This is a genomic window from Tissierella pigra, assembly GCF_009695605.1.
GTDB classification, from domain to species: Bacteria; Bacillota; Clostridia; order Tissierellales; family Tissierellaceae; genus Tissierella; species Tissierella pigra.
In genome coordinates this window covers 1-115,343 of sequence record NZ_VUNQ01000003.1, presented here as the reverse complement: position 1 = coordinate 115,343, position 115,343 = coordinate 1, and the positions used below count along the sequence as shown (strand labels likewise).

Below are 115,343 nucleotides of genomic sequence, written 5' to 3'. Positions count from 1 at the left end.
TTGGAAAGTCTTGTATATAAACTTATTTCTGAAGTTACTTCAGTGGAAGATAAGATTATAAAGATTGTATCATTTTGTTCAAGATTATATGAAATAATTGAAAGTGATGATTTAGATGATATGATATTTGGAGGAACAGAAGAACATATTATAAAACGTGGTTCTAATTGGTGTACAGATATTTCTAGAGTAGCTTGTATTCTATATCAATTAATTGGATTACCATCACGTATAATACAACTATTTAATATTCATTACGCATATAGTGGACATACTTCAGATATTGATTTTAATCAATTTAGTGGGATCGCAATTTCAAATTATTATATAAATGACCACATAAACTATGATTACTCAGTAAGTGGTATTAATCAGTACTATAAAGGTATCCTAGAAATGAGTGATAAAGGCTGGCCAGGAGGAATAAGATGGCTTTATGGTGAGGATGGTGAGTAGTAATAATGGCTTAATGACCACATTGACAAGATTGGATAATGCAATTGAACTGATACTTTATGGAAACTTATTAAATTTGAATAGGAGGAATTATCCATGGGAGAGCTATCAACATTAATAAACATTGGAAACAAAGTTGAGCAACAATTAAATGAAGTTGGCATAGAAACCATTAATCAGTTGATTGAAACTGGTAGTAGGCAAGCTTGGCTGAGAATAAAGGAAATCGATGACTCTGCCTGTATAAATAGGTTATATGCTTTAGAAGGTGCAATACAAGGAATTCGATGGCATGATCTTTCAGAAGTTTCTAAGGAAGAGTTAAGGGAGTTTTTTAACACCTATAAAAAATTGTAGAAGTAATAATACCTGAATGGAAGATTAGGGCTAATATCATTAGTGGGTTAATTTGAATTTTCTTAATTCCAATTTACATGAAGAAAGAAAATATATGATAGGAGGTATGAAATGAAAAGACAACTTATTTTAATAGCAGACATGGAAGGTGCAAGTGGGATTTTTGAAAATAATGTTGAAGCAATACGTCATGGTTCAGGGCTTTGGAGAATTAGAGGCATATTTTCCCCATACAATTCAAACTCCACCGATAAAAGCATTACTTGTTAATGGAATACACATAGCTGAAATTGGACAGGCTGCACTGAGTTTTTGTGGAACAAAATACATTGCCAATATTGGATGTAATGCGTCACATAAAGAAGCAAGGGAAATTTCTAAAAATGTTACTTGTATCACAGTAAAGAACAAGGCAACAAGATGGGAACCACTACCACAGGAAACTTACGGAATCATAAAAAATAGTGTAATTGAAGCAATAAAATCTATAGATCAAAAAGATATAATTTCAATTAGTGAACCCTGCTATTTTTCTATGGAGTTGACAGAGGAATACTATTTTGAGCCGACAGAAATATTTCCATGGAAGGGTAACTTTACTGAAACTCTTGCTACATGGGAATCACCAAATATTGAAATTGGACTTGAACTTTTTAATTATGTTAGAAGCTTTATCAAAAGGAAATGAAAATAAGAAATAGAAATATCAAGGATGTTTAATATAAGAATATCTAAAATTATACTAGGAGGTTCATAATGAGTAATAGTTCAGAATTATCTATAGTAAAAAATAAAGCTGATGTAACGACATTTTGGAAATTATTTGATAGTTATATTGATGAATTATCTGTAAATGCTTCGTTAGGAGATGACTTCGACTTAGATTATTTTTATTCAGATGAATATAGAGATGCAATTGAGAAACTTAGAATAAGAGATAAAAATCCATTGAGAATACTTTTTATAAATAAAGAAGAAATTATCATTGGTTTTTTAATGTATGTTACCTATTTTGATGAAGAAGGAAAATGTTTTTTAATGGAATGCTATATCCAGCCAAATTACCGAAATTTAGGTTATGGAAAGTTAGCTTATTTAAAGGCCCAAAACCATATTAACGATGAAGGTGCTTTATATATTGAACTTACACCGACAAATGAGGCAAATGAAAGATTTTGGAGCAGTGTTGGATTTGAGAAATCAGAGGATATGGATGAGGATAACAAATACTATTATAGAAAATTACTTTAAAGATACCATTGAACGAAAAAGATATTAATTACTATTATTAAATAAAGAAGGAGTTTGTTTTAATGACTTTATTAAAGGACGCTGAAAAATTAATAGATATAATTGAAAATAATTTATATTTGCAAAAAATAATTTCAGTTTTATCTGAACTTAAGGCTGAAGATTTTTATATTGGTGCAGGAGCTATTACTCAAACTGTGTGGAATATACTAACTAATCGACCAGTTGATTATGGTATAGATGATATTGATATAGTTTATTATAATCCTAAAAATATAGAAGAAAAATATGAGAGAGAAGTTATGGAATACTTAAATCAAGAATTAGATGGATTTCCTTTTTGGTTAGATGTTAAGAATCAGGCTAGGGTTCATTTATGGTATAGGGATAAATTTGGATATAATATTGAACCATATAAATCCATAGAGGATGCAATAGATACTTGGCCAACAACAGCTACCTCCTTGGGAGTAAGAAAGTTATCTGAAAAAGACTGGGAAGTTTATGCACCTTTTGGACTGAAGGATATTTTTCATATGAAGATTGTTGCTAATAATAGACAAATAACAAAAGAGATTTATGATAAAAAAGTTAAGAAATGGATTCAAAAATGGCCTGAATTAGATATAGTACAATGGGATAATATGTTAATTCCATTTGCTGATAATAAAAAGATATATATAAGAAAGTAAAATGAGCATAATATAGCGTCTCAGATAGAGTTTATGTACTTAAAAAAGCTATACAAGGAATAAACTGGAGGACAAGGGAATGAATGCACAGTATAATATACAATTTGAAAAGTTATGCAATATATTAGGTTTGGGCCATATAATTGGTTCTCCTAAAGCAATAACAGGTGGACTTCTACACAGAATGTATTTTATTGAAACCACACAAGGAAAATATGTAGTTAAAGCACTAAATCCTCAAATAATGCTTAGACCTACGGCAACGAAAAACTTTATTAATTCAGAGCAAATTGCCAATATTGCATCAAATAATATACCCGCTCTTCCAGCAAAAAAAATTAATGGTATTTCCATGCAGGAAATAGATAATCAATTCTATCTTGTTTTCGATTGGATAGAAGGGAAAAGTTTGAAACCTAATGAAATCAGAATAGTTCATTGTGAAAGAATAGGTACTATTATTGCTGATATACATATGACGAATTTTTCTGAATTGGGAATAGCTAATGATTGGTCTGGTAATGGAGAGTTAGTAGATTGGAATTATTATTTGAAAAGGGGGCAAGAGAATAACGCAGAATGGGCTAGTCAACTGCAAGAAATTTCTGATAATCTCTATGACTGGAATGACTTGGCAAACAAATCAGCAATGTTACTTTCGGCAGATATGGTTATTAGCCATAGGGATTTAGACCCCAAGAATGTTATGTGGAGTCAAGATAATCCTATTGTTATTGACTGGGAAGCAGCAGGATATATAAATCCTATGCAGGAATTGGTTGAAACGGCCATCTATTGGGCTGAAGATGAAATAGGAAATATTCACAAGGAAAAGTTTATGGCATTTATAGACGGATATAAAAAGAGATATGGAATATTAAAAGCAAATTGGAAAACGGTTTTGATAAATGGATTTTTAGGAAAACTTGGATGGTTGGAATATAATTTAAGGCGGTCCTTATGGATTGAATGTACAGATATGGAAGAACAGCAGATAGGGACTGACCAAGTAATGGGAACAATTAAGGTCATTAGATATTATGCAGATATGATGCCTGAATTAGAAAAGTGGTTAAATGATGAAATTTAGTAGAGGAGGTCAAGATATTAAGGGATAACTAGTATAGTTGTGAGAATCCATTGCTCTACTAGGTCAGAGAGATAACGTTACAGGATGAATGTATTTTTATATAATGCAATTAAAATAAATAGGAGGCGTTAATAACATGATCCAATCAATAGTGCATATAGCCTTAGTTGTTAGAGATTATGATGAGGCAATAGAGTTTTATACTAAGAAGTTAAACTTTACATTGGTTGAAGATACTTATCAGCCAGAACAAGATAAGAGATGGGTAGTTGTGTCTCCTCCAGGTTCAGTTGGGACAACAATATTACTGGCAAAAGCATCAAAACCTGAACAAGAGTTGTTTGTTGGAAATCAGACAGGAGGAAGGGTATTTTTATTTTTGAATACAGATGATTTTTGGAGAGATTATAATGAAATGATGGCAAAAGGGATTGAATTTGTAAGAGAACCTAAAGAAGCTCCATATGGAACCGTTGCTGTTTTTAAAGATCTATACGGTAACTTATGGGATTTGTTAGAGCTAAACGAAGATCATCCAATTGCCAAACGAATGAAGTAAAACTTTTAAATATTTATATTGAGTAGGAAGGAATTTATTGTTTAGGAAAATTTATAGATCTGAGTTTTCATAGTAAATGTTATTCAGCCAGTAAAATATAAATAGAAAAGGAGATGAATAATATGATTGAAAGGGATTATCGGGTTGATATGCATATTCATACTACAGCCTCAGATGGAACATGGACTGTTGAGGAATTATTAGAACTTATTATAAAGAACGATATAAAATTATTTTCCATTACAGATCATGACACTATCCAGAACAGTGTAGAGATGTTATATATTATTCCAAAAGATATTTATTATGTTATTGGTGTAGAAATTTCATGTACATATAATGGGGAAGAATATCATATAACTGCATACGATTTTGACTATGAAGATAGAAAATTAAATGAGTTACTGGAGTTTAATCAAAAGCAGAGAATGGAATTCAATACTAGAGTTATCCAATATACAAAAAAGATAAATAAAATAAAAGATATTGAAGACTACTACTCCTATGAGTACAATAGGAGTAAAGGTGGGTGGGAATCATTAAATTACCTATTAGATAAGAATATAGTTAGTAATCTTAAAGATTATTTTGAAATAATAAAATCAAGTAATGAAAAATTATATTTTAAGAATCCAAAAGAAATAATCAAAATAATTAGGGATGCAGGAGGACATTCATTCTTGGCTCATCCTAGTGCATATCAAGGAGGAGAAAAGCTGTCTTTAGAAGTCTTGGAGGAATGGAAGGACTATGGAATTTCAGGTATTGAATGCTATTCTCCATATTTAAAAAACATACAAGATGCAAATTATTATATAAAGTTTTGTGAAGAAAATAATTTGATGATTTCAGCAGGTTCAGACTGTCATGGTGAATTTAATAATAGGACTTTAGGTATTCCAAAAGTTAATATAGATAAAATAAATATGGATTTTATTAAAAATATATAAAAGTTCTGTATTTTAAGTTTAGGAGAGTTTAGAATTCCAACTTAGAATCTAAAATGAGAATGGATATAGATATTAACCATTCTCATTTTATTTTTTAAAATATATACTAAAAGAGAGGTACTAAGAAAGTTTTGTAGAATATAGTTAAGATAGATTATTATTGAAATTAAATAAAGCCAATAATCGAAGGAGGAGCTTATGAATAGATTAGAAGAAGTTCGTAAAGTTGTAGATAAAATATTAATGGAACAATTGGATTTAGAGGAAAGGCGTTGTGGTTATGTTCATTTATATGGTGTAGCTGATATTTGCAGTTTACTTGCATTAAAAAGAGGCTTGGATGTTGAATTATGTTCAGTGGCAGGAATGCTTCATGACATTTGGACTTATAAAACCGGATGTAGTATAGACCATGGAAAATTAGGCTCTATTGAAGCAAGAAAAATTTTAAATGATATTAATATATTTAGTGAAGAAGAAATTGATATTATTTGTAGTTCGATATTTACACATAGTAATAAACAAGATATAGATAATGATTATTGTGAGTTACTTAAAGATGCTGATGTACTTCAGCATTATTTATATAATACTAATCTTCCAATTATTGAAAAAGAGAAGGATAGGTTGAATATTTTATTTAAAGAATTAGGTCTTAGTCTATAGTTAACCTAGATTATGTAATGGCGAAGGAGGAAAAATGAATAATCTATATATTATAACTGGTCCAGCAGGTGTAGGAAAATCAACAATTTCTAGAATCATAGCCAAAAGAAAAGAAAAATCAGCGTTAATAGAAGGAGATGATATTTATCATTTAGTATGTGGTGGCTATGTGAAGCCATGGCTTGAAGGCAATCATTTAGAAATATTTTGGGAGAATTGTATAGACTTAATTGAGAATTTTTTAGACAGAAAATATGATGTAGTTTTTAACTATATATGTACTCCTAAAGATATAGAGTATATAAAAGATAAATTTCAAAACACAAAGATAAAATTATCTGTTTTAATGGCTAATGAAGAAACTTTAATGAGACGTGATAAAATGCGGAAATTAGATTGCCAAATGGGAGAACGTTCTATTGTATTATTAAATGAGTTTAAGGAAATGAATTATACTAGGACATACTATCTTGATACAACTTTACTAGATGCAGAGGAAATAGCAGATGAAATAATGGGAAATGATAAATTCAATATTGAGTTAGAAGCTATAGAACTTGTAGATAATATGGAGATGAAATAAAGTAATGAATATACTTTTCAAAGATATTAACAAAACTAATGAAGATATGGTCAGAAATATAAAATTAAATCCTAATCAAGAGGGATTTATTGAAACTGTAGAAGAATGTTTGAGAGAAGCTAATGAATATAAGGAATGGTGTCCAGTGGCTATTTACAATGATGATGAGGTTATTGGATTTGCCATGTATGGATCTTTTGGGCCTAATAGAGATACTTGGATTGATAGGATAATGATAGATAGAAAGTATCAAGGTAAGGGGTATGGAAAAACAGCGATGTTAAATCTTATAGAAATAGTTTCAAAAAAATACGGAGTAAATACTGTATATTTAAGTATAATTGAAGAAAATAGAATAGCATATGAATTATATAAAAGTATTGGATTTGAATATATAAATGAAAAAGATATAAATGGTGAACTTATATTTAAGTATACAATATAAATTGACTGGTCTTACTAACTGAAATTTATAATTATATAAACTTTCAAGAGAGATTTTAATATAGATATTGAAATCTCTTTTTTCATTAGATTTGTATTTGATTTACAATTTTTTAGAAAAGATTTATAAGAAATAGAGGAATATAGGATAATTTATCGAATATTTAATATAGTGGAAATTAAAGTAATTAGTTCCTTAATATTGTAGATACAACTAATAATTCTTTATCCTAGTGATAAGGAGGTATAAAACAAATGGCATCAAGAATTATACACTTAGCTATCTCAGAAATAGTATCAGAGCATTTTAGTTTAGATTTTATGAGATTTAATTTAGGTAACCTATTGCCAGATTTACATGAAAATACTAAAGAGGCAAAGGATATCTCTCATTTTAGAATTGAAAGAGAACCTTATGAGGATTCCGAGGACTTTAATTATCAGTATTATGATTATAATAAGTTCTTACAGAAGTATAAAGATAAAATATATGATGATTTGTATCTTGGATATTATTGTCACTTAATTGCAGATGAATTGTGGATACAGAATATATACATCAAATATATGCGTGATGAGAATAGGAAAAAAAGAATATATCAGCAAGATAATTACTATCATGATTATAGTAGATTAAATCAAATAATAAGAGACAAGTATAACCTAAAAATGAATGTTGTATTTGAAGACGTTGAAATATTAGAAATCCATTCTAAAAAAATATCAGAGCTTAAATCCGAGTTGGAGTATGATTTTAATACAAGATATGATGACTTAGATTTATTATTATTTGATTATGATGATATTAGAATTTATATAGAGGAAACCAGTTCTATAATTATTAAAGATTTAGAACAAAAGAATCTAAGATATAGCAAAGGAGAAAGAGGGAAGGATTATGGTAAGCATGATGAATAAATTCATATTAGAAACAGTTAAGGAGGACTTATTTGAAAAAGTGCTTAAAATTTATAATACAAATCAAGAATACTTCCAGATTTCCATGAATAATAAACCTTCAATGGAATCTGTTATTGAGGATAAAAATGGGACACCTCCGGACTCATGTTTGGAGAATAAAAGCTATAAACTAATAAAATTAAATGGTGTGGATATTGGTGTGATAGACTATATAGTCAATTATCCAGACGAAGATACAATATATATAGGATTATTTATGGTTGACGGAAATTTTCATAGAAATGGATATGGAAGAGAGTTTATAGAAGAATTTATAACAAATATAGAAAACCAAGGATTTAATAGAATCAGATTAGGTGTTTTAAATGAAAATAGAAAAGCATTCGAGTTTTGGATAAGTTTGGGGTTTAAGGTTGTAAAAGAGGTTACTAGTACAATCCATCCTGAAAGAAATTGGAAAATTAAAGTTATGGAAAGAAGGATTTAAGTAGTGAAAAGATAGTTATAGGTAAGACGGGATTGTAGGGGAGAAGAAAATTAAGTTAGAAAATTAGAGACAATACCAGATAATTTCAAGATGATATTTCAACCTGGAGGAGAATTTATTCCACAATGAAGTTATTGTTCTTAATTAGCTAAGCTTATAAAATATAAATAGAAGCTTGACTATAAAATATGAATTGAGGGATTTTATATGAATACTGTTAAGTTAACAATAGCTGAACTAAGAAAAAATAAAGGAGTAACTCAATCTGAGTTAGCAGATTTTCTAGGGGTATCATTTCAATCAATAAGTAAATGGGAGAATGGTATAACTATGCCTGATATATTATTGTTACCAAAGATTTCAGAGTATTTTAAGGTATCGATTGATGAAATTCTCGGATTAAAGCCACTAAAAAATAGAGAATACAAGTCAAGAAGAACTGATAGTAAAGAACATTGGAATAAGCAACTTAATTATTTAAAAAATTCTAGAGTAGAGTTTTGGAATTATGATTATCTGGAGTTTCTAGTAAAAAATGTATGGAATATAACTAAACCTATAAAGATTATAGATTTTGGATGTGGTTATGGATATTTGGGAATGATGTTGCTTCCAATCTTGCCAACTGGAAGTGTATATACAGGTATTGATATAAGTGATGAACTTATAGATGAAGCAAAGCTATTTTTTAAAGATAGTGATTATTCAGTGGAGTTTATTAAAAGCGATATAAATACATTTGATGTTAAAGAAAAGTATGATATGGCAATTTGCCAAGCATTACTAAGACATTTACCTAATCCAAAAGATATTTTAAAGAAAATGATCGATTCTGTTTCATGTGGTGGACTAGTAGTATGTATTGAAGTGAATAGGGAATTTGAAAATACAGGGTTGTATATTCATGGAATGGATTATAGCTTAGGCAATAAAACCTCCACCATGCAAAAGTTATGGAAAATTGAACTTGAATTAGAAGGAAGGGATTATTCAATAGGCATGAAAATACCCTTCTATATGCAGGAATATGGTTTGAAAAATATAGATGTTCGATTAAATGATAAGGTCAATTTTATTAATCCATATGGAAATAAAGATAGATATAACAAATTAATTGATTCTTTAATCAAAGCAAATAATTGGGATATAGAATTATCTGATGATAGGAAAGAGAATATCATTAAATTATTTATGAATAGGGGGCTAACAAGATCAGAAGCAGAAATATACATTCAATCAGAGCTGGGAATCAGAAACTATTTTATGGATAATCTTGAGAATGCTTTAGCATTAAGGACACTTTGCTTATTAATTTCTTATGGAACTAAAGGACAATAATGATAAAGAATAGTAAGAGGATAGGAGATAGAAAGTATGAATATTTATATTAAAGAAATATCCAATGATTTATTTTTAATTACTTCAAAGATGATTACGGACCTAATGAATTACCATAGAGAACTGAATAATGCACCAAGGGAATATTGGCAAACTGATGAACAGTCACAAGAAACTCTTAGATATTGGATAGAAGAGGGTATAGTGTACAATATATTTTTAGACAATGAGCCTGTAGGTTTCTTTTATATTAAATTTGGTGGACAAGATGTGGCATGGTTACAGGATTTATTTATAATAGAACAATATAGAAATAAAGGAATTGGAAAATATGCCATGCAAAAATTAGACGAATTAATGGTTGAAAAGAAAGTAGTAGCTTTATTTGTAGATGTTATACCAAGAAATACAGGAGCAATAAAGCTATATAGTGATTTTGGCTTCGATCATTTAAATTTAATCCAGCTGAGAAAGAATTATGATAAAAATTTGGACAAAGATGAAGATATAGAAATACTAGGATTTAATTTTAAGAAGTATTAGTATCATGCTAGATAAAAGATATAAAAATTAAAGAAGTCAATGAATTTTTCAACAAATTAAGTATGTAAATCAAGGGAAATCAGATTGAATAGTACCATTTTGGAGGGAATTAATTATGATAAAGAATTCAAAGGTAGTTTTCTTTGATATGGGTAATACATTATTACATTTTCATTTTGGAAAAACTGATGATGAAAAGGATACTATTGGAATAAAGTATCTTACAGAATTCCTTAAGCAATATAATTGTAAAATTGAGTTTGATGATGTAAAAAAGAATTTCTTTGATGTATGGAAGAAAGTTATGCCCTTAAGAAAAATTAATCATACAGAATATGAAGTAGAATACTATTTAAATAGTTTTTTAAAAAAGTATAATGTATATTTGGATTTAGATATATGTATAAAAGCAATGGATACATTTTATACAGAATATCGAAATAATATATGGATTGAAGAAAATATTCATAGAACATTAGAAAGCATTAAAGAAAAGGGATATAGAATTGGAGTTATTTCAAATTCAAGCCTTTATGATGAAGTTATGATTAATTGCTTTGAGAAGGTTCAATTAGCAAAATATATAGATATATTTACCTTTAGTTATTATTTGAAAATATGCAAACCTAAAGAACAAATATTTGAAATTGCCATGGATAGGATGAAAGTTAGTCCAGAAGAAGCCATAATGATAGGAGATAATCTTAAAAATGATATTGAACCAGCACAGAAAGTAGGTTTAACTGGAATATGGTTCAATAGGGATTTGACTATAAATAATACTTATATTAAACCCGATAATGAAATACTTAAGTTAGAAGACTTGATAGAGTTATTGTAACAATTTTAGAACATCATATAAAATCAAATAATATCTTAAGTAACAATTACCTTAAAGACAATGGTTAGATAAAAGGAGATAATGAAGATGAAATTTTGTGTGTTAATGGGAAGTCCTAGACAAAATGGAAATACAGTTGAATTATTAAAACCATTTTTAGAAGAGTTAAAAGAATATACAGTTGATGTTTCGTATATACCTTTGGCAGAAAAAAACATTTTGCCATGTATAGGGTGTTATGCTTGTCAAGAGGTCAATGGTAGCTATGGATGTGTGCAGAATGATGATGTATTAGAAATCATGGAGGAAATAATTTCTTCTGATTGCATTGTATTGGCCACACCAATATATTCATGGTATTGCACAGCACCAATGAAAGCTTTACTAGATCGTCATTTTGGACTTAATAAATTTTATAGAAGTGCCAAGGGTTCTTTATGGGAAGGTAAAAAGTTAGCCATAATTACAACACATGGATATGATGTAGAATATGGTGCAGGTCCTTTTGAAACTGGAATTAAAAGATTATGTGAACATTCCAATTTAAATTACATAGGTATGTATTCAGTAAGGGATGAGGATGATATAGTATCATTTCAGACTAGAGATGCAATAAATGGAGCTAGAGCATTTGCTAGAAAGCTACTTGTAATGAAATAAGGAGGATTGAATATGATTAGAGTTATGAACAACGGAATATTGATGAAATCATTAGGATATATACATTGGAATACAAGGAATTGGCGAATAGAATCATATCTAATATATGAAATAAAGCATTAGATTGAAAAAATCAGATGCTTTATTTGTTTCTGAATACCACCCGCTAAGCGGGTGGTTCCAAAGAGCTTTTAGCGGTGAACAGAAAATAATAAACCTCCTTTGATATAATAAAGTTAGGTCTGACCAACCAAACTTAATCAAAGGAGGCATCCATAATGGATAATAATAGTTTATCACATACCAAATGGGATTGTAAATATCACATAGTTTTTGCACCAAAGTATAGAAGACAAATAATCTATGGGAAAATAAAAACAGATATCGGAAAGATATTAAGACAGTTATGTGAATATAAAGGAGTAGAAATAATAGAAGCAGAGGCATGTAAAGACCATATACACATGCTAGTAACTATTCCACCAAAACTTAGTGTATCAAGTTTTATGGGATATTTGAAAGGAAAAAGTAGTTTAATGATATTTGATAGACATGCCAATTTAAAATATAAATATGGAAATAGACATTTCTGGTGTAAAGGATATTATGTGAGTACAGTAGGTAGAAATAAAAAGGTAATAGAAGAGTATATAAAGAAACAATTACAAGAGGATATAGCATATGACCAATTAAGCATGAAAGAGTTTGTAGACCCATTCACTGGGGAAAAAATAAAAAACTAGATACAAGAAAAACCCCTTTAGGGGTTGCTTGAGAAAACAAAGCGGTTGGCAGACCTTTCAATGTGTCTTGAGACACAGCAAGTACCATGCCCTTATAGGGCTAGAGCAAACCACCCGTTTTACGGGTGGTCATGATTTATAAAAAGAAGGAATATTGAAATATTTATAGAATAATTAATGGCTAAGAAAATTTAATTTTAAAAGTTAAATTGGAGTTATAATTAATTTTAAGAAATTTGATATGAGGTGATTATTTTGAATATTATAAAAGATAAATGGAATGGTGAAAGACTTGCTATAGAAAATATAGCTGGAGAGTATCAAATATCTTTATCAAATATGATTAAGAATTCTATAAGTATATTTAATAAAAAGAAATATAAGAAAATACTTGATTTAGGCTGTGGAACTGGAAGAAACTCTCTATTTTTTGCTCAGTATGGATTTGAAATATTTTCCTCAGATATTGCTACTGAGTCAACAGACATATTAAAAAACAAGCTACATAGTAAGAATGTATCCAATGTACATATTTATAATTTTAGTTTTAAAGATATTTTATTTGAAGATAATTTTTTTGATGTAGTTATTTGTACATCAGTATTACATCATGGGAAGTTTAAGGATATTGAAAGGGGAGTATCGGAAATATATAGAGTGTTAAAACCAGATGGTTGTTTAATTTGTGATATGTTATCAAAGGATGACTTATCATATGGTTTAGGAGAATTTATAGAAGAAAATACTTTTATTGGATCTAGAGAGGGAGAAGAAGGGGTTCTTCACCATTATACTGATTTAAAAGAGTTAGAGAAGTTGTTTAGAAGATTTAATGAAATGAACACTTATAAAAATGAGTATATCATTGATATGTTAAATGGTAAAGAATATTGTTCAAGGGTGTTTGATATTGTTGCATTTAAGTAGGATATATTGATTTGATATATGAGGGCAGATAAATTGGTAAAGAATTATGTATTATATTTTTACTATCATAAAAAACTTTATACAGGTATATTGGAGCCTTATTTACCACAGTGGTTGAGAAGAGGGGGATACCATCCTCATATGACAGTAGGAAAAATCAACAGTGGGGACGATTATGAAGTAGCGATTCTTAAGGTAAAGGATATAAATCATACTTTTGAGACTATTGTAGATAAAGTTACCATAGAGATTATGGATGAGAATCAGGATTCAATAATAGAGATGGCAATAGAATTGAAGTAACCTATGTCGAGTTGCTATAATGCTATTGGATTCAGATAAAGAAATATATATAAATTTGATACTAGATGTTATGGAGAATAGTATTATATATAATTTTAACTCTAATTTTAGAATTAGATTATAAGTGAAGATTAATGTTTTTTATGAAGGGAGATGAGGTTTTAGTAGTATTATTTAAAAGCTAAATAAGGAAGTGGTTTATATGGATGTGGGGAAGTTGAAACGTAAGCTAAGACAATTGAAAAAGATTGAAGATAAAATTCGTTTTGAGTACGTTGGGAAGGAGTTTTCTAAAAAATATGTATGGGATGAATATTTTTCAACAAAATTAGTTGATGATGTGACGGTTAAGTATCCTATTTCTAAACTACTTAATTTTCATAAGCAAGAATTGAAGGAGATTTTTGAAGAATACTTTTACAGCGTATATTTTCGAAAGTACAAAGATATGGGACTAGACTTTGATGAAATTCAAGATCCCAGCGTCTTAGATTATTTTGGATTATCTCCAGGAGCTTCTGTTGATGATATAAAGAAGAAGTTCAGAGAGTTAGCTAAAAAACATCATCCAGACCATGGGGGCAGTAGCGAGAAAATGATTGAAGTGTTAGATACCTACAATAGATTAATAAATAAGGATTAACTCTATTTAGATTAACTATTTAAGAGAAAACAACAAATTATTAAGCAATAGACTATATATAAATTGGAGAGGTGATAAAATGACCGATATAAAACTGATAATTCCCTCACAGGAACATGAAAAAGAAGCATTTGAATTTATGAAAGAATTCTCAGAATATAATTCGAAAACCTATGGAACAGGTGGATTATATAGATATGATAATTATGGTGAATGGTTGCTAAAACTTGAAGAAGATTTGGATTTACCAAATATCCCAGAAGAAAAAGTACCTGCAAGTACTTATTTTCTTATTAGAGAATCAGACAATAAAATTATTGGAATGATTAATATACGACATAAATTAAATGAGTTTCTTTTAAATGAAGGAGGTCATATAGGTTATTCTATTAGACCTACAGAAAGAAAAAAGGGATATGGAACTATAATGTTAAAATTAGCTTTACAGAAATGTAGAGAGTTAAATCTAGATAGAGTATTAATTACATGTGATAAAATTAATATTGCATCAGCTAAAGTTATTCAAAATAATAATGGAATGTTAGAGAATGAAATGTTTAGTGAAACTTTTTCTGAGGTTATTCAGAGATATTGGATTGATTTATAAGTCAAGTAACCAAGATGATTAATGTTAATTTAGTTGAAGCAATTAATTAAATTAAATCATATAAATAATATTGATAGGAGGATTTGATGATGAACTATAGAAAAATTGAACTTGATGGAGATTATACTGATAAAAAATTAGAGTCACTTTTAATACAAGTTGCAAAATGGCATAACCTAACACCAAAGTTATGGAGACCAGATCATAAAGCGTCGGCGACAGATATAGAAGAAACTATACAAAGAATTTTAGATACAAAAAAAGAAGATTTATTCCTTGCCATTGCAGAAGACCATAATGAGAAAGTACAGGGATTTATATGGGCATATAAGCAAGAAGAACCTAAAGATACTGTTATGATTTTATCTTTATATGTTACAGAAAATTATAGAGGACATGGAGTAGCCACAAATCTAAAAACACTATTGGAGAAATGGTGCAGAAGTGAAGGTATTAAAGCAATACAAACAACAGTGCATTACAACAATAGCAATATGTTAGCACTAAACCAAAAACTTGGATATGCTCCAGGGATGGTATATATGACTAAACCACTAATACAAAATGACTAATAGTAAATATTCTATTCTTATTCTTGCTACTTTTTAAGAGAGTTAAGAGATGATGGATAAGTGTTATAAAATAAGTTGAGCATAAAAATGTAAGTAGTGGGTAGAAAAGGTGAAGAAATAATATATATTTGTATTAGATATGGAGGCAAGATATGAACATAAGATTTAAAAATGCAACAGATATTGATATTGATAAAGTATTTGAGTTAAATAAAAAACTTGTTGAAAAATATGAAACTAATTTGAATCTTGATTTTAAAAAAATCTTTATCTGGATTAGGAACAAGATAGAAAAGAATATAGAAAATTATCAATGTATTTACTTTGAAGATATTAAAGTAGGTTATTATTACTTGCATGATGAAGAAGGGAAGCTTGAACTTGACGATTTTTTTATCTTTGATGAATTTCAAGGAAAAGGCATTGGAACAAAGGTTTTGAACCATATTGATTTAATTGCAAAGGAAAAAAATAAAGATATATTTTTATATGTATTTATAAATAACCAAGGTGCTATTAACTTATATCGCAGAAATGGATATAAAGTTGTAAAAAATATTGCTGATAGCAGATATATAATGAGTAAGGAAGTATGTGATTATTAAATATGTATTATATCTAAGTTTTCATGGAGGTTTATGTAATGGATAATAATTTATTTCAGATAAGAGTTACAGGCGTGTTAATAGAAGATGGAAAGATATTATTGGTTAATCAAAAAGTATCATCTACTAGGTCATGGTCTTTGCCAGGAGGAAGACTTGAGCAAGGAGAAACAATTGAAGAAGGTATAGTTAGAGAATTATATGAAGAAACAGGATTAAATGTAAAAATAATTAAATTGTTATATATTTGTGAAAAAGCTGACTCAACACCTCCATTACTACATATTACTTTTATGCTTGAAAGAGTTTATGGAGAAATCAAACTTCCTACAAATGAGTATGATAAAAACCCTATTCATGATGTAAGGTTTATTGATATAGATGATTTGACTAACTATGGTTTTTCTGAACTATTTCAAGATATTATTAAAAGGGGATTTCCTAATGCAGGTAATTACATGGGAGAAAAATCTGCAATTGGATTATAGATTGGTATATGTAGATGTGTAGTATATAGAGTAGGGGAAGAATTAAGCGATTTCAAAAAAATGGAGGTTAGTATGAAAATTAGCAGAGTAGGAAATAGGGGAATTTTATTTACTTTTATGGAGCTAGAAAAATCTTTTGATTGTGTAACTAATGTATATGTAATTAATGGCAGAAAGAATTTTATCGTTTGTGATACATACTTAGGACCTTATTATATGAGAGAAGTAAAAGAATATCTTGAGACTAATTATGGTAAAAAGGATTATATAATATTTAATTCACATAGTCATTGGGATCATATTTGGGGCAATAGTGAATTTAGAAATTCTATAATAGTATCTCATAAGATATGTAGAGATTTTATTGCTGATTATGGAATAGAGGAATTGGCATCACATGCTACTGAATTTGCAAAAGAAGATATAGATATAGTTTTACCTAATATTACATTTGAAAGTAAGATTACATTCAATGATGAAGGAGTTGAATTTTTCTATAGTCCTGGTCACTCAGAGGATTCAGCTTCCTGTTATGATTTAATTGATAATGTACTTTTTGTCGGAGACAATGTGGATAATCCCATTCCTTCATATATGTGCTGGAACAATTTAGATAAATATAAAGATACATTGGACAAATATAATTCTATAGGGGCTAATATAATTGTACAAAGCCATGGAGATATTATGGACAATAAAATAATAAGAAGCAATATAGATTATATTGTAAAGTTAAAAGCAAATGAGAATATGAATTTCAAAGAAGAAGATGTGCTAAAGAAACATATATATAATCTTGAATATTTAAATAGTTGCACTACCACATAATGGAGATACTGGGAGGTGTAACAATGGATGAATCTATACCTTTTTTAATAATCACATCATATTGTGGATTGATATTTATGATAATTGGAATATATGCAATAAAGAGAAAGACACCGATGCACTTTTGGTCAGGAACAACAGTGAAAGTAGAAGAGATTTCAGATATAAAAGCCTATAATAGGGCAAATGGAATTATGTGGATAAGTTATGGTATTTTAATGGCTTTATCAGGACTAATTTCTTTAATATTTGGGACAAATATAGGTGGGATATTTCTAATAATACTTTGCACAGTAGGATTAATTATGTTAGTTTCAACATATAGAGGGATATATAATAAATATAGAAAGGATAGGTGAATTCCATGACTAAGAATAAAGATGATTTAGAAATAGTTCTTTTGCGAAGTACAAACAATAATTATGAATTGGATTTAATTAAAAGTTTACTGGAGGAAAATAATATTCCATATATAATAAGGGAGCCAGGAATTGGACAACATATGCGAATAATAGGCGGTTTACCTTTGTATGGAACAGATATATTAGTAGAAAAATCATCATTTGAAAAGGCTAATAATATTTTAGAAGAGCTTCCTTGGCAAGATGAGAGGTGAATATATGAATATTATTGAAACAGATAATTTATCCAAAAACTATGGAAAAAATAGAGGCATAATAGATATAAATATTAATGTCAATGAAGGGGAAATATTTGGATTTATAGGGCCAAATGGAGCAGGAAAATCCACTTTAATCAGAACACTTCTCAATTTTATTTATCCGACCTCAGGTAGTGGCAAGATTTTTAATAAAGATATTTCAAGGGAAAGTAGTTCTATAAAGGAATTAGTAGGATATGTTCCCAGTGAAGTTAAATATTATAGTAAAGTTTATGTAAAGGATATTATAAATTATACTAAGGGATTTAGAAAAGATTATAGCTCTAAAGAAATAGACTCTTTAATATATGATTTAGAAATAGATGTAAACAAACGTATGAATGAACTAAGTCTTGGAAATAAGAAGAAAGTCGCCATACTTCAATCTCTTATTGGCAATCCCCAGTTGTTAATTTTAGATGAACCTACCAATGGACTTGACCCACTGATGCAAAAAAGACTTTTTGATATTCTAATAAAAATGAAGAATGAAGGAAAAACAGTTTTTTTGTCTTCACATAATTTAATAGAAGTTGAAAATCTCTGTGATAGAGTAGCCATTATTAAAGAAGGAAGAATAATAGATACTCTGGAGCTAAAATCTACAGTAATTGATTTTGGAAGAATAATTGAATTGGAAGGAGATATTCCTAAAGATTTTATAGATAGGATTTCACATAAAACTCTTTCCATTGATGATAACCAATATAAATTTATTTATAAAGGAGATATTGACAACTTTATTAAATCCATAGCATCTTATAATATAAAAAACCTATCAATTAGAAAAGAAAATCTAGAGGACAATTTTATTAAATATTATGAGGATAAGGAGGAAAAATAGGATGAACATATTTCGATTTGAAATAAGAAGATTGATGAAATCTTGTATAGTATGGTCACTAGTATGTGGTATGATAATTGTCTTATTTATGTCCTTTTATCCCAGTATGAAAGATAGTGGAATACAAGAATTAGTAGAAACTAAATTAAGTGCATTTCCTGAAGGAATGATGGAGGCATTTGGTATTGATAAGATGGTTGATTTTACTGATATAATCCAATATATGGCATATGTTATACAATATGTAGGAATGGCTATGGCAATTTATGCTTCTATATTGGGAGTAACATCACTTTTAGAAGAAGAAGCAGAGGGAACTATTGAATTTTTATATGCTCAACCTGTAAATAGAAATCAAATAGTAATTTGTAAAATATTTAGCAGGGTTTTACTATTATTTATATATCTATTTATAATAGGAGCTATAGCCATATTTGTTTCCATTATATTTAAACCAGAAGGCATTGAGTTATTTGCTATGGTCAAGGATATTGTAAATATATTTATAGGTATGTCATTTGTTGGATTTATATTTTTATCTATAGGATTACTTTTGTCCACAATATTAAGTCCTACTATTAATTCTACAGCCATATCAATTGGAGTATTTTTTATAACTTATATAATAGGGGTAGTTGGTAAACTAAGAGATGGTTTAGAACCATTAAAGTATTTATCACCCTTTGATTATGCCTTACCTATGGATTTGGCTAAAGAAGGCTGGAATTCTAAATATGTTGTTTTAGGATTTATAATTATTATTCTATCCATATCTGGAACATTTATTTTATATAATAAAAAGGATATGAAAATTTAAATATAATAATTAATATTAAACGTGACATTGAAAATATTGGTATTCTCTGATAATCTATACTGAGATGATTTTGTATTCAAATAAATCTAAAAGTTATTGAAATGGAGGGATTTAATATGTGGAAAAGATTATTATCGTTCATATTAACTATTACATTAATATTTGGTATGACAGTTACTACATTTGCTGCTTCTGGAGATATTAATATTTTTGTAAATGGTAAAGAAATATCTAATGATGCCTATGTAAATGAAGAAGGTAAAGTGATGGTTCCACTACGTCAACGAGCCGAGGAACTAGGTTACATAGTTACATGGGACAATGTAGAGAAAAGAGTTACGATTTCAAATGAATATAATACTATTCATTTGAAAATTGGAGAATCTAGTGTTATAAAAAATGATAAAAATATTAATATGGATACAAAGAGCATTATCAAGGACGGTAAAACCTTTGTACCTATAGAGTTATTCAGCAATACATTAAATCTAATATTAGGATTGGATGATAAACACCAAGTATTAAATATAAATCAATTTACAAATAATCAAGAAGAATTTTTTAAAGTATCCAATGATACGGAAATGACTGCTAAACTAAATGAATATATGAAAGCACTAGAAAAAAACGAAAATTTTCATGGAAGTATTTTAATTGCTAAAGAAGGTAGTATACTTCTTAATGAAGGTTATGGATTTGCTAATTTTGACCAAAATACTCTTAATAAAACACAAACTAAATTTGCTATTGGTTCAGTTACAAAACAATTTACAGCAATGGCAATTATGCAATTAAGTGAGAAAGGTTTAATAGATGTAAATGATAGTCTTTCAAAATATTTGCCAGACTTTCCAAATGGAGATTTAATAACTATCCATAATCTATTAACTCATTCATCAGGACTAGTAAATTTTACTGAATTAATGGAGTTTTATACCTTAAGTTCAAATAATCAAACTCCTATGGATATATTGAATTTAGTAAAAGATAAGCCATTAATATTTAAGCCTGGTGAGAAATTCAGCTATAACAATACGAATTACTTAATACTTGGTATGTTGGTAGAACAGTTATCTAATATGTCCTATGAGGATTATTTACAAGAAAATATATTTAATCCTATTAATATGAATAATACAGGTATATCCTATGGTAAAAACAATGGATTACATGATGCAACGGCATATTCTGGATATTTGGAAGTAGTACCTATAGATGATGAGGTACTGTTACGTGGAGCATATGGTGCTGGAAATATGTATTCAACTACTGAAGACTTATATAGATGGAGTGAAGCCTTAAAGACAGAAAAATTAGTAAATAAAGATACTATGAATCAAATATTCAAAGAACACATAGATATGGAAGGAGTAGGAAGCTATGGCTATGGATGGATGATTATTGACTCTGAAGTAGGAAAGATAATTTTACATGGAGGTAATACATTAGGATTTACCTCTAGTATATCAAGAGTTGTAGATTTAGATTTGACTATTATTGTATTATCCAATGTTGGTTACTATGATACAACTACCCTAGTAAATACATTGACTTCTATAGCTTTAGGTGGTGTTCATGAACTACCAGAAGCCTTAACAGAAATTGAAATAAAAGATGCAGATTTATATGATAAATATATAGGAGAATATGAGCTAGCCCCTGAAGTTATTTGTACTATCACAAGAGAAGGAAATAGGATATTTGCTCAACTTACAGGTCAAGAGAAATTTGAAATATTTCCATGTACAGAAGATGATTTCTTTTATAAAATAGTAGATGCAAAGATTACATTTGTAAAAGATGATGGAGGAAATGTTACTAATCTAGTATTACATCAAATGGGACAAGAAATTTCAGCAATAAAAATTAAATAGATATATTTCTTTAGCCTTTTACTAGAATACAAGGTGTAATCTAGTAAAAGGCTATTTTTATTGCAAAATGTTCTGGAAAAGAAGGAATTTGATTATGCTTTATCGAATAAGTATATGGAAGGAGGAAAATTAATGAATATTAGTAATGATAATAAAAGAGTACTTAAAGGTCTAGGAATTATATTTATAGCAGTACTACTAAATTATAAACTTCCACATAAGTCTTATTCTACAATTGAATATATAATAAGACCAATAAAAAAAGGAAATACTACAATTTATCTTGCAGGATTGGTACCCTTAACATTAATCGTTGTAGCCACAAATATTTTATCTAAGGTGGAAAAATTAAAATATAGAAATACCAGTATAATATTTATAGCAATACTAGTAATTATAATGCCTATAATGAGAAAAGGGTTAGATATAACAAGAACTACATATCACTTTTTAGCAGATGACGGCTTATATAGTGTAGAATTGTTAGATGCAAGAACTAGTTTAGGAATTGCAGACAATAATGCAAAAGTTGATATTAAATTGGAATTAAAGGATTATGGTAAAGGTAATAAGAGATTTAGGATAAGGATATATTTTCCAGAGGAACTAAAGGAAATTGTAGGAGAAGAATACTATGAGTCTGAAAGGGTTCATAGCACCTATGGAAATAGAAAATTAAGAAGTATAGATGAAGTTATAGTTTTTAAATTAGAAGAAGATAACTTAAAAGAAAAATTATTAAACGATTGGAAGACAAATGGTAAGTTTGAATATGAGTTTTATAACGAAGAAGAAGCCATAAGGATTACTGATAAAGATTTTTAGCAAATTAACAAAGGAAGGAATGTTATAAAAATGAAAGATATACTTCAACGGGTAAAAGATTTTCAATATACTTCTTTGGAATATGCAGATATAAGTGATATATCTGATTCACAAGTATGTGTTAATAATAATCATGGTTTATTCCTTTATTCTAAGTCAGAAGGAAAAGCAACAATAGATTGGGGTACAAGCTCAAAGGAAGAATTTTTTCATGGACTAGAAGAAGCTATAGCTATAATTTCACTGGATAAAAGCATTAAGAAAATATATATAGAATTTATTCCAGAGGATTATGTTTCAGAAATGGAAAATAGGGGATTTATAATTGTCAGTGAATGGGTAGATTTTTGGAATAACGATTTAAATACAATAGGTGTAGAACAACCAAATTCATTGGTAATTAGAAGAATAAATGAAAATGAATATAAAGAAGCCTCAGAAATTACAAAATCATGTAAAGGTTATTCCCGAGGATTTAGAGGAGAGAGCCCTCAATGGATAAGGGAATGGAATGAATCCGAAAATTCATGTATATTTATAGCTGAGATGAATAAGAAAATTATAGGTATATGTTGTGTCAATTTATATGGTTTTGAAAGCGAAAAAGGTATAGTTTTATGGTTAAGGGAAATTGCTGTAAATCCTAATTATCATTCTCAAAAAGTGGGACTTAATTTAGCAGTACATGGAATTAATTGGGGAAAAGAAAATGGTGCAGTAAGAAGTTTTTTAGCATGTGATGCAGAAAACAAATATGCAATTAAACTATATGAAGGCTTAGGATATAAAAGAAAATTAAATCGTGGACAAATTAATATGGAAAAAATAATAGAGGTTTAATTTGTGTAAGTAAAGTAATAAGGTTAAATAGATATTAAAAAGAATTCCTAGCATTATCAATCATTAAGTAAAATTTACTTATATTGAGGGCAACATCTATTTTGAAGACTTAACCTAGATTATGAAAGATATTGGACTCCTAAGAGTAGATGTAATTATAGTAAATGAAAAGAATTATGACGCCTCATATTTTGGGAAAAAAGATTTAGCGGGATTCAAAGACTATGTATATGGAGAGTTTTGTGTTGGAAAATGACTACAATTATTTTAAGCATAAGAAAAATGCTCTATGATGATTATCCGATGTTGATAGAAACGGGGCAAGTTTTTGTTATAGACTATACAAAAACAGATGGCTCTGTAGAGAGATTGTACTATAGATCTGACGGGTATATTTGGAATGGTTTACCATCGACAGAAAATTTTACTATAGTGTAATAAGTTGTAGTTGTAGATAAAGACTTTTTTATAAGAAATTATTGAAAATGGTATTCTATGTATAGATATGATTAGATTAAGTATAGACTTCTAAATAGGAGACAAAATATTGATATAGATAATATTCATGAATTACTAAAGATTTTAAAACTATAATTTGAATTTAGTGAGGTGGAAACTATGTTTCAGGATACAGGAGATTTAATGGATCAAGAAATATTTTTACAATTAAATAGAACTGTAGATGCTAATGCTGATAAGAGATATGTTCCAGCTTATATTTTTAGAATATGTCGTTGTTCAGATGGAATAGAAGTTGGAGAATGTGATTTGCGAGTAGGGCATAACATAAACACTAGATTTGGAGGAAATATTGGCTACACAATTCATGAACCATATAGGGGCAACCACTATGCAGGTAAAGCCTGTTTATTACTTTTTAAACTAGCAAGACGACATGGGCTTGATACTGTTATTATTACATGTGATCCAGATAATACAGCTTCAAGAAAAACCTGTGAATATTGTGGAGCTAATTTATTAGAAATAGTAGATGTACCTGATTGGCATCCCATGTATAAAGATGGCAGCAGGAAAACTTGTAGATATGAAGTAAAGTTAAAGGAGAGTATGAAGATAGAAGAGTTATAATCACTAGTAAATAGATTTCTGAAATAACAATTTAACTAGAATATCTCTAGAGCAACCAAAACTATATAAGTATATTAGAAAGGTGTGATAAATTGAAAAAGTATAGTATTTCAAATAAAGATCTTATTGTATTCTTTGCTGTAACCTTTGGTTTGACGATTTTAATGGGATTTGCAATGTCTATGGCATATCCTTTATATTCTGTTGGTGCTTTTCCATTGATACAAATGTATTATCCAGCATTAGGTGCAGTAATAGCTTTATCTTTAAATAAAGAATTGCGTAAAGAAATACCTAAGAACTTCTTTAGTACATATATACTTTTAGTTATTGTTTTAATTTCCTATCTTTTGATTAAATTATTTATCTTTCATCAAGCACCAGATGGAGGAGTAAATTTTGCTGTATTGATTAGCAGTATTGTTTTGTTTGCTGCATATAGTTCAGATGAAAAGGAGAAGATTGACAGATTTGGATTAAAGTTTCAAAAGAATTTGAAAGAATCAGCTTATCATATTGCTTTATTTATTTTATTATACTTATCATGTTTGTTGATAGCTTCATTGATTGGAGGAGAATTTGGTGAATTCGTTGCACCATTTAAAAACTCAAGAACTTGGATTAGATTATTGACTTTACCCCTTTCATTTTTTGCTAGTTACCCTATATTCTTTGGGGAAGAATATGGATGGAGATATTTTCTACAGCCTGCTCTTCAAGAACGTATAGGTAAACGTAAAGGAGTACTTCTGTTAGGATTAATATGGGGAATTTGGCATCTTCCTATAAATATGTTTTACTATAGTCCAGAGACACCATTTTACTCTGTTTTAAGTCAATTGGTAGCTTGTATAAGTTATTCTGTTTTCTTTGGCTATGTATATATGAAAACTGAAAATATATGGACCTTATCGATTATTCACTTTTTAAACAATAATTTAGGTCATGTTCTTTATGATATATCAGGAACTAATATGGTAATTTCTTGGGAATCTATTTTATTTCAATTAGTGATTTTCTCTGTAATTTATATTCCTTTCCTTTTAAGTAAGGCTTATAGAAATTCACCTAATTTAAATATAAATGCAGATGAATATAAGGAATTAGATATTTAAAGGAGCTGAATTTATTTATGAAACTAATTATTACAATAGCAGTTTCTACTATTGTCTTTGGTAGAATATTTACTTATTTAAGAAAAGTAAAGCCACAGTTATTTTTACTATTTGAAAAGATACCAAGAAAATGGAAAGAAAAATATATTTATAGATGGATAGTATTATTGCCCATATTCTTATTAAGTTCTATAATTTTCACATTATCAAATGCAGGTGATATAGTTGGAGGAACTATATTAGGATGTATCATTAGTTTAGCAGATATTGCATTTACTAAGTCGTAGATATATGGACAACGCAGACATGATTGTTCCATTATTCACTGAATAATGGAATAAAAAATTATATATACTTAATGAGGTGATAAATATTTTCTACTATATAATGGGAATTATAATTATAGCTGCAATATCCATAATTATTTTAACCACTCACTTAGTTAAGGTGGAACATATGGAGATAAAGCAGAAGATACCTTCAAATTTTAGATTTGTTCATATATCCGATATTCACAATAAAGTAAGTTTTATTAACGGCAGGATTAGTAGCATTATAAATTCTACTAATCCTAATTTTATAGTGGTTACAGGAGATTATTCAAATACTCAAAAAAACTTATCTAAGGTAATAAAAGAATTAGGAAATATAAAATATCCTGTATTTATGGTATTAGGGAATTATGAAAGAGAAGAGCAAAAAAAATATTTTATGAAAAGAAATATAGAATTGGATAAATTGGTTAATGAAGTTAGCAAATATGATAATCTAAAACTACTGATTAATGAAAATTCAATATTATATATAGGAGAGACAAAAGTATCTATATATGGATTTGATAATTCCATATATGGAAATGAAAAATATGATATTGAAACTGAGAAAATAAGCAGTGATTATAAAATAGTATTAGCTCATTCACCAAATATAATCAATACAATAGAGTCCAAGGAAATAAGCTATAATCATATTCTAGTAGGTCATACACATGGGGGACAAATAAATATACCAATTTTTAAAACTTCATATGATGGCTTTCATATTGGCTATAAGAAAATCAGTAATGATCAATATTTTTCCATAAGTAGAGGCTTAGGAACTGTAAGAATACCCTTAAGAATCAGAAGTAATCCTGTTATAGATGTATATGATGTAATCTTAATAAGTTGAATTTAAAGAAGGATTTTTATAATTTGCATATTGGGTTAGAAATTTGTGCATGGGCTAAAGAAGTTAATTATGAATATTATTTAGAGGGAATAAAAGTGCTAAAAGGAACCGTGGACAAACTAATGAATAAATCATATAAGGGAGAGCTATAAATAGAAAATGATATAAAAATAAAAACTATTGATGAATATATTGAGATATGCCTCGAAGGAATTCAACCTAAGCTTAGGGAACTTAGACAGATTATTTTAGAGGCGTCATTAGAATTAACTGAGAAAATTAGTTGGGGTATGCCTACCTTTTATTTTAAAGGAAATGTAATCCATTTTGCATCACATAAAAAACATATTGGTCTATATTGCGGTGCAGAAGCAGTTCAAAATTTTGGAGATAAACTTCAAGGCTATAAGACTTCCAATGGTACTATTCAAATACCTAATGGCAGAGAGTTAGATGTGGATTTAATTCAAAATATTGTAAGGTTTAATATTGAGGGAAATAGAAATAAATAAAAAATATTATTTTATTAATAAGGAGATAAGCTATGGAGTTAGGAAATATTTATGAAAATACAGCTTGGTTATATGATTATGATAATAGAGATAATCTAACTGATGATATAGATTTTTATAAAGAATATGCGTCAAAATTAAGAGGAAAGGTACTAGAATTAGGCTGTGGAACTGGAAGAGTAGCCTTAAGATTAGCAGAAGCTGGATTTAAGATAACTGGATTGGATTTATCAGATACTATGCTTGAAATCTTTAGTGAAAAACTAAAAAATAGTACTTATAAAGATAATATTACTTTAGTAAAAGGGAATATGGCTAAGTTTGATTTAAGGAACAAATTTGAGTTAATCATTGCTCCATTCAGGGCATTTCAAGCATTAACTGAAGATGGAGATATAGTAAACTGTTTAAATTGTATTAGAGAACATTTATCAGATAAAGGTTTTTTCATATTAAATGTATTTAGACCTTATAAAGAATTAGATGAAACTTGGTGTTATGATGAAGTAGTACAATGGGAAGTTAATGATGACAGCAGAGGTCATAAAATAGTAAAGAAACATTGGGGTGATAAAATCGATACATCAAATCAAATTATTTATCCTCATTATGCCTTTGAAATCATAGATACTAATGGAAATATGAAAAGATTAGAAGAACATTTAAAATTAAAATATTATTACTACAATCAGATTGTTAAATACTTAAAAGACGCTGGGTTTGCCATAGTGGAAGAGTATGGCTGGTATGATAAAAGCAATATTGAAAATGGCAGGGAACTAATTTTTGTATGTAGAAATGTATAGAATATGAATTAAAGCTTAAAAAATTCCAGATAGACTGTTTACAGAAAAGGCTAGAGAAATTGCCACAATTAGGCTGAAATATATGGAAACATTTTTTGTAATGGAGGTACTTTTATGGTAAAGAGATATGGTATAGTTTTAATGCTAATTTTAGCTGTTATAATATTTATTAGTATAGGATGCAATAGTGTAAACAATCATAATAAGGTTGCTTATATTTCTGCTAATGATAATTCAAAATATGAAAATACATTTAAAGAGTTAAATCTTGGTTTCCTGTTGGATTTTAATTTTAAACTACTTAATGCAGATAACTCTTGGGTTAGTATATGGATTGAGGCATATAGTAATGGGAAACCTATAGAACCTTTCCATCTTATGGAGCTTTCATATGGATTAAGCCCAAAACAAGTTGAAGAAGGTCCTATAGGATTTGGTATCATAGATTCTAATAATAAAGAAAAGTTGCTTTTTCTTTATTCACCATATGGTAAAGTAGGACCCCATAGTATTGAAAGTGATCTATTTGTAGAATCTGGAATAAATATGTGGGATTGTGCAATAGGAAGTGGAAAGATTGGTTTAGAATTTGGACAAGAATTAATTTTAGGAGTATATCGGCAAGCAGAAGAATCTTTAAGAACTTATGATTATCAAAATTTAGATTCTATAAATCAAATGATAAATGAAGATACAACTGTGATTTTACTTAAAATTAAAGTAGATGAGAAAAGTGAATTATAGTATAAATAATTATGATATAGATTATGTGAAATACCACAAAAATAATGATAGAGGAGGACAAAAATTGAGAAAACAAGGATTTCAAAAAATAGTGACTATAATTACTATAATATCCATTGTAATAACCATTATTAGTCTAGGTTTTAATTTGATACTACCTAAGTATTTAGCATATAAATTAAATGGTGAGCTAGGTACAGTGAGTTCAATAGGAATTATAGGAGGTGTAGATGGTCCAACAGCAGTTTATATAACAAGTCAATTATCACCCTATATTTTTACTTATATATTTTTATTGATTTCAATAGCTGGAATCTTGTATTTGTTTTTTACTAGAAAAATGGCTAAATAAGTATAGATTAGTTCATCATAATATACCATCAATAAAAAATATATTGAAGAAAATGAGATGAAGGAAGTGTATTATGAAAAAACTAGTTATTATTAATGGAGTACCAGGAGCTGGAAAAACTACTGTTTGCAAGGAACTTTATAAGTCAATATCAGACTCAGTATGGTTAGATGGTGATTGGTGTTGGATGATGAACCCTTTTGTGGTGAATGAAGAGAATAAGAGTATGGTTGAGGATAATATTAGCTTTTTATTAAGAAGCTACCTGAATAATTCCTCCTATAAATATATTATTTTTAATTGGGTAATAGGCAACGAAAAGATATTTGAAACAATATTAAGTAAATTAGATGATATAGAATTCCAGCTTTATAAAATATCATTAATATCTTCTCCTAAAGTCCTTAAAGAAAGAATGCTAGAAGATGGAAGAACAGAAGAACAAATCAAAAATAGCATTAGCAGATTAAAATCTTATGAAGATATGGATACATTTAAAATAGATACAACAAATATGAGTGTAAAAAATGTAGTTAGTAAAATTTTGGAGATGATAAAATAATGGAAAATTTAGATATAGTTATTGAACCAATCACTAAAAGTAATTATCATATGTTTGATGATACGGTATATTGGAGGACAAAGGAAGCTGAAAGAACTGAGGAAGAAAAGAATAGGAATAAAGATGTAAATTTTGAGGAGGCATTTTCACAGCTTGAACATCAAGGATTTTATATTTTTGGTGCACTTTATGAAGGGCGTTTTGTCGGATGGATAATGTTAATATATATACCTAAAGTAGGTAAATGGAATAGAGGTATAATTTTCGTTGAAGAATTATGGACAGCCCCTAAGTTTAGAAGAAAGGGAATTGCTATTAGGCTTATGGAAAAAGCATATGAAATTCAAAAAGAAACTGGAGCAACTAAAGTTAGACTTTATACGGATAATATTCCAGCACAGAAACTATATGAAAAATGTGGTCTTAAAGTAACAGGTGAGGCAGTATTTATGGAATCAAATAATAATTAACAATATGATAAACTTAAATAAGTGAGGGGATGTAGTATGCTAACGGTGAATTTTCATGATTTGAATACAATAGAAGATGACAAATTGAAATTTGCAGTTATTATGGCAAAGCACGAAGGGAAATGGATATTTGTAAGGCATAAAGAGAGATTGACTTGGGAAATTCCAGGGGGACATAGGGAAAAAGGTGAAGATATTTATCTTACTGCTTCAAGAGAATTAATGGAGGAAACAGGAGCAAAAGAATTTAGAATTATCCCAGTATGTGTATATTCAGTAACTAGAGATGAAACTAAATCTTTTGGACAATTATTTTATTCTGATGTGGAAAGTCTTGATGAATTACCAAACTCTGAAATAGGTGAAATTAGATTATTTAATACAATTCCCGAAAGTTTAACCTATCCTTTGATTCAGCCATATTTGTTTGAGAAAGTAGAGAAATTTCATAGAGAATTAGCTATGGAAACCATAAGACCTGGAAATATCAGTGATAGAATTGACATCGAAGAACTAATAAAAGTGATGATAGGTGATGAAAATCCTAATGAGATATCAAAATTAGTTGTAGATGATTTTTTTACGAATAGTTCATATCACGTATATGTAATTGAGATTTTAAATGTAATAAAAGGTTTTGGAGTCATAAAATTTAATCCCTTTGAAGGGGGGAATGGTATTGCAGAGTTTGTATGGTTAGGAATTGATAAGGATAGTAAGAGAGCAGGTCTTGGAAGTAAGTTGGTTCAATATTTAGAACAGTTTTCCAGAGAAAATGGCATAAGAAAAATCTATGTAAAAACCAGTGTAACAAATAAATCTGCTATTTGTTTTTGGATAATGCAAGACTATAAATTTGAGGCACGAATGCTGGACTTTAGCTTAAAGTCATACGATGATTATTATTTAGGTAAGGAGCTTTAAAAGAATTATAAAGTTATTTAAATATTACAACTATAATATCTAAGGGGGAAAAGGCATGAAGGAAATTGAATTATGGTACGATGAAAAATATGATGAATGGGACAGATTGGATCGACATAAAATTGGATAGTTTAATTAATTCTTCATCTGAAATGGTGCGTTGTTGTGTATCAAAAGCATACTTAAATGAACACATTGATGCCATAAATTATTTAAAATATGAATTTAAGAACTGAACTAAAAAAGACCTACAGATAATGTTAGATTTAGCTTTGCCTAAAGATAAAAAAGAATACTTACTGAGAATGAAATCCAGGTAATGAATAATGATACTGTATATATTAGTAATGTTAGTAGCAAGATCATAAATAACAAGACAGTTACTGTTGATTTTGATCCCTCACTATTTAAACCTGGAGATGAGATTCGAATTGGTGACTCAGAAATAAATTTAAACGTTATAAAGGTTTTTGATAATTATATGGAATGTGCTACTAACAATGCTGGTATCTTTAAAGTCAGGTATGGCTATAGCATCAAAATATAGATTTATTAAACCTACATCTGAAGATATTAAAGATAAATGTTTTAAAATAATTCATAAATTTAAACCAGCAAGTATAGTTTTATCATATATAGAAAATAAAGAAGATGTTATCGATTTCAGGAAATCAATTCAATGCCAAATTTATAATCCGACAATAATGTCTAAAATAGAATGTTATTCAGCTGTGCAGAATGTAGATGATATTATTGATGTGAGTGATGAAATAATGTTAGCAAGAGGATGCCTAGCGACGAATATTGGTCTTGAAAATCTTTTATGTGCACAAGACTTAACACTTGAAAAATGTATTGAAAAAAATAAAAGATGCTGGATAGCATCAAATATTTTAAAATCATTATCTAGCTATAATGCACCTACATGTGCTGATATATGTGATTTATCACATATGATTAAGCAATGAACGAAATACATTATAATCACAGATTCCATATCTAGAACAACGAAATTCAAGTATATAATTGATTATATTCAAAAAGTTGCTCATGTATATAACTGAAATTTTATGATAATACTTATTCTCTTTAGTAAAATCATAATAGTTTTTGTTAAAGAAGGAATTATTTTTAAAATATAAATAATTTATTTTTTTAAAATATATGTTTTTATATATTAATTTCTGAAGTTGGGATAATACTGTATAAACTATAATCCAGTAATTCTAAAATTACTAAAATAGAATTAAGAAAGTTGTGCTTTGATTCAATAAAAAAATATTATGTTTAAATGAAGAATATTCGTAGTTAATACTGATTGCTTGTTAATCTATATTATAATATTAAGAAAGAAAATAATACTAGATTTTGAGGAGAATAGTGTATGAATTCAAAAATGATTAAAGATATAACAGATTTTATTTTCTTAAATGATGACCCCGAGATAAGTGATGTAATTTTAATACCAGGGTCATCTAAGTGGGAAGTTTCAAAGAAAGCTTCAGAATTATATAGTAATGGTTATGCGAAGTATATAATTCCTTCAGGTAAATATACTTCTAAGTTAGGACGCTTTCCTTATGAGAAAATTACAAACGAACTATATTCCGGACAATTTGAAACTGATTTTGATTTTTGTTCTAGTGTATTAAGAAAAAACGGTGTACCAGAAAGTGCTATATTATGTGAAAACCAATCAACTAATACTAGTGAAAATGCTGAGTTTTCTAAGAGTATTTTAGACGATAGAAAAATAAAGGTATGTAAAGCAATATTATGTTGTCAAGCTTTTCATGCTCGAAGAGCTTTTATGACCTATGCACGATGGTTTCCTGAAACTGTTTTTTATGTTGTACCTAGCGATACTCAAGGTATCACGTCTGAAAACTGGCTTAAATCTGAATATGGAATTAAAAGGGTGCTAGGAGAATTAGAAAAGTGTGGAAAGTATTTTCATGAGTATTTTACTGAAAATGTAAAATAGGAGATGAACTTACATATGTTATTATATTCTGATTTACTTATTCAATTGTCATGCAAAAGTCATAATTCTATCATAAAGGATAATAAAAGAAATTTAAACTATACACAAATCTATGATGAAATATTTCAATTATCTTCTGTTTTTTAAAATCTGGTATTATAAGAAGAAAAAAGGTAGCTATGATTTTCGATAATTCAATTGAATTTATTACATCAATATTGGCGCTTAACATTATCGGAGCCATAGCTATTCCTATATATCATTGAGAATACTAATACACATGTATCTGATGAAAGTGAAGATATGGAAGACGTGGCAATTACTCTATTAACATCTGGAACCACAAAAAACCTAAAGGAGTAATGCTTACAAATTCAAACATTAAGACATCTATACTGAATATATCAAATTTTTTGAACTTAAATGGTCATGACAAAATATCAATTATTAAGAATACGACGAATATTTCTACTCTTGTAGGAGAAATTTTTGTAGGTATCTATAATCAATGTAGCTTCTTTTTATCCAATTATTTGCCTATTCCACAATATATTTCAAGTATTATTAACGATGAATATATATCAATTTTATTCGCTACACCATCTATTCTAATTAATATATTAGAAAGTAGAATAAAAATCAATATCAACTTAATAAATATGATTCATTTTTCTGGAAAATTTGTTAATTACGAGACCATATACAAGTTTATGAACTATTTTACCGGTATAAATTTAATCCAGGGATATGGTTTGACTGAGGCATCTCCACGAATTACACAAATAAGTCTAGAAGATATGCTAAGTAAAAAAATTCAGTAGGTAGATCAATTGGTGATCAAGTAATATCTATCATAGATGAAGATGGGAAGGTGATGATAAGTGATGAAAATCCTGATGAGATATCAAAATTAGTTGTAGATGATTTTTTTACGAATAGTTCATATCACGTATATGTAATTGAGATTTTAAATGTAGTAAAAGGTTTTGGAGTCATAAAATTTAATCCCTTTGAAGGGGGAAATGGTATTGCAGAGTTTGTATGGTTAGGAATTGATAAGGATAGTAAGAGAGCAGGTCTTGGAAGTAAGTTGGTTCAATATTTAGAACAGTATTCCAGAGAAAATGGTATAAGAAAAATCTATGTAAAAACCAGTGTAACAAATAAATCTGCTATTTGTTTTTGGATAATGCAAGACTATAAATTTGAGGCACGAATGCTGGACTTTAGCTTAAAGTCATACGATGATTATTATTTAGGTAAGGAGCTTTAAAAGAATTATAAAGTTATTTAAATATTACAACTATAATATCTAAGGGGGAAAAGGCATGAAGGAAATTGAATTATGGTACGATGAAAAATATGATGAATGGGACAGATTAGATCGACATAAAATTGAATTTGATATTACTAGAAGATATATGGATGAAAATATAATAGGAGAGAATTTGAAGATATTTGATATTGGAGGAGGTCCTGGAAGATATTCTATATATTTGGCAGAAAAAGGGCATAGAGTATCATTACTTGATTTATCAAAGCGTAATATTGAAGTTGCAAAAGAAAAATCAGCGGAAAGAGGAATTTCACTAGAGGATTATATACATGGGAATGCACTGGAATTGGATAAATATAATGATTTATATGATGTTATTTTGCTAATGGGGCCTCTATATCATTTAACTAAAGAATCAGATAGGAGAGCTGCTATTGAGGGTGCTTTAAGATTATTGAAACCAAATGGAATTATAGTTGCATCCTTTATATCTAATTATGCACCTATTCAAGATTATCTTAAAGCAGTATACCCAATAGAATCTGTAGATGAGTTACTTGGGTACTTAAAAGATGGTGAAAATCAAGGAGATAAAGGATTTACCACAGCTTATTTTACATATTATAAAGAAGCAAAGGAATTGATGAATAGTTTTGGACTAACTGAAATAGTATTTGCTAATGTTGAGAATATTTTAGGCACAAAGGAAAAAGAAGTTAATATGCTAGAAGAAAGTGAATATAGAAAATGGCTGGAAATTGGCTATCAACTAAGTCAAGATGAAAGTCTTATGGGAACTGGTGAGCATTACTTATATATTGGAAGAAAATGAATTTATAATAAAAGTTTTTATTAAGAGAAAATAAATAGCAGTTGTATTTTAGATATTTTATTGATATAATTTCCCCACATGAGGACTTTTTTATAGGCATTTAACATGTCATAGAGAATTTGGAGTCCTCAGTTTTTATGTTTTTTATAACGAATAGGAAAGTTCTATTTTAATATTTCATATCAAGAACTTGACCTTAATGAGTCTCAAGAAAATCTACTCTAATGCTTTATTAGAAGTTTTTTTCAAAAATAATATGATTTAACAGGGTGATTAAATGAATATAAGCAAATATAGAGATTTAACATTGATAGATATAAATGAAGAACAATTGTTAATTATATCATGCGATTCAGCTGGAGGAATAGGAAATAAGAAAAATGATGTAGTTAAGACTACTCCTGAGGTTATAGGTTATTTTACAACACAAGTTGCTCTTATGGAGATACTTTCCTTTGGTGCTAAACCTATTACTGTAATAAATACTTTATCTGTAGAAATGAACGATACAGGTAAAAGAATAATAAAAGGTATTAAAGAGGCTTTAGAACCCTTGGATTTTCATAATATAAACTTAATAACAGGAAGTACAGAAGAAAACTTTCCAGTAACTGTTACAGGAATAGGCATAACTATAATAGGAATTATAAATAAGAAAGAGTGGAGAAAGCCTTATACAGAACCTGGATTGATTGCTACTGTAGTAGGTTTACCTAAAGTGGGTAATGAAGTGCTAAATGATAGCAATACTATAATGAGTACTTCAAAATTATTAGAGTTAAAGAAAAAAAGATATATAAGGGAAATACTTCCTGTTGGTTCAAAGGGAATATTGTATGAACTAAATCAGATGTCTAAAACTAATAATATTAAATACTTTTTAGAAGATAACCTATCAATAGATATTTATAAATCTGGTGGTCCATCAACTTGTGTAATTGTATCTATGGAAGAAAGCAAGTATGGAGAATTAAAAAATGAAATTTCCATACCGGTGAATAGAATAGGAAGATTTATATAGCAGTATTCTTATATTTAACATATGTTATGATATAACTAAAATAATATAAAACTATTTTTATAATAAGTTATCCTTCGTAAATTTACGAAGGATAACTTATTATAAATCTTAATGATTGTTATACTAGATGGATTATAAGCTTGGAGTTAATCTAATGTTATAATGTGTATAAAAATTTAATATTATAAATATATTGATTTACACCATAAAAAAGAAGGAATTTAATATTTTTTATAGAATAAGTATTATTGTAAATATATTGCTCTAAATATTTCATTATAAAACTGATATTAATAGATTAAAGTAATAAAAAACAAAGTGTTAGAGGAGGATGTGGATGTCAAGCTTTGAAAAAGTAGAAACTGATAGATTAATATTGAGAGAATTCATAGAAATAGATATTCAGGAAGTCCATGAATACGGATCAGATCCAGATGTATCAGAATATGAACCATGGAGTCCGAATACATTGAAACAAACAGAAGAATTTGTGAAGAGATGTATAGAATATCAACATCAAAAAGATAGAGTAGATTTCGAATTAGCTGTAATAAAGAAAAATAGCAATAAATTAATAGGGGCTTGTGGACTTCATATTTCAGACAAGGAAGATAGAGAAGGATGGATTGGATATGCTATCAACAAACTATATTGGCGAAAAGGTTATGGAACAGAAATTGCAAAGAAATTATTATATATTGGGTTTAATGAGTTTAAGTTACACAGAATTTATGCAACTTGTGATCCTAATAATCTAGGTTCTGAAAAAATATTGCAAAAAATTGGGATGAAAAAAGAGGGATGTCTGCGAAAACATATGTGGTGTAAAGACCGTTGGAGAGATTCACTACTTTATGCTATTTTGGAAGAGGAATATAATCAAGGATAAGAAGATATCAATATACTGTTAATGACCATAATTCCAATATATAGAAAGCTAGGGGTGAGGCTTTGAAGGTAGGATTTTTAGATAGAGATGGAACAATTATAGAAGATTATGAGGATAAATTATGGAGTAGTATAACTGAACCTGTTTTTATAAATGGAGCAATAGATGCCCTTAAAGCTATAAGACAAAGGGGATATGAAATTATAATTATAACAAATCAATATTTAATAAATGAAAAAATTATTACCTTAGAACGATATAAAGAGATTACAGATAAGTTTATAAAGATATTATTGGATAATGGAGTTGAAATATTGGATATATTCTACTGTCCACATTCTAAAGAGGAAAACTGTAATTGCATGAAACCTAAAGATGGAATGATAAAAATGGCACTAGAGAAATATTCCAAAATAGATATGGAGAATTCTTTTATAGCTGGAGATTCTTTGTGTGATATTCAGCTTGGAGAGAGACTAGGGATAAAGGCATTTGGAATAGGATTAGATAAAGAAGAAGGAAGAACGATAAAAATAGATGCTCTAAAGGATATAGTCAGATATTTATAGACATACTTAATAAAAGTAAGAAGATACAAAAAATATTCTTAACTTAAATGGAGTGTTAAATTTATGAAACTATTAAGAAAAACAGTAATTGTAGTTTTAATAATATCTATATTAATCATACTATTTTTGCCAAACAGAACACCAAAGATAGAAGGGGAAAATAGTGTAGCAGTTATAGAAAAAGTTAAATTAGGTGGATTAGAGCAAGGGATTTTAATAAGAGGAAAGGATATTTCTAATCCAGTTTTACTCTTTTTACATGGGGGACCTGGGTATCCTCAAATATCATTTGCTCGTAAATATGAAAAAAAGCTAGAAGATAGTTTTATCGTTGTTAATTGGGACCAAAGAGGTTCTGGTATGTCTTACTCATCTAATATTCCAAAGGAGTCCATGAATAGAGATTGGTTTATAGAAGATACAAAAGAGCTTATTGATTACTTATGTGAAAAGTATCAAAAAGAAAAGATATATTTAGTAGGACATTCTTGGGGAACAGAACTTGGTTTGTATGTAATAGATAAATATCCAGAAAAAGTAGCTGCTTTTATAAGTGTTGGACAAGTTGTCCATGGAATAGAAAGTGAAGTGATTTCATATGACTATGTTCTAGAAATGGCTAATAGAAATAAGGACCAAAAAGCTTTAGATGATCTAATAAGAATTGGAAGACCACCTTATAAAAATACTGTTAGGGATACTGCAACGCAGAGAAAATGGTTATCTAAATATGGAGGAGTAGAGAGAAAAGTAAATACATTAAAAGATATTATATTAGGAAGCATATTTTCACCTGAATATACTGTAATAGATGGAATAAAATTTGCTTTAGGTAATAAATTTTCTGCTGATACAATGTGGGGTTACAATAAGGATTTAGATTTTATTAGAGGGATTCCAGAAATAGAAGTACCTATTTACTTCTGTGCAGGTAGATACGATTATAATACTCCATCTGTACTAATTGAAAAATACTATAATCAGATAATAGCACCTAAAAAAGAATTGATATGGTTTGAAGAATCAGCACATTTTCCTAATTTTGAGGAGTATGAAAAGTTTTATGAACTAGTTATCCGAATAAAAGAGGAGATAGAAAAAGGGGTTAAAAACATTTAAAATACTGGAAAAAGGAGTTAATCAATCATGGAAGATTTAAATATAAACAAGTATATATTCCAGTCCTCTAGGCTGGGATTTAGGATGTGGAAAGAATCAGATAGAGAATTACTTACTAAGATGAATGGTAGTAAGGAAGTAATGAGATGTTTTCCAAAAACCTTAGATTCTAAAGAAACTGATGATTTTCTCAATAGAGTACAAATTCATTTTGAGGAAAATGGATATGGGCTATGGGCAGTGGAATTGAAAGATACTAAGGAGTTTATAGGATTTATTGGACTCTTAAATGCGACTTTTGAGGCACATTTTACACCATGTGTTGAAATTGGGTGGAGACTGGATGATAAATATTGGAATAAGGGATATGCCACAGAAGGTGCTAAGGCTTGTTTAGAGTATGGCTTTAAAAATCTAAATTTAGACACTATTTATTCTTTTACAGCAGAAATAAATAAACCATCTGAAAATGTTATGAAGAAAATAGGTCTAAAGAAAGTTGGAGAATTTAAACATCCAAAAGTAGGGGATGGAAATCCATTGAAGCCTCACGTCCTATATAAAATAGATGGGAAAGAATTTTTAATGATAGCAAGGTAGGAAAGGAGAGGTAAAATGGTTAATGAAAAAATATTAGAAACCATAAATAGTAATAAGAATTTATCAGAAGTACTAGAATTAAATGATTACTTAGCGAGAAATCCTGAATTAGGCTCTAAAGAATATAATTCTTCAAGAAAAATAGTTGAAATTTTAAGTAAACATGGGTTTGAGGTGGAATATCCTTATGGAGGGTTGGAAACCAGCTTTAAAGCAAGTATTAAGGGAAAGACTAGTGATGGACCTAAAATCTGTATATTAGCAGAATATGATGCTTTACCGGATATAGGACATGGTTGTGGGCATTGCGCCAGTGGAAGTATTTCTGTTCTTGCAGGTTTGATATTAAAGGATTTGAAGGAAGAATTTAATGATATTAGTTAAGGAAGATATACCCTTACATACAAGAGAATTTGCAGATGAGATGTTAAAAGAGACAGGACATACTGCAATAGGAAAAGGTGGAAAGATTCTAGCAACCTTTATAATGAAAACTTTTTTAGACAAGAACTTACTAGAGGATATTAAGGAAGAACATAGGAAATATAGAAATAAATAATTGAAATTATTAAAAGGCAAATATATATTTAGCACCAAAAAACTTATATTAAAGGGGGAGGATTATGGCAACATGGGGAGCACATATTAGAATAGCAGAAGTCATACTTAATCAAGATAGTAGCTTAGATGAAGAATATTTTCTTGTAGGGAATGTAGGACCAGACTGTGGAGAGCCTAATGAAGATTGGAGCGAGTTTTTTCCACCGAAGTCAGTTAGTCACTGGATTAGTGAAGAAAATTTTATTGAAGCAGAGAAGTTTTATGAGAAATATTTAAATAAGAAAATATATGATAATAAACTATATTCTTTTTTGTTAGGCTACTATGTTCACTTATTAACGGATATTCAGTGGAGTAATATGATAGATGAGAAGAAAAAAACGGATAAGGAGTATAAGAAATTAGAAACTGATAAAAAGTTTATATGGACTATTAAAAAAGATTGGTATGACTTAGATCATCTATATTTTAGGAAAAATCTCAATAGTATATTCCATAGGATATTTAAAAACATAGAATACTTTCCCGATTATTTAGATTACTATCCTAATGGTGCAATTGAAAGACAATTAAAGTATATTAGTGGATTTTATACTAAATATAATGGTAATCCAGAAAGAGAGTATATATATCTGACGGAAAAGGAAATGAATGATTTTGTAAGTAAAGAATCCAATTATATTATAGAATTGTTAAAGGAAAAAGAAAATAGGAAATGATTTTATAAGCCTCTTACTGAATTTTAAGTCTTGGATCAGTAAGAGGCTATTTTTATGCTGTAAAAGATCATATAAAAAGAAGGAATTTAGCAAATTTTGAAGAATAAGTATAGTATGTACTTTGTAAGGAGGAAGCGAAATGGAGAGATTTATGATAGGACAGTCTGGACGTTTTGATTATAATAAGCACACAAGAGATTTTAAGCCTAGTTTTTTTGGAGTTGAAGCATGTTTATTAGAAGAGGAAGATATAAAGAAATTAATTGATAATGCCAATCGTGAGGAATTTAACATCGGAATACATTTTCCATTGAGAACTAAGGGATGGAGATTAAGAGACCCACAGTTTTTATCAAAAGATGATGATACTAGAGAAAGCTCATACAAATATATGGAGAATGAAATTAATTTTCTAAAAGAAGTTAAACCAAAATATATTCTATTACATTATCCAAAACCAGTATTATTAGATAAATCTGTGGATTGGACAAACTGGCGCTTTGCTAACGATACGGAGTATTATTTTGAGGATAGCTATTCATATGAGAACTTTTCAGCTAAGAGTGAAGAATTATTTAAATGGTTATCTGATATTAGTATTGAAAATGATTTTATACCAGTGTTAGAGTTAGATGCATTAAATAAATATATCTATACTACAGACTTACTTAAAACCTTATTGGATAAATATCCCCGAATTAAAATATGCTTAGACATAGGCAGATTACATTTACAAGACAAATTGGACAAAAACTTTAATTCATTTGAATTCGCTTCTAGGTTTGCAAAGTATGCAGAGGTTGTCCACTTATGGAATATTAAGGTTACTGATAATGTAGAATATAATCATTATCCAACACTTCCAGATTTAAGGCCTGAGGAGGGATGGGGAGACATTGAAAAATATCTTGAGATTATAAAGAAAGAAAATAAATTTTGCAAGATTTTATTCGAGCATAGATCTGACTTAATATCAGATGAAGAACTAGAAAGCTGCTATAACTGGATAAGCAATATATTAAATGAAGAATAGGATTGGCTATTATATGGAGATTAAAATTGACTGAGGAGGAAATTATAGCATGAATGAACATATAGTTAAGAAATTTTGGAATCTAATGAGTGATGGAATGTTTGATGAAATAGGAGAATTAATGGAAGAAAACGCAGATGTATGTTTACCAAATACTAGAGAACTTTTTAGAGGTAGAGATAAATATATCAATTTTAATAAAAAATATCCAGGTCGCTGGATAATAACTTTAGATAAAATTTTCTCTAAGGACGACATAGTCGTTTCTGCCGTAAAGGTAGAAGCGGGGGATAAGTCAAGTAGTTTCTATGCCAATTCTTTCTTTACTATTAATAATGGGTTAATCAGTGAAATAGTAGAATACTGGGGAGATAATGGTGAGCCACCTCAATGGAGAGTTGAAGAATCATTATCAGAAAGATACTAATAATTCTAGGTTTTGCTAATTAGGGAGGAAATCATATGGAAAAATTAATAGATTTATCATATATCATTGAGGATAATATGCCTGTTTATCCAGGAGATAGTGTAACAAGTTTAAAACAGGTAAAAGTTTTACAAGAAGATTTCTATAACAACTATAGGCTAGATATTAGTATGCACTCAGGTACACATATAGATTCACCTATGCATCTAACAGAAAGCAAGGAATACATATGTGAAATGCCATTAGAAACATTTATTGGCAAGGGATGTATAATTGATGTAAGAAGTCAACCTATTATAAGAGGAAAACCAGCATATAAGAAATCAATCAAAGAGAATAGCATTGTTTTACTTTATACAGGTTGGGATGAAGAATATGGAAAGAACTCCTATTATGATAATCATCCAATTGTAGATATTAGTCTTGGTAAGCTATTGATAGAGAAAAATATTAAGATGCTGGGAATAGATATGCCTTCTCCAGACAAATATCCTTTTGAAACACATAAACTGCTTTTTAAAAGTAACATATGTATAATGGAGAACCTCAGAAATCTCGATAAATTACTTGGTGTTCCAAGCTTTGAAGTCATAGCTTTCCCATTAAAGATGAGGGCAGATAGTTCCATGGCGAGAGCTATTGCAAGAGTATTGTAAAGCAAATTTTGTTATAGATGATAAATATAGTAAAAACTAATCATATAATTCTAATTGGAGGAAATCATGAAAGGAATATTAAAAGTCATGGGGCTAATTATTGGGCTAATTATTATATTTATAGGATTTAGCTATATTAATCATAAAATTCATTTATCTAAAGAAGATGAGTTATTCGTCCCAAATGGAGAGATGGTTTACTTAAATTGTTCCCATTATGTTCAAGATATTGAATATAAAAAGATAGCAGATGAAACTAAAAAATTTATTGAGAATTTGGACTAAAATAAATTACTTAAAACTTATAATATATAGATTTAAAACTAATAACAACAGAATCAAAGAAAATAATTGATGAGTTTCTAGAGATATAGAAATGGATAATATTTTAACAGTAAATGTTATATATTATCCATTTTCATATATCACTTTATTTACGATATGCTTCAAAAGTGATGACTTGATTATTATCTGTAGGATATATGCCAAATTTATAATCAGAGGAAATAGTAATATCGCTAAATCCAACTTTCTCCAAAATCAATCTAAATTCTTCTATTCCATACCACTTTAATGGAAAACGCTCTAATTCAGTTTGAATCAATTGATTATTATGCCATCTTTCATATCGGAAATGAGAAACTGTATATTGGTCAATAAAATTAGCTTCTACAAGGGACTCGTTTAAGGTGATTAAATCTCCATTAGGAGTCTCCCATGTTCTTGTTGAGGAATGTCCAATATTAAAATCTGATTGCATAAATATATCAACAATAATGCGTCCCCCTATGGAAAGATGTTCATAGAAGCATTTTAATCCATTAATAGCATCTATTGAATTTTCTAGTAATAGAAAAGAGCCTGTAGGAATAATAATTGCTTCATATTTATGAGGCAGAGAAAAAGATTGCATATTTTCTTTATATAGGTCAGCTTGAAGACCTCTTTCTTTACAATGAAGTTTACATAAATCCAACATCTCAGCAGAGGAATCTATACCATCTACAATAAATCCTTCCTCTAGCAGGGGAATTAAGATACGACCTGTTCCTACTGCTGGTTCAAGAATCCTTCCTTTGATTCCCTTAAGTCTTTCAGTGTAAAATTCCACATCTCCAAATGAATGGCCAATAGGTTTATCTATATTATATACCTCAGTAGAAAGCTTACTATAAAAACTAAACATATTATTTTACCTCCTTATGATTGTTATAAAGAAATGCCTTACCTCTATTTAACCATATGGCAGACATATCTTCTTTTTAGATGATATTCTTTAAACTAATGATACCATTTAACATAATTATTTTCTTATCCTATCTTGCTAATTTTAAAATTAGAGCAAGATATATTGTTAGAAGAAATAAAATTACTATCCAGCCAGTACACAAAATGAGATGAAAATAATATACCTCATAGATAATAAAATATGAATATCTTTAGGAAAATATAGATGATTGGCTGATTATTGAACTTTAAATCCTAAATCAGTAGGAGGTTATTTTCATGTCATAAAAGAAGAGATTTAAGAAACTTTATAGAAATAGGTATGGTATATATTTTTCAGAGAAGAAAATATAAAAAAATATCAAAAGAAACTAAAAGATTTATTGAAAATTTGAGTTAAAAGAAAAAGTATATAATTTTATGAGAATTGATTTTAAAATTAGGTACACAATATAACATAGAATATATCAGAAAACTAACAGATAAATATTTTAAAAGAAAGCATTAAATAAACTTGGTTTAATTAAATGGCATAGGGGTAAACTTAAAATGGGAAAATAAAATTATAGGAGGGGTACAATGTCACAGTATCATGAACCAGTAGAAAAGTTAGATGAAAAGACACTTAATATTACTAGAGCAATAACTAGTTTAAAGGAAGAAGTTGAAGCTGTAGATTGGTATAATCAGAGAGTTGATGCCTCAAAGGACCCAGAATTAAAGGCTATAATGGCACATAATAGAGACGAAGAAATTGAACATGCTTGTATGTTATTAGAATGGTTAAGAAGAAACATGGATAAATGGGATGAAGAATTAAGAACTTACTTATTTACAGATGGACCTATTGCACATTTAGAGGAACAAATTACAGGAAAATCAAATGGACAATCAAACTTAAACATTGGAGATTTAAAATAGGAGGAGATACTATGTTATACAGAGAGTTAGCCCCTATATCTAATGAAGCTTGGGAAGAAATAGATGAAAGGGCAAAGGAAGTTTTAAAATCATATTTGTCTGCTAGAAAGGTAGTAAAAGTAAATGGACCAATGGGATTGGATTACAATGTAGTTACTGAAGGAAGATTAGGGAATATAGAAAATAAGGGGGATGTACGATATAGTAATTATAAAGTGGTTCCTCTAACAGAAGCAAGAGTAGAATTTGAAATAGATAGATGGGAATTAGATAATATACAGCGTGGAGCAAAGGATATTGATTATTCTTCTTTAGAAAATGCCATGAAGGAAATTGCTTTATTTGAAGAAAATGCTATATATAATGGATTGAGCAATACTCCTATGGTGGGAATTGATAAAACTTCTGAATTATCACCAATATCATTTGGCAAAGATCCTACATCCATTATGGAGGCTATTACAAAGGGATTAATTAAGCTTAGAGAGTCTTATCAAAAAGGTTCATTTAGTTTAGTAGTAAATGAAGAAGCATATAAGCGAATTTTATCAAAGGAAACAGCATATCCCTTAGATGAAAGAATTGAAAAATTAATTGGTGGAAAGATTATATTTAGTCATGTAATCAATGGAGCATATCTATTACCATATGACCATGACGATTTAGAACTTACCATAGGCAGAGATTTTTCTATAGGATACCAATCTCATTGTAACGAGAAAGTAAGATTCTTTGCTACAGAGTCTTTTACTTTCAGAGTATTAGATTCTTCCATTATAGTTAAATATAGTCTATAAAGATTTTAAAAACAATACTTGACATATATATACCATACTGTTAATATGTAAGTGTAATAAATAACATAAGAGTTGCTCATATAGGTTCCATAATATGGTTGGAACGTTTCTACAAAATGACCGATAATCATTTGTCTATGAGTGAAAGTGTACCTAGGGTTCCGAAGATATTTCTTGCTGGACCGAGCGGTACAGATACTTGTCAAAAGTATTACACCGAAGGGATAAAAGCCCAGTCGGGTAGGTTTCGCTTTGCCTACCCGGCTGGGCTTAATTTGATTTTTTGAGGAGGGTTAAATTTGAAGTTTAACAGAATATTTATTGAAAAGAAAGAGGAGTTTAACACTGAAGGAAAGTTACTATTAAAAGAATTTAGAGATTATTTAGAAGTAGATAGTTTAACCACAGTTAAGGTAGTTAATGTATATGATTTAATTAATGTAACAGAAGAAGAAAAAGAAAAGATAGTTCAAGAAATCTTGTTCGAAGAAACTCTAGATAATAAATATGAAAATAGCCTTCCAATAAAAGACAATGAAAGATTATTTAGAGTGGAATTTTTAAAAGGACAATATAACCAAAGAGAAGATTCTACTAATCAGATTATAAGAATATTAACTAAAAATGAAGATATAATTGTGCAAAATTCTAAAATAATTATTTTAGAAAATGTAACAGATGAAGAATTAAATAAAATAAAAAAATATTATATAAACCCAATAGAAATGAAAGAAATTGGTTTAGATAGTTTTTCTTTTGAAAAGGAAGAAGAGAATCTTAAAGATATTGAAATCATATCAGATTTTATGGAAATGACAGATGAAGATATTCAAGGATTTAAGTCTAAATATGGCATAGGTATGGATATAGATGACTTAAAATTCTGTAAAGATTATTTTAAAAATATTGAAAAAAGAAATCCTACTATAACAGAATTAAAATTAATAGACACTTACTGGTCTGATCATTGTAGACATACTACATTTATGACTGAAATTACAGAAATATCCATGGGTGATGGACAGTATAAAGAAGTATTTCAAAAAGCACTAGATGAATATATAAAATCCAGAGAGTTTGTTTACGAAAATAGAGAAAGAGCCATTTCTCTAATGGATTTAGCCACTATTAATATGAAGGAAACCAAGAAAAAAGGTTTACTAGATGATAAAGAAGAAACTGATGAAGTCAACGCTTGTAGTGTAGAAATAGATGTAGATATTGATGGTACAAATGAAAAATGGCTACTGATGTTTAAAAATGAAACCCATAATCATCCTACAGAAATGGAGCCATTTGGGGGTGCTTCAACTTGTTTAGGTGGTGCCATAAGAGACCCATTATCTGGACGTGCCTATGTATATCAAGCCATGAGGATTACAGGTTCTGGCGATCCAAGACAAAAATATGAAGATACTTTATCAGGTAAATTACCACAAAGAAAAATTACCAAAACTGCCAAGGCAGGATATAGCTCTTATGGTTATGAAATAGGTGGTGCTACGGGTTACGTAAGAGAAATATATGATGCTGGATATATGGCAAAGAGAATGGAACTAGGTGCATTAGTAGCAGCAGCTCCAAAGAAAGCTGTATATAGGGGAGAATCAGAGCCAGGAGATTTAATAATATTAGTAGGTGGAAAAACTGGAAGAGATGGTTTAGGTGGAGCAGTTGGTTCATCTAAGGAACATACAGAGGAGTCTTTACACACATCAGGAGCAGAAGTACAAAAGGGAAATCCAGCAGTAGAAAGAAAAATTGTTCGTTTATTTAGAAATGAAGAAGTGTCAAAGATGATTAAGAAATGCAATGACTTTGGTGCTGGTGGAGTATCTGTAGCCATAGGAGAATTAGCAGATGGACTATTAATTGAACTAGATAAAGTACCTCTAAAGTATCCAGGATTAGATGGTACAGAAATCGCATTATCTGAATCACAGGAAAGAATGGCAGTAGTTATTTCACCTAAGGATTTAGAAAGATTTATGTCCTTTGTTAAGGAAGAGGATGTAGAAGGAACTGTTGTAGCCACAGTAACAGAAGAAAAAGTCCTTAAAATGATTTGGAGAAACAAGACCATTGTAAATATAAAAAGAGATTTCTTAGATACAAACGGAATAAGAAAGAAAAATAAAGTAAATATAGAGCTTCCTAAAAATGAATCATATTTGGAAGAAATTCCATCCTATGTAAAGGAAGATATAAAGGAAGCATTTATAGAAAATCTAAAAGATTTAAATATATGCAGTCAAAAAGGATTAGTAGAGGGATTTGATCATACTGTAGGAGCAGGAACAGTTCTAATGCCTTTAGGAGGTAAATATAACCTTACACCAGCAGAAGGAATGGTTGCTAAAATTCCAGTATTAGAAGGAAATACTAATACCTGTTCCTTAATGACATACGGTTATGACCCAAAACTTTCAAAATGGAGTCCATTCCATGGTGGATATTATGCAGTAATCGAATCTATTGCAAAAATAGTAGCCATGGGTGGAGATTATAAAAAAGTAAGATTAACTTTCCAAGAATACTTTGAAAGATTAGGAGATAATCCAACTAAATGGGGTAAGCCATTTTCTGCATTACTTGGTGCATTTATGGTACAAAAAGAATTGGATACTCCAAGTATTGGTGGAAAAGACAGTATGAGTGGAACTTTTGAAGATATCAATGTGCCTCCTACTTTAGTTAGTTTTGCAGTAACTACTGATAAAGTAGAAAATATTATTTCCAAAGAATTCAAAAATACCAACTCAACCATAGCCTTACTAAAATTAGATATGGATAAAGATGGATTAGTGGATTTAAAACAATTAAAATCCAACTATGAAATGATTAAGAAAATGATAGATAAAAAGGAAATAATTTCAGCATCTACAGTTAAATTCGGTGGTATAGGAAGAGCAATTGCTGAAATGAGTATGGGAAATAAAATAGGATTTAAGTTTAATGAAATAGACAAAGAGTTATTATTTAAACCATTATATGGTTCAATAATAGTGGAGTTAGAAAAAGGAGTTACTATTCCAAATGCTATTATCTTAGGTGAAACCATAGAGGAAAATTATATTGAGATAAATAAAGAAATAATAGATTTAGATTTCCTAATTGATTCCTTTGAAAAGCCGTTGGAAGAAGTATTCCCTGTATATAAAGAAGATACAGTAGAGAATAAAGAATATGCAAAAGGAACTATAATCAAGTCTAAAGCGTCCATAGTGAAACCAAGGGTTTTAGTACCTATATTTACTGGTTCTCATGGAGAATATACAATGGCTAAGTCTTTTGAAAATGCAGGAGGCATAGTAGATACATTTATATTTAAGACTTTGACTTTAAAAGATGTGGAAACCTCATATAAAGAATTAGCAGAAAAAATAAAAGAGTATCAAATAATAGGTTTACCAGATGGCTCTATATTAGGTGATGAACCTGAAACTGGTGGAAAATTAATAAAGTTAATATTAGATAATCCATATATAAAAGAAGAAATAGATAATCACCTATATAAAAGAGATGGACTTATATTAGGTATAGGTGCTGGATTCTTAGGTTTGATTAAGTCAGGGCTTATTAGTGAAAACGCATATTTAGCCCATAATAATAGTGGGGAATTTATATCAAGATTAGTAAATGTAAAGGTGAAATCCAATTTATCTCCATGGTTTAATGAAATGAAAGTAGGAGATAAATACACAGTTCCAGTGGCTACAAAGGAAGGAAAAGTAATAGTAAGGAACTTAGAAGAACTAATTGAAAATGGTCAAATATCCACTGAATTCATAGATAATAACCCAACTGGTTCAATGTTTAGTATAGAATCTTTAACTAGTTGTGATGGAAGAGTTTTAGGAACTATTTCAGCAATAGATAGAGTAGAAGAAGGATTATATAAAAATATAGAAACTTTAGGACAACATAAGATATTTGAGTCAGGTGTAAAATATTTTAGATAGGAGTGTTAATATGAAGGTTAGTATATTAATGGGAAGCATATCAGATAAAGGAATATCAGAAAAGGTTACTAAAATATTTGATAAATTTGGCGTAGAATATGAAACTAGGGTAATATCAGCCCATAGAACTCCATATAAAGCAGTAGAATTTGCTGAAAATGCTGAGGCAAATGGAACAGAAGTGATTATTGCCATAGCAGGAAAGGCAGCACATTTAGCAGGAGTATTAGCAGGAGTAACTCCTCTGCCAGTAATAGGAATTCCAGCAAAATCTTCAACTATGGACGGACTTGACTCACTTCTTTCAGTGGTACAAATGCCAAAGGGTGTACCAGTGGCAACTGTTGCCATAGATGGGGGAGAGAATGGAGGACTTTTAGCAGTTCAAATGCTCTCTATTAAATATCCTGAACTAAGGGAAAAGTTTAAGGAATATAAGAAAGAAATGGAAAAAGAAGTAGAAAAAATTGATTATGACCTAACCCAACAAGCGTAGCGAGTTGTAGGTAGGTCAAACGCAATGAGCACCAAATTCATGCGACCGTTAGGAAGCAAATGAATTTGAGTTGCGAAACTGTGGGAAATGACCTAACACAGCGAAAGCAGTGAGTAAATAGATTTGTGTTTCGAGACTGTAAACAAAATAGGAAGAAGGTGCAGCTTTGAGTGGAGTTGTGGGAATTTACAGTAAGGAAAGAAATAATGTATCAAATATAATATATTATGGACTATATGCCTTACAGCATAGAGGTCAAGTAAGCACTGGAATTGCAGTAAATAACAATGGATTTGTAGACTACTTCAAAGACTTAGGGTTAGTTCATGAAGTCTTTCCAAAGGAAACTATGGAGAGACTTCGAGGAAATATTGGTATAGGTCATATAAGATATGCAACTACTGGAGATACAACGACAGTTAATGCACAGCCTTTAGTTGTAGGATATAGAAAAGGAGCTTTGGCCTTAGCTCATGATGGTGCAGTAGTAAATTTTGAAAAACTAAGAGATGGACTTGAGGATCAAGGTGCTATATTTCAATCGGAACTAGATACAGAGGTAATAGCAAATCTAATCGCCAGATACCATAAAGATAATATAGAAGATGCCATAATAAAAGCATTGGACGATATAAATGGAACCTATGGATTAGTCATAATGACAACAGATAAGCTAATAGGAGCAAGGGACCAATATGGAGTTAAGTCCCTTTCCATAGGGAAATTAGGAGAAGATTATATTTTAGCTTCAGAAACCTGTGCCTTTGACACCATAGGAGCAGAATTCATAAGAGATGTAGAGCCAGGTGAGATAGTTGTTATAGATGAAAATGGATTAGAATCCATTAGAAGAAAATCCTATGATAAAAAGTTATGTTTATTTGAAATAATATATTTTGCAAGACCAGATAGTAAACTTGATAATAAAAGTATTTACTTATCAAGAATAGAAGCAGGAAAACAATTAGTAGTAGAATCACCAGTAGATGGAGACATAGTAATAGGAGCACCAGACTCAGGAACCATACCTGCCATAGGATATGCAGAAGGTTCTAAAATTCCTTATGCTGAGGGTTTAATAAAAAATAGATATGTAGGTAGAACTTTTATACAACCAACTCAGGAACTAAGAGAGCAGGGAGTTAGAATCAAATTAAATGTTTTAAAGGAAAATGTAGAAGGTAAAAGAGTAATCTTAGTAGACGATTCCATAGTTAGGGGAACTACAATAAAAAGAACTATTGAAATGATAAAAAATGCAGGAGCAAAGGAAATTCATGTAAGAATATCTTCACCTCCAGTATTACACCCTTGCTATCTAGGTATGGATACTCCAACTAGAGAGAACTTAATAGCAGCTCAAATGTCTAAAGAGGAAATACGAAAATTAATAGGAGCAGATTCCCTAGAGTATTTATCTTTAGAAGGATTACTAAAGGCAGCAGGTGGCTGTGAATTCTGTACTGGGTGTTTAGATGGAAATTACCCAATCCATAAAGAATAACTAACTGCTAATTAGCGAAAGGAGAGAAGGCATTGAGCTTAACGTATAAAGATGCAGGTGTAGATAAAGAAGCGGGATATAAAGAGGTACAGCTTATTAAAGGAATGATTAAGAAAACTCATATTCCAGGAGTTTTATCGGATATAGGAGGATTTGCAGGACTTTTTCAACTAGATACTAAATCCTTTGAAGAACCTGTTTTAGTGTCTGGAACAGACGGAGTAGGTACAAAACTTAGACTTGCATTTATGATGGATAAACACAATACCATAGGAGAAGATTGTGTAGCAATGTGTGCCAATGATATTTTATGTCAAGGTGCTAAGCCTTTATTTTTCTTAGACTATATTGCTACAGGAAAACTTATTCCTGAGAAAATGGCAAGTATAGTGGAAGGTGTATCAAATGGCTGTATAAAAGCACAATGTGCATTAATAGGTGGAGAAACAGCTGAAATGCCTGGATTTTATAAGGATGAGGAATACGATGTAGCAGGATTTTGTGTTGGAGTAGTAGATAAGAAGAAAATAATAAATGGCTCAACTATAGAAGAAGGGGACTATATACTAGGTCTGCCTTCCAGCGGAGTTCATAGTAATGGTTTTTCCTTAGTGAGAAAAATCGTATTTGATAAAATGAATTTAAACTTAGATGAGTATATAGAGGAACTAGGAAGTACTTTAGGAGAAGAACTCTTAAAACCAACAAGAATATATACAAATCCAGTATATGATTTAGTACAGAAATTTAATGTTAAAGGACTTAGTCATATAACAGGTGGGGGATTTTATGAAAATATTCCAAGAATGTTACCTACTGAATTGGCTGTTCATATAAACACTACTGAAATAAATACACCACCTATATTTAACTTGTTGCAGAAATGGGGGGGAGTTCCCCTTGATGAAATGTACGCTACATTTAATATGGGAATAGGTATGGTTATGGCAGTGGATAAAAATGAGTTGGAAGGTATTGGGAAATTCTTAGAAGAAAAAGGAGAAGAATTTGTAATCCTAGGTGAAGTTAAAAAAGGTTCAGAAGGAGTAGTACTATGCCACCAGTAAAAATTGGAGTTTTAATCTCTGGTGGAGGGACTAATTTACAATCAATAATAGATAATATTAAAACTGGAAACATCAATGGTGAAATAAAATTGATTATTTCCAATAAAGAAGCAGCTTATGGATTAACTAGAGGAAAAGAATCAGGAATCGAAAGTATATATATAAGTAGAAAAAGATTTGATTCAGAGGAAGATTATAATTCTAAGTTAATAGAGGAATTCAAAAAAAGAGATGTAGAATTAATAGTTTTAGCAGGATATTTAAAAGTCTTATCTAAAGAGTTCATTCATGAATTTAAAAACAGAATAATAAATATTCATCCTTCATTAATACCAAGTTTCTGTGGGAAAGGTTATTATGGTGAAAATGTTCATAAAGAAGTATTAAATTATGGAGTCAAAATTACAGGAGCTACAGTTCATTTTGTAGATGAAGGAACTGATACAGGACCTATTATACTCCAAGAATCAATAGAAGTAGAATCCTTTGATACAATAGATACATTGAAAGCAAAAGTATTAGAGGTAGAACATAAGATTTTGGTACAAGGGGTTAAGCTATATTGTGAAAATAGATTATCCATTGAAGGAAGAAAAGTGATTATAAACTAGAGGTGAGATGATGAAAAGGGCGTTAATAAGTGTTTTTCATAAGGAAGGTATAGTTGAGTTTGCATCTCAGTTAAGAGATTTAGGTTGGGAAATAATTTCAACTGGTGGTACATTTAAAATTCTTCAAGAAGCGGGAATAGAAGTAATAGAAGTTGAAGATGTGACTAAATTTCCAGAAATCTTAGATGGAAGAGTAAAGACTCTAAACCCATATATCCATGGTGGATTACTGTATAGGAGAGATGATGAAAATCATATAAAAACCATTAAAGATATGGAAATAAACCCTATAGATATAGTAGTAAATAATCTTTATCCCTTTGAAGAAACTATAAAAAGACAGGGAGTTACCCATGAAGAGATTATAGAAAATATAGATATTGGTGGTCCATCTATGATTAGAGCTGCAGCTAAAAACTATAATGATGTAACTGTAATAGTGGACCCAAAGGATTATGACATAGTATTAAAGGAATTAAAAGAAAGCAACACTACTACCATAAAAACAAGACAATATTTAGCAAGAAAAGTGTTTAATTATACTGCTTATTATGACACTTTAATATCCAATTATTTCAATGAAATAGAAGAAGTTAAATTCCCAGAAAAATTGACCTTGGCTTATAAAACTAAAGAAGAATTAAGATATGGAGAAAACCCTCATCAAGGAGCAGCCTTTTATAAAGAAATAGGAAAGACAGAAGGAACCATTGCAGGAGCAGTACAAATCCATGGTAAAGAACTTTCCTTTAACAATATTAATGATGCCAATGGTGCAATAGATGCTTTGAAAGTATTTAATGAACCTACTGTAGTAGCAGTGAAACATGCTAATCCTTGTGGTATAGGCAGTGGAAATGATTTATCAGAAGCCTATGAAAAGGCTTATGAATGTGATAAAGAGTCTATATTTGGTGGTATAGTTGCTGCCAATAGAGAAATAGATGAGGAAGTTGCTAAAAGGTTAAATAGTATATTTATTGAAATAGTCATTGCACCATCATTTACAGAAAAGGCAATAGAAATACTTACAGAGAAGAAAAACATAAGAATTTTAGAAATAAAAGATATATTGGATAGAAAATATAAAGAGTTAGATATGAAAAAGGTAATAGGTGGACTTTTAGTACAAGACAGAGATACTGTTTTATTAAAAGAAGAACTACAAGTGGCTACAAAAAGAAATCCTACTGAAGGAGAAATGGAAGATTTATTGTTTGCATGGAAGGCTGCAAAAGCTGTAAAATCTAATGGAGTAGTTATAGTTAAAAATAAAGGAACCATAGGTATTGGTCTAGGAGAAGTAAACAGATCATGGGCAGTGAAAAATGCCATAGATAGGGCAGGAGAAAATATTCAAGGAGGGGTTTTAGCTTCCGATGGATTTTTCCCTTTCAAAGATTCCATAGAACTTTTAAATGAAGCAGGAATAAAAGCAATAATTCAGCCAGGAGGTTCTATAAAGGATAAAGAAGTAATAGAAGAGGCAGATAAAAATAATATGACTATGATATTTACAGGTATAAGGCATTTCAAACATTAATACGGGAGGGAATGAGATGAAAGTATTAGTATTAGGCAGTGGTGGTAGAGAACATGCCTTATGTTGGAAAATTGCTAAAAGCAATAAAGTAAGTAAGATTTATTGTGCTCCAGGAAATGGGGGCACAGCTGAAATAGCTGAAAATATAGATATAAATGTAGATGAAATAGATAATTTGTTACAATTTGCACTTAAAAATAATATAGATTTAACTGTAGTAGGTCCTGAACAACCTTTAGTTTTAGGTATTGTAGATAAATTTCAAGAAAATGGATTAAGGATTTTTGGTGTAAATAAAGAATGTGCTAGATTAGAAGGAAGTAAAGAGTTTTCCAAGGAATTTATGGAAAAATACAATGTACCTACTGCTAAATATAGAGCTTTTACAGTTTTAGAAGAAGCTATAGAAGGAATAAAGGAGTTTTCATATCCTTTAGTTATAAAGGCTGATGGACTATGTGCAGGAAAAGGTGTAATTATTTGTTACAGTGAAGATGAAGCTAAGAAAACACTTAAAGATATTTTAGGCAATAAAATATTTGGTGAAGAGGGAAATAAGGTTGTTATAGAGGAGTTTTTAGACGGAATTGAAACATCACTGCTTTGTGTGGTGACAAAGGGTAAAATAATTCCTATGGAATCTGCTAAGGACTATAAAAAAATATATGAAGATGATAAAGGATCAAATACTGGCGGTGTGGGATGTATATCCCCTAGTCCTATATTTAATGAGGAATTGAGCAAAAAAATTGAAGAGAATATATTAAAAAATATTAGATATGGTTTAGATAAAGAAGATTTAGATTTTAGAGGAATACTTTTTATTGGATTAATGATAGTAAATGGAGACCCAAAAGTATTAGAATTTAATACAAGATTTGGAGATCCAGAAACTGAAGTATTGATTCCAAGACTTGATTCAGACATAGTAGATTTATTTGAAAAGACCATAGACGGAAGTTTTATGGAATCAGATTTAAAATGGAATAACAATAGAGCTATAACAGTAGTTTTGACATCAGGAGGCTATCCTGAAAAATACGAAAAAGGATTTAAAATAACTGGAATAGATGATGTAGATAAAGATACTATAGTATTTCACAATGGTACAAAAATGATAAATAAAGATTTAGTAACTAATGGGGGACGAGTTTTATCTGTTGTAAGTTTAGGAAAAACCATAGAAGACACTAGAGATAAAGTTTATAACGATATAGAAAAAATTAAATTCAGTAATATATATTATAGAAAAGATATAGGGAAATTTTAATAATTATAGCACTTTAAAATAAAAAAGCAGGGAAACCTGCTTTTTATTATTGAAAATGATTCCAAATTTTTGATAATTCTGCTATAATACTATATAGTACTACAGATCAATTTCTAACCACTATAGAATTTCAAATAATTGCATGATTAGTATATAAAAATAGGGTATATATCTAAATGGGTATAAATCTTTATACAATCATAAATAATATGTAGTACAATTAATATAGAGGAGGAATACAAGTGAAAACAGACGTTCAAATTGCACAAGAAGCGAAAATGCTTCCTATAGTTGATGTTGCATCTAAATTAGGAATTGACGAAGATCATTTAATACAATATGGTAAATATAAAGCAAAAGTATCCCTAGGATTACTAGATGAGATGAAAGACAAGCCAGATGGAAAATTAATTTTAGTTACAGCAATTAACCCAACTCCAGCAGGAGAAGGTAAAACTACTACAAATATAGGTCTTTCCATGGGATTAAACAAAATTGGCAAGAGTGCTATAACAGCTCTAAGAGAACCTTCTTTAGGACCTAGCTTTGGAGTTAAAGGTGGAGCAGCTGGTGGAGGATATGCACAAGTAGTACCAATGGAAGATATTAACTTACACTTTACAGGAGACTTCCATGCAATAACTACGGCTCATAACTTGATTTCTGCTTTACTAGATAATCATATTCATCAAGGAAATGTATTGAATATAGATCCAAGAAGAGTAGTATGGAAAAGAGTTCTTGATATGAATGATAGAGCTTTAAGAGACATTGTAGTAGGATTAGGTGGAAAACCAAATGGTATGCCTAGACAAGATGGATTTGATATTACAGTTGCATCAGAAATAATGGCAATCTTCTGTTTATCAAAAGACTTAGAAGACTTTAAAGCTAGAGTAGGAGAAATAATAGTAGCATATAAATTTGATGGCAGTCCAGTATTTGCTAAAGATTTAAATGCACAGGGTGCAGTAGCTTTACTTATGAAAGATGCAGTAAATCCTAACCTTGTTCAAACATTGGAAAATACACCAGCATTAATTCACGGTGGACCATTTGCAAACATTGCCCATGGATGTAACTCAATGCTAGCAACAAAATTAGCTTTAAAAATGGCTGAATATACAGTAACAGAAGCAGGATTTGGTGCTGATTTAGGTGCTGAGAAATTCTTTGATATTAAGTGTAGATTTGGTGGCTTAAAACCAGATGCTGCAGTAATAGTAGCTACAATAAGAGCACTAAAATATAACGGTGGAGTTAAGAAAGATGAACTAGGAAGTGAAAATCTAGAGGCATTAGCTAAAGGATTTGCTAACTTAGAAAAACATATAGAAAATATAAATAAATTTGGAGTACCAGCAATAGTAGCTATAAACAACTTCCCAACAGATACAGAAGCTGAACTTAAATATGTACTTGATAGATGTAAAGAATTAGGTGCTGAAGCAGTTCTTTCAGAAGTGTGGGGTAAAGGTGGAGAAGGTGGAGTAGCTATGGCTGAAGCTGTAGTAAGAGTTTGTGAAACTAAAGAATCTAACTTTAAACCAATTTACGATGTAGAAGAAACAATTAAAGCTAAGATTGAAAAAATAGCTAAAGAAGTTTATGGAGCAGATGGAGTAGACTTTACAAAAGCTTGCGAAAAAACTATAGCTAATATAGAAAAATTAGGATTTGATAAAATGCCAATTTGTATGGCAAAAACTCAATACTCTTTATCAGATGATCCAACATTACTTGGTAGACCAAGTGGATTTAGAATTACTGTAAGAGATATAAGAGTATCAAGAGGAGCTGGTTTCTTAGTAGCATTAACTGGAGAAATTATGACAATGCCAGGATTACCAAAAGTTCCAGCAGCCAACAATATTGATATATTACCAAGTGGGGAAATAGTAGGATTATTCTAAGATAACTCAATATAATAGCTGGGTTTGCCCAGCTATTATATTGGTTATGAAACTTGAGTACTTTAATATGACACTATGATTCTGGGAGGAAGAAAAATGGAGTTTAATTCAAAGATAAAATCAGATCAAGTAGATAGCTTTTTTGAAGCGATTTTACTTCTGGAAAATCAAGAAGAATGTTATAGATTTTTTGAAGATATATGTACAATAAAGGAAATCCAAGCAATAGCACAGAGATTAGAGGTAGCTAAACTTCTTAAAACAAATAAGACTTATAATGAAATAGAGTCTGAAACAGGTGCTAGTACTGCAACTATAAGTAGAATCAATAGATCATTAAATTATGGCTCAGAAGGATATAATATAGTACTTAAAAAATTAGGGATAATAGAGGAGAAATAATAAGGGGACTAAATAATTGTCCCTTACTTTTTGGATTAAAAAGGAATAGACAGCAATAGGAGAGTATTTATGACAGGAAAAACACATATGGCAATAGGAATCACAGCAGCTCTAACTATATCCTATGGGCAACCCTTAGAAAATCAGTTTATAATAGTAGTGGCTTCGGCAATAAGTTCTTTAATTCCAGATTTAGACCACCCAAAAGGTAAAATAAATCAGAAGATATTATTGATTAAAAATAATTTTTATAGAGTTTTATTTTATATATTTATAGGAGGTATATTTATATATTTATATTACCTAATGAAATCCAAGATTTTTTTGTTTCTTGGTATAGGATCTTTTCTCGTAGGTATTTCAAGTCATCGAGGTTTTACACATAGTATAATGGGCTTTCTTGCATCAACATCTATAGTATCACTAGGTAAATTAGATTATGGATTAGATGCCATATATTCCGGATTTATAATAGGATATTTCTTACATATAGTAGCAGACTTATTCACTTCCAAAGGAGTAAAATTATTCTATCCCTTAAATAACAATATATCTTTTCCCATTACAATTAAGACCAATAGTAAATTTGAAAGTATGATATTTAGATTATTAGTTATTTATTGTGTTTGTATATTATTTATTCAGATAATGATAATATAACTGAAAACTATTGTTAGGAGTGTTATGATTATGTTATTTGATATACATGGAGATATATGGGCTGATGTAACTGAAAAAAGAAAAAAAGGCTTGAAAAATATTATTAGAGATTATCATTTGGAAAGATTTAAAAAAGGTAATATGGTTGGAGGAATATTTGTTATATGGATTGACCCTCCACATACTAGTAGACCAAAGGAAAGACTTATTGAAAATATTAAGGCTATGAGTGTAGAATTATGGGAAAGCAAAGACATAATAAAGGTAATATACAATAGTAATGACTTCTATCAAGCCATGGACGAAAAGAAAATTGCAGTCTTACTAGGATTAGAAGGATTAAGTGGAATTGGTGAGGAGATAGAAAATATATATACTTTGTATCAATTAGGATTTAGGCATGGAAGTTTAACATGGAATGAAGAGAATTCTTTAGGAACTGGAGCAAGAGGAACTCTAAATAGAGGTCTTACTGCTTTGGGTAAAGAAGCCATTGGGATTATGGAATCCATAGGAATGATTTTAGATGTTAGTCATGCCAACGATAAAACTTTTTGGGATATTTATAATGTAGCAAGAAAACCATTTATAGCATCTCACTCTAATTCAAGGACACTATGTAATGTTCCAAGGAATTTAACTGATGAACAAATAAAGGCAATTGGAGAAGTAAATGGACTTGTGGGGATAAATGCCTTTAATGAATTTATTCATGAAGATAAAAATAAGAGAAATGTAGATTACTTAATAAATCATATTGAGCATATTATAAACCTCATAGGAATAGATAAAGTTGCTTTGGGATTCGACTTTTTTGAATATATTGGAAAAGATGCAGCTAATACTTTTATTGAAGATGATTATATAGGAACTAAAGGATTAGAAAATATTTCTAAGGGAAAGGACTTTATATTGAAGCTTAAAGAAAGAGGATTTACTAAAGAAGATATAGAAAAAATAGGGTATAAAAATTTTTTGAATTTAATGGATAGGATATTATAGAAGACAGGAGAAGATTTCTCTTGTCTTTTTAAGTGGAAATTTAAAGCAAATTGTTGTTTTATATTTTTTTTTAATATATAATTGTATTAAAATGGGAAATCAACTATTTCTTAAAGGGGCGATAACTTGAGTAAAAATATAGAGGTTACAAAACTAGATATAGGTATGATTTTAGATAGGGATGTAATGGACTTTAAAACTGGAGTTATATTGATTCCAAAAAATACAGTTATAACCAAAGAATTAATTGATAAATTAATTATTAATAAAGTTGATGATGTTTTTATACGGGAAGAAGAAATTCCTAAATTGATTTATAATAATGATTTGAAAGAGTCCTATAATAATTTAGGCGACATCTTAGATAATATATTTGATGAAGTTAAAATGGAGAACAAACTAGAAACAGATAAAATATTAAAAGTAATGAATGATTTTGTAGATGAAGTGTCTAAAGAAAGAGATATACTTACTCAAATGAGATTATTAAAGAAAAAAGACGATTATACATTTAACCACAGCTTGGGAGTGTCTATATTATCCATTGCCTTAGGTAAATGGTTGGGACTTTCTAAAAATCAAATTTTTGATTTATCCATAGCCGCACTTTTTCACGATTTGGGGAAATTAAAGATATCACAAGATATAATAAATAAACCTAGTAAATTAACTGAAGATGAAGCTATGGAGATGAAAAAACATTCATTTTATGGTTATAAAATACTTTTAGATACAAAAAAGTTTAATAATGATATTTTATTAGGGGTATTGCAGCATCATGAAAAAATAGATGGTACAGGTTATCCAAATGGGGTTAGTGAGAAGGATATACATCTATATGCTAAAATAATAGCTATATGTGATATATATCATGCACTTACATCTAATAGGGTATATAAACATAAGGATTCACCCCTTAGAGCAGCAGATTATCTTAGACAAGAAAGTTTTACATCTTTAGATTCGCATATTACACAAGTATTCTTAAAGAACATTTCTAGATTTTATGTAGGGAACACCGTTTTGCTAAGTGATGGTACCACTGGAATAATAGTATATGTACATCCACAGGACGAAACTAAACCCATAATAAAAACAGGAGATAAGTTTGTGGATTTTCTTAAAGAGCAGGATATAGAAATATTAGATATAGTAGTATAGTATTTATATAGAAAGTAGGGGTATTATGATGTGGAAAGATAAATATAGAATAGGTGTAGATTTAATTGATGACCAGCATATAGAGCTTTTCAAAAGACTATCGGAATTCATAAAAATTGTTCAAGATAAAGAAAGACCATGGGAAGATAGATTGGACAATGTGAAAGAAACTATGGAATTTATGAAAGACTATGTAGTGTTTCACTTTGATGATGAAGAAGAATACCAAAAATCCATTGGTTATCCTGATATTGAAATACACAAAGAAGCACATAGAGTTTTTAAAGAAGGAGTTAATGACTACGTTAAAATATTTGAACAAGGAGAATTCACTGAAGAAAAGTTACAGGAATTTAGTGCAAAACTTATGACATGGTTAATTATGCACGTTGGTAAGATGGATCAAAAAATTGGGGAGTATGTAAATAGCAAAGAGGTGGAAGCATAATGAAAGCAGAATATGTAAATTCATTCTATGGAGCAACTCAAGATGTATTTCGTCTAATGCTTGATTTACCAGTAGAAAAAGGCGACTTAAAAGTAATAGAAGGAATGGTATGTAGCAAAGAAACAAATATACTGTTGGGAATTACAGGAGATTTAAAGGGATCAATCCTATTTGGTTTTAAAAATAATACAGCATTGGAAATGGTTAAGATAATGTCAGGTATGGAACTAAATGAAATAGATAATTTTGTTTCTTCTGCCTTAGGAGAGGTAGCAAATATAATTGGTGGAAATGCAGTAACAAATTTAACATCATATGATTATATATGTGATATTACTCCGCCACAGGTTATTGTGGGAGAGTATAAATCAATGTCAGCAGCAAATAAGAAATCATTACTTATACCGTTGAAAACTGATATTGGTGAATTTGATGTAAATATATTTTTAGTGGAAAAGTAAATATAAAAAACTAGCTATGGAAAATCTTAGCTAGTTTTTTTATATGAATTATTAGGTATGAAATTTTCAAATATAAATAAATCAAATCGGTTTAAATATTTTTCTAACTCTAATTTTGATGGAATAGTATATGCTACTGTAGCAATACCATAAAATTTTCTACATAGAATCAAAGAAAGATTATTATAATATCTGTAATCATAGGCAATAAAATTAGGCTTAGTTAGAAAATTAAACAATAAATATTGTAATAAAAATGATACTAATTTATTCTGTTCTTTTTTATCTTTAAGATAATTCATAGAAAGTTGTCCCCTAATAACTTTAGGTCTATTTTTCTTATACCAAATAACAGCTAAGGGATTAAAAGATTCTACACAATAAACACCCTTATAACCATCTAAATAAGAAGCAACTACTGAACAAACTGACATATCATTTGAGCTAGATTTTATTTCTACAATTAAAGGTACTTGTCCATTGACTAAATCCAACAATTCCTTTAAATGAGGAATCTTTTCCTTTGAATCAAATAAATTTAGTTTTCTTAATTCATTAAAAGTCAATTCATTAACATTTTTATCTATACCACATACTCTATTTAAATTAAAATCATGGAATATAACAGGAATACCATCTTTTGATAACTGAACATCAAATTCTATTCCAAAATTATTTTGCACTGCTAAACTAAAGGCAGCCAAAGAGTTTTCAGGTGTAATGTGCTTTTCTTTGTGAAATCCTCTATGGGTATAATATTTGTTCACAAATTTACTTAAATCAGGTTTATTTACTATCTTTGGCATTATAAACAAAAAATAAAAAATGATTATAATAAAAATAAATTTCACAATAAAAGTAAACATCAACTACACTCCTTAAAATTAGTCTTCCAAATCAAAATGTTCCAATGTACTTCCTTTTTTCACAGGTTTAGAATCTCCATGGTGAACCATTAACATTGTACATAAAGATAATAGAGAGAATATAAAGGAGTATGGAAATAAGGTTTTATAGGACACATTTTCCAGTAAAAAGCCAGATAATATAGGAGTGAAAATTTGTGCAGACATGGAAAACGTATAATATAAGCCAGTATATTTTCCTATATCAGAGTTACGGCTCATTTCAACAACCATAGGATACGAATTGACACTAATGGCAGCCCATCCAATGCCTGTAAATGCAAATACTAAATTGATTAATGGTGAATAGGTCTTGAATAAAAAACCACAAAAATAAGAAGCACTCATTAGTAAAATTCCACCAATAATTGTTTTCTTTCTACCTATGCTACTGGATACAATTCCTATAGGTATATAGGAAAGAATAGCAGCACCTGTAGCAACCATAAGAGCATTGGCAAAGCCTCCACCTTGTAAACCCCAAACTATAGTAGCGTATCTAGAAAATGCAGTAGTAACAGCATTATAAGCTGTAAACCATAAGAAAATTGATGCTAACAAAAAACCTAAGCTCCTTTTTATATCCTTGTCCATTGCTGTGCTAGAATTCAAACTACCTAAGTTCAATTCTTCATCTTCATATGAATCAATCATGGCTACTTCTTTAGATAATCTATTTTCTCTAATGGTAATTACAAGAATTATAACTGAAAATACCATTAAAATAGCAACGGCTAAAAATATACTCGTATAATTAGGTGAAGCTTCTTTAGGAATTAATATGCTAATCATTAAAAGAGTAAAGATAGCTCCTACTGCACCCATAAGATTGATTATGGAATTTGCCTTACTTCTAAGGACTTTAGGTGTAAGGTCAGGCATTAATGCAACAGCAGGTGAACGATAAATACTCATGGAAATCAATACTACTCCTAAAGATATAAAAAACAACATAAAGTTTTGACTATTATTTGCTACAGGAATTAACATCATACATATAACAGCTATGGTTGTCCCAATAATAATAAAGGGAGTCCTTTTTCCAAAAGGAGTATTTATCTTATCAGAAAGAGTACCAAAGAAAGGAAGTAAAAATAATGCCAGTATGTTATCTAGAGCCATTATAGTTCCTGTCATAGTTTCTCCAATTCCAAAGGTATTGTGTAAAATAAGAGGTATTATATTATCATATAATTGCCAAAAAGAAGAAATCGATAAAAATGCTAAACCAATAAAAAACGTTCGTTTATAATTTAGTTTCATAAAACCCTCCTTAATCATTGAATTTACTATTATTATAGCATTGGAAAAGAATTTAAACAACGGATATTATAAATGGAAAGTTAATGCAGATTATTAAGTAAAAGAAGAATTAGTTGAGATCAAAAATATTAAGAATAGAAATAGTTAATAATATAACCTTAGAACTCATTATGAGTTCTTTTTTGAAATATCATATTAAAAAAATTTAAGCCTTATTTTAGTAGTAAAATTATGGTAAGATTTATATTAATAATTTAAAATGCAATTAATAGACAATAAAGTTAATTGTATTACTCAAACTTCGCATATAAATATTCTCTTGTAAACCTTAAAAATTCAATATTCGACCAGAACTATATATACCTTATATTGCTTTTAAGAACATAAACCCTAAAAACACTTCATTTTGATTTGTATGACACCTTACAATTAGATTTAAGGATAGCAAAAAATAATATCAGTACGACAAAACCTATGTTTTGTGCTATATTTGTCGAAAATAGGCGAACGAAATAAGTGGACTTTACCATTCTTGTATGTTAATTTATATACAAAATAACCTCATAGATTTATTGAGTATTTCCAAATTTCATTGTTTAAGATATATAAATCTTGTGTAGGTTAAAACACACTTGTGTATCTACAAACTTGAAGTTAAGTTTAGTCAACTATTGAAACTACAAGGTTTGACTAGGAAAATCAACTGCGAAGTTTGAGTAATGAACATAAGAAATCATAGATGAAATAGAGTTAATTATGATGATATATAATAGCAAATATATACAATTTATGAATATATCAGAATAAACGGGGGGAGTAGAATGAATAGTAACAATTATACCTTTGGGAAGTCTGTTAGGAGTTGGCATGCTGATAGAGCACAGACGGTGACATTTGTGGTTACAGATGATTGTAACTTAAGATGCAAATATTGTTATATAACTCACAAGAAATCTGACAATAAGATGGATTTTGATACTGCTAGAATATTTATTGATCGGTTGCTTACAACTGATGAGATGAAATATTCGGAAGCTGTAATATTGGAATTTATTGGTGGAGAACCATTAATAGAAGCCAAGCTTATTGAGAAAATAGCAGATTATTTTAAGCTAAGGGCATTTGAATTAGATCATGATTGGTATTGGAATTATAGGATAAGTATTTGTACAAATGGAGTTAATTATTCATCCACTGAAGTTCAAAGATTTATCAAGAAAAATCTTAATAAAATTTCTGTAACCATATCAGTAGATGGAACTAAGGAGAAACATGATATGCAAAGAGTTTTTCCAGATGGTTCAGGTTCATTTGATAAAATAAACGAAAATATTGATTTATGGCTAAAGCAATTTAGGGGATCAACTAAGATGACATTTGCCAGTGATGATTTACCTTTACTGTATGATAGTATTTTATCTTTGTGGAATAGAGATATAAAAGAAGTTAGTGCTAATGTTGTCTTTGAAGATGTCTGGAAAAACGGTGATGATAAGATATTAGAAGAACAGTTAAAAAAATTAGCAGACTATGTAATTGATAATAAATTATATGATAATGGCTACTATTGCTCATTTTTTGATGAAACTATAGGATATCCCTATAATGAAGAAGATATGGATAAAACGTATTGTGGAGCAGGGAAGATGATCGCATTGTCACCAAATGGGAATATTTACCCTTGCATCAGATACTATGGGTATTCATTAAATAATCATGAAGAATGGTCAGTGGGTGATATAAAGAATGGAGTAGACATGGAGAAGGTTAGACCTTTTGTACTATCTACTAATCGACTTCAAAGTGATTCTGAATGTTTAAATTGTGAGATAGCTACAGGATGTGGTTTTTGCCAAGGCTTTAATTATGATGAAGCTCCGGTACCTACTAATTTTTACCGTGCTAAATATATATGTAATATGCATAAGGCTAGAGTTAGAGCAAATAATTACTTTTTTTCTAAGTTATATAATGTACATGGAATAGAAAGACAAAATAATAGGATAAATAAAAAGTCACTTTACTTTTTATTGTCAGATGACTATATAACCTATTGTTGTTATGAAAATCAAAATGATGATGATAATGAAATGAGTGATAATGTAATTCTTGAAGGTTTAAATTATGCACAAGAAAATTTTATGATTCCCATATTTGTTCATGGGAAAAGTGGAAAAACTTTAAGAACAAAAGAAGAATATATAGGTTATGACATATTGCATATAGTCCCTATAAGATATTATAATCTAGCACAAGAACAAGGATTTAGACGAATACTACCAGCATATGATATGGAGAATATTTGGAATGAAAAAGTATTTATTGATAATATAATACTAAATGTAAAAGAAGATGAAATAAAAGAATTAAATAAAGCAATTGATGAGTTGATTAAATTTTCAAATAGGATTAATGTAAATATAACAGAATTAGATAGACACTTTAATGAAGAAACATATAAAGAACAAATGGAAAAGATAAGTGATACAATTATAAGAACATGGGGAGAACAGGGAATATTGAAAGAAGTTAATTTATTAACGGATATTTTGTTTTTAGAAAAACATGACAATTGTCAAGCTGGTGAAAATACATTCGCATTATCTCCGTTAGGTAAAATTTATACTTGCTGTGCCGATTTTTCAAATAATGAAGATAGCTTTATTGGAGACGCTAGGGAAGGAATTATAAAGGAATATGGTAGTTACTTATATGGGATTGAAAATAGTAACCTTTGTAGAATCTGTGATGCATATCAATGTAGCGATTGCGTTTATATTAATAAAAAAAATACAAAAGAGTATAATGTTTCACCCTCGTTTCAGTGCAGGAAGAGTCATATAGAGAGAGTAGTTGCCTTAGAGTTAAAAACTAAGCTTAAGAATTGTTCAATAATACCTAACACAAATAAATTAGAAATAAAAGAAAATGATTATTTAGATCCAATATCAAGGTTTGTTAAAAACAATAATGAGTTTGCAGGTTACTATAAATATAAACCCTAAGAATTAAGATATAAGGATTTAGAAGAATTAAAAAAGGGGAGTATTGATTTAGTGTGATATGTCCAATAGGATTTCACAAATATAATTAGAAGGGGGACAATCTTATGTCATATGATAGTAAGATTAGGCAAAACATCATTAGTAATCCGATTACATCTATGGCCGAACTGTCAAGTTGTAACGATGTATGTATGAGAAATTGTGGTGTAGGATGTAGTGGGAGATGTGGAGGAAGCTGTGATGATACCTGCAACTATGACTGTGGAGGAGGATGTTCTGACGAATGTGGTCATACTTGTGCTGGAAGTTGCGCTAGAGAATGTGCACATGGATCTGGTATGTCAGCAAATAATAGTTTACTGTAATTGTTGAGAGAAGTTCGCCCAACTTGTGTAAGCAAGTTGGGCAAATCCTATTGTTTTGCAGTTAGTAAAATGAAAGGGAGGATTATATGATAAATATAAAAGAAGTTTGGGAATTAAATGAGGCTGAGTTTAAAGAAATTGAAGATTTATTTGAAAAGAAAATAGCACTTGAAAATCTAACTAAAATAATTGATACAAATAATCAGGAACTTTATGATAAATTAATAAAAGATTATGGAAAGACTGTGCATCAGTTTGATTCTTGGTGGAATGAAATGTCAAGGAAATACCATTGGGAAGGAAGTAATTGGTGGTTAGACTTTGAAACGAAGAAAATAATGACTAACAAAAAATAGGTGGTAACATGGAAAATAAAAGGAATAAAATAATTATACTATCTGTAATATTACTATTTATAATTATAGTGGGTGTTTTTTTTATTATAAAGAATAAGGATTATAACAGTACCGAGAGCAATAAGTATGATGGAAATGAGACTTTTGGGGAAAATAAAAATGATACAGAAAAAGGGGGCGAAAGTGAAAGATTTTATTACGTTGAAAACTTTATAGGAGAAGAAGAATGGAATGGATTTTATAATCTATTAAGACATGATGATGAAATCGTTAGAATTATAGATGGAGAAAAGCTCTATTTAAGAGAATTTAAAACCGAAGAAAATATTTATGAGATTCCAAATAAGGAGATAATATCGGGAAATGGATATTGGATTTACGAGAATGTTTTTTGGAATGTAAACTATGACAAAGAAAGTGAGGATGTCATAGTTAGTTCATTTGATAAGAAAGGAAATGAAAAAGATAGAATAGCATTAAAAGACTTTAAAGGACATATTTATGATAATTCCTATATTTATGTTATGGAGATGAGGGTTACTAAAAATTATATATATATACTAGCTGGAACTGATACTCAGCCTATACTTCAAATATTTACAAAAACAGGTGAGCTCAAGAACTCATACAAAAATACAATGAGTTTTGATGTAGATTATAAAGAACGCTGTGTGTATACAACTACAAGTACTGAGGATTTACCAGTTAGTGGATTTTTTATGATTGATTCAGCAAATGGAGATGAAATATTCCAAAATACTTCACGTAAATTGAATCCTATCAGATTCTCAGAAGATGGAAAACTAATATATGGATTTGATGAAAAAATTAATGTATTTAATTCTAATGATGGTGAATTCATAAAAACAGCATTTGAATTTGGAAGGGATTCAACATATTTATTAGATGATTATTATATAAAAGATTTCATGGTTGGAAAAAATGATGAACTCTATTTTTCTCTGCAAACTGAAGAAAGGAATAATGAAGGTCTTGAACTAAGCGATATAAAATTGTTTTACTATTTATATACAAAACAAGAAGGTGAAAGACCAATGAGGGAGACTAGCCTTACTATAACTGCTCCCTATAGGAACGATTTTATAGAAGAAGCTATCAAGCGCTATGAGCTTAAATATCCTAGGGAGCATATAGAATATATCTATACCTATAATAACTATGATGCTTTTCTAGAAAATGATCAAGAGTATGGAGTTAAGTTGACTTTAGATATCATAGCAGGAGATATAGGAGATATTGTTCAAACGGGAGGTTCTGGATTTGATTATCAAGATATTTTGAGAACCGATGTATTTATGGATTTAACAAACTTAATAGAAAATGATAAAAATTATGAAGACTTAAACAAGGATGTATTAAATGCCATCAAGATTAATAACACTATCCGAGCATTGCCTATTAACTATATATTTTATCAATATGAATTAAATGAAGATTTAGAAAAACAATTAGGACTTGATATAGATTTCAATAATATGTCTTGGTCACAAGTATTGGATATTGTGAAAATAATAGAAGAGAAAGCTCCTGATACACATTTATTTACAAAAAATATGGAAGGAAGAAGCCCTTGGGAAGTTTTCGGAAATGATTTACTTATAGCAAATATGCCTGATTTAATTAACTTAGAAACTAAGGAAGTAGATTTAAATCAGAGATGGTTTAAAGATCTTTTGATAAAGTTTAAGGAGTGTAGCGAAAGTAAGAACTTGGTACACACTGATTGGGAGTACAATTTGCTTGATAACCTCCATGGTTCATTACTAGCTTTAACAGTTAATCGAGATCACTATTATGGTGATATGTTAGTTCACTTTGATGAATATAATAAAACTAACAAAAGCCGAATGATACCTAATTTTACTGGAGAAAGAAATGACAATAGGATTGGTTATAGTATGAGGATGTATTCAATAAATAATCGGTCGGATAAAAAAGAAAATGCATGGAAATTTTTAAGCTTTTTATTAGAGGAAGATATTCAGTTTATTGCATCAAGAGATAGAACAGGAATGCCTATTAATAAAAAGGGTGTCTATAGAATGATAGAGGATGCAACCTATTATCTTTCAGGTAGTAGCGTGGATAGATACAACAAAGCTACTATACAAAACTCTCATAGAATAGATTATTTATATAATATGGGTTATTTAAGATTTGATATTTCAAATCCTATTAGTTTTTATATGAACGGAGAAATGACACTCGACGAGGCACTCAAGAAAGCAGAAAAAAATGTAATTGTTAGATTGAATGAATAAAAATATTAGAATTTTTATTCGGGAATAATCTAATATCTAGAAATATATTAATCGAATTATGCTGACTAAGCCCATAACTCATACTCTGTTGTGGGCTTAGTATTAATATAAAATAGATATTGGGATGGAGAGATCAAAAATGAATATAAATAAAACTGATAGAGAAAAATTAAAATGGTTTTTTAAAAAATATATTTATATAGGTAAGACACATTTGATTTTAATTATAGGATTAATATTTATAGGATCCTTGGTTGCAAATATAAGTCCATATTTATATGGAAAAATTTTAGATAGTATTACATTAGGAGACATGGATTTTTTAATTAAGCTGATTATAATTTATTTTTTCATAATCATATTCACTAATTTATTAAGTATGTTAGAAGGCTATGTGGGAAAAGTCGTTAATTTTAGGTTATCTAAGAATGCACAAATAGAGTTATTTGATAAGATAATAAGAATGAGGACTTTAGCATATAACAAATATGAGGTTGGAGAATTGATCTCACGTTTAAACGGAGATACTGATAGTATAGTTTCTTTTGGAATAAATCTAATTACTAACACTCTTCATATAGTTATTAATATGATAGTTTCTCTATACTTTGTGATAGTCATCTCTATACGTCTATCTTCCGTTGCAATATTTTATATACCTATGACCTTTTTAGTTACTTATTTTGCTAGAAAATATTTTAAAGAACTGACTGAACAAAGAAAAAAGTTTAGCGATAAGTATTTTAGTTTTCAGAATGAAATGTTTTCAAATAATACAGGAATTAAAAGTTTTCAGTTAGAGAATAAAATCAATGATAAATATAAGAGTTTTATTGAAAATGAATTTAATCTTTTAAAAAGATCTATACATTTGGGAAATATTATACAGTTGGCTAATAGCTTAATTATCACGATTTCGTCTCTATACATAATATATTTATCTGCTCTATTGATAAATGATGGAATTCTAACAATTGGTTTGATGGTATCTTTTAACACCTATATAAATAAATTATTTTCATCTATATCACAGGTATTTAGTATAAATATTAGCTTACAAGAGGTAATGGTATCTTTAAATAGGATTATTGAAGTAATGAGTGAGGAGTCTGAGGATAGTAACGAATTAATATTTGAAAAATACAATGATCCTACATTGAAATGCGTAGATATGATATTCTCTTATGGAGATGAAAAAGAAAATGTTTTAAGGGATATGACAATTAATATTGATAAATTTGGTTTATACAGTATCGTTGGTTCAAATGGATGTGGAAAAAGTACATTTGCGAAATTGCTAATAAAACTCTATGATATTAGGTCAGGCAATATTTTTATAAATGGATTAGATTATTTTGAGTTTTCATATAACTTTATAAGAAGTAATATTACTTATGTTCAAAAAGAAGAATTTTTTTTTAATGATACAATTATAAATAACATAAGGTTGGCTAGTGAATTCTTAAAAGAAGAAGATATAGAAATGATGTGTAAAAAGGTGGGAGTAGATGAATTTATAAAAACTTTACCTGAAGGATATAGGACTATTATAGGTGAGGGTGGATATACACTATCGAGTGGGCAAAAACAAAAGTTAAGCATAGCTCGTGCATTACTTAGAGATACGCCAATATATATCTTTGATGAAGTTACGGCAAATCTTGATGGTAAGGCTGAAAAAGATATTATGAGGATTATGAAGGAATATAGTAAATCATCTATTATATTATTTATTAGTCATAAGATATCGTCTATCATGGATAGCCATAAAATATTTGTTTTTGACGATGGTAGAGTTATGGATAGTGGAAGCCATGATTATTTAATAAAGAATAACCAGATGTATAATGAGCTATTTAAAAATAGAGAGATAAGTATACAGTTGAAAGGAGTTGAGAAGATTGGAGGATAAAAAGTTTTATGGATGGTATTTTATTCTCCCAAGCTTAATAGGAGTATTGATATTTTATATCATACCATTTTTTTTAAGTTTATATTATACATTTACAAAAGGTATATCTACAGTTCAATTTGTTGGGTTGGATAATTTTAAAGAGCTCTTCAATAATCCTGCTTTTATATTAGCGTCAAAAAATACTTTAACTTTTATTATTATAGGTGTTCCTATTGTAACTATGCTTTCATTATTTTTAAGTCTTATGATGGCAGAAAAGTTATATCGATTTCCGAGATGGGCAATGCTATCTCCCATGATTGTACCAGTTGCATCTGCTCTTATGGGTTGGGAAGTTGTATTTGGAAATAATGGCATGATGAATAAGATATTAGTTTTTTTTAGTAGACAGCCAATTTCCTTTTTTGGTGAGGATAATGCTATGAAAATTCTAATACTAATTTATATAATCAAAAATACAGGATATATGATAGTTATCTTTACGGGAGCAATTTCATCATTAGAAAAAGAATATAAAGAAGCATTTTTATTAGATTCTAACTCTAGTATAAAATATGCTTTTAAAATAGTAATACCATTAATAGCTCCAATTATATTTTTTGTTGTAATCTTAAGTATAATTAATTCATTTCTAATGTTTCGTGAAGTCTACGCCTTATATGGAGATATACCACCAAATACAGTATATTTGCTACAAAACTTTATGAATAATAATTTTTATAAGCTAAATTATCAGAGGTTAAGTACAGCTGCATTTATACTTGTTATGGGAATTTCAATACTTATAATAGCTTTTTTAAGGTTTCAAGAGAAACACTTGGATCATTAGGAGGGATAACATGGCTAAAAAGATACTTAAAAATTTATTTATTTATATCTTTTCTTTGATCTGCATCCTTCCAATGATGATTATGATAGTTTATTCCTTTAAAGGTATAGATGGAAATTTTTCTTTTGTACAATACGGAAGGGCTTTATTCCAGAGGGAAGATTTTTTTATAGGATTTTGGAACTCCATAATGTATACATTTGTGATTATAGGTATTAATATCCCTTTATCACTTCTTAGTGCTTATGGTTTTAGTAGATTCAAATTTAAGACAAAGGGTATTTTATATTGCCTTTATATTATATTAATGCTTATGCCTTTTCAAGCCACAATTGTAGCTCAATATCTTACTCTAAAAGCATTAAAAATAATAGATAAACCTATGGCTGTAATGATACCCAATATATTTTCTACATTTGGAACTATATTAATGGCACAGCATATGAGAGGAATAAATAAGGAAATTCTTGATGCAGGTAGAATAGATGGATTTGGAGAATTTAGACTATTTTTACAAATAGTACTGCCAGTTTGCAAATCACTGGTTTATGCACTTACTGTATTAATTTTTGTAAATTATTGGTCCATGGTAGAGCAACCCCTGGTATTTATTAAGGATACTGCTGATATGCCATTATCTGTTACATTAAATGCTAGTAAAAGATTTAGAGATATAGGATTTGCTTGTGGAACATTATTTAGTATATTGCCTATTCTTTTATATCAGTTTTCATATGATGATTTAGTGAATGGTATAAGTATTAAGGGCGGTGTCAAAGTAGAAAGCTTAGATAATAGAGAAGAACAGGGAAAAAATAAAAAAATCATTTCTAAGATTATTGTTGTTTTCATGATTTCTATGGGGATATTTACATTATTTACTCAAAAGATCAGTTATATGATGACACCTAATGTAGAGGTAGCACAAGTAAAAAGTGGAGATTTAAAGTCAAATCCAAGTGACTCCAGAAGTAAATCATTAGGATATTACACAAATATAGTACCTAATTCTTGTATTCATCAAGAAGGTTCTGATAGTGTTATATATGCTATTATGAAAGAGAAATCTAAGAGTCAAAGAGATGAAGTTGTGAAAATAGTAGTGACTGTAATTGAAAGTAATGGAATCGAAGCAGCAATTCAAGGTGGTTTTTCTTCTGATACCCAAATTATTGAAAGAACTACAAAACCACTCATTGATGGAATGATTGTGAGAGTATCAGATAATAGAGGTGCTATTCATGGAGAATAAAAAAAGAATTATATTAATTATAGTACTTATATTTATACTGTCAGCTATATTTTTATATCAGAAGAGCTTAATTACTGATTTTTCTTTGAAACCAGAAAGAGTGGAGTTATTATTTGATATGAATAGAGAGATTCTACCTTTTATTTTATTAGAAGAACAATATATAAGTGAAAAGTATGATATTAGATATGAGTATGAAAAAGATAATCTAGATAATCATATTTATATAATTTCTATACAAAAAACTGTGAATATTGAAGACGAATTTTTTAAAGATCGGTTTATAGATTATTTAAAAATTAGAGTTCCAGAAATAGATGAAGAAACATTAAATATAACAGACTATTCTGATACTAATAGAATCCTTATGGAGTGGCATAAAGGAATTAAGCTATTTATAGTTTCTTTATTATTTATATTAATAGCAATAATCCTAGTAAGGAGGATAAAAGTTATAATTAAAAGTGTAAAGAAAGAGCTTAAGATATATTATTTTAAAGAAATTATACATTTAAGAATAAGCCAAATACTTGAAGAGGCTATTAAACTTGTATTATTAATATTTAGTGAAATATTTTTATTACAATGGATTATAAAATTTCAATTCAATATTCCTGGAAGATTTCTACCAGTCAATGACATTTTTGATCGTGAATTTTATCGAAATATAAATAATACTACAAAAGTGAATCTGAGTAGTTATGGAGACTTTTATAATATGACCTTATATAAAGTAAGACTACTTACTTTTGGATTTCTTATTTTAGGTATACTAACATTTTTGCTTATAATAACAATGTTCAATAGCAAAGAACCAAAAGGAGGAGACGAAATTGGGAAAAGTAGTATTTAAAAATATAAAGAAAATATATCCTGGAAATGTACTTGCAGTAGAGGACTTTAATCTTGAGATAGAAGATAAAGAGTTTATTGTATTGATTGGTCCCTCTGGGTGTGGAAAATCTACAGTTCTTAGAATGTTAGCGGGTCTTGAAGATATTACTGCCGGGGAATTATTTATAGATGGCAAAAAGGTTAATAAAGTTGTGCCAAAGAATAGAGATATAGCAATGGTATTTCAAAATTATGCTCTTTATCCTCATATGACAGTTTATGAAAATATGGCAATAGGTTTAAAACTTAGGAAGATACCAAAGATGGAAATTGATTCAAAGATTAGATTTGTAGCAAAATTAATTAAGATTGAGGAATTACTAGATAGAAAGCCTAAGGCATTATCAGGAGGACAGCAGCAAAGAGTAGCCTTGGGAAGGGCTATCGTAAGAAATCCTAATGTGTTCTTAATGGATGAACCACTATCAAACTTAGATGCTAAGTTAAGGGTACAAATGAGAACAGAAATAATAAAACTCCATAAAGAACTCTCCGCCACCTTTATATATGTAACCCACGATCAGACAGAAGCCATGACTATGGGAACAAAGATTGTAGTAATGAAGGATGGAGTGGTTCAACAAGTTGCAAGTCCAATGGAAATTTATGATAATCCCGTGAATATTTTTGTTGCAGGCTTCATAGGAATACCACAGATGAATTTTATAGATGTAAAAATAGTAATGGATAATGAAAATACTTATATGAGATCTGGAAATAAAGAACTAAATTTTAAAATTTCAAAGTCTTTCTTAAATATAGATTGGCAATCTGATGAAATGATTTTAGGGATTAGACCTGAACATATTCATATTGAACCAATTCAAAACTCTATAGAGCTTGTAGGTACAGTAGATATTGTTGAACATATGGGAGCGGAAACTTATATTCATATTCAAATTGGTGATGAGAAACTAATTATAAGAGTACCTTATGAATTGAATAAAAACGTAGAAGATAAAATTAAAATTTTTATAGATGAGACTAAACTATATCTATTTGATAAAACTAACCATAAATTAGTATGCAGACTATATTAAATAATCATAAGAAAGTTTTTAAAAGTTAATCCATAGCAGAAGATATAAATTTTTAAGAAAAAATAGGTCTGAAGACTAAAAATACTTGATTTATCCTTATATGAAAAGCTTTATATTATAAATTATCAAGAGCTTATATTAAAGACTGTGGAAATGTGACTGATACACGTAAAGACCCATAGGGAATCATATTAAGATTCAATTATTTATTGTATGATATTTATTTTTAATATATAATTGCATTTAAGGATAGAATGTAGAATAGGGATAAGGGGAGGTTATGATTATGACCAACGAAGAGTTCCAGATATTAGTATTGGAAAAGTTAGGAAACCTAGAAGAAGGACAGAAAGGTCTAGAAGAAAAGGTAACTAATCTAGAGGAAAAGGCAACTAACCTAGAAGGAAAAGTGGTAGGGTTGGAAGAAGGACAAAAACAAATCATTACAAAACTAGATGCTGTAGTAGAGCAGACTACGGATTTGACAGAATTTAAATACGAAGTAAAGGAAGAATTAGCAGAAATTAAAGCAAATATATCAAGAATAGAGATAGCTACTGCTGATAACTGGAGTGATATAGCAAGATTAAAGGCAGCTAGATAATATAATTGAAAGAGCTCATTATGAGTTCTTTTTTATAAAGTTTTAGATTTTCAAACTATATTTTAAATGATTAGAAGTAGTAAAAGTATGATATATAAGTTGTAGATATATTATCCATATTGTATAATGTTAACATAACTCATTTTAAAAGGAGTTTTTAACATGGATTTTGATTACTTATCATTTTTAAGTTTCATGATGTTCTTTGTATGTTTTATATCCATAGGATATATTGCATTAAGAGCTTTTAAGGTTCAGCTTCCATATACCACTATTAGTTGCTATGGCATTGGGAGAAGTAAGTTTTTAGATTATAATATATATCTAGATATAACTGATTACAGAACCTATGAAAAATATCAAATATGGAGATTTTACTTTCCAGATTAAACAATGGATATGATTAATGACTCGAGTTTTAAAATACTATTTCGAGAGGATGAATTTTTCATGTCTAATTTACTAAGCGGTGTTTTAAATATACTATTTAACTTTACTAATGACTGGGGTTTGGCAATAGTAGCATTAACTATATTAGTTAAAGTTTTGTTGATACCATTATCTATAAAACAAAAAACAGCCCTATTAAACCAGCAAAATCTTACATCAGAGATTAATGAAATAAAGAAAAAATATAAAGATAATGAAATAAAAATGAATGAAGAGTTAGGTAAATACTATAGCCAAAATGGTTTCAAATTTTTTGGTGTTTTTATAGGTCTACTTCAAATCCCAATATTGATAACTTTGTTTAATGTTATTAGGGGTAATAGTATAGATGCAGGTTCTATATTAGTTCCATGGGTTTCAAGTCTAAAAGCTTATGACCATAACTATATAATTCCTATACTGTATGCTTTGGTTTCCATAAGTCCCAATTTATTAAATTACATTGGAGTTTTGAGAAAGTTTGATGAAAGTAAACCTTTAAAACAAAATATACTAAGTGTTATTATTATCTCCATAATCATAACATCTAGAAGTCCTGTAGCTATAGGTATATATTTAATAACCAGTAGTGGTATATCATTTGTTGAAGAATTGATCTATAGATTAATTATAAGAAATAAAGAATTAAAACAAGTGTAAATATAATAATTTATAAATATTAAAAACAAAAAGCAGCAATCTATGATTGTTGCTTTTTTGATGGAAATATCATCTTCAATACTATATAATAAATAAAGAAGAAACAAATGTTTAGAAAGGCGTGAACGGATTAATGGATTATCTAAATGGATTGAATGATAGACAAAGAGAAGCTGTATTACATACAGATGGACCACTGCTGATTTTAGCAGGTGCTGGCAGTGGAAAAACGAAAGTTGTTACTCACAAAATAGCATATTTAATCGAAGAAAAGGGAATTTTCCCGGGAAATATACTGGCAATTACTTTTACAAATAAAGCTGCTGCCGAAATGAAGGAAAGAGTTGCTAGACTTTTGTCTAATTCTGTAGAAAATATGTGGATGGGAACTTTTCACTCCATATGTGTAAGGATTTTAAGGCGAGATATTGACAAAATAGGATACAATAGATCATTTACTATATATGATAGAGATGACCAAATAACACTTATAAAAGAGTGTATAAAGGAAAAGAATCTTAATAAAGACAATTATAAGGAGTCATCAGTTTTAGCACAAATTAGTAAATTAAAAGATAGTGCAACAGACCCTAATGAATATATAAATCATAATTATAAAGATTTTTACCTAAGAAATATTGGAGAGCTATATGCACTATATCAAGAAAAACTAAAACAATATAATGCACTAGACTTTGATGACTTAATAATAAAGACAGTGGAATTATTAAGAAATAACCTAGAGGTCAGAGATTATTATCAAAGAAGATTCAAATATGTTTTTGTAGATGAGTATCAAGATACAAATAAGATTCAATATGAACTGATTAAACTACTTTCAGAAAAGCATAAGAATATTTGTGTAGTAGGTGATGAATCTCAATCAATTTATGGATGGAGGGGAGCTGATATTAGTAATATCCTGAACTTTGAAAAGGATTTTAAAGGCTCTACTACTATAATGTTGGAACAAAACTATAGGTCTACACAAAAAATACTTAATTTAGCAAACAGAGTTATTCGCCATAATTCTGAGAGAAAAGATAAGAATCTATGGACAGATAATCAGGAAGGAGATCCTATATGCTACGAGGAAATGTCTGACTCAGAAGATGAGGCTTTATTTGTAGGTGGTAAAATAGATGAATTAATAAGGAATGAACATAATCTATCTGATATTGCAATTCTCTATAGAACCAATGCTCAGTCTCGTTCTTTTGAGGATTGCTTCATAAGAAAAAATATTCCTTATAAAATTGTAGGAGGACTTAAATTCTACGATAGAAAAGAAATAAAAGATATAGTAGCATATTTAAAAGTACTGGAAAACCCATTAGATAATATTTCCCTAAAGAGAATAATCAATGTGCCAAAGAGAGGAGTAGGTAATGCTACTATAGATAAATTGGAAGAAATTGCCCTTAGAAATAATGATTCAATCTATGGAGTTTTATTATCTTTAGATAGTATAGACGAGCTAAACAATAGGGCAAAAAACAGCCTAAAACCTTTCATGGATATGATGAGTATGCTTATGGCTAAAAAGGAAACAATGGGAATAAAAGAATTTATAGAAGAGGTTATTGATTCTACAGGATATATAAAGGAATTAGAAAAGGAAAATACCATAGAGGCTCAAACGAGAATCGACAATATAAAGGAGTTTATTTCTGTTGCAATTGATTTTGAAATGCGAATGGGAGAAAGTAATCTAGAAGAGTTTCTAGGAAATGTAGCATTGCTTTCAGATGTAGATAAGACTGCCGATAATACAAATGTAGTCACTATGATGACGGTACACAGTGCTAAAGGGTTAGAGTTTCCAGTTGTATTTTTAGTTGGTATGGAAGAAGGGTTATTTCCCATAACTAGATCCTTAGAAAGTGAATCTGAATTAGAGGAAGAAAGAAGACTCTGTTATGTTGCTGTAACTAGGGCAGAAAAACTTTTATATATAACCAATGCAAAAATAAGGACAATTTATGGTAATGTCAATTATACTTTACCTTCAAGATTTATTGCTGAAATGGGAGATGCCATAGAGAGAAAAGAAAAAGAAAGTCTAAGGGAACAACTTGTATCTGTAAAGGATTTGACAACAACTAAAAAAGAAGTATTTAAAAAAGAAACTTTTATGGGTAATCCATTTACTATACAAGCTAAAGCTGAACCAAGGACAGATGTAAGCCAAGATGTAAATATAGGTGATAAGGTAAAGCATAAAAAATTTGGAATAGGTACTATAGTTCAAGTGAAAGATAGGGATAATGACAAAGAGCTGGTTATATCCTTTGATGGTCAAGGACTAAAACGATTACTACTTTCCATTGCTCCTATAGAAATAATGAGGTGATTTTGTGAATGAAGAAAAAAGAATAGATGAACTTATTGAAATAATAGATGATTTGAATTATCACTATTATACATTAGATGAACCTAGAGTAAGTGATAAGGAATATGATTTATTATATGATGAATTAGTCCATTTAGAGAAAATAACAGGAATAGTCCATTCCTATTCTCCAACTCAAAGAGTCGGTGGAGATATAGTAGATAAATTTGAAAAACATATTCACTTAGGTAGGTTATGGAGTTTAGACAAAAGCCAAAGTGTAGGAGAACTAATTAATTGGGATAATAGGGTCAGAAAATTAATAGAAGATTATAATAGAGAAAATGTAGATAAATTGCCAGAGCCAAAATATATAATTGAATATAAATTTGATGGACTGACTATAAATCTTACCTATAGAGATGGATTTCTTGTACAAGGTGCTACTAGAGGTAATGGAGTGGTTGGAGAGGCTATTTTACCTCAACTTAAAACTATAAAATCTATTCCAATAAAGATAGATTTCAAAGGAACTATGGAAGTACATGGAGAAGGGTTAATGCCATTATCTGCATTGGAGAAATATAATAGAACGGCAACTGAGCCTTTAAAGAATGCTAGAAATGCAGCAGCGGGAGCTTTACGAAACTTGGATTCAAAGGTAACAGCAGAAAGAAATCTTACAGCTTATTTTTATAATATTGCATATATAGAAGGAAAGACTTTTCAAAAGCATATGGAAATATTGGAATTTCTAAAAGAAAATAGGTTCCCTGTATTTCCATATGCTAAAGAATTTGATTCCATAGATGGAGTAATTGAAGAAATAGAAATTATAAAAGAAGAAAGGCACAACTTAGACCTTTTGACAGATGGATTAGTTATAAAAATAGATGATATAAGAACTAGAGAAGTCTTAGGTTTTACCAATAAGTTCCCTAGATGGGCAATGGCATATAAATTTGAGGCAGAAGAAACAACTACAAAACTTCTAAAAGTAGTATGGAATGTGGGAAGAACATCTAAGGTAACACCTACAGCCTTACTGGAACCAGTGGATATTGGTGGTGTTACAGTTAGAAGAGCTACATTAAATAACTATGATGATATTTTGCGAAAGGGGGTTAGGGTAAATTCAAAGGTTCTTATTAGAAGGTCCAATGATGTTATTCCAGAAATACTTGGAACTTTAGAAACTGATGAAGAGACCTTTGAAATAGAAAAACCAACTCATTGCCCAGCTTGTAACTCTGAGTTAATACAGAATGGAGTTCATATATTCTGTCCAAACTCACTTTCTTGTAAGCCTCAATTAGTATCTAGATTAGTTCACTTTGCAAGTCGAGATGCTATGAATATAGAAGGATTTAGTGAAAAAACGGCAGAAAAGCTATTGGATGAATTAAATATAGTGGATTTGCCAGAGATATATGAAGTAAAATATGAAGACTTGATTAATTTAGAAGGATTTAAGGAAAAGAAAACAAACAATTTATTAGAGGCAATAGAAAGATCAAAACATATAGATTTAGGTTCTTTTATATATGCTTTAGGAATAAATAACGTTGGAATAAAGACAGCAAACGATTTAGCAAACCATTTTAAATCTTTAAATAACCTTAAAAATGCAAGCCATGAAGAATTAATAACAGTAGGAGAAGTTGGGGAAATCATTGCCAATAGTATATTGGAATTTTTTCATGATGATAGGATACTGGAAAGTCTTGATAAACTATTGTCTGAAGGAGTAAATCCATATTTTGAAGAAGTAGAAAAAGAAAAATCTATATTTACAGATAAAACTGTAGTGATTACAGGAACCATAGAAGGAATTAGCAGAAATGAGATAAAGGATATGGTAGAGAAAATGGGTGGTAAAGTAACAGGCTCTGTTAGTAAAAAAACTGACTATGTAATTGTAGGAGAAGACCCAGGGTCGAAGTATGATAAAGCTGTGGAACTAGGAATTCAAATAGTTAGAGTTAGTAATGGAGAGTTTATAGTTCAAAACCAATAAAAAATGTATAATTCAAGACCTTCATATCAGCTCATGAAGGTCTTGTGCATTATTATATATATCAATGATAGATATAACAATATACATTACATAAAGTCTTGTTAAATATTAGATTTTACAATATGATAGAATTAGAATAAAATTAAGAATAAAGGTAAATTCAAAGGTAGGAGGATGAGGATGGAAGTTGCAGTAATAGGAATAAATCATAATAATTCTCCAATACAAGTTAGGGAAGTATTTTCTTTTACTGAGTCTATGAAAATCGAAGGAGCAGATTTAATACTAGATAAATCTAGTAAAGAATTAATAATTATTTCTACTTGTAATAGAAGTGAAATATATATAGCCAGTGAAGATATAGAAAACTCCGTTAAAGAAGTAATAGAGTTTTATAAGGAATTTTTCAATTCTCCTAAGGCTGAAGACTATATATTTGTCAAAAATGGAAAGGAAGCAGTTATTCATTTATATATGGTATCAGCAGGACTAGATTCTATGATACTAGGTGAAGATCAGATATTAGGGCAAATAAGAGATGCTATGAATTTTTCCATGGAACTGGGATTTAGTAAAAAGGTCTTAAACAGATTATTTATGGATGCAATATGTGAAGGGAAGAAAATAAGGAATCTTTTAAAGATATCTGAAATACCCTTATCAACTAGCTATATAGGTATAAATCTTTTGAAAAAAGAAATAGGTTCTTTAAAAGATAAAAAAGCTCTTGTAATAGGTACAGGAAAAATGAGTACATTGGCAATTAGATACTTATATGAGGAAGATTTGAAAGAGATTTATTTAACTAATAGAACCTATGAAAAGATGAAGGAAATATTTAAGGAATTTAATAATTTAATAGCAATAAAATATGAAGAGAGATATGAAGTAATAGAAGATGTAGATATTTTAATTACAGCAACTTCTGCACCTCATACTATTATAATGAAAGAACATATGAAAAAGAGAAATAAAAAAATATATATATTAGATTTAGCCCTTCCCAGAGATGTAGACTCCGCAGTTGGAGAAGATGAAAATATAATATTATATCACAATGATGATTTACAAAGAGTATCAGAAATGAACTTATTAAGAAGAAAAAGACTTTCAGAACAGGCTATAGAAATTATTAATTCTGATGTGGATAAGTATATGGAGTGGATAAATACCATAAATGTAGACCCCATTATAGAATCTTTAAATAATAGATGTAACTCCATAAAGGAAGAAACTATGAACTATATTAATCGGAAGGTAGATTTAAATAAGAGAGATCAAAAAATAGTAGATAAAATGGTTATGTCTGCTTTAAAAAAGATCATAAGAGAACCTATAAAAGCTTTAAAACAAATAAACAATGAAGATTCAGAAGAATATATAGAAGTAATGAAAAAAATCTTTGAAATATAGAGGTGATCTATGTTTTATCCAATAATGTTAAAAATTGAAAATAAGTTAATTGTTGTAGTAGGTGGTGGACAAGTAGCCCATAGGAAAGTAAAAAAACTTTTAGAATTTGGTGGAACTGTAAGAGTGGTAAGTCCTAAGATTATTGATGAATTTAAAGATCTACAGAAAGAATATAAAGAAAACATTGAATTTATATATGATATTTATAATAAAAAATATATTAAAGATAGCCATTTAGTAATAGGTGCCACATCTTCTAGAAATATAAATGAGGAAATAGCAAGGGATTGTAATAGTTTAAATATATTAGTTAATATAGTAGATAGCAAAGATGATTCCGACTTTATTACACCATCTATTATAAATAATGATAATTTAACGATTTCTATTTCCACCTTAGGCAGCTTTCCTTACTTGAGTAAAAAAATCAGAATAGATATGGAAAAAAAATATAAGAAATTTGACAAGGAGTATATGATTATCTTAGAAGAAATACGTAGGATAACTTTAGATAATTATTCACATAAAACAAAAGAAATTATGGACAAGGCTTTAGAATTAGATATTGTTGATTTAAAAGAGTTTTTAAAGGAATTAGAAAAATAGAACCATAAGGAGCACTGATAATATGAAAATAATAGTAGGAAGTAGAGGAAGTAACCTTGCCCTAACACAGACAAATATGGTTATAGATAGTATAAAAAAAGTTCATCCAGAAATAGAATTTGAAGTTAAAGTAATAAAAACAAAGGGTGATATACTGAAGGATATACCCATAGATAAATTAGGTGGAAAGGAAATATTTATAAAGGAAATAGAAAAAGAATTATTAGATAATACAATTCATATGGCAATTCATAGTATGAAAGATATGCCAGGAGAACTTCCAAAGGGACTAAAGTTATCCTTTTCTCCAATAAGAGAGGATTATAGAGATGTATTAGTTCTGAGACAAGGACTTAAAAGCATAGATGATATACCACAGAATGGAAAAATAGGAACAGGAAGTAAAAGAAGAAAATACCAAATCTTAAAACATAGAGAAGATTTAGAAGTAGTAGGAATAAGGGGAAATATAGAAACTAGAATAAGTAAAATATATACAGAAAACTTAGATGGAGTAATATTAGCAGCAGCAGGAATTCATAGACTAGGTCTAGAACTAGGTGAAAATATGGTTTACTTAGATAAAGATATAGTTTTACCATCTCCTACTCAAGGAATTCTAGCCATTGAAATTAGGGAAGATAATCATGAATTAGAAGAAATTCTAAAAAGTATAGCCCATGAAGAAACGGGAATACAAAGTAAAGTTGAAAGAGTTTTTCTTAAAGCAGTAGGAGGAAGTTGTAATGTGCCAGTAGGAGCATATTGTGAAGTTAAAGAGGGAAAAATTCGTTTAGAAGGTTTATTAGGTACAGTAAATGGAGAAAAGTTAGTAAGAAGATACATAGAAGGGGATATAGACCAAGGAGAAGCTTTAGGGGAATCTTTAGCTAAGGAAATATTAAAAGAGGTGAATATAATTGAAGGGTAAAGTTTACCTAATAGGAGCAGGGCCAGGAGATCCAGATTTAATCACACTAAAAGGGTTATCTTACTTAGAAAAAGCAGATGTAGTAGTTTATGACAGATTAGCTAGTCCAAAGCTTTTAGATCATATTAAAAGAGACGCTAAACTTATATATGTGGGAAAAGCTTCAAAGAATCATATAAAGACTCAAGATGAAATAAATGAAATAATCTATCAAGAGGCAAAAGATGGAAATCTAGTGGTAAGACTTAAAGGTGGCGACCCCTATGTATTTGGAAGAGGGGGAGAAGAAGGCATATACCTTTATGATAGAGGAATAGAGTTTGAGGTAGTACCTGGTGTTACTTCTGCCATAGGTGGACTTTGTTATGCAGGTATACCTATTACCCATAGGGACATAGCTACATCTTTTCATGTAATTACAGGGCATTTAAAGGATGAAGAAGAGGAACTTGACTGGAAATCCTTGTCGGCTTTAAAAGGAACTCTAGTATTTTTAATGGGGGTTTCAAATTTAAAGAATATATCTGAAAACTTAATGAAAAATGGAAAGTCTAAAGACACACCAACTGCAATTATAAACTGGGGGACTACTTCAAATCAAAAAACTGTTATAGGAAGATTATCTAATATATATGATAAAGCTATAGAAGAAAACATTAAGCCACCAAGTCTAATTGTAGTAGGCGATGTAGTAGGATTAAGAGAAAAGTTGAATTTCTTTGAAAACAAGCCTTTATTGGGAAAAAACATAGTAATTACTAGGGAAAAATCTCATGCCAGTGAAACCATAAATAAGATAGAAGAACTAGGTGGAAATGTAATTTCTTTTCCAACTATAAAAGTAGAGAAAATAAGCCCAAATGAAGAATTAGATAAATCCATAATAAACATAACAAATTATTCTTACTTAATATTTACAAGTGTTAATGGAGTTAACATATTCTTTCAAAGGTTTTTCCAGTTAGGAATGGATATAAGAACTTTAGCTAATATAAAAATAGCAGCCGTAGGTTCAAAAACAGCTGCAGCCATGGGCAAATATGGAATAAATCCAGAGATAGTTCCAAATGAATTTGTAGCAGAAGGTTTAATTGATGAATTAAGTAAAGTTTTATCTAAGGAAGATAATGTGCTGATTCCTAGAGCCAAAATAGGTAGAAATGAATTAATAGATGAACTTTCTCAAATAGCCACAATAAATGATTTGAAAATATACCATACTGTAAAAGATGAAGAAAATAAAGAGAAAATAATGGATATATTAAATGACCTAGACTCTTACTATTTATTATTTACATCATCATCTACCTTTACTAACTTTAGTGAAATACTTAAAGAAGATGTTGGTCCTGCTTTGGAAAAGGGTAAGATAATATCCATAGGGCCAATAACCACTAAAACCATTGAAGAAGCAGGTTATTCTGTATATAAACAAGCTAAAGAATATACTATAGATGGTATATTAGAACTCTTAATTAAGGAGAAGTGATAAAGTGAATAGAACTAGAAGATTAAGAAAAAATCCAACCATTAGAAGTATGGTAAGAGAAACAAAATTATCCATAGATGATTTTATATATCCTTTATTTATAGTAGAAGGGGAAAATGTGAAGAAAGAAATTTCTTCTATGAAGGGAGTATATCATTTTTCAGTAGACATGGTGTTAGATGAAGTAAAGGAAATTATAGACCTAGGAATAAAATCTATACTATTATTTGGAATACCAAATAATAAGGATGAAGTTGGTTCAGAGGCTTATAGTAATAATGGAATTGTTCAGAAAGCCATAAGAGAAATAAAGAAAAATTATCCAGAAATCTACATAGTAACAGACATATGTATGTGTGAATATACATCCCATGGGCATTGTGGTATATTAGAAGACTGTGGATGTGTAGATAATGATAAGACACTTCCATACTTAGGTCAAATAGCCTTAAGTCATGTAGTGGCAGGAGCAGATATGGTAGCACCTTCAGATATGATGGATGGAAGAATAGAATATATAAGAAAGACATTAGATGAAAATGGATATTCATCTATTCCAATATTGGCTTATAGTGCCAAATATGCTTCATCCTACTATGGACCATTTAGAGAAGCTGCAGACTCTGCTCCAAGCTTTGGAGATAGAAAGTCATATCAAATGGATCCAGCTAATTCTGATGAAGCACTAAGAGAAGTAATGTACGATATAGAAGAAGGTGCAGATATGGTAATGGTAAAACCTGCTCTTTCCTATCTTGATATAATAAGAAGAGTTAAAGATAATTTTAATATTCCTATTGTAGCTTATAATGTAAGTGGAGAATATTCTATGTTAAAAAATGCAGTAGATAATAATATTGTAGGAGAAGAAGTTTTAATAGAAACCTTAACTTCAATTAAAAGAGCAGGTGCAGATATTATTATTTCATATTTTGCTAAGGATGTGGCAAAGTACCTAAAATAATCTTGAAAGGAGTATACAAGTTGAAATTTGAAAAATCAAAGGATATATATGAAGAAGGATTAAAGTACATTCCGGGTGGAGTAAATAGTCCTGTTAGAGCTTTTAAGTCAGTAGATGCTGGACCTGTATTTATAAATAAGGGGTATGGAAATAGAATAGAAGATGAAGATGGAAATACTTATATAGATTATATTGGATCTTGGGGACCAGCAATTTTGGGACACTCAAATCCACAGTTAATAGAGGGAATAGAGGATATAATCAAGGATGGATTAAGTTTTGGACTTCCTACTAAAGTTGAAGTAGATATGGCAAAACTAATTGTAGAATCATATCCAGCAATAGATATGGTGAGAATGGTTAATTCAGGTACAGAGGCTACTATGAGTGCCATAAGAGTTGCCAGAGGTTTTACAGGAAAAAATAAAATAATAAAGTTTGAAGGCTGTTATCACGGACATAGTGATTCTCTACTTGTAAAGTCAGGTTCAGGAACTATAACCTATGGAGTACCTACAAGTTTAGGGGTACCTGAAGAAATTGTAAAAAATACTATAGTATGTAGATATAATGATTTAGAAGATATAAGAAAAACCTTTGAAGAACAAGGAGAAGATATAGCTGCCATAATAGTAGAGCCTGTGGCAGGTAATATGGGATTAGTTGCTGCTGAAAAGGAATTCTTAAATGGATTAAGAAAAATAACAAAAGAATATAGTTCTTTACTTATATTTGATGAAGTAATAACAGGATTTAGAATAGCCTATGGTGGAGCTAGTGAAGTATATGGCATAGATCCAGATATAGTTTGTTTTGGTAAAATAATAGGCGGAGGATTTCCAGTGGGAGCCTATGGTGGAAAAAGAGAAATAATGGAAATAGTATCTCCATTAGGAGGAGTGTATCAGGCAGGAACACTTTCAGGAAATCCTCTTGCAATGCACATGGGATATAAAAATATTAAGTATCTTCAGGATAATAAAGATATATATGAAAAAATGGAGAAAATGGCTATTAAGCTGGAAAAAGGAATAGCTGAAAATATAGAAAAGACTGGTGTAAAAGCCACTATAGTTAGATTTAAAAATATGCTTACATTATTCTTTGGAGAAGGACCATTTAAAAACTATGATGATGTACAAAGATGCGACACAAATATGTATGCTAAATACTTTAGAGAGATGCTAAATAGGGGGATAATGCTTCCACCAGCTCAGTTTGAATGTATGTTTTTATCTACAGCATTTAATGATGAAGATTTAGATTATACAATTAAGGCAAACCTTGAATCATTAGAAAAAATAAAATAAAAACTCTGGGCTCTATGTCCCAGAGTTTTTATAATTATCCTATATAGTTAGCAAATATTGTAATAAACAATAATGTAGATATGGCTACAGCCGCCCATGTACATCCCCCTAGTATAATAGGCTTAGTCCCTTTTGTAAAAAGGTCTTTAAAATGAATTTTAAATCCAACACCGGCTAAAGCGGCAGTAATTAAAAACTTATAACCTTTTTTAAAGAACTTAGCAGAGCCTGGAACAAGATCAAATAATCCCAAAGTATTTAAAACAGCCATACCTAAAAAAATAACTATAAACCATGGAAAAACTTTCATAACAGTTTGACCTATAGATATTTGTTCTCCACTATCCTTATTTGCCTTAGATTCGTTTCTTACAGTTAAAATTGTAGCAACTATTGAAACAAGAATTAACAAACTAGTTCTTGCAAGTTTTATAGTAATAGCTAAACTTGAATCAAGATTATTTAAAACATTATAAGTTGCTTCAGCTGCAGCAACACTAGATGTGTCATTAATTGCGGCTCCTGCTAAGAAGCCAAATTGATTTGCAGTTAATCCTATGGCACCAGCTAAGTAAGGATAAACTAAAGCAGCTAAAATATCGAATAAAAATATTGCAGTCATTGCATAAGCTATTTCAGTTTCCTTAGCCTTAATAATTGAAGCAAGAGTTGCAATAGCAGTGCCACCACAGATACAGCTGCCACCACCGACTAAGGTACAAGTATTAGTAGATACATCTAACTTTTTACCTACAAAATAAGCTACGGAAAAAGATAGACAAATATTAAAAAGTAATAAAGGTAAGGCCTTAGCACCATATCCTAATACTTCTTTAAAATTAAGAGTAGCACCTGCTAAAATAATTCCCCAAGTTAAAAACTTCTTACCGGCAAAGGTTGTTCCAGATTTAAAATCTTTATCTATGGAAGGTATAATGTTTAAAATAAGCATACCAATAAATAATCCAATCATAGGAGCTCCGACTAAGTTTTGTAATCCTCCTAAATAAGTTGCTACAATAGCAATCAAAATACATAAAATTATAGCAGAAGTTTTTTTACTATTCATATTTACATCTCCTTTTAAGTAGTGTTAAAAAATAGACAAATAAGAATAAAAATAAAATTATTATCCAAAGGAAAATCTAATTTAAATTTTCCTTTGGATATTTTCAGTTAATTAGCAAGTAGCTCCGCCAACTAAGTGAAGTTCAGAATCTAAAATCTCATCTTTTCTGTCCAGAAGGTCATTTGATAATAATTGCTGTTGAACATTTTCAAAACCAATTCTTTCTATGGTTTGAGATAGACGTTCCCCAGTTTCACCTTGTTCTCTAAATAAAAGTATGGTTTTTTCGATTATATCCATAACTTCCTCTTCAGTTGTAAATATTTTATCTAGTGGAATACCATGGTTAACAAGTTTACCCCATCTACCACCTATATATATTTTATATCCAACTTGCCCATCAGGAATAGCATCAAAGTGACATTTTCCTATACAACGACCACAGTTATTACAAGTTTCTTCATTTATGTGTAAAAGATCATCTTCAACTTTAGCAGAATCCATTGGACATACGTTTTCAACACCACAAACTCTACATCCATTACATAATTCACTGTCATAATTAGGTATCATTTGTCCAACAATTCCTAAGTCATTTAAACTAGGCTTCATACAGTTGTTTGGACATCCTCCTACGCCAATTTTAAATTTATGTGGTAATTTAACGCTTGAATATCCATTGAAAAATTTTTCGTGGATTTTTTCAGATAAATCAAAAGTATCAATTAAACCATATTGACAAGTAGTACCTTTACATGAGACTACTGGACGAACTTTTGAGCCAGTACCACCTGTTACAAGACCTTCTTTTGCAATATAATTTCTGAAATCCTCAATTTTGTCATATGGAATACCTTGACATTCAACTGTAAGTCTTGATGTAAATGTTACAATACCATTTCCATAAAGCTCTGCTGCTTCAGAAAGACATTTGTTTTGAGCAGCTGTAATTTTACCATTTACAGTAATGATTCTAGCTGAAAAGTTGTCAGTTCCCTTATTGACTAAAAAACCTAATGCTTTTACCTTCTTTTGATCTTCTGGACTAATTGTTAAACTTGCCATTTTTTGACCCCCTTATTTTATTTAATTATAATTTATTTACTATGGACCCACCTTCTAAAACTAAGGTATTGTTATATCCAAGATGTTTTAATTTATTTTGAAGCATATATGCTCTTTTACCTTTAGAACATACTAATAATAATTTGTCATCTTTATCATATTCTAGTAATTCCTTATCTACTTTATTTAAATCAATATAAGGATAACCTTTAAAAGATGGTTGAATAGAGGCATCAATTATTTTATATCCTTCAGGCCTATTAGTTGCGAATTCTAAAGGAGTAATAGTGTTAAAGTTGCCACTAATTTTATTAAGTAAAACATTTACAGTATGGGCAAAAGGATGTATAGCAGTAGAGAATGGAGGAGCATATGCTAAGTCCATATGTTCAATATCTTCTAATGTAGCATTTAAAGTCATTGCAGTTACAGCAATATCTATCATTTTATCTACAGCACCTTTACCTAAAACCTGTAATCCCAGCAGCTTCTTAGTATTTCTATCTGCTAACATTTTTACAATAAATACAGATGAATCTGGATAATAATGAGCTTTATCATCTACTACAGTTACAACACTTTCTACATCATAGCCTGCTGCCTTAGCTGCAGATTCTGTTAAACCAGTTCTACCTATATTAAGGTCTGGTAACTTAGCCACTCCAGTTCCTAAAACTCCACTATAGCTAATGGATTCTCCATTAATATTTTTAGCTGCAATGCGGCCAGCTATATTGGCAGTAGATCCCATTGGAGACCAAGCAGGTTCTTTTGTTACCCTATTTATTACACTGGCACAATCACCAAGGGCATAAATATTCTCAAAATTAGTTTGGAAATATTCATTTACTTTTATTGTTCTATTTGGCATTAATTCAATACCACTATCGCTTAAGAAAGCTGTATTAGCTCTAATTCCAATAGATAAAACAACTGCATCTGCCTTCATAGTTCTCTTATCAGTTTTAACCTTTTCTACTTTGCCTTCACCAATAATACTTTCTAATCTAGTACCTGTAAATACCATGATTCCATGTTCTGCCAAGTGGTCAGCAATGTATTCAATAAATTCAGGTTCAAATCCTGGAGGAACCATGTCAGCCATATCTATTACAGTAGTATTTATTCCTTTAAGTGATAAATTTTCGGCTACCTCTAAGCCTATGAATCCACCACCAACTACAACAACACGTTTGATTTCTTTAGAATCAAGGGCATCTCTTAAGGAAATCGCATCATCTGGAGTTCTCATGAAATAGACTCCATCTAAATCTACACCTTCTAAAGGCGGTTTAATTGGGTTAGCTCCAGTTGCAATAACTAATTTGTCATAATTATATGTAGAAGTTTCATTAGTTTTTAGATCCAATGCTTCCACAGTGTTTTCCTTTGGATTAACTTTAGTCACTTGAATTTCTGTTAAAACCTTAGCACCAGTTAATTCGGTGAAACTTTTTGGGGTATTAACTATTAATTCATCTCTACTAGGGATTACATCACCAACATAATATGGTAATCCACATCCAGCATAAGAAATATCTTTGCTTTCAGTTAATATTGTAACTTCGTGACTACGATTTTCTCTTTTTAGTTTAGCAGCCACCTTAGTACCAGCAGCTACTCCACCAATAATAAGAACTTTCATAACTTCACCCCTTTGTATTATTTTTAACATCAAATTACACTACTAATGTATCACTTGCACTTATATAAATAAAGTGATAAAATCTTATCATACATATAGGTAAATCCTATTAATATGAAATTTCAAAGAAGTTTCAATGGAAAAAGGAGAATCAAAATGGATATAAGACATTTGAAAGTATTTATAGAAGTTGCAGATAGTGGGAAAATGAGTACTGCGGCATCGAAACTTTTTATTTCTCAACCCACAGTAAGTCAAACCATTAGAGAACTTGAAGAATACTATAATGTTCTTTTATTTGAACGCCTATGTAAGAAACTGCATATAACCCATGAAGGAAAACTGCTACTTAGTTATGCAAAAGCAGCAGTTAAACAGTTTGATGATTTAGAAGCAAAGATGTCTACAATAAATGATATATATAAAATAAAAGTAGGAGCTACCATAACTGTAGGAAGTTGCCTTATATCAGATATTGTAAATAGTATTAAAGAAAAAAATTCAAATATAGAAACTTATGTATATGTGAATAATACAAAGGCAATAGAAGAAAAACTATTAAACTCAGAAATAGATATTGCTATTGTAGAGGGAGAAATTAATAATCCTAATTTAGTTTCACTTCCGGAAATAGATGATTATTTAGTTTTAGCATGTGGTCTAAATCATAAATTTAGCAGTAGAGAAGTAGTTGAACTACCTGAATTACTAGATTTAGATTTTGTAATGAGGGAAAAAGGTAGTGGGACAAGAAAACTTTTTGAGGATTATATGTATGAAAATGGATTTGATGTAAAGATAAAGTGGGAAACAAATTGTCCGGAAGCTATGAAAAATGCAATCTTAAAAAATGGATGTCTAGGTGCTATATCCATAAGACTAATAGAAAATGAAATAAAACAAAATCAGATTCGAGTATTTAAACATATAGAGCATGTATGGAATAGAAGTTTTAGTTTGGTATATCATAAGGATAAAATCATAGATGAAACTATGGACAGTGTTATAGAGGTAATTAAAGCCTATAAAAATGTAAAGGTCAAGGAAGATTATAAATTTGGTAAAGTAGTAAATACTTGCCTTAGCTTTAATATAGATGAATAAAAAAATACATATATAAAATCAAATGATATATTTAGCTATCATTTGATTTTTTTATATAATAAGTGGTAAAATAGTAAGGAAAGTCTAATGAGGAGGAATTAGAATGATTACTAGGGAACAGGTAGAACATATGGCTAATTTAGCTAAATTAAAATTCTCAGAAGAAGAAATTGATGGATTTACTCACAAGTTTTCTGAAGTTTTAAGTTATGTTGAGAAATTAAACGAAGTAAATACAGAAGGTGTAGAGCCTGCTTATGGAGTTAATAATCATATACAAGTATTAAGAGAAGATGTAGTACAAGAAGGATTATCTAGAGAAGAAGTTTTACAGAATATTAAAGAAAATCAATATGGATATTTTAAATTACTAAAAATAGTGGAATAAAAAGAGGTGATAAAATGGATATTACAAAATTATCAGCATTTGAAATGAGAAAAAAGATTTCTAAAAAAGAAATATCTAGTAAAGAATTAGTAACAGCTCATTTTAATAGGATTGAGGAAGTTGAGAAAAATATTAATGCTTTTATTACTTTAAATAAAGAAGAAGCACTAAAAACAGCAGAAAAGGTAGATGAGAAAATTAAAAATGGAGAACAGATAGGACTATTGGCAGGACTTCCCATAGGAGTTAAAGACAATATAGTGACAAAAGACCTTAGAACTACTTGTGGGTCTAAGATGTTAGAAAATTTCATACCACCATATGATGCAACAGTAGTTACTAGAATAAAGGAAGCTGATGGAATAATCATGGGAAAAACAAATATGGACGAATTTGCCATGGGTTCATCTACAGAAACATCATATTTTGGGCCAACTAAAAATCCTATAGATACAGAAAGAGTACCTGGAGGGTCCTCAGGAGGCTCAGCTGCTGCCGTAAAATCAGGAGAAGTGGCATTGGCTTTAGGAACAGATACAGGTGGTTCTATTAGACAACCTGCCTCTTATTGTGACGTTGTAGGTATAAAACCTAGTTATGGTATAGTGTCAAGATATGGTGCAGTTTCTATGGCTAATACACTAGACCAAGTAGGAGTATTTGGAAGAGATGTAAGAGATGCAGTATTTATGCTGTCTGCCATAACTGGATATGATAAGAAGGATTCCACTTCATTTAACAATCCAGAAGGAACTATAATATTTGGCAGTTTCCCAGAAGAAATAGATTATAAAGATTATTTAAAAGGAATGAAAATAGGACTTCCAAGGGAATTTACTTATGAGGGCATGGATCCTAGAATCAATGAAGAAATAACAAAATCAATAAAGATGTTTGAATCCTTAGGTGCAGAAATAGAAGAAATATCTTTACCTCATATAGAGTATGGACTAGCAGCTTACTATATTATATCTACATCAGAAATTAGCTCAAACTTAGCAAGATTTGACGGGGTTAAATATGGATATAGGGCAAAAGAATATAATACTTTAGATGAATTATATATAAATTCAAGAACAGAAGCCTTTGGTGAAGAAGTTAAAAGAAGAATAATGTTAGGAACTTATTCATTAAGTAGAGGATATGCAGATGACCATTATAAAAAAGCATTAAAAGTAAGAACACTTATAAAAAATGATTTTGATAAAGCTTTTAGCAAATACGATATAATTCTGTCTCCTACTTGTCCAGTTTTACCATTTAAACTAGGTGAAAAGGTAAACGACCCATTAGCTATGTATATGGGAGATTTATTTACAGTACCTGTAAATTTAGCAGGTCTTTGTTCCATGAGTATACCTTGTGGATATGTAGAAGGATTGCCTGTTGGATTACAAATAATTGGAAATAGACTTAAAGAAGCAAATATAATTAAAGCAGGTCTAGGATTTGAAGGAGGAGTAAAAAATGGCCTATAAAACTATAATCGGACTTGAAATCCATACTGAACTTATGACAAAGACAAAGATGTTTTGTAGTTGTACTAATGCCTTTGGTGGTGAAGCCAACACACATTGCTGTCCAGTTTGTATAGGATTACCTGGTGCTCTTCCAGTTATAAATAAAACAGCAATAGAATATGCCATAAGAGCAGGAATTGCACTTAATTGTAAAATAAATACTCATACTAGAATGGATAGAAAAAATTATTTTTATTCAGATTTAGTTAAAGGTTATCAAATTTCTCAAGATGACATACCTTTATGTGAAGGTGGACATATAGAAATAGAAACAGAAGAAGGAACTAAAAAGGTTCACCTAGAAAGAATCCATATAGAAGAAGATACAGGTAAACAAACTCATACAACAGAGGGAGACACTTTAATTGACTATAATAGAGCAGGTGTACCTCTTATAGAAATAGTTACAAAACCAGAAATGAATACACCAGAGGAAGCAAGACAATTCCTTGAAAATCTAAGATCAACTTTAAAGTATATTGAAGTTTCAGATTGTAAAATGGAAGAAGGTTCTCTTAGATGTGACGTAAATATAAATATAGTAGATAGTGAGACAGGAAATAAAACCAATATTACAGAAATAAAAAATTTAAACTCCTTTAGAGGTGCAGTAAAAGCTATGGAGTATGAGGAGAAAAGACATATAGAGCTTTTACAAAAAGGCGAAAACACAGTTAAGGAAACTAGAAGATGGGATGAAGTAAAAGGTGAAACCATATCCATGAGAGCAAAAGGCACAGTTGCAGACTATAGATATGCGCCAGACGGAGACTTTGCAGAAATAGTTTTAGAAGATTCATGGGTAGATGAAATAAAAAATAATCTTCCAGAGTTACCTCACCATAAGAAAGAAAGATTTATAAAAGACTATGACCTTTCAGAATATGATGCAGGAGTATTAACGGCATCTAAAGACTTAGCTACTTTCTTTGAAGAGACTATTAAATATATAGATGATTCAAAGTTAGTTAGCAACTGGATTATGGGAGATGTCCTAAGAAGATTAAAAGATGAAGAAATAGAAATACAAGACACTAAGCTTACACCAAAATCTTTGGGAGATTTAATAAAAATTGTGAAAGACGGAAAAATCAACAATAACACAGGTAAAAAAGTATTAAAGGAAATCTTTGACACAGGGAAAGAGCCAGAAACTATAATTAAAGAACAAGAATTAGTTCAAATAAGTGATGAAGGTGCTTTAAAGGAAATAGTATCAAAAGTCCTAGATGAAAATGAACAATCTATTATTGATTATAAAAATGGTAAAGATAGAGCCATAGGATTTTTAGTAGGACAAATAATGAAAGCATCAAAAGGCAAGGCAAATCCTCAAATGGTAAATAAAATGTTAATAGAGATGATAAATGAAAGATAGATGGAGTTTTCCATCTATTTTTTTATATCAAAGTTTATTCCGATAATTAAAACTTGAAAAAATATTCAGAATAAGATATTATTACTAATAATATCTATAATTTATATAGTATAAAATATTTTAGGGGGGATATTATGTCTAAGAAAAAAATAAGCCTTACATCAAAGGTACTTATAGGACTTTTACTTGGATTGATTACTGGAATTATAGTTTTTCAATTACCTAATGGAGTTGTTAAGGATAAAATTTTAATTGATGGAGTATTCCAATTAGTAGGTCAAATGTTTTTAAGAGCAATAATGATGCTTGTAGTTCCTTTAGTTTTCGTATCATTAGTAAATGGTGCTGCCAGTATGGGAGATGTGAAAAAACTAGGTAGAGTAGGTGTCAAAACCGTAGGATTTTATTTAACTACTACTGCATTAGCTGTGATTATAGCACTGATACTAGGTTTTTTCTTGAAACCTGGAGTGGGGTTAGATATGTCAGCCATAGAGACTGTAGATCCTATAATAAATGAAAAGGTACCACTTATTCAGATATTGTACGAAATGGTACCAAGAAATCCGATTGCTGCCATGGCTGAAGGAAATATGTTACAAATTATTGTATTTGCCATATTGACAGGAGTGGGATTATCTTTACTAGGTAAAAAAGCTGAATTACTGATAAAGTTATTTGATAACTTAAATGATCTTATAATGAAATTAGTAGAAATAGTAATGAAATTTGCACCAATAGGTGTATTTGGGCTTATAGCAAGGACATTTGCTACTGTAGGATATACAGGTTTACTGCCTTTAATTAAGTATATACTTACTGTATATCTAGGACTAATAATTCATATGTTCTTTATATATGGAGGTCTTCTAAAGGGATTGACAAACTTATCACCGATGAAGTTTTATAAGAAATTTTTTCCAGCTATGTCAGTGGCATTTTCAACAGCCAGTAGTAATGCTACAGTTCCAGTTTCTTTAGAAATAGCAGAGAAAGAATTGGGGATTTCAAAGAATATTGCATCTTTTACTATTCCATTGGGAGCAACTATTAACATGGATGGTACTGCCATAATGCAAGGTATAGCAGTGTTTTTCATAGCTCAAGTTTATGGATATGAATTAACTACTGGAATGATGCTTACAGTAATACTCACTGCTACATTGGCATCCATAGGTACAGCTGGAGTGCCTGGAGCTGGAACTATAATGCTTTCTATGGTATTGCAATCCATAGGATTGCCTTTAGAGGGAATTGGATTGATTATGGGTATAGACAGACTTGTAGATATGGGTAGAACAGTTACTAATATTACAGGTGATGCGGTTTGTACAGCAGTAATAGCAAAACAAGAAGGCGAACTTAATATGGAAGTTGCTAATTCATAGTATGAGATATTATTAAAATTAAAAGTACCAAAAGTTAAAGAATTGACTTTTGGTACTTTTAATTTTAGAGAGTCTACGATTTGTTTTTACTTTCCCTTTCAGTAAAATAAGGGCAATCAGGAGTAGGAGTGCTAGATTGTGGAATAACTGTTTTTAAATCACACAATCCATCTTTCTCATACAAACATTTTTCAGAACAAGGTATCATCAAAGCAAAAACCTCCCTTTCAGTCAATTATCTTTATTTTTTCCAAAACAAATTTAAATATTATTAAAATATAACCGTAAAATATTTTTTATTTTCAAATAAATTGATTAATGGATATATATATGGGTAATGAATTTATAACATGAAGAAACCATTGACAGAACCTTAAAAATATTAAAGAGGGGGAAAAGGGATATGAGGAAAAAAAGTATGGTTTTATTAGTAGTGATGATTTTATTAGTAACAAGTACAACAGTTTTCGCTGAAGGTGCTAATGTTGCAGATAAAACAAATAAGAATATTAGTGTAATGAGTGGAATGTATGAAGTTGAACCAAATGACACACCAGCACAAGCAAAACAAAATAATAAATTAAAAGCTAATACACAATGGAAAAGAGGTAAGTTAGATAGAGGTTATGACTCAGTTGACTATTATTACTATAGTCATAGGAATTATGGAAATATAGATGTTACTTTATTCAATATATCCACTAGGGGAAAAGTAAATATTGAAATTTATCGTCAAAATAGTAATGGAACTATGACACGCGTTTCTGGCGGAATTAGTGATGGAATTCAACAAGTTGTCACTGCTCGAAATGCTTCAGAAGGAGATTATTTTGTAAAGCTAAGTTTACTTAGTAGTTCTTGGGATCAAGTAAGCTATGATATAAAGATTGATGCTAGATAGGAGAAACAACATGATAAATAGAATAAATACAGCTTATGAGTCAATAAAAGTAAATAGTAGCACAAAAAGTCATGAGATTAAAGAAAAAGAAGTAGAAAAGACTAATAATTATGCGTACAATTCCAATCCAGATTATTCTTTTATAGATTTAGATAGGTTGATAACAGCTGTAATTGAAAGGTACTTAAATGGAGTTGCTGTTGGAGATGGATTTTTGGTAACTAATCCAATTTTTCATGACGATACTATGGATAAAAGAGTTTTAAAATTTGATAAAGAGTTTTTTGATACTATAAAGCCTTTAATTCAAAGTGCCTATGACAAAAAATCATTAGGAGATATTGAGTACCCTGAATATGAAAGTCATTTTGTTGGGAGGGTATATGTCATTGCATCATTAGCCAGAGCCGTAGTAAAAGAATTCTCAGATGCTTCAAATAAAGTAACTTATGATGAACAGTCACTAAGGAAAGCAGCAGATGATTATTTTATGAAGGAAATTAGTGAGTCGGATATTGGAAATATAGATAGTGAAAGTATAGTTGACCAAAATGATAGGATTCGTGATATAGCAAAATTTAGAATTATGAATGATAAAGAGTGTAGAAGTATATTAGCAGAATTGAAAACTTTAATATAATAAAGATTATTAAATAATATGCTCCTTTATAGTATGTAGTTAGGTTAGCAAAAACTGTATACTGTAAAGGAGCATATTTTATTATGGAAATATCTAAAAGTGTATCCATATTGTATAAAAAGTGTTTCCCATATGTTAGAATATATAGAGACAAATATTTGGGAGGTTCGGAAATGGAAATTGGAAAATTGCCTAATGAAGTATTAGAAAAAATAGTTTTATCAAATATAAAGAATAAACGGAAAGAAGTATTGGTAAAAGCAGCAGTAGGAGAAGACAGTGCTGTAATTGACTTTGGCAATGATTTATGTGTAATGAGTACAGATCCAATTACAGGTGCAACTAAGGATATTGGAAAGCTGGCTGTACATATTTCATGTAATGATGTAGCAACTGCAGGGGCAGAACCTATAGGTGTAATGCTTACAATATTAGCACCGCCAAGTACTACTGAAAAGGATATAGAAAATATTATGAAAGAGGCTGGAGAAGTTGCTAAAGAAATCAATGTTGAAATAATGGGAGGTCATACTGAAATTACAGATGCTGTAAACAGAATTGTAATTAGCACAACAGTTATAGGAAAACAACCTAGGGAAAAACTGCCTAATCCTAAAGAAATAAAAGTTGGAGATAAAGTTTTAATAACTAAATATGCAGGAATAGAGGGGACATCCATAATTGCAAAGGAACTAGAGGAAGAATTGATTTATAAATTGGAGAAAGAGAAATTGGAAAGTGCAAAGAATATGGATAGTATGCTTAGTGTGGTTAAGGAAGGAATAATCTGTGGAAATATAGGAGTCAGATATATGCACGATATTACTGAAGGAGGAGTTTTAGGAGCAGTTTGGGAGGCTTCTAAGGCTACTGGTAAGGGAATCAAAGTAGTAGAAAACTTAATTCCAGTAAAAGATGAAACTAGAGAAATTGCAAATCTAATAAATATAGATTTATATAGACTTATTTCAAGTGGCTCAATGTTAATTATTGCAGAAGAAGAAAAAATCGTAGAAATTGGGGAAAAATTAAATGAGGAAGGAATTAAAGTTACTGTTATTGGAGAGGTAATAGATAAAGGAATTACCTTGGAAAAAGATGGAGAGACCATAGCAATAGAGCCACCTCAAAGTGATGAGTTATACAAGGCTTTATCTTTAACTCAATAATATTACATTATCATTACAAAACCTAGAATTCGTTGACATAATAATCCAATAAATGATATAAATAAAATATACAAGCTATTCAAAAGAGTTAGAGACACAAGGAGGTAGATGAATGAAAAAATGGAAGGTAATACTACCCTTATTTGTACTATTATTTATCTTTAGTCAAATAGGATATGCAGCAGCAGGTAATAAGATTCAAGTAAGTATAAATGGTACTAAGGTTTCTGTAAAACCAGTACCTATTATTATGGATGGACAAGCAATAAATACAGAATTTCCCTCCTTTGTTTATAGTGATAGGACATTAGTGCCTATTAGATTTGTATCAGAAAGTTATGGTGCTGAAGTAGGTTGGGATCAAAAAACTAAAACGGCTACAGTAACTCATGGAGACAAAGAAGGTAAATTTACCATAGACAGCAATGTAGCTATAATCAATGGTAAGAAAGTAAATTTAGATAAATTTGCTATTCCAAGATTAGCTAAAGTAGATGGAAAAGATTCAAGAACCATGATTCCTTTAAAGTTTGTAACTGATGTATTTGGATATGAAGTTGGCTGGGATAGTGCAAAAGATGCTCCATATATAAACACTAATGAAGCATTGGTAAATAGCATATCTTTAGAAAAGGGAAGTACAAATAAGAATAAACTAGTTATAAAAAGCAACAAATCTATAAAATACGAAACAGTATTTATAGAAGACAGTAATAAGCTTGTAATCGATATTAATGATTCAAAGATACTTGTAAATAATACTACATCAGGAGTTATAAATACAAACGACAGTATTATTGATAAAGTAGAATATTCACAGTTTTCAACAGATCCTAGTATCACTAGGGTAATACTTACATTGAAGGATAAAATAAAATATAATATCGCTTCAGAGGATAATGGGAAAAATATAACTGTATCCTTTGATAATAAGTCTGATGTTGTAGTATCCTATAATGAAGTAAAATCAATTGCAAAAGAATTTGTCAATGGAAAAGAGGCAATTGTAATCAATTCCACTTCTCAACCTAAAATAAATACTATGAAACTACAAAACCCAGAAAGATTAGTCTTAGATATAATGGACTCTAACTTAGTGGGTACTACTTACAGTTATGACTATGAACTAGGATTTATTAAAGGGGTTAGGGTTTCACAGTTTAATGGAGATAATAATTATAGTGCTGATGACAGAATAGTTAGGGTGGTTTTAGATATAAAAGAAGGAGTTGCCGATTCCAATATAAAGATAGACTATGATGGTAACAAAATAATAGTTTATCCCGAAAAATCATTATGGGAGAATATTTCTTATACTTCTTCAGGACAAGAAAAGATGTTTACAATATTAGACTTAGAAGAAACATATTATGCTGTAAACTATAATTCAGACAAGAGATTAATACAAATAGATATTCCAAGTAACAAAGTAGAGTTAGCTGAAGGTAAAGCTTCAGTAAAGGATGGATTTGTAGATGAGTTAGAAGTAGTCAAAGACGAGCATTATACTAGATTACTTATTAAGTTTACAAAATCAATAGAATATACTTTATTATCTAGTGATGTAGATAATAAAATTTCTTTATTATTAAAAAGAGATTCAAATTATAATCCTTTAGGAAACCTAATAGTCATAGATGCAGGACATGGTGGAAAAGACCCTGGAGCATTATCGGTAGCCAGTAGAAGAGAAAAGGATTTGAACCTTAGTGTATCGTTGAAATTAAATGAAAAATTACAGGAACTAGGTTACAATACTGTAATGACTAGGGATACAGATGAATTTATAGACTTATACGAAAGAGCTAGAATTGCCAATGATAATAATGCTGACTTATTTGTAAGTATCCATGGGAATGCTCATGATAATAGGTCCATAGCAGGAGTTCAAATATTATATTGTCCTGCTACTAAATCTAGCATAAAAGAAGTAGATCAACATCCTTTTGCTAAAGCCATAATGGAAGAGATACTAAAGGAAACAGGAGCAGTAGATAAAGGTATAATTCAAAGACCAAATCTAGTAGTACTTAGAGAAACTAAAATGCCAGCTGTGTTAGTAGAAACAGGTTTCTTATCCAATGCACAAGAAGAACAGCTATTATTTAATGAAGAGTACCAATACAAAATAGTATCTGGCATAATAAAAGGAATACAAAAATATTTTGAAGAACACTAAAAAGCAAGGTTATCCTTGCTTTTTTCAAATTTTAAATATAAATTATTCATAGTCTGACAACTCCTCTAATATAATGTACTAGTATGAACTAGGAGGGTTGACGATGGTAAAAGTAAACAGGAGAATAATTTTATTTGGACTAATAGTAGTCTTAGGTCTAACAGTATTGACTTTTGGAAAGAACCTAATTGAAAATAGGTTATCAGCTAAAGATGATGAGATTGAAATAATTAGATCTGATGAAAATGAAGTGGTTTTAACTGAAGAAGAAGGTATAAGAAAGACAGTAATGTACTTTAAAGATGCAGATGGTTATTTAGTTCCTGTAATGAAGAGGATACCTTGGGAAGAAGGAATTGCAAAAGTAACACTTAATAATATGGTTGATAGTGCAGAGCTTAGGGAGATGTTGAGTCCTACTGGATTATTGCCAGTTATACCAGCAGGTACAGAGATTTTGGGAATGTCTATAAATGAAGATACAGGACTATGTAAAATAGACTTTTCTGAAAATGTTCTAAACAATCAATCTGAAAAAGATGAGGAAAGTTTTATTAAAGGTGTAGTATATACACTAACAGAATTTCCAGCTATTAGTGAAGTACAAATATTAGTTGGCGGAAAAGCATTACCTTCAATGACTTATGGAGGAAATATTAGTCAGCCATTGGCACGAGAAAATATTAATTTAGTTGGCAGTTTAGAAGAAGGACGTTCAAAGGTTGTAGTATACTATAAGGGGATGAATAATGAAGAGTATGAATATTTTGTGCCAGTAACCATACCTACTCTTGCACCAGTAGCAAATGTATATTCAGCATTGGATTTATTATTTGATGGTCCTCCAGTAGATATTGGGTTATTCTCCGATATACCAAAGGATGTTATGTTACACGGAGTAGAAGTAAAAGACGGTACTGCATATGTGGATATATCCTATGATAATATGGATACAGCCAGTGATGATACATTTAGTGACATAATAAAAAATATAGGCTTAACATTAAGTCAATTTTCAGAAATAGAAACTGTAGAATTACTTATAGATGGAGAAATAATAAACACCACAATTCCAGTATTTGCCAATGAATATTAGGAGATAGCAAATTATGAATGATAAATTATGAATTACGTACATTAGGTGAGCGTTGCTCACCTTTTTATTTTATTAAATTTAGTTTATGCAAACCTATTAAAAATGTTACAAAATTCTTTTATTGTTTATTTATAGATAAAATATTATATTTTTGATAAAATAATATAATAATTAAAATTAAAGGAGTTATAAGATGAATAAAAGAAAACTTGTATTATCAACTGGAAATAAACATAAAGTTGAAGAAATAAAAAATATATTAAAAGATTTGCCAATAGAAGTAGTAACAAAGCATGATGTAGGATTGGGGGACTTAGAGGTAGTAGAAGATGGAAATACTTTAGAAGAAAATAGTATAAAAAAAGCTAAGACATTAGCTGAAAAATTAGATTATATGGTTCTAGCAGATGATTCAGGACTATTTGTAGATATATTAAATGGAGAACCTGGAGTTTACTCTTCAAGATATGCAGGAGAAGAGGGAAATGATAAGAAAAATAATCAAAAGCTTTTAGAAACCTTAAAAGATGTGCCTTTAGAAAATAGAACTGCTAAGTTTGAGGCAGTAATAGCTTTAGTTACAGAGGACAAGGAACTGATAGTAGTTAAAGGGCAATGTAAAGGCACCATAGGCTTTAAGGAAGAAGGAAACAATGACTTTGGATATGACCCATTATTTACACCTAATGGTTATAATAAAACCTTTGCAGAGCTTGGAGAAGATATTAAAAATAAAATAAGTCATAGAGCAAAAGCATTAGATGAAATGAAAAAAGTAATAAAAGAAATAATAGGAGTAAGATTAGTATGAAAATAGCAGTAGTTAGTGATACTCATGGAAATAATAAATATGTTTTAGAAACATTACTGGACATGGAAAAGCCTGATATGTTATTTCATCTAGGAGATTATGTAGATGATGGAGAAAAGATATCTAAATCTTTAGGAATAGAAAGTATAATTGTAAAAGGTAATGGAGACTATTTTAATACAAAATATAAAGAGGATGAGATAATAGAAATAAAAAATAAAAAAATATTCTTAACCCACGGTCATAAATATAATGTTGAAAATGGGGTAATCAAATTATACTATAAAGGGCTGGAATTAGGGGCAGACCTAGTATTATTTGGTCATACTCATATACCTATGATAGAAAAAGAAGAAGGTATAACCATCATGAATCCTGGAAGTGCTTTTCTACCTAGAACTACTGAAAGAATCAGGACTTTTGGTATTTTAGACATTGATGAAGAAATAAAGACTAAAATAATTAAAATAAATTTATAAAATAGTGTTGACTTTATATTTTAAACCTGCTATAATTTTAAATTGTTAGCGAGTTAATATTACTTGGACAACAACCTTGAGACAAGCAAGATATTTGGGCTATAAGGATTTTAATTTTTTAGCTCTAAAGTAAATTGATAGTCATAATGAATCCAACTGGATCATAAAAAGCTTGCACCTATAGCTCAGTTGGATAGAGCAACGGACTTCTAATCCGTGTGCCGGGGGTTCAAATCCTCCTAGGTGCGCCAAGGAAATAAAATTATGGTGGGTGTGGCCTAGTTGGTTATGGCGCCAGATTGTGGCTCTGGAGGTCGTGGGTTCGAATCCCATCATCCACCCCATAAAATTTCACAAGGTGTGAATCAAATAATCATGATCCATTAGCTCAGTCGGTAGAGCACCTGACTTTTAATCAGGGTGTCCCGCGTTCGAGTCGCGGATGGATCACCAATAATAGCCCTAGAGGCTATATGCGGGAGTGGCGGAATTGGCAGACGCGCTAGACTTAGGATCTAGTGTCATTGACGTGGGGGTTCAAGTCCTCTTTCCCGCACCATACATAAAATTGGCTGATGCCAATTTTTTTTATATATAATATTATCTGCACCTGTAGCTCAATTGGATAGAGCACCTGACTTCGGATCAGGGGGTTGGGGGTTCGAGCCCTCTCAGGTGTACCAGATGTAATTTTAAGCCATCTGCAAGATAAATAGATACGATGATTATTGAAAATAATTTCGATAGCCATCGTATCTATTTTTTTATAACCAATGGAAATGTTCTGATTTTTTTATTTATGGGGTTTGAAATCCGAATTTTTATTATACTAGAAAGATAGTATAATAGCAAAAATAAAGGTTATAATTTTTAATAGTTCGCTAATCTAAATAATTTATATTGTATTTATAAAACTTTGCTGATAAAATTGTTATTGTGAGATTTTTATAATATATTTTTAAGAACATAAGAAAAAAACTAACTATTAGGTTATTAAATTGGAGGAAAGCAAATGGAAGAGCTAATATTTGGGCTTATTGGTGGAACAGCTTTATTGATGTATGGTGTTGATATGATGGGAGATGGTCTTGAAAAGGCATCTGGAGAAACCATGAAAAAAATCCTTACAGTATTAACTGGTAAGGTATGGAGTGCGTTTTTAGTAGGTACTTTTGTAACGGCAATAGTCCAGAGTAGTACAGCAGTTACAGTATTAACAGTTGGCTTTGTTAACTCTGGTCTTATGAAACTTCCTCAAGCAGTAGGTATTATTTATGGGGCTAATATTGGAACTACAATAACAGCTCAATTGATGGCATTTAGTTTTAAGTTTAAATTAACGGATATAGCTCTTCCAGTGCTAGGTATAGGATTTGCCATTAACTATATTGCTAAAAATAAAAAGATAAAAAATATTGGACAGGCAATGATGGGCTTTGGAATGATGTTTTTAGGTCTTAAAATACTTAATGATGGAATTCCATATATGCAACAAAGTGAGGCCTTAAAGTATTTCTTTACCAAATATGCGTCTATTCCAGTAGTAGGAGTAATCTTGGGAATAGTTGTAACTGCTATGGTACATAGTAGTGCTGCAACTGTAGGACTTGTAATGGTTCTTAGTCAAGCAGGTCTTATAGACTTACAATCAGCAATTTGTATAATGTTAGGAGATAATATAGGAACATGTTTTACAGCACAACTTGCAAGTATGACAGGAAATATAAATGCAAGAAGAACTGCATGGGCTCATACTCTTTATAATATATTTGGAGTTGCAATAACATGGATAACATTACCTATATTTATGAAAATAGTAATATTTACTACAGACTATTTAACTGCCAATGCAGATATATCTGTATATATTGCCAATGCTCATACATTATTTAATCTATTAAGTGCTTTATTGTTCTTACCTATTACAAAATATTATGTTGATTTTCTTTATAAAGTTGTTAAAAGAAAAGGAGACCATAGTAATGATAAGGTACATTTAGATAAATTACTTTTAGATACTCCTGTGGCAGCCTTAGAAGCATCAAGAACTGAAATTATTAGAGGAACAGAAATTCTAAAAGATATGGTTTTAGATGTAATGAACATAGCGTATACAGACGATAGAAAGAGAATGACTGAAGTAGTAGATAATGAGGCAATTATAAATGAAATGCAGAAAGAATTAACAAAATATATAGTGGAAATTTCAAGAAAAGGATTAACTGAAAGTCAGTCTATTATGATACCAGCTATGATAAGTAGTATAAATAATATTGAAAGATCAGGAGATAGAGTTATTGAAATATCTTCCCTATGTAATAAGAAGATAGATGGTAATCTATCATTTACTGATACTGCCATAAGTGAATTAAAGCAATTAGAAAAAACTATTATTGAGCTATTTAACAGCACCATTATTGCCATTAAAAATAGAGATATGGAACTTATAGATAGGATTATTAAATTAGAAGATGAAGTAGATGAAATGAGTGAAAGATTCCAAGAAAATCATATAAGAAGACTAAATGAAGGAACCTGCAACGTAGATTCGGGGGTACTATTTATAGATATGGTAAGCCATCTTGAAAGAATTGCAGACCATATATATAAGATAGCCATGTATTCCAAAGATGAGTTGTTTGGTGAGAAGAGAAAGTATAATTAGAATAAATTATTAAATAAAATTGAGACAATAGCAATCAAGATAATATTCTCTTGATTGCTATTATTTTACCTTGAATAATGTAGAAAAGATTTTAGTATGATAGGATATACTATATATAATCAAAAATTACTTTAATATTGAAGGAGAGATATTATTGCTTGATATATGCTTATTAGGAAGTGGTGGAGGTATGCCTATGCCAGAAAGGTTTTTATCATCTATGGTAATAGGGTATAATGGAAGACAAATACTAATAGATTGCGGAGAAGGCACTCAGGTAGCCATGAGAAAGATGAAAACAGGATTTAAGTCTATAGATATAATATGTATAACTCATGGTCATGGAGATCATATATTTGGCTTACCTGGGCTTCTTTCTACCATTGGCAATAGTGATAGAATAGAACCTATAACAATAATAGGACCTGCAGGGATACAAGACATAGTAAATGGGCTTATATTTTCATTAAAAAATCTACCATATGAAATAAATATAATAGAAAATCCCATAGAACCTTTAGGTATCAATATTTCACCGAAAGGAACAAAAATTGATAGTGAAGTTTCCTCTAATGCTAATATGATTATTTCCACATTGGAGTTAGAACACTCTGCACCATGTTTAGGCTATGGATTTTATATTAAAAGAAAGCCTAAATTTTATCCAGAAAAAGCAGAATTATATAAGGTTCCTAGAGAAATATGGAGAAATCTGCAAAACGGAGAAACTATAATATATGATAATCAAGAATACTACCCAAGCATGGTATTGGGAGAAGAAAGAAAAGGAATAAAACTAAGTTATATTACAGATACAAGACCTACGGATAAAATAGTAGATTTCATAAGGGACAGCACTTTTTTTGTATGTGAAGGTACATATGGAGATAATGAAGATTTACATAAAGCTATTAAGAATAAGCATATGACCTTTGCAGAGGCAGGAAAGTTAGCTTATGATGGTAATGTAGACGAACTTCTGCTAACTCATTTTAGTACAGCTATGAAAGAACCAGAACTATATGTAGAAAAAGTTACAGATATATTTGAGAGGGCTATAATTGGATATGATGGATTTAATAGAATATTAAATTTTCATAAAAAGGAGTGATTTCTTTGAACTTCCATAAGTATGTAGCTGCAGGTAATGATTTTATTTTATTTAATGGGATAAATAAAGATTACGGAAATCATAATGAATTGGCTTTAAAGGTATGTAGCAGACATTTTGGTATTGGTGCAGATGGTATGATGATTGTAGAAAGCAGCAGAGTAGCAGATGTAAAAATGCTTTATTATAATTCAGATGGCTCACAAGGAGAAATGTGTGGCAATGGAATCAGAGCTTTTTCTAAATATATTTATGATTATAATATAGTTGAAAATAAAAATATATCCATAGAGACTCTAGCAGGAATAAAATATATAGATATAATAACTGATGAACTAAATAAGGCAGATAGGATAAAAGTGGATATGGGTTATCCAATATTTGAAGGAGAGAAAATTCCTATAAATATAAATAAGGAAAAAGTAATAGAAGAAATTATTGTAATTAATGGAAAAGACTATAGATTTTCTGCATTAACAGTAGGTGTACCTCATGTGGTTATATTTATAGAGGATATAGATAAAATAAACATTAATGACTTGGGAAAAAAAATAGAAACTCATCCTTTATTCCCTAAAAAAGCTAATGTGAATTTTGTAAAAGTAATAGACAAAGATAATATAAATATTTATACTTGGGAAAGAGGAGCAGGAAGAACTTTAGGATGTGGAACAGGTTCTTGTGCTTCTGTAGTAATAGGAAATATAATAGGTAATCTCAATAATAAAGTCAATGTAAACACAGAGGGGGGTAAATTAATTATAGAGTTAAATAAGGATTATAAAATTTTTATGATAGGTGATGCAATACATATTGCCAAGGGAGAATTTATCAAAAGATAAGTAACTAGGTTTACTTATCTTTTTTTATGCTGTATAATGTGTATGGGTTCAATATCAAATTGTATGGATTTAATTTTAATAATCTCGAAAGAGTTTACATATAAAAACAAAATAGGGAGGAATGTTTAGATTGGATTTGCTTTTTAAATTGGGTATAATCATTTTAATAGGAATTATAGGTGGAAGACTGGCTAATTATTTTAAACTTCCCAATGTATCAGGATATATTGTAGCTGGTTTAATAATTGGACCATCTTTTATTAATTTAGTAAATGAGATGGATATAGAAAGCTTTAACATTATTAATGAAATGGCTTTAGCTGCCATTGCATTTTCCATAGGGAATGAATTTTTATTAAAGGATATGAAAAAAGTAGGTAAAGATGTACTGCTTATAACTGTAGCTGAAGTAGTTGGAGCTTTTGTTATAGTGTTTATAATGATGTATTTTATCTTAAACCAAGCTATGGAGTTTAGTTTAATGATAGCAAGTATGTCAGCAGCAACAGCACCAGCAGGTATTGTAATGGTAATTAGAGAATTAAAGGCAAATGGACCTTTGACTAAGACTATATTGCCAATAGTCGCTTTAGATGATGCTTTGGGAATTATGGTATTTGGAGTTTGTTTGTCTTTGTCAAAGATTTTATCTGGGACAGAAAAATATTCTATAATAAAGATAATAAGCAATCCGACAATAGAGATATTTGGTTCTATTATCTTAGGATTTGTTATAGGTATAGTAATGACATATGTAGTTAAAAAAGCAAAACATAGTGAAGAGTTACTTATTATGACTATAGGATTTATACTGTTGAGTTCCGGGGCTGCTAACTATTTTAATCTTTCACCATTACTTACTTGTATGATGGTAGGAGCTACTTTAGTTAATTTGAAGCAAAATTCCTTTAGAGTATTTAACTCAATAAATGAGTTTACTCCACCTATTAATCTATTATTTTTTACTGTTGCAGGGGCTAGTTTAAATATAAAGGTATTATCCTCTGTTGGGATATTGGGCATAGGCTATATAATAGCCAGAGCAAGCGGAAAATATATAGGAGCAACTTTGGGAGCCAAGGCAGTAGGTTCCGAGGAGAAAATAGTCAAATATTTAGGTATGAGTTTATTGACTCAAGGTGGAATTTCCATAGGTCTATCTATGATAGTAAAAAAAGAATTGCCTGAACTTAGTGATTCTATAATTACTGTAATATTATTTAGTGTATTGATATATGAAATAATAGGACCAATACTAGCGAAGATTGCAATTACAAAGGCAGGAGAAGTAAATGGTATGTTAAAAAGGGAAAAGAAAAAAGTACAAAGGACGTAAAGACTAAAGGAGGTATGTATATGAATATTTTATTTTTAGTTCTTAATGAAACGGAGTATTTAGATGAAATTTTAGATGGATTTGTAGAGGTGGGAGTAAAAGGGGCAACTATATTAGATAGCCAAGGAATGGGAAGTGCATTATTAAATGGTGGAAAAGATATACCTTTTTTTGGCGTTCTAAGAAACTTACGTGATGATGCTAGACCTTATAATAAAACAATATTTACTGTAATAGAAGATGATGAAATTTTAGATAAGGCAGTTAATATTGTAAAAGAAGTATTGGGGGATATGGAAAAGCCAGGAGTAGGACTTATGTTTACATTACCAGTAGGAAAAATTTATGGAATGAGAGATTAATAGGAATAGCCCCTCTAATACAAGCATAATATCATTATAAGGATATTCTTAGGGGGGATAAAATTGTTTGATGATTTTATGAGTGCAGATATTTTAACCACATTTGTAGGACTTACAACTGCTGTGACAGTTATAGTACAATTTACCAAATCAATAGTTAAAAAGAAGTTTGGAGATTCGTCCGTTAGATTTTATTCTTTTTTTATTGCATTGATATTAACTCTTGTATTTAAAAGAGGCAGCAGTGGTATAGAGGGAATTGTATTGGCGGTTATAAATGCAGTAATGATAACTATGGCAAGCACTGGAGGCTATCATATGTTATCAGATCCAATGGCAACAAAATAAGATGAAAAAGTATCTTGAACTAAGAGTTTAAGATACTTTTTTAATATATTTAATTATTCTATCTAAAGACTCCTCAGGTTTAACCCATAAATCAGGAAGAATTCCTAAACCATCAATATTTTGGAAGTCTTTGCTAATATATATCTTATGAGATATATAAATGGGAATATTTGAGTTAGGAAGAACAGCTGAATTACAATTACCTGTTAGCATACATCCATTTGAATTTGTACCTATTAAAGTTACATTATCTAATTTTTTGAGATAATATATAAGAAATTCTGATGCAGAAGATGTTTTTTTATCCATTAGTACAAATATATTTGTTTTATTATCCATGGGTTTAAAATCTGCATATTCTATGGGACTCCATCCAGGAAAATATTTTTGACTTTCATATTGTGATATTATTTCTAAACAATCATCTTTAACATTATCTGGCTCATTTTCCTTTGATTCAAATTTATGCCTAGATAAATCAATACTAGTATTTGTATATAAACCAGATTCAACTATATCTTTTCTAAGTTTGGTTCCAAAAAATTCTTCATACCACTTTTCTATATTAATCATATTCCCCCCAATATTACCTCGTAAATCTATAACTATAGTATCTTTTCCTCTAAGAACTTTGCTATCATTTATAAAATCATCTATAGAATTATCGGAAGCTTTAATTCTAGATAGAGAATTTACTTGTATAATAGGAATATTTTCTATCTCATAATGTTTATAACTGCTACTAATTTCTTTATATAAAGGTATGTATTCAAATAGACTAATTCTTTTCTTTAAAACCAAGCTATCAGATTCTAACAATAGGTCTATAGGTATGGAAGTACTATCCTCATTAGATAAGATTCCTAAACTATAAACAATATTTCCATCCTCATCCAAGGATTTTCTCATGTAATGTCAAGGAGTTTCATTATTGATTCTTTTTAAATAGTATCTTTTATTGTCAATAGAAGTATAAAGTCCCTTATTATCCCTAAGAAAACTTATTTTATTTGTACTAAAATATTTAGTATAAGTACATAGTGTATGGTTGTCCACAGCAAAATGGGAATCTTGTATAAAGTTTAGTTCAGATAATATAATATTTAAAAAAGCTTCTCTAGAAATATTGTTTCCTATAATCTCTTTAATGGACCATATCATATTTTTTTTAGCAATATCAAAGGTATTGTCTCCTCCAAAGAACTCATATCCTGCATACCCATATTTCAATAAACTAAGTAAATATTCAATATCTGATATTGCTTTGTTTTTTTCAATCAAATCTACTTTAATATTATGATGATTATTATTAATTATGGGCAGTTCTTCACTAAAACTATTATAATTGTATAATAGAGTACTAAATTCAGATTTTATTTGAAATAAATGTTTCATATAATTTATTGTATACTCTAAATTAAAATCAATAAAGAGAATGAATAAGACCATTAAGAAAATATATAGGGGTTTTCTCTTTTTCAATCAAATCACCTTCTTTACAAGAAATAGAGAACTATGTATTATATATTTAATAAACACAATAATATCAGAATTAACAGAAAACTATAATCTGTAATTCATTATATTCACAAACTAAATCTTTTGTCAATGGTTGAAATCAATATGGTATTTTATTGGAGAAAGTCATATTATATATTTCTATATATAAATTCTTATATTATGGTATATTAGATAGTAAATAAGTATTTGACATTTATTAAATAAGGAGGTAAAAATGAATAAGACAATAGGATTTATAGGATGTGGAAATATGGCTAAAGCAATAATGGGAGGATTAATAAAGTCAAAATTAATTCTTCCTGAGAATATATTGGCTTCAGCGAAGACTAAGGATACTTTGGAGAAAATAGAAAAAGAATATAGTATAAAAACTACCTTAGATAATAAAGAAGTAGCGAGAAAAGTAGACTATTTAATATTAGCAGTAAAACCTTATATGTATGATATAGTTTTAAAAGAAATAAAAAGAGAAGTCAGAAAAGAAACCATAGTTATTACCATAGCAGCAGGAATAAGTATGGATTATATGAAGAGAAATTTGGGAGAGGATATACTAGTAGTTAAAACAATGCCCAACACTCCAGCTATGGTAGGTGAGGGAATAACAGCCTTAGTATTAGATAAAGGAATAAATGGAAATCAAAAGGATGAAATAATAAATATATTTAATAGTTTTGGTAAAACAGAAATATTAGAAGAAAGTCTTATGGATGGATTTAGTGCTTTATGTGGTTCATCTCCTGCTTATGTATATATGATGATAGAAGCCATGGCAGATGGTGGAGTAATGCAGGGGATACCAAGAAAACAAGCATATAAAATGGCAGCTCAAGCAGTTTTAGGTGCAGCTAAAATGGTTTTAGAAACAGGAATTCATCCAGGAGAGTTAAAAGACAATGTATGTTCACCGAAGGGTACAACAATAGAAGCAGTGGCTAAATTAGAAGAAATGGGATTTAAATCAAGTATTATTGAAGCTATTAGAGTATGCACAGAGAAATCCAAGAAAATCAGTGAATAGTCAATAAATAAAAATAGGCTCTTAGGGTACTAGTGTTGCATTAAAGAAATAATTACAGGTTGACATGGAAAAATTTATATAATGAAAAAAAGAACCCCTTGTGTTAAATTGTTTTTGACTAGAAAACAATGAAATGGGGTTCTTTTTTATGGTT

Annotated in this window: 128 protein-coding genes, 5 tRNA genes and 1 riboswitch (1 of these 134 running past the window's edge); of the genes, 124 read left to right on the top strand and 9 right to left on the bottom strand. The window is 29.6% G+C overall.

From position 1 onward, the window contains the following. From FYJ83_RS02745 to FYJ83_RS02435, 64 genes are all read left to right on the top strand, one after another. Positions 1-456, top strand: the 3' portion of a protein-coding gene (locus FYJ83_RS02745; RefSeq protein WP_154438807.1) for a hypothetical protein. It extends 204 nt beyond the left edge of the window; only the last 456 of its 660 coding nucleotides appear in the window; its start codon lies off the left edge, out of view; the stop codon is at positions 454-456. 96 nt (positions 457-552) lie between these two features. Further along, the gene (locus FYJ83_RS02740; protein ID WP_154438806.1) at positions 553-813 is read left to right on the top strand and encodes a TfoX/Sxy family protein; all 261 of its coding nucleotides are present in this window, start codon (positions 553-555) and stop codon (positions 811-813) included. A gap of 172 nt (positions 814-985) precedes the next feature. After that, a complete protein-coding gene (locus FYJ83_RS02735; RefSeq protein WP_229768473.1) occupies positions 986-1,501 on the top strand; it encodes a M55 family metallopeptidase in 516 nt (171 codons plus the stop codon). Between the two features lie 68 nt (positions 1,502-1,569). Further along, on the top strand, positions 1,570-2,064 hold the full coding sequence (locus FYJ83_RS02730) for a GNAT family N-acetyltransferase (RefSeq protein WP_154438804.1): 495 nt from the start codon (positions 1,570-1,572) through the stop codon (positions 2,062-2,064). Between the two features lie 62 nt (positions 2,065-2,126). Beyond that, the gene (locus FYJ83_RS02725) at positions 2,127-2,756 is read left to right on the top strand and encodes a nucleotidyltransferase family protein (RefSeq protein ID WP_154438803.1); all 630 of its coding nucleotides are present in this window, start codon (positions 2,127-2,129) and stop codon (positions 2,754-2,756) included. A 79-nt stretch (positions 2,757-2,835) separates the two neighbouring features. After that, a complete protein-coding gene (locus tag FYJ83_RS02720; protein ID WP_154438802.1) occupies positions 2,836-3,846 on the top strand; it encodes a phosphotransferase in 1,011 nt (336 codons plus the stop codon). Between the two features lie 136 nt (positions 3,847-3,982). Further along, positions 3,983-4,405, top strand: a complete 423-nt coding sequence (locus FYJ83_RS02715; protein WP_154438801.1) for a VOC family protein — start codon at positions 3,983-3,985, stop codon at positions 4,403-4,405. Positions 4,406-4,527: 122 nt separating this feature from the next. Then, on the top strand, positions 4,528-5,355 hold the full coding sequence (locus FYJ83_RS02710) for a PHP domain-containing protein (RefSeq protein ID WP_195837902.1): 828 nt from the start codon (positions 4,528-4,530) through the stop codon (positions 5,353-5,355). Between the two features lie 198 nt (positions 5,356-5,553). Next, positions 5,554-6,021 carry an HD domain-containing protein gene (locus FYJ83_RS02705; RefSeq protein WP_154438799.1) on the top strand — a complete coding sequence of 156 codons (468 nt, stop codon included), beginning with the start codon at positions 5,554-5,556 and terminating at the stop codon, positions 6,019-6,021. Between the two features lie 34 nt (positions 6,022-6,055). After that, positions 6,056-6,604 carry an AAA family ATPase gene (locus FYJ83_RS02700; protein ID WP_154438798.1) on the top strand — a complete coding sequence of 183 codons (549 nt, stop codon included), beginning with the start codon at positions 6,056-6,058 and terminating at the stop codon, positions 6,602-6,604. A gap of 4 nt (positions 6,605-6,608) precedes the next feature. Further along, positions 6,609-7,049 (top strand): GNAT family N-acetyltransferase, encoded by a 441-nt coding sequence (locus FYJ83_RS02695; protein WP_154438797.1) that lies wholly within the window; start codon positions 6,609-6,611, stop codon positions 7,047-7,049. 254 nt (positions 7,050-7,303) lie between these two features. Then, entirely contained in the window at positions 7,304-7,966 is a 663-nt protein-coding gene (locus tag FYJ83_RS02690) for a hypothetical protein (protein WP_154438796.1), read from the top strand. Further along, positions 7,947-8,456, top strand: a complete 510-nt coding sequence (locus tag FYJ83_RS02685) for a GNAT family N-acetyltransferase (RefSeq protein WP_154438795.1) — start codon at positions 7,947-7,949, stop codon at positions 8,454-8,456. The genes FYJ83_RS02690 and FYJ83_RS02685 overlap by 20 nt, the downstream gene beginning before the upstream one ends. A gap of 207 nt (positions 8,457-8,663) precedes the next feature. Further along, positions 8,664-9,794, top strand: a complete 1,131-nt coding sequence (locus FYJ83_RS02680; RefSeq protein ID WP_154438794.1) for a helix-turn-helix domain-containing protein — start codon at positions 8,664-8,666, stop codon at positions 9,792-9,794. A 36-nt stretch (positions 9,795-9,830) separates the two neighbouring features. Then, a complete protein-coding gene (locus tag FYJ83_RS02675) occupies positions 9,831-10,337 on the top strand; it encodes a GNAT family N-acetyltransferase (protein ID WP_154438793.1) in 507 nt (168 codons plus the stop codon). Positions 10,338-10,452: 115 nt separating this feature from the next. Beyond that, a complete protein-coding gene (locus tag FYJ83_RS02670; protein ID WP_154438792.1) occupies positions 10,453-11,178 on the top strand; it encodes an HAD family hydrolase in 726 nt (241 codons plus the stop codon). Between the two features lie 87 nt (positions 11,179-11,265). After that, positions 11,266-11,838 carry a flavodoxin family protein gene (locus FYJ83_RS02665; protein ID WP_154438791.1) on the top strand — a complete coding sequence of 191 codons (573 nt, stop codon included), beginning with the start codon at positions 11,266-11,268 and terminating at the stop codon, positions 11,836-11,838. 278 nt (positions 11,839-12,116) lie between these two features. Continuing rightward, positions 12,117-12,581, top strand: coding sequence for an IS200/IS605 family transposase (gene tnpA / locus FYJ83_RS02660; protein ID WP_154438790.1), 465 nt, complete (start codon positions 12,117-12,119; stop codon positions 12,579-12,581). Between the two features lie 255 nt (positions 12,582-12,836). Next, entirely contained in the window at positions 12,837-13,508 is a 672-nt protein-coding gene (locus FYJ83_RS02655; protein ID WP_154438789.1) for a class I SAM-dependent methyltransferase, read from the top strand. Between the two features lie 33 nt (positions 13,509-13,541). Further along, on the top strand, positions 13,542-13,811 hold the full coding sequence (locus FYJ83_RS02650) for a 2'-5' RNA ligase family protein (protein WP_154438788.1): 270 nt from the start codon (positions 13,542-13,544) through the stop codon (positions 13,809-13,811). Between the two features lie 202 nt (positions 13,812-14,013). Continuing rightward, the gene (locus FYJ83_RS20420; RefSeq protein ID WP_326828283.1) at positions 14,014-14,454 is read left to right on the top strand and encodes a J domain-containing protein; all 441 of its coding nucleotides are present in this window, start codon (positions 14,014-14,016) and stop codon (positions 14,452-14,454) included. 79 nt (positions 14,455-14,533) lie between these two features. Beyond that, complete coding sequence (locus tag FYJ83_RS02640; protein ID WP_154438787.1) at positions 14,534-15,061, top strand: GNAT family N-acetyltransferase; 528 nt, start codon at positions 14,534-14,536, stop codon at positions 15,059-15,061. A gap of 89 nt (positions 15,062-15,150) precedes the next feature. Then, entirely contained in the window at positions 15,151-15,633 is a 483-nt protein-coding gene (locus FYJ83_RS02635) for a GNAT family N-acetyltransferase (RefSeq protein ID WP_195837901.1), read from the top strand. 152 nt (positions 15,634-15,785) lie between these two features. Continuing rightward, positions 15,786-16,238 (top strand): GNAT family N-acetyltransferase, encoded by a 453-nt coding sequence (locus tag FYJ83_RS02630; protein ID WP_154438785.1) that lies wholly within the window; start codon positions 15,786-15,788, stop codon positions 16,236-16,238. A gap of 38 nt (positions 16,239-16,276) precedes the next feature. Further along, the gene (locus FYJ83_RS02625) at positions 16,277-16,726 is read left to right on the top strand and encodes an NUDIX domain-containing protein (protein ID WP_154438784.1); all 450 of its coding nucleotides are present in this window, start codon (positions 16,277-16,279) and stop codon (positions 16,724-16,726) included. Between the two features lie 72 nt (positions 16,727-16,798). Beyond that, complete coding sequence (locus FYJ83_RS02620; protein ID WP_154438783.1) at positions 16,799-17,554, top strand: MBL fold metallo-hydrolase; 756 nt, start codon at positions 16,799-16,801, stop codon at positions 17,552-17,554. 23 nt (positions 17,555-17,577) lie between these two features. Next, positions 17,578-17,913: a hypothetical protein gene (locus FYJ83_RS02615; RefSeq protein WP_154438782.1), complete on the top strand. Its 336-nt coding sequence runs from the start codon at positions 17,578-17,580 to the stop codon at positions 17,911-17,913. A gap of 5 nt (positions 17,914-17,918) precedes the next feature. Continuing rightward, positions 17,919-18,170, top strand: a complete 252-nt coding sequence (locus tag FYJ83_RS02610; protein ID WP_154438781.1) for a putative signal transducing protein — start codon at positions 17,919-17,921, stop codon at positions 18,168-18,170. Between the two features lie 4 nt (positions 18,171-18,174). After that, positions 18,175-19,059 (top strand): ABC transporter ATP-binding protein, encoded by an 885-nt coding sequence (locus FYJ83_RS02605; RefSeq protein ID WP_154438780.1) that lies wholly within the window; start codon positions 18,175-18,177, stop codon positions 19,057-19,059. A 1-nt stretch (position 19,060) separates the two neighbouring features. Next, complete coding sequence (locus FYJ83_RS02600) at positions 19,061-19,876, top strand: ABC transporter permease subunit (RefSeq protein WP_195837900.1); 816 nt, start codon at positions 19,061-19,063, stop codon at positions 19,874-19,876. 116 nt (positions 19,877-19,992) lie between these two features. Next, positions 19,993-21,750, top strand: coding sequence for a serine hydrolase (locus FYJ83_RS02595; protein WP_195837899.1), 1,758 nt, complete (start codon positions 19,993-19,995; stop codon positions 21,748-21,750). Between the two features lie 132 nt (positions 21,751-21,882). Then, on the top strand, positions 21,883-22,575 hold the full coding sequence (locus tag FYJ83_RS02590; protein WP_154438777.1) for a hypothetical protein: 693 nt from the start codon (positions 21,883-21,885) through the stop codon (positions 22,573-22,575). Positions 22,576-22,605: 30 nt separating this feature from the next. Continuing rightward, complete coding sequence (locus FYJ83_RS02585; protein ID WP_154438776.1) at positions 22,606-23,415, top strand: GNAT family N-acetyltransferase; 810 nt, start codon at positions 22,606-22,608, stop codon at positions 23,413-23,415. Positions 23,416-23,536: 121 nt separating this feature from the next. Further along, on the top strand, positions 23,537-23,671 hold the full coding sequence (locus FYJ83_RS20165) for a hypothetical protein (protein WP_268233500.1): 135 nt from the start codon (positions 23,537-23,539) through the stop codon (positions 23,669-23,671). Continuing rightward, positions 23,668-23,853, top strand: coding sequence for a hypothetical protein (locus tag FYJ83_RS02580; protein ID WP_154438775.1), 186 nt, complete (start codon positions 23,668-23,670; stop codon positions 23,851-23,853). The genes FYJ83_RS20165 and FYJ83_RS02580 overlap by 4 nt, the downstream gene beginning before the upstream one ends. Positions 23,854-24,033: 180 nt before the next feature. Next, a complete protein-coding gene (locus tag FYJ83_RS02575) occupies positions 24,034-24,504 on the top strand; it encodes a GNAT family N-acetyltransferase (protein WP_154438774.1) in 471 nt (156 codons plus the stop codon). A gap of 92 nt (positions 24,505-24,596) precedes the next feature. Further along, positions 24,597-25,619: a CPBP family intramembrane glutamic endopeptidase gene (locus FYJ83_RS02570; protein WP_154438773.1), complete on the top strand. Its 1,023-nt coding sequence runs from the start codon at positions 24,597-24,599 to the stop codon at positions 25,617-25,619. Between the two features lie 17 nt (positions 25,620-25,636). Beyond that, positions 25,637-25,906, top strand: a complete 270-nt coding sequence (locus tag FYJ83_RS02565) for a hypothetical protein (RefSeq protein WP_154438772.1) — start codon at positions 25,637-25,639, stop codon at positions 25,904-25,906. A 100-nt stretch (positions 25,907-26,006) separates the two neighbouring features. Beyond that, on the top strand, positions 26,007-26,789 hold the full coding sequence (locus FYJ83_RS02560) for a metallophosphoesterase (protein ID WP_195837898.1): 783 nt from the start codon (positions 26,007-26,009) through the stop codon (positions 26,787-26,789). Beyond that, the gene (locus tag FYJ83_RS19615; protein WP_195837897.1) at positions 26,786-26,941 is read left to right on the top strand and encodes a hypothetical protein; all 156 of its coding nucleotides are present in this window, start codon (positions 26,786-26,788) and stop codon (positions 26,939-26,941) included. Before FYJ83_RS02560 ends, FYJ83_RS19615 begins: the two co-directional genes overlap by 4 nt. Next, the gene (locus tag FYJ83_RS02555; protein WP_326828286.1) at positions 26,942-27,301 is read left to right on the top strand and encodes an iron chaperone; all 360 of its coding nucleotides are present in this window, start codon (positions 26,942-26,944) and stop codon (positions 27,299-27,301) included. 32 nt (positions 27,302-27,333) lie between these two features. Further along, on the top strand, positions 27,334-28,107 hold the full coding sequence (locus FYJ83_RS02550; RefSeq protein WP_154438770.1) for a class I SAM-dependent DNA methyltransferase: 774 nt from the start codon (positions 27,334-27,336) through the stop codon (positions 28,105-28,107). 114 nt (positions 28,108-28,221) lie between these two features. Continuing rightward, on the top strand, positions 28,222-28,851 hold the full coding sequence (locus tag FYJ83_RS02545; protein WP_154438769.1) for a hypothetical protein: 630 nt from the start codon (positions 28,222-28,224) through the stop codon (positions 28,849-28,851). Between the two features lie 64 nt (positions 28,852-28,915). Beyond that, a complete protein-coding gene (locus FYJ83_RS02540) occupies positions 28,916-29,203 on the top strand; it encodes a hypothetical protein (protein WP_154438768.1) in 288 nt (95 codons plus the stop codon). A 73-nt stretch (positions 29,204-29,276) separates the two neighbouring features. Next, positions 29,277-29,765, top strand: coding sequence for an AAA family ATPase (locus tag FYJ83_RS02535; RefSeq protein ID WP_154438767.1), 489 nt, complete (start codon positions 29,277-29,279; stop codon positions 29,763-29,765). Beyond that, positions 29,765-30,235 carry a GNAT family N-acetyltransferase gene (locus FYJ83_RS02530; protein ID WP_154438766.1) on the top strand — a complete coding sequence of 157 codons (471 nt, stop codon included), beginning with the start codon at positions 29,765-29,767 and terminating at the stop codon, positions 30,233-30,235. Before FYJ83_RS02535 ends, FYJ83_RS02530 begins: the two co-directional genes overlap by 1 nt. A 36-nt stretch (positions 30,236-30,271) precedes the next feature. After that, positions 30,272-31,159, top strand: a complete 888-nt coding sequence (locus FYJ83_RS19860) for a GNAT family N-acetyltransferase (RefSeq protein ID WP_229768466.1) — start codon at positions 30,272-30,274, stop codon at positions 31,157-31,159. Between the two features lie 524 nt (positions 31,160-31,683). Next, a complete protein-coding gene (locus tag FYJ83_RS02515; protein ID WP_195837896.1) occupies positions 31,684-32,127 on the top strand; it encodes a pyruvate kinase in 444 nt (147 codons plus the stop codon). A gap of 416 nt (positions 32,128-32,543) precedes the next feature. Then, on the top strand, positions 32,544-33,143 hold the full coding sequence (locus FYJ83_RS02510) for a YdcF family protein (RefSeq protein ID WP_154438764.1): 600 nt from the start codon (positions 32,544-32,546) through the stop codon (positions 33,141-33,143). A 326-nt stretch (positions 33,144-33,469) separates the two neighbouring features. Further along, a complete protein-coding gene (locus FYJ83_RS02505) occupies positions 33,470-33,964 on the top strand; it encodes an AMP-binding protein (protein ID WP_326828285.1) in 495 nt (164 codons plus the stop codon). A 53-nt stretch (positions 33,965-34,017) separates the two neighbouring features. Next, the gene (locus tag FYJ83_RS02500) at positions 34,018-34,416 is read left to right on the top strand and encodes a GNAT family N-acetyltransferase (RefSeq protein ID WP_154438762.1); all 399 of its coding nucleotides are present in this window, start codon (positions 34,018-34,020) and stop codon (positions 34,414-34,416) included. Positions 34,417-34,471: 55 nt separating this feature from the next. Beyond that, entirely contained in the window at positions 34,472-35,251 is a 780-nt protein-coding gene (locus tag FYJ83_RS02495; protein ID WP_154438761.1) for a class I SAM-dependent methyltransferase, read from the top strand. 277 nt (positions 35,252-35,528) lie between these two features. Further along, positions 35,529-36,272, top strand: coding sequence for an AIR synthase related protein (locus FYJ83_RS02490; protein WP_154438760.1), 744 nt, complete (start codon positions 35,529-35,531; stop codon positions 36,270-36,272). Positions 36,273-36,609: 337 nt separating this feature from the next. Further along, the gene (locus FYJ83_RS02485; protein WP_195837895.1) at positions 36,610-37,161 is read left to right on the top strand and encodes a GNAT family N-acetyltransferase; all 552 of its coding nucleotides are present in this window, start codon (positions 36,610-36,612) and stop codon (positions 37,159-37,161) included. A 62-nt stretch (positions 37,162-37,223) separates the two neighbouring features. Then, complete coding sequence (locus tag FYJ83_RS02480) at positions 37,224-37,730, top strand: D-glycero-alpha-D-manno-heptose-1,7-bisphosphate 7-phosphatase (protein WP_154438758.1); 507 nt, start codon at positions 37,224-37,226, stop codon at positions 37,728-37,730. 63 nt (positions 37,731-37,793) lie between these two features. Continuing rightward, the gene (locus FYJ83_RS02475) at positions 37,794-38,849 is read left to right on the top strand and encodes an alpha/beta fold hydrolase (protein WP_154438757.1); all 1,056 of its coding nucleotides are present in this window, start codon (positions 37,794-37,796) and stop codon (positions 38,847-38,849) included. 27 nt (positions 38,850-38,876) lie between these two features. Then, the gene (locus tag FYJ83_RS02470) at positions 38,877-39,449 is read left to right on the top strand and encodes a GNAT family N-acetyltransferase (RefSeq protein WP_154438756.1); all 573 of its coding nucleotides are present in this window, start codon (positions 38,877-38,879) and stop codon (positions 39,447-39,449) included. 15 nt (positions 39,450-39,464) lie between these two features. Further along, entirely contained in the window at positions 39,465-39,833 is a 369-nt protein-coding gene (locus FYJ83_RS02465; RefSeq protein ID WP_154438755.1) for a zinc-binding metallopeptidase family protein, read from the top strand. Further along, entirely contained in the window at positions 39,820-40,008 is a 189-nt protein-coding gene (locus tag FYJ83_RS02460) for a hypothetical protein (protein ID WP_154438754.1), read from the top strand. Before FYJ83_RS02465 ends, FYJ83_RS02460 begins: the two co-directional genes overlap by 14 nt. A gap of 64 nt (positions 40,009-40,072) precedes the next feature. Further along, the gene (locus FYJ83_RS02455) at positions 40,073-40,729 is read left to right on the top strand and encodes a zinc dependent phospholipase C family protein (protein ID WP_154438753.1); all 657 of its coding nucleotides are present in this window, start codon (positions 40,073-40,075) and stop codon (positions 40,727-40,729) included. Positions 40,730-40,868: 139 nt separating this feature from the next. Beyond that, positions 40,869-41,762, top strand: a complete 894-nt coding sequence (locus tag FYJ83_RS02450) for a sugar phosphate isomerase/epimerase (RefSeq protein WP_154438752.1) — start codon at positions 40,869-40,871, stop codon at positions 41,760-41,762. Between the two features lie 49 nt (positions 41,763-41,811). Further along, a complete protein-coding gene (locus FYJ83_RS02445) occupies positions 41,812-42,189 on the top strand; it encodes a nuclear transport factor 2 family protein (RefSeq protein WP_154438751.1) in 378 nt (125 codons plus the stop codon). Between the two features lie 35 nt (positions 42,190-42,224). Then, positions 42,225-42,845: a cyclase family protein gene (locus tag FYJ83_RS02440; protein ID WP_154438750.1), complete on the top strand. Its 621-nt coding sequence runs from the start codon at positions 42,225-42,227 to the stop codon at positions 42,843-42,845. 66 nt (positions 42,846-42,911) lie between these two features. After that, the gene (locus FYJ83_RS02435) at positions 42,912-43,130 is read left to right on the top strand and encodes a hypothetical protein (RefSeq protein ID WP_154438749.1); all 219 of its coding nucleotides are present in this window, start codon (positions 42,912-42,914) and stop codon (positions 43,128-43,130) included. Positions 43,131-43,275: 145 nt separating this feature from the next. Here FYJ83_RS02435 and FYJ83_RS02430 read toward each other — a convergent pair whose 3' ends face one another. After that, a complete protein-coding gene (locus FYJ83_RS02430) occupies positions 43,276-44,031 on the bottom strand; it encodes a class I SAM-dependent methyltransferase (protein ID WP_154438748.1) in 756 nt (251 codons plus the stop codon). A gap of 620 nt (positions 44,032-44,651) precedes the next feature. Between FYJ83_RS02430 and FYJ83_RS02425 the strand changes: the two genes are divergently transcribed. The 16 genes from FYJ83_RS02425 to FYJ83_RS02350 all read left to right on the top strand — a co-directional run bounded on the left by FYJ83_RS02425 (position 44,652) and on the right by FYJ83_RS02350 (position 62,290). Continuing rightward, positions 44,652-44,993: an encapsulin-associated ferritin-like protein gene (locus FYJ83_RS02425; protein ID WP_154438747.1), complete on the top strand. Its 342-nt coding sequence runs from the start codon at positions 44,652-44,654 to the stop codon at positions 44,991-44,993. A gap of 11 nt (positions 44,994-45,004) precedes the next feature. Beyond that, the gene (locus FYJ83_RS02420) at positions 45,005-45,790 is read left to right on the top strand and encodes a family 1 encapsulin nanocompartment shell protein (protein ID WP_154438746.1); all 786 of its coding nucleotides are present in this window, start codon (positions 45,005-45,007) and stop codon (positions 45,788-45,790) included. 56 nt (positions 45,791-45,846) lie between these two features. After that, positions 45,847-45,948, top strand: a riboswitch (purine riboswitch). Between the two features lie 141 nt (positions 45,949-46,089). Then, on the top strand, positions 46,090-49,752 hold the full coding sequence (locus tag FYJ83_RS02415; protein ID WP_154438744.1) for a phosphoribosylformylglycinamidine synthase: 3,663 nt from the start codon (positions 46,090-46,092) through the stop codon (positions 49,750-49,752). 10 nt (positions 49,753-49,762) lie between these two features. Next, a complete protein-coding gene (purE, locus tag FYJ83_RS02410) occupies positions 49,763-50,248 on the top strand; it encodes a 5-(carboxyamino)imidazole ribonucleotide mutase (RefSeq protein WP_154438742.1) in 486 nt (161 codons plus the stop codon). A 166-nt stretch (positions 50,249-50,414) separates the two neighbouring features. Continuing rightward, positions 50,415-51,752 carry an amidophosphoribosyltransferase gene (gene purF / locus FYJ83_RS02405; RefSeq protein ID WP_154438740.1) on the top strand — a complete coding sequence of 446 codons (1,338 nt, stop codon included), beginning with the start codon at positions 50,415-50,417 and terminating at the stop codon, positions 51,750-51,752. A 32-nt stretch (positions 51,753-51,784) separates the two neighbouring features. Further along, positions 51,785-52,819 carry a phosphoribosylformylglycinamidine cyclo-ligase gene (gene purM / locus FYJ83_RS02400; protein ID WP_154438738.1) on the top strand — a complete coding sequence of 345 codons (1,035 nt, stop codon included), beginning with the start codon at positions 51,785-51,787 and terminating at the stop codon, positions 52,817-52,819. Next, positions 52,807-53,430 carry a phosphoribosylglycinamide formyltransferase gene (gene purN / locus FYJ83_RS02395; RefSeq protein WP_154438736.1) on the top strand — a complete coding sequence of 208 codons (624 nt, stop codon included), beginning with the start codon at positions 52,807-52,809 and terminating at the stop codon, positions 53,428-53,430. The genes purM and purN overlap by 13 nt, the downstream gene beginning before the upstream one ends. Before the next feature lie 10 nt (positions 53,431-53,440). Beyond that, positions 53,441-54,973, top strand: a complete 1,533-nt coding sequence (gene purH, locus FYJ83_RS02390) for a bifunctional phosphoribosylaminoimidazolecarboxamide formyltransferase/IMP cyclohydrolase (RefSeq protein ID WP_268233499.1) — start codon at positions 53,441-53,443, stop codon at positions 54,971-54,973. 16 nt (positions 54,974-54,989) lie between these two features. Beyond that, entirely contained in the window at positions 54,990-56,243 is a 1,254-nt protein-coding gene (purD, locus tag FYJ83_RS02385) for a phosphoribosylamine--glycine ligase (protein WP_154438732.1), read from the top strand. Positions 56,244-56,485: 242 nt separating this feature from the next. Then, positions 56,486-58,156 carry a formate--tetrahydrofolate ligase gene (locus FYJ83_RS02380; protein ID WP_216585521.1) on the top strand — a complete coding sequence of 557 codons (1,671 nt, stop codon included), beginning with the start codon at positions 56,486-56,488 and terminating at the stop codon, positions 58,154-58,156. Between the two features lie 96 nt (positions 58,157-58,252). Next, positions 58,253-58,558: a YerC/YecD family TrpR-related protein gene (locus FYJ83_RS02375; RefSeq protein WP_154438730.1), complete on the top strand. Its 306-nt coding sequence runs from the start codon at positions 58,253-58,255 to the stop codon at positions 58,556-58,558. Between the two features lie 69 nt (positions 58,559-58,627). Further along, a complete protein-coding gene (locus FYJ83_RS02370; RefSeq protein ID WP_154438729.1) occupies positions 58,628-59,218 on the top strand; it encodes a metal-dependent hydrolase in 591 nt (196 codons plus the stop codon). Between the two features lie 30 nt (positions 59,219-59,248). Continuing rightward, entirely contained in the window at positions 59,249-60,220 is a 972-nt protein-coding gene (locus FYJ83_RS02365; RefSeq protein ID WP_154438727.1) for a dipeptidase, read from the top strand. 126 nt (positions 60,221-60,346) lie between these two features. Further along, positions 60,347-61,381 carry an HD-GYP domain-containing protein gene (locus FYJ83_RS02360; protein WP_154438725.1) on the top strand — a complete coding sequence of 345 codons (1,035 nt, stop codon included), beginning with the start codon at positions 60,347-60,349 and terminating at the stop codon, positions 61,379-61,381. A 28-nt stretch (positions 61,382-61,409) separates the two neighbouring features. Then, positions 61,410-61,829 carry a bacteriohemerythrin gene (locus tag FYJ83_RS02355; RefSeq protein ID WP_216585977.1) on the top strand — a complete coding sequence of 140 codons (420 nt, stop codon included), beginning with the start codon at positions 61,410-61,412 and terminating at the stop codon, positions 61,827-61,829. After that, a complete protein-coding gene (locus tag FYJ83_RS02350; RefSeq protein ID WP_154438721.1) occupies positions 61,829-62,290 on the top strand; it encodes a chemotaxis protein CheX in 462 nt (153 codons plus the stop codon). Before FYJ83_RS02355 ends, FYJ83_RS02350 begins: the two co-directional genes overlap by 1 nt. A 26-nt stretch (positions 62,291-62,316) precedes the next feature. On the opposite strand, the gene FYJ83_RS02345 is transcribed toward FYJ83_RS02350, so the two are convergent. Together FYJ83_RS02345 and FYJ83_RS02340 are read right to left on the bottom strand one after the other, a co-directional pair. Next, complete coding sequence (locus tag FYJ83_RS02345; protein WP_154438719.1) at positions 62,317-63,156, bottom strand: glycerophosphodiester phosphodiesterase family protein; 840 nt, start codon at positions 63,154-63,156, stop codon at positions 62,317-62,319. A gap of 18 nt (positions 63,157-63,174) precedes the next feature. Beyond that, entirely contained in the window at positions 63,175-64,458 is a 1,284-nt protein-coding gene (locus FYJ83_RS02340) for an MFS transporter (RefSeq protein ID WP_154438717.1), read from the bottom strand. 821 nt (positions 64,459-65,279) lie between these two features. Between FYJ83_RS02340 and FYJ83_RS02335 the strand changes: the two genes are divergently transcribed. The 20 genes from FYJ83_RS02335 (at position 65,280) to hemL (ending at position 89,151) form a co-directional block, all read left to right on the top strand. Beyond that, on the top strand, positions 65,280-67,463 hold the full coding sequence (locus FYJ83_RS02335; protein WP_154438715.1) for a radical SAM peptide maturase, CXXX-repeat target family: 2,184 nt from the start codon (positions 65,280-65,282) through the stop codon (positions 67,461-67,463). A gap of 104 nt (positions 67,464-67,567) precedes the next feature. Continuing rightward, positions 67,568-67,828 (top strand): hypothetical protein, encoded by a 261-nt coding sequence (locus FYJ83_RS02330; RefSeq protein ID WP_154438714.1) that lies wholly within the window; start codon positions 67,568-67,570, stop codon positions 67,826-67,828. Between the two features lie 86 nt (positions 67,829-67,914). Beyond that, a complete protein-coding gene (locus FYJ83_RS02325) occupies positions 67,915-68,184 on the top strand; it encodes a CXXX repeat peptide modification system protein (protein ID WP_154438712.1) in 270 nt (89 codons plus the stop codon). Between the two features lie 8 nt (positions 68,185-68,192). Further along, entirely contained in the window at positions 68,193-70,466 is a 2,274-nt protein-coding gene (locus FYJ83_RS02320; protein ID WP_154438710.1) for an ABC transporter substrate-binding protein, read from the top strand. A gap of 139 nt (positions 70,467-70,605) precedes the next feature. After that, positions 70,606-72,378 (top strand): ABC transporter ATP-binding protein, encoded by a 1,773-nt coding sequence (locus FYJ83_RS02315; RefSeq protein ID WP_195837894.1) that lies wholly within the window; start codon positions 70,606-70,608, stop codon positions 72,376-72,378. Next, complete coding sequence (locus FYJ83_RS02310; RefSeq protein ID WP_154438706.1) at positions 72,368-73,210, top strand: carbohydrate ABC transporter permease; 843 nt, start codon at positions 72,368-72,370, stop codon at positions 73,208-73,210. The genes FYJ83_RS02315 and FYJ83_RS02310 overlap by 11 nt, the downstream gene beginning before the upstream one ends. A 10-nt stretch (positions 73,211-73,220) precedes the next feature. After that, the gene (locus FYJ83_RS02305; protein ID WP_154438704.1) at positions 73,221-74,462 is read left to right on the top strand and encodes a carbohydrate ABC transporter permease; all 1,242 of its coding nucleotides are present in this window, start codon (positions 73,221-73,223) and stop codon (positions 74,460-74,462) included. Then, a complete protein-coding gene (locus FYJ83_RS02300) occupies positions 74,452-75,315 on the top strand; it encodes a hypothetical protein (RefSeq protein WP_154438702.1) in 864 nt (287 codons plus the stop codon). The genes FYJ83_RS02305 and FYJ83_RS02300 overlap by 11 nt, the downstream gene beginning before the upstream one ends. Beyond that, positions 75,296-76,396, top strand: a complete 1,101-nt coding sequence (locus tag FYJ83_RS02295) for an ABC transporter ATP-binding protein (RefSeq protein WP_154438700.1) — start codon at positions 75,296-75,298, stop codon at positions 76,394-76,396. Before FYJ83_RS02300 ends, FYJ83_RS02295 begins: the two co-directional genes overlap by 20 nt. A gap of 286 nt (positions 76,397-76,682) precedes the next feature. Then, the gene (locus FYJ83_RS02290; protein WP_154438698.1) at positions 76,683-77,000 is read left to right on the top strand and encodes a hypothetical protein; all 318 of its coding nucleotides are present in this window, start codon (positions 76,683-76,685) and stop codon (positions 76,998-77,000) included. 162 nt (positions 77,001-77,162) lie between these two features. Then, positions 77,163-77,390 (top strand): hypothetical protein, encoded by a 228-nt coding sequence (locus tag FYJ83_RS02285; protein ID WP_154438696.1) that lies wholly within the window; start codon positions 77,163-77,165, stop codon positions 77,388-77,390. A gap of 60 nt (positions 77,391-77,450) precedes the next feature. Next, the gene (locus tag FYJ83_RS02280) at positions 77,451-78,089 is read left to right on the top strand and encodes a YidC/Oxa1 family membrane protein insertase (protein ID WP_195837893.1); all 639 of its coding nucleotides are present in this window, start codon (positions 77,451-77,453) and stop codon (positions 78,087-78,089) included. 133 nt (positions 78,090-78,222) lie between these two features. Further along, positions 78,223-80,442: a DNA helicase PcrA gene (pcrA, locus tag FYJ83_RS02275; protein WP_154438692.1), complete on the top strand. Its 2,220-nt coding sequence runs from the start codon at positions 78,223-78,225 to the stop codon at positions 80,440-80,442. A gap of 4 nt (positions 80,443-80,446) precedes the next feature. Then, positions 80,447-82,438 carry an NAD-dependent DNA ligase LigA gene (gene ligA, locus FYJ83_RS02270; protein WP_216585511.1) on the top strand — a complete coding sequence of 664 codons (1,992 nt, stop codon included), beginning with the start codon at positions 80,447-80,449 and terminating at the stop codon, positions 82,436-82,438. Positions 82,439-82,618: 180 nt separating this feature from the next. After that, positions 82,619-83,851: a glutamyl-tRNA reductase gene (gene hemA, locus FYJ83_RS02265; RefSeq protein ID WP_154438690.1), complete on the top strand. Its 1,233-nt coding sequence runs from the start codon at positions 82,619-82,621 to the stop codon at positions 83,849-83,851. Positions 83,852-83,860: 9 nt separating this feature from the next. Then, entirely contained in the window at positions 83,861-84,457 is a 597-nt protein-coding gene (locus FYJ83_RS02260) for a precorrin-2 dehydrogenase/sirohydrochlorin ferrochelatase family protein (RefSeq protein ID WP_154438688.1), read from the top strand. A gap of 22 nt (positions 84,458-84,479) precedes the next feature. Next, a complete protein-coding gene (gene hemC, locus FYJ83_RS02255; protein ID WP_154438686.1) occupies positions 84,480-85,388 on the top strand; it encodes a hydroxymethylbilane synthase in 909 nt (302 codons plus the stop codon). Continuing rightward, positions 85,378-86,877 carry a uroporphyrinogen-III C-methyltransferase gene (gene cobA / locus FYJ83_RS02250; RefSeq protein ID WP_154438684.1) on the top strand — a complete coding sequence of 500 codons (1,500 nt, stop codon included), beginning with the start codon at positions 85,378-85,380 and terminating at the stop codon, positions 86,875-86,877. The genes hemC and cobA overlap by 11 nt, the downstream gene beginning before the upstream one ends. Before the next feature lie 4 nt (positions 86,878-86,881). Beyond that, positions 86,882-87,841 (top strand): porphobilinogen synthase, encoded by a 960-nt coding sequence (hemB, locus tag FYJ83_RS02245; protein ID WP_216585510.1) that lies wholly within the window; start codon positions 86,882-86,884, stop codon positions 87,839-87,841. Positions 87,842-87,861: 20 nt separating this feature from the next. Beyond that, a complete protein-coding gene (gene hemL / locus FYJ83_RS02240; protein ID WP_154438682.1) occupies positions 87,862-89,151 on the top strand; it encodes a glutamate-1-semialdehyde 2,1-aminomutase in 1,290 nt (429 codons plus the stop codon). Positions 89,152-89,185: 34 nt separating this feature from the next. Here hemL and FYJ83_RS02235 read toward each other — a convergent pair whose 3' ends face one another. The 3 genes from FYJ83_RS02235 to FYJ83_RS02225 all read right to left on the bottom strand — a co-directional run bounded on the left by FYJ83_RS02235 (position 89,186) and on the right by FYJ83_RS02225 (position 92,930). Next, on the bottom strand, positions 89,186-90,220 hold the full coding sequence (locus FYJ83_RS02235) for a YeiH family protein (protein WP_154438680.1): 1,035 nt from the start codon (positions 90,218-90,220) through the stop codon (positions 89,186-89,188). 111 nt (positions 90,221-90,331) lie between these two features. Continuing rightward, complete coding sequence (locus FYJ83_RS02230; protein ID WP_154438678.1) at positions 90,332-91,285, bottom strand: (4Fe-4S)-binding protein; 954 nt, start codon at positions 91,283-91,285, stop codon at positions 90,332-90,334. A gap of 25 nt (positions 91,286-91,310) precedes the next feature. Continuing rightward, on the bottom strand, positions 91,311-92,930 hold the full coding sequence (locus tag FYJ83_RS02225) for an FAD-dependent oxidoreductase (protein ID WP_154438676.1): 1,620 nt from the start codon (positions 92,928-92,930) through the stop codon (positions 91,311-91,313). A gap of 156 nt (positions 92,931-93,086) precedes the next feature. Between FYJ83_RS02225 and FYJ83_RS02220 the strand changes: the two genes are divergently transcribed. From FYJ83_RS02220 to FYJ83_RS02200, 5 genes are all read left to right on the top strand, one after another. Continuing rightward, positions 93,087-94,034 (top strand): LysR family transcriptional regulator, encoded by a 948-nt coding sequence (locus tag FYJ83_RS02220; protein ID WP_154438674.1) that lies wholly within the window; start codon positions 93,087-93,089, stop codon positions 94,032-94,034. A gap of 103 nt (positions 94,035-94,137) precedes the next feature. Beyond that, positions 94,138-94,422: an Asp-tRNA(Asn)/Glu-tRNA(Gln) amidotransferase subunit GatC gene (gatC, locus tag FYJ83_RS02215; protein WP_154438655.1), complete on the top strand. Its 285-nt coding sequence runs from the start codon at positions 94,138-94,140 to the stop codon at positions 94,420-94,422. A gap of 14 nt (positions 94,423-94,436) precedes the next feature. Continuing rightward, positions 94,437-95,900, top strand: coding sequence for an Asp-tRNA(Asn)/Glu-tRNA(Gln) amidotransferase subunit GatA (gene gatA, locus FYJ83_RS02210; RefSeq protein WP_154438653.1), 1,464 nt, complete (start codon positions 94,437-94,439; stop codon positions 95,898-95,900). Then, positions 95,890-97,320 carry an Asp-tRNA(Asn)/Glu-tRNA(Gln) amidotransferase subunit GatB gene (gene gatB / locus FYJ83_RS02205; protein WP_154438651.1) on the top strand — a complete coding sequence of 477 codons (1,431 nt, stop codon included), beginning with the start codon at positions 95,890-95,892 and terminating at the stop codon, positions 97,318-97,320. Before gatA ends, gatB begins: the two co-directional genes overlap by 11 nt. A gap of 134 nt (positions 97,321-97,454) precedes the next feature. Then, the gene (locus FYJ83_RS02200) at positions 97,455-98,708 is read left to right on the top strand and encodes a dicarboxylate/amino acid:cation symporter (RefSeq protein WP_154438649.1); all 1,254 of its coding nucleotides are present in this window, start codon (positions 97,455-97,457) and stop codon (positions 98,706-98,708) included. A 73-nt stretch (positions 98,709-98,781) separates the two neighbouring features. On the opposite strand, the gene FYJ83_RS02195 is transcribed toward FYJ83_RS02200, so the two are convergent. Next, positions 98,782-98,919 (bottom strand): hydroxymyristoyl-ACP dehydratase, encoded by a 138-nt coding sequence (locus tag FYJ83_RS02195; RefSeq protein ID WP_154438647.1) that lies wholly within the window; start codon positions 98,917-98,919, stop codon positions 98,782-98,784. A gap of 192 nt (positions 98,920-99,111) precedes the next feature. Here FYJ83_RS02195 and FYJ83_RS02190 point away from each other — a divergent pair, with 192 nt between their 5' ends. The 18 genes from FYJ83_RS02190 to FYJ83_RS02105 all read left to right on the top strand — a co-directional run bounded on the left by FYJ83_RS02190 (position 99,112) and on the right by FYJ83_RS02105 (position 112,647). Further along, the gene (locus tag FYJ83_RS02190) at positions 99,112-99,609 is read left to right on the top strand and encodes a hypothetical protein (protein WP_154438645.1); all 498 of its coding nucleotides are present in this window, start codon (positions 99,112-99,114) and stop codon (positions 99,607-99,609) included. 10 nt (positions 99,610-99,619) lie between these two features. Continuing rightward, positions 99,620-100,249 (top strand): hypothetical protein, encoded by a 630-nt coding sequence (locus FYJ83_RS02185; protein ID WP_154438643.1) that lies wholly within the window; start codon positions 99,620-99,622, stop codon positions 100,247-100,249. Between the two features lie 173 nt (positions 100,250-100,422). Beyond that, positions 100,423-101,418, top strand: a complete 996-nt coding sequence (locus FYJ83_RS02180; protein ID WP_154438641.1) for an AIR synthase family protein — start codon at positions 100,423-100,425, stop codon at positions 101,416-101,418. Positions 101,419-101,530: 112 nt separating this feature from the next. Continuing rightward, a complete protein-coding gene (locus FYJ83_RS02175; protein WP_154438639.1) occupies positions 101,531-103,597 on the top strand; it encodes an N-acetylmuramoyl-L-alanine amidase family protein in 2,067 nt (688 codons plus the stop codon). A 103-nt stretch (positions 103,598-103,700) separates the two neighbouring features. Beyond that, positions 103,701-104,693 carry a GerMN domain-containing protein gene (locus FYJ83_RS02170; RefSeq protein ID WP_154438637.1) on the top strand — a complete coding sequence of 331 codons (993 nt, stop codon included), beginning with the start codon at positions 103,701-103,703 and terminating at the stop codon, positions 104,691-104,693. A gap of 193 nt (positions 104,694-104,886) precedes the next feature. Beyond that, positions 104,887-105,504, top strand: a complete 618-nt coding sequence (locus tag FYJ83_RS02165; RefSeq protein ID WP_154438635.1) for an XTP/dITP diphosphatase — start codon at positions 104,887-104,889, stop codon at positions 105,502-105,504. Then, positions 105,501-105,983, top strand: a complete 483-nt coding sequence (locus tag FYJ83_RS02160) for a metallophosphoesterase (RefSeq protein ID WP_154438633.1) — start codon at positions 105,501-105,503, stop codon at positions 105,981-105,983. Before FYJ83_RS02165 ends, FYJ83_RS02160 begins: the two co-directional genes overlap by 4 nt. A gap of 174 nt (positions 105,984-106,157) precedes the next feature. Further along, positions 106,158-106,234: transfer RNA gene (locus tag FYJ83_RS02155), tRNA-Arg, on the top strand. 16 nt (positions 106,235-106,250) lie between these two features. Next, positions 106,251-106,327, top strand: a tRNA-His gene (locus tag FYJ83_RS02150). A gap of 33 nt (positions 106,328-106,360) precedes the next feature. Next, positions 106,361-106,436 (top strand) — tRNA-Lys (locus FYJ83_RS02145). Between the two features lie 22 nt (positions 106,437-106,458). After that, positions 106,459-106,542: transfer RNA gene (locus FYJ83_RS02140), tRNA-Leu, on the top strand. A gap of 47 nt (positions 106,543-106,589) precedes the next feature. After that, positions 106,590-106,666: transfer RNA gene (locus FYJ83_RS02135), tRNA-Arg, on the top strand. 329 nt (positions 106,667-106,995) lie between these two features. Continuing rightward, positions 106,996-108,648, top strand: coding sequence for a Na/Pi cotransporter family protein (locus tag FYJ83_RS02130; protein ID WP_154438631.1), 1,653 nt, complete (start codon positions 106,996-106,998; stop codon positions 108,646-108,648). A 154-nt stretch (positions 108,649-108,802) separates the two neighbouring features. After that, complete coding sequence (locus FYJ83_RS02125) at positions 108,803-109,759, top strand: ribonuclease Z (RefSeq protein WP_154438629.1); 957 nt, start codon at positions 108,803-108,805, stop codon at positions 109,757-109,759. A 5-nt stretch (positions 109,760-109,764) separates the two neighbouring features. Continuing rightward, complete coding sequence (gene dapF, locus FYJ83_RS02120) at positions 109,765-110,601, top strand: diaminopimelate epimerase (RefSeq protein WP_154438627.1); 837 nt, start codon at positions 109,765-109,767, stop codon at positions 110,599-110,601. A gap of 121 nt (positions 110,602-110,722) precedes the next feature. After that, positions 110,723-111,937, top strand: coding sequence for a cation:proton antiporter (locus FYJ83_RS02115; protein WP_216585502.1), 1,215 nt, complete (start codon positions 110,723-110,725; stop codon positions 111,935-111,937). A gap of 20 nt (positions 111,938-111,957) precedes the next feature. Beyond that, positions 111,958-112,299, top strand: coding sequence for a P-II family nitrogen regulator (locus tag FYJ83_RS02110; protein WP_154438625.1), 342 nt, complete (start codon positions 111,958-111,960; stop codon positions 112,297-112,299). Between the two features lie 63 nt (positions 112,300-112,362). Continuing rightward, on the top strand, positions 112,363-112,647 hold the full coding sequence (locus FYJ83_RS02105) for a hypothetical protein (RefSeq protein ID WP_154438623.1): 285 nt from the start codon (positions 112,363-112,365) through the stop codon (positions 112,645-112,647). 27 nt (positions 112,648-112,674) lie between these two features. Here FYJ83_RS02105 and FYJ83_RS02100 read toward each other — a convergent pair whose 3' ends face one another. Both FYJ83_RS02100 and FYJ83_RS02095 read right to left on the bottom strand, forming a co-directional pair. Next, complete coding sequence (locus FYJ83_RS02100) at positions 112,675-113,556, bottom strand: S41 family peptidase (RefSeq protein WP_154438621.1); 882 nt, start codon at positions 113,554-113,556, stop codon at positions 112,675-112,677. 6 nt (positions 113,557-113,562) lie between these two features. Next, positions 113,563-114,129 (bottom strand): hypothetical protein, encoded by a 567-nt coding sequence (locus FYJ83_RS02095; RefSeq protein ID WP_154438619.1) that lies wholly within the window; start codon positions 114,127-114,129, stop codon positions 113,563-113,565. Between the two features lie 253 nt (positions 114,130-114,382). Between FYJ83_RS02095 and proC the strand changes: the two genes are divergently transcribed. Next, a complete protein-coding gene (gene proC, locus FYJ83_RS02090) occupies positions 114,383-115,189 on the top strand; it encodes a pyrroline-5-carboxylate reductase (RefSeq protein WP_154438617.1) in 807 nt (268 codons plus the stop codon). The last annotated feature ends 154 nt before the right edge of the window (positions 115,190-115,343 follow it).

What these genes read in the sequence shown, in the direction of transcription:
- FYJ83_RS02740 (WP_154438806.1), top strand. Translation starts at nt 553, where the DNA reads ATGGGAGAGCTATCAACATTAATAAACATTGGAAACAAAGTTGAGCAA.
- FYJ83_RS02735 (WP_229768473.1), top strand. Translation starts at nt 986, where the DNA reads ATGTTGAAGCAATACGTCATGGTTCAGGGCTTTGGAGAATTAGAGGCA.
- FYJ83_RS02730 (WP_154438804.1), top strand. Translation starts at nt 1,570, where the DNA reads ATGAGTAATAGTTCAGAATTATCTATAGTAAAAAATAAAGCTGATGTA.
- FYJ83_RS02725 (WP_154438803.1), top strand. Translation starts at nt 2,127, where the DNA reads ATGACTTTATTAAAGGACGCTGAAAAATTAATAGATATAATTGAAAAT.
- FYJ83_RS02720 (WP_154438802.1), top strand. Translation starts at nt 2,836, where the DNA reads ATGAATGCACAGTATAATATACAATTTGAAAAGTTATGCAATATATTA.
- FYJ83_RS02715 (WP_154438801.1), top strand. Translation starts at nt 3,983, where the DNA reads ATGATCCAATCAATAGTGCATATAGCCTTAGTTGTTAGAGATTATGAT.
- FYJ83_RS02710 (WP_195837902.1), top strand. Translation starts at nt 4,528, where the DNA reads ATGATTGAAAGGGATTATCGGGTTGATATGCATATTCATACTACAGCC.
- FYJ83_RS02705 (WP_154438799.1), top strand. Translation starts at nt 5,554, where the DNA reads ATGAATAGATTAGAAGAAGTTCGTAAAGTTGTAGATAAAATATTAATG.
- FYJ83_RS02700 (WP_154438798.1), top strand. Translation starts at nt 6,056, where the DNA reads ATGAATAATCTATATATTATAACTGGTCCAGCAGGTGTAGGAAAATCA.
- FYJ83_RS02695 (WP_154438797.1), top strand. Translation starts at nt 6,609, where the DNA reads ATGAATATACTTTTCAAAGATATTAACAAAACTAATGAAGATATGGTC.
- FYJ83_RS02690 (WP_154438796.1), top strand. Translation starts at nt 7,304, where the DNA reads ATGGCATCAAGAATTATACACTTAGCTATCTCAGAAATAGTATCAGAG.
- FYJ83_RS02685 (WP_154438795.1), top strand. Translation starts at nt 7,947, where the DNA reads ATGGTAAGCATGATGAATAAATTCATATTAGAAACAGTTAAGGAGGAC.
- FYJ83_RS02680 (WP_154438794.1), top strand. Translation starts at nt 8,664, where the DNA reads ATGAATACTGTTAAGTTAACAATAGCTGAACTAAGAAAAAATAAAGGA.
- FYJ83_RS02675 (WP_154438793.1), top strand. Translation starts at nt 9,831, where the DNA reads ATGAATATTTATATTAAAGAAATATCCAATGATTTATTTTTAATTACT.
- FYJ83_RS02670 (WP_154438792.1), top strand. Translation starts at nt 10,453, where the DNA reads ATGATAAAGAATTCAAAGGTAGTTTTCTTTGATATGGGTAATACATTA.
- FYJ83_RS02665 (WP_154438791.1), top strand. Translation starts at nt 11,266, where the DNA reads ATGAAATTTTGTGTGTTAATGGGAAGTCCTAGACAAAATGGAAATACA.
- tnpA (WP_154438790.1), top strand. Translation starts at nt 12,117, where the DNA reads ATGGATAATAATAGTTTATCACATACCAAATGGGATTGTAAATATCAC.
- FYJ83_RS20420 (WP_326828283.1), top strand. Translation starts at nt 14,014, where the DNA reads ATGGATGTGGGGAAGTTGAAACGTAAGCTAAGACAATTGAAAAAGATT.
- FYJ83_RS02640 (WP_154438787.1), top strand. Translation starts at nt 14,534, where the DNA reads ATGACCGATATAAAACTGATAATTCCCTCACAGGAACATGAAAAAGAA.
- FYJ83_RS02635 (WP_195837901.1), top strand. Translation starts at nt 15,151, where the DNA reads ATGAACTATAGAAAAATTGAACTTGATGGAGATTATACTGATAAAAAA.
- FYJ83_RS02630 (WP_154438785.1), top strand. Translation starts at nt 15,786, where the DNA reads ATGAACATAAGATTTAAAAATGCAACAGATATTGATATTGATAAAGTA.
- FYJ83_RS02625 (WP_154438784.1), top strand. Translation starts at nt 16,277, where the DNA reads ATGGATAATAATTTATTTCAGATAAGAGTTACAGGCGTGTTAATAGAA.
- FYJ83_RS02620 (WP_154438783.1), top strand. Translation starts at nt 16,799, where the DNA reads ATGAAAATTAGCAGAGTAGGAAATAGGGGAATTTTATTTACTTTTATG.
- FYJ83_RS02615 (WP_154438782.1), top strand. Translation starts at nt 17,578, where the DNA reads ATGGATGAATCTATACCTTTTTTAATAATCACATCATATTGTGGATTG.
- FYJ83_RS02610 (WP_154438781.1), top strand. Translation starts at nt 17,919, where the DNA reads ATGACTAAGAATAAAGATGATTTAGAAATAGTTCTTTTGCGAAGTACA.
- FYJ83_RS02605 (WP_154438780.1), top strand. Translation starts at nt 18,175, where the DNA reads ATGAATATTATTGAAACAGATAATTTATCCAAAAACTATGGAAAAAAT.
- FYJ83_RS02600 (WP_195837900.1), top strand. Translation starts at nt 19,061, where the DNA reads ATGAACATATTTCGATTTGAAATAAGAAGATTGATGAAATCTTGTATA.
- FYJ83_RS02595 (WP_195837899.1), top strand. Translation starts at nt 19,993, where the DNA reads ATGTGGAAAAGATTATTATCGTTCATATTAACTATTACATTAATATTT.
- FYJ83_RS02590 (WP_154438777.1), top strand. Translation starts at nt 21,883, where the DNA reads ATGAATATTAGTAATGATAATAAAAGAGTACTTAAAGGTCTAGGAATT.
- FYJ83_RS02585 (WP_154438776.1), top strand. Translation starts at nt 22,606, where the DNA reads ATGAAAGATATACTTCAACGGGTAAAAGATTTTCAATATACTTCTTTG.
- FYJ83_RS20165 (WP_268233500.1), top strand. Translation starts at nt 23,537, where the DNA reads ATGAAAGATATTGGACTCCTAAGAGTAGATGTAATTATAGTAAATGAA.
- FYJ83_RS02580 (WP_154438775.1), top strand. Translation starts at nt 23,668, where the DNA reads ATGACTACAATTATTTTAAGCATAAGAAAAATGCTCTATGATGATTAT.
- FYJ83_RS02575 (WP_154438774.1), top strand. Translation starts at nt 24,034, where the DNA reads ATGTTTCAGGATACAGGAGATTTAATGGATCAAGAAATATTTTTACAA.
- FYJ83_RS02565 (WP_154438772.1), top strand. Translation starts at nt 25,637, where the DNA reads ATGAAACTAATTATTACAATAGCAGTTTCTACTATTGTCTTTGGTAGA.
- FYJ83_RS02560 (WP_195837898.1), top strand. Translation starts at nt 26,007, where the DNA reads ATGGGAATTATAATTATAGCTGCAATATCCATAATTATTTTAACCACT.
- FYJ83_RS02550 (WP_154438770.1), top strand. Translation starts at nt 27,334, where the DNA reads ATGGAGTTAGGAAATATTTATGAAAATACAGCTTGGTTATATGATTAT.
- FYJ83_RS02545 (WP_154438769.1), top strand. Translation starts at nt 28,222, where the DNA reads ATGGTAAAGAGATATGGTATAGTTTTAATGCTAATTTTAGCTGTTATA.
- FYJ83_RS02535 (WP_154438767.1), top strand. Translation starts at nt 29,277, where the DNA reads ATGAAAAAACTAGTTATTATTAATGGAGTACCAGGAGCTGGAAAAACT.
- FYJ83_RS02530 (WP_154438766.1), top strand. Translation starts at nt 29,765, where the DNA reads ATGGAAAATTTAGATATAGTTATTGAACCAATCACTAAAAGTAATTAT.
- FYJ83_RS19860 (WP_229768466.1), top strand. Translation starts at nt 30,272, where the DNA reads ATGCTAACGGTGAATTTTCATGATTTGAATACAATAGAAGATGACAAA.
- FYJ83_RS02515 (WP_195837896.1), top strand. Translation starts at nt 31,684, where the DNA reads ATGGCTATAGCATCAAAATATAGATTTATTAAACCTACATCTGAAGAT.
- FYJ83_RS02510 (WP_154438764.1), top strand. Translation starts at nt 32,544, where the DNA reads ATGAATTCAAAAATGATTAAAGATATAACAGATTTTATTTTCTTAAAT.
- FYJ83_RS02500 (WP_154438762.1), top strand. Translation starts at nt 34,018, where the DNA reads ATGATAAGTGATGAAAATCCTGATGAGATATCAAAATTAGTTGTAGAT.
- FYJ83_RS02495 (WP_154438761.1), top strand. Translation starts at nt 34,472, where the DNA reads ATGAAGGAAATTGAATTATGGTACGATGAAAAATATGATGAATGGGAC.
- FYJ83_RS02490 (WP_154438760.1), top strand. Translation starts at nt 35,529, where the DNA reads ATGAATATAAGCAAATATAGAGATTTAACATTGATAGATATAAATGAA.
- FYJ83_RS02485 (WP_195837895.1), top strand. Translation starts at nt 36,610, where the DNA reads ATGTCAAGCTTTGAAAAAGTAGAAACTGATAGATTAATATTGAGAGAA.
- FYJ83_RS02475 (WP_154438757.1), top strand. Translation starts at nt 37,794, where the DNA reads ATGAAACTATTAAGAAAAACAGTAATTGTAGTTTTAATAATATCTATA.
- FYJ83_RS02470 (WP_154438756.1), top strand. Translation starts at nt 38,877, where the DNA reads ATGGAAGATTTAAATATAAACAAGTATATATTCCAGTCCTCTAGGCTG.
- FYJ83_RS02465 (WP_154438755.1), top strand. Translation starts at nt 39,465, where the DNA reads ATGGTTAATGAAAAAATATTAGAAACCATAAATAGTAATAAGAATTTA.
- FYJ83_RS02460 (WP_154438754.1), top strand. Translation starts at nt 39,820, where the DNA reads ATGATATTAGTTAAGGAAGATATACCCTTACATACAAGAGAATTTGCA.
- FYJ83_RS02455 (WP_154438753.1), top strand. Translation starts at nt 40,073, where the DNA reads ATGGCAACATGGGGAGCACATATTAGAATAGCAGAAGTCATACTTAAT.
- FYJ83_RS02450 (WP_154438752.1), top strand. Translation starts at nt 40,869, where the DNA reads ATGGAGAGATTTATGATAGGACAGTCTGGACGTTTTGATTATAATAAG.
- FYJ83_RS02445 (WP_154438751.1), top strand. Translation starts at nt 41,812, where the DNA reads ATGAATGAACATATAGTTAAGAAATTTTGGAATCTAATGAGTGATGGA.
- FYJ83_RS02440 (WP_154438750.1), top strand. Translation starts at nt 42,225, where the DNA reads ATGGAAAAATTAATAGATTTATCATATATCATTGAGGATAATATGCCT.
- FYJ83_RS02435 (WP_154438749.1), top strand. Translation starts at nt 42,912, where the DNA reads ATGAAAGGAATATTAAAAGTCATGGGGCTAATTATTGGGCTAATTATT.
- FYJ83_RS02430 (WP_154438748.1), bottom strand. Translation starts at nt 44,031, where the DNA reads ATGTTTAGTTTTTATAGTAAGCTTTCTACTGAGGTATATAATATAGAT.
- FYJ83_RS02425 (WP_154438747.1), top strand. Translation starts at nt 44,652, where the DNA reads ATGTCACAGTATCATGAACCAGTAGAAAAGTTAGATGAAAAGACACTT.
- FYJ83_RS02420 (WP_154438746.1), top strand. Translation starts at nt 45,005, where the DNA reads ATGTTATACAGAGAGTTAGCCCCTATATCTAATGAAGCTTGGGAAGAA.
- purE (WP_154438742.1), top strand. Translation starts at nt 49,763, where the DNA reads ATGAAGGTTAGTATATTAATGGGAAGCATATCAGATAAAGGAATATCA.
- purN (WP_154438736.1), top strand. Translation starts at nt 52,807, where the DNA reads ATGCCACCAGTAAAAATTGGAGTTTTAATCTCTGGTGGAGGGACTAAT.
- purH (WP_268233499.1), top strand. Translation starts at nt 53,441, where the DNA reads ATGAAAAGGGCGTTAATAAGTGTTTTTCATAAGGAAGGTATAGTTGAG.
- purD (WP_154438732.1), top strand. Translation starts at nt 54,990, where the DNA reads ATGAAAGTATTAGTATTAGGCAGTGGTGGTAGAGAACATGCCTTATGT.
- FYJ83_RS02375 (WP_154438730.1), top strand. Translation starts at nt 58,253, where the DNA reads ATGGAGTTTAATTCAAAGATAAAATCAGATCAAGTAGATAGCTTTTTT.
- FYJ83_RS02370 (WP_154438729.1), top strand. Translation starts at nt 58,628, where the DNA reads ATGACAGGAAAAACACATATGGCAATAGGAATCACAGCAGCTCTAACT.
- FYJ83_RS02365 (WP_154438727.1), top strand. Translation starts at nt 59,249, where the DNA reads ATGTTATTTGATATACATGGAGATATATGGGCTGATGTAACTGAAAAA.
- FYJ83_RS02355 (WP_216585977.1), top strand. Translation starts at nt 61,410, where the DNA reads ATGTGGAAAGATAAATATAGAATAGGTGTAGATTTAATTGATGACCAG.
- FYJ83_RS02350 (WP_154438721.1), top strand. Translation starts at nt 61,829, where the DNA reads ATGAAAGCAGAATATGTAAATTCATTCTATGGAGCAACTCAAGATGTA.
- FYJ83_RS02345 (WP_154438719.1), bottom strand. Translation starts at nt 63,156, where the DNA reads ATGTTTACTTTTATTGTGAAATTTATTTTTATTATAATCATTTTTTAT.
- FYJ83_RS02340 (WP_154438717.1), bottom strand. Translation starts at nt 64,458, where the DNA reads ATGAAACTAAATTATAAACGAACGTTTTTTATTGGTTTAGCATTTTTA.
- FYJ83_RS02335 (WP_154438715.1), top strand. Translation starts at nt 65,280, where the DNA reads ATGAATAGTAACAATTATACCTTTGGGAAGTCTGTTAGGAGTTGGCAT.
- FYJ83_RS02330 (WP_154438714.1), top strand. Translation starts at nt 67,568, where the DNA reads ATGTCATATGATAGTAAGATTAGGCAAAACATCATTAGTAATCCGATT.
- FYJ83_RS02325 (WP_154438712.1), top strand. Translation starts at nt 67,915, where the DNA reads ATGATAAATATAAAAGAAGTTTGGGAATTAAATGAGGCTGAGTTTAAA.
- FYJ83_RS02320 (WP_154438710.1), top strand. Translation starts at nt 68,193, where the DNA reads ATGGAAAATAAAAGGAATAAAATAATTATACTATCTGTAATATTACTA.
- FYJ83_RS02315 (WP_195837894.1), top strand. Translation starts at nt 70,606, where the DNA reads ATGAATATAAATAAAACTGATAGAGAAAAATTAAAATGGTTTTTTAAA.
- FYJ83_RS02305 (WP_154438704.1), top strand. Translation starts at nt 73,221, where the DNA reads ATGGCTAAAAAGATACTTAAAAATTTATTTATTTATATCTTTTCTTTG.
- FYJ83_RS02300 (WP_154438702.1), top strand. Translation starts at nt 74,452, where the DNA reads ATGGAGAATAAAAAAAGAATTATATTAATTATAGTACTTATATTTATA.
- FYJ83_RS02290 (WP_154438698.1), top strand. Translation starts at nt 76,683, where the DNA reads ATGACCAACGAAGAGTTCCAGATATTAGTATTGGAAAAGTTAGGAAAC.
- FYJ83_RS02285 (WP_154438696.1), top strand. Translation starts at nt 77,163, where the DNA reads ATGGATTTTGATTACTTATCATTTTTAAGTTTCATGATGTTCTTTGTA.
- FYJ83_RS02280 (WP_195837893.1), top strand. Translation starts at nt 77,451, where the DNA reads ATGTCTAATTTACTAAGCGGTGTTTTAAATATACTATTTAACTTTACT.
- pcrA (WP_154438692.1), top strand. Translation starts at nt 78,223, where the DNA reads ATGGATTATCTAAATGGATTGAATGATAGACAAAGAGAAGCTGTATTA.
- hemA (WP_154438690.1), top strand. Translation starts at nt 82,619, where the DNA reads ATGGAAGTTGCAGTAATAGGAATAAATCATAATAATTCTCCAATACAA.
- FYJ83_RS02260 (WP_154438688.1), top strand. Translation starts at nt 83,861, where the DNA reads ATGTTTTATCCAATAATGTTAAAAATTGAAAATAAGTTAATTGTTGTA.
- hemC (WP_154438686.1), top strand. Translation starts at nt 84,480, where the DNA reads ATGAAAATAATAGTAGGAAGTAGAGGAAGTAACCTTGCCCTAACACAG.
- FYJ83_RS02235 (WP_154438680.1), bottom strand. Translation starts at nt 90,220, where the DNA reads ATGAATAGTAAAAAAACTTCTGCTATAATTTTATGTATTTTGATTGCT.
- FYJ83_RS02230 (WP_154438678.1), bottom strand. Translation starts at nt 91,285, where the DNA reads ATGGCAAGTTTAACAATTAGTCCAGAAGATCAAAAGAAGGTAAAAGCA.
- FYJ83_RS02225 (WP_154438676.1), bottom strand. Translation starts at nt 92,930, where the DNA reads ATGAAAGTTCTTATTATTGGTGGAGTAGCTGCTGGTACTAAGGTGGCT.
- FYJ83_RS02220 (WP_154438674.1), top strand. Translation starts at nt 93,087, where the DNA reads ATGGATATAAGACATTTGAAAGTATTTATAGAAGTTGCAGATAGTGGG.
- gatC (WP_154438655.1), top strand. Translation starts at nt 94,138, where the DNA reads ATGATTACTAGGGAACAGGTAGAACATATGGCTAATTTAGCTAAATTA.
- gatA (WP_154438653.1), top strand. Translation starts at nt 94,437, where the DNA reads ATGGATATTACAAAATTATCAGCATTTGAAATGAGAAAAAAGATTTCT.
- gatB (WP_154438651.1), top strand. Translation starts at nt 95,890, where the DNA reads ATGGCCTATAAAACTATAATCGGACTTGAAATCCATACTGAACTTATG.
- FYJ83_RS02200 (WP_154438649.1), top strand. Translation starts at nt 97,455, where the DNA reads ATGTCTAAGAAAAAAATAAGCCTTACATCAAAGGTACTTATAGGACTT.
- FYJ83_RS02190 (WP_154438645.1), top strand. Translation starts at nt 99,112, where the DNA reads ATGAGGAAAAAAAGTATGGTTTTATTAGTAGTGATGATTTTATTAGTA.
- FYJ83_RS02185 (WP_154438643.1), top strand. Translation starts at nt 99,620, where the DNA reads ATGATAAATAGAATAAATACAGCTTATGAGTCAATAAAAGTAAATAGT.
- FYJ83_RS02180 (WP_154438641.1), top strand. Translation starts at nt 100,423, where the DNA reads ATGGAAATTGGAAAATTGCCTAATGAAGTATTAGAAAAAATAGTTTTA.
- FYJ83_RS02175 (WP_154438639.1), top strand. Translation starts at nt 101,531, where the DNA reads ATGAAAAAATGGAAGGTAATACTACCCTTATTTGTACTATTATTTATC.
- FYJ83_RS02170 (WP_154438637.1), top strand. Translation starts at nt 103,701, where the DNA reads ATGGTAAAAGTAAACAGGAGAATAATTTTATTTGGACTAATAGTAGTC.
- FYJ83_RS02165 (WP_154438635.1), top strand. Translation starts at nt 104,887, where the DNA reads ATGAATAAAAGAAAACTTGTATTATCAACTGGAAATAAACATAAAGTT.
- FYJ83_RS02160 (WP_154438633.1), top strand. Translation starts at nt 105,501, where the DNA reads ATGAAAATAGCAGTAGTTAGTGATACTCATGGAAATAATAAATATGTT.
- FYJ83_RS02130 (WP_154438631.1), top strand. Translation starts at nt 106,996, where the DNA reads ATGGAAGAGCTAATATTTGGGCTTATTGGTGGAACAGCTTTATTGATG.
- FYJ83_RS02115 (WP_216585502.1), top strand. Translation starts at nt 110,723, where the DNA reads ATGTTTAGATTGGATTTGCTTTTTAAATTGGGTATAATCATTTTAATA.
- FYJ83_RS02110 (WP_154438625.1), top strand. Translation starts at nt 111,958, where the DNA reads ATGAATATTTTATTTTTAGTTCTTAATGAAACGGAGTATTTAGATGAA.
- FYJ83_RS02100 (WP_154438621.1), bottom strand. Translation starts at nt 113,556, where the DNA reads ATGAGAAAATCCTTGGATGAGGATGGAAATATTGTTTATAGTTTAGGA.
- proC (WP_154438617.1), top strand. Translation starts at nt 114,383, where the DNA reads ATGAATAAGACAATAGGATTTATAGGATGTGGAAATATGGCTAAAGCA.